At 62.1% G+C, this 114,054-nt stretch carries 104 protein-coding genes and 3 pseudogenes (2 of these 107 running past the window's edge); 48 read left to right on the top strand and 59 right to left on the bottom strand.

What is annotated here, in order from left to right; all coding sequences use genetic code 11:
* Positions 1-112: pseudogene (locus tag MOP87_RS11820) on the top strand (structural protein P5) (it extends 334 nt beyond the left edge of the window).
* A 117-nt stretch (positions 113-229) separates the two neighbouring features.
* Here the strand turns inward: MOP87_RS11820 and MOP87_RS11815 are convergent.
* Positions 230-793, bottom strand: a complete 564-nt coding sequence (locus tag MOP87_RS11815) for a TetR/AcrR family transcriptional regulator (RefSeq protein ID WP_110606664.1) — start codon at positions 791-793, stop codon at positions 230-232.
* 186 nt (positions 794-979) lie between these two features.
* On the opposite strand from MOP87_RS11815, the gene MOP87_RS11810 reads away from it, so the two are divergent.
* The gene (locus MOP87_RS11810) at positions 980-1,636 is read left to right on the top strand and encodes a glutathione S-transferase (protein ID WP_242809546.1); all 657 of its coding nucleotides are present in this window, start codon (positions 980-982) and stop codon (positions 1,634-1,636) included.
* A 657-nt stretch (positions 1,637-2,293) separates the two neighbouring features.
* Here MOP87_RS11810 and MOP87_RS11800 read toward each other — a convergent pair.
* Complete coding sequence (locus tag MOP87_RS11800; protein ID WP_242809545.1) at positions 2,294-3,670, bottom strand: MFS transporter; 1,377 nt, start codon at positions 3,668-3,670, stop codon at positions 2,294-2,296.
* 302 nt (positions 3,671-3,972) lie between these two features.
* Between MOP87_RS11800 and quiC the strand changes: the two genes are divergently transcribed.
* Both quiC and MOP87_RS11790 read left to right on the top strand, forming a co-directional pair.
* Positions 3,973-5,880: a 3-dehydroshikimate dehydratase QuiC gene (gene quiC / locus MOP87_RS11795; protein ID WP_198740651.1), complete on the top strand. Its 1,908-nt coding sequence runs from the start codon at positions 3,973-3,975 to the stop codon at positions 5,878-5,880.
* Between the two features lie 128 nt (positions 5,881-6,008).
* Positions 6,009-6,680, top strand: coding sequence for a TetR/AcrR family transcriptional regulator (locus MOP87_RS11790; protein WP_128610412.1), 672 nt, complete (start codon positions 6,009-6,011; stop codon positions 6,678-6,680).
* A gap of 216 nt (positions 6,681-6,896) precedes the next feature.
* On the opposite strand, the gene MOP87_RS11785 is transcribed toward MOP87_RS11790, so the two are convergent.
* The 4 genes from MOP87_RS11785 to MOP87_RS11770 form a co-directional block, all read right to left on the bottom strand.
* Positions 6,897-7,745 (bottom strand): shikimate dehydrogenase, encoded by an 849-nt coding sequence (locus MOP87_RS11785; RefSeq protein WP_242809543.1) that lies wholly within the window; start codon positions 7,743-7,745, stop codon positions 6,897-6,899.
* Positions 7,742-8,191, bottom strand: coding sequence for a type II 3-dehydroquinate dehydratase (gene aroQ / locus MOP87_RS11780; RefSeq protein WP_242809541.1), 450 nt, complete (start codon positions 8,189-8,191; stop codon positions 7,742-7,744). The genes MOP87_RS11785 and aroQ overlap by 4 nt, the downstream gene beginning before the upstream one ends.
* Positions 8,192-8,520: 329 nt before the next feature.
* Positions 8,521-9,801, bottom strand: coding sequence for a carbohydrate porin (locus tag MOP87_RS11775; RefSeq protein WP_242809539.1), 1,281 nt, complete (start codon positions 9,799-9,801; stop codon positions 8,521-8,523).
* 115 nt (positions 9,802-9,916) lie between these two features.
* A complete protein-coding gene (locus MOP87_RS11770) occupies positions 9,917-12,334 on the bottom strand; it encodes a glucose/quinate/shikimate family membrane-bound PQQ-dependent dehydrogenase (protein ID WP_242809537.1) in 2,418 nt (805 codons plus the stop codon).
* A gap of 682 nt (positions 12,335-13,016) precedes the next feature.
* Between MOP87_RS11770 and pcaQ the strand changes: the two genes are divergently transcribed.
* The 7 genes and pseudogenes from pcaQ (at position 13,017) to MOP87_RS11735 (ending at position 18,523) form a co-directional block, all read left to right on the top strand.
* Positions 13,017-13,946: a pca operon transcription factor PcaQ gene (gene pcaQ / locus MOP87_RS11765; protein ID WP_027916065.1), complete on the top strand. Its 930-nt coding sequence runs from the start codon at positions 13,017-13,019 to the stop codon at positions 13,944-13,946.
* A 145-nt stretch (positions 13,947-14,091) separates the two neighbouring features.
* Positions 14,092-14,721: pseudogene (gene pcaH, locus MOP87_RS11760) on the top strand (protocatechuate 3,4-dioxygenase subunit beta); the annotation flags it as partial.
* Positions 14,722-14,733: 12 nt separating this feature from the next.
* Positions 14,734-15,339 (top strand): protocatechuate 3,4-dioxygenase subunit alpha, encoded by a 606-nt coding sequence (pcaG, locus tag MOP87_RS11755; protein WP_027916063.1) that lies wholly within the window; start codon positions 14,734-14,736, stop codon positions 15,337-15,339.
* Between the two features lie 206 nt (positions 15,340-15,545).
* The gene (locus MOP87_RS11750) at positions 15,546-16,916 is read left to right on the top strand and encodes a 3-carboxy-cis,cis-muconate cycloisomerase (RefSeq protein ID WP_028686414.1); all 1,371 of its coding nucleotides are present in this window, start codon (positions 15,546-15,548) and stop codon (positions 16,914-16,916) included.
* A complete protein-coding gene (gene pcaD, locus MOP87_RS11745; protein WP_181074317.1) occupies positions 16,917-17,705 on the top strand; it encodes a 3-oxoadipate enol-lactonase in 789 nt (262 codons plus the stop codon).
* 18 nt (positions 17,706-17,723) lie between these two features.
* A complete protein-coding gene (gene pcaC / locus MOP87_RS11740; protein WP_027916060.1) occupies positions 17,724-18,125 on the top strand; it encodes a 4-carboxymuconolactone decarboxylase in 402 nt (133 codons plus the stop codon).
* Positions 18,126-18,352: 227 nt separating this feature from the next.
* Complete coding sequence (locus tag MOP87_RS11735; protein ID WP_166741483.1) at positions 18,353-18,523, top strand: hypothetical protein; 171 nt, start codon at positions 18,353-18,355, stop codon at positions 18,521-18,523.
* A 51-nt stretch (positions 18,524-18,574) separates the two neighbouring features.
* Here MOP87_RS11735 and MOP87_RS11730 read toward each other — a convergent pair whose 3' ends face one another.
* From MOP87_RS11730 to MOP87_RS11720, 3 genes are all read right to left on the bottom strand, one after another.
* Positions 18,575-21,190 (bottom strand): ATP-binding protein, encoded by a 2,616-nt coding sequence (locus MOP87_RS11730; protein WP_242809536.1) that lies wholly within the window; start codon positions 21,188-21,190, stop codon positions 18,575-18,577.
* A gap of 161 nt (positions 21,191-21,351) precedes the next feature.
* On the bottom strand, positions 21,352-21,762 hold the full coding sequence (locus MOP87_RS11725; protein ID WP_242809534.1) for a VOC family protein: 411 nt from the start codon (positions 21,760-21,762) through the stop codon (positions 21,352-21,354).
* 166 nt (positions 21,763-21,928) lie between these two features.
* Positions 21,929-22,798 (bottom strand): LysR family transcriptional regulator, encoded by an 870-nt coding sequence (locus MOP87_RS11720; RefSeq protein ID WP_027916058.1) that lies wholly within the window; start codon positions 22,796-22,798, stop codon positions 21,929-21,931.
* Between the two features lie 144 nt (positions 22,799-22,942).
* Here MOP87_RS11720 and MOP87_RS11715 point away from each other — a divergent pair, with 144 nt between their 5' ends.
* Positions 22,943-24,121 (top strand): multidrug effflux MFS transporter, encoded by a 1,179-nt coding sequence (locus tag MOP87_RS11715; RefSeq protein WP_181074320.1) that lies wholly within the window; start codon positions 22,943-22,945, stop codon positions 24,119-24,121.
* A gap of 23 nt (positions 24,122-24,144) precedes the next feature.
* Here MOP87_RS11715 and MOP87_RS11710 read toward each other — a convergent pair whose 3' ends face one another.
* Both MOP87_RS11710 and MOP87_RS11705 read right to left on the bottom strand, forming a co-directional pair.
* The gene (locus tag MOP87_RS11710) at positions 24,145-24,417 is read right to left on the bottom strand and encodes a DUF3077 domain-containing protein (protein WP_027916056.1); all 273 of its coding nucleotides are present in this window, start codon (positions 24,415-24,417) and stop codon (positions 24,145-24,147) included.
* A 115-nt stretch (positions 24,418-24,532) separates the two neighbouring features.
* Entirely contained in the window at positions 24,533-24,775 is a 243-nt protein-coding gene (locus tag MOP87_RS11705) for a hypothetical protein (protein ID WP_027916055.1), read from the bottom strand.
* Positions 24,776-25,246: 471 nt separating this feature from the next.
* On the opposite strand from MOP87_RS11705, the gene MOP87_RS11700 reads away from it, so the two are divergent.
* Entirely contained in the window at positions 25,247-25,960 is a 714-nt protein-coding gene (locus MOP87_RS11700; RefSeq protein WP_242809532.1) for a hypothetical protein, read from the top strand.
* A gap of 189 nt (positions 25,961-26,149) precedes the next feature.
* Here MOP87_RS11700 and MOP87_RS11695 read toward each other — a convergent pair whose 3' ends face one another.
* The 3 genes from MOP87_RS11695 to MOP87_RS11685 all read right to left on the bottom strand — a co-directional run bounded on the left by MOP87_RS11695 (position 26,150) and on the right by MOP87_RS11685 (position 32,198).
* The gene (locus MOP87_RS11695; protein WP_242810545.1) at positions 26,150-29,182 is read right to left on the bottom strand and encodes an autotransporter domain-containing protein; all 3,033 of its coding nucleotides are present in this window, start codon (positions 29,180-29,182) and stop codon (positions 26,150-26,152) included.
* Between the two features lie 325 nt (positions 29,183-29,507).
* Positions 29,508-30,230, bottom strand: a complete 723-nt coding sequence (locus MOP87_RS11690) for a FadR/GntR family transcriptional regulator (protein WP_027916052.1) — start codon at positions 30,228-30,230, stop codon at positions 29,508-29,510.
* A gap of 234 nt (positions 30,231-30,464) precedes the next feature.
* The gene (locus MOP87_RS11685; protein ID WP_028686407.1) at positions 30,465-32,198 is read right to left on the bottom strand and encodes an IlvD/Edd family dehydratase; all 1,734 of its coding nucleotides are present in this window, start codon (positions 32,196-32,198) and stop codon (positions 30,465-30,467) included.
* A gap of 184 nt (positions 32,199-32,382) precedes the next feature.
* On the opposite strand from MOP87_RS11685, the gene MOP87_RS11680 reads away from it, so the two are divergent.
* From MOP87_RS11680 to MOP87_RS11670, 3 genes are all read left to right on the top strand, one after another.
* A complete protein-coding gene (locus MOP87_RS11680; RefSeq protein ID WP_027916050.1) occupies positions 32,383-33,690 on the top strand; it encodes an MFS transporter in 1,308 nt (435 codons plus the stop codon).
* A 29-nt stretch (positions 33,691-33,719) separates the two neighbouring features.
* Positions 33,720-34,709 (top strand): AraD1 family protein, encoded by a 990-nt coding sequence (gene araD1 / locus MOP87_RS11675; protein WP_027916049.1) that lies wholly within the window; start codon positions 33,720-33,722, stop codon positions 34,707-34,709.
* An 88-nt stretch (positions 34,710-34,797) separates the two neighbouring features.
* Positions 34,798-36,372 carry an aldehyde dehydrogenase (NADP(+)) gene (locus tag MOP87_RS11670; protein ID WP_132578400.1) on the top strand — a complete coding sequence of 525 codons (1,575 nt, stop codon included), beginning with the start codon at positions 34,798-34,800 and terminating at the stop codon, positions 36,370-36,372.
* Positions 36,373-36,446: 74 nt separating this feature from the next.
* Here the strand turns inward: MOP87_RS11670 and MOP87_RS11665 are convergent, their stop codons facing one another.
* From MOP87_RS11665 to MOP87_RS11655, 3 genes are all read right to left on the bottom strand, one after another.
* Positions 36,447-37,610, bottom strand: coding sequence for an AAA family ATPase (locus MOP87_RS11665; RefSeq protein WP_027916047.1), 1,164 nt, complete (start codon positions 37,608-37,610; stop codon positions 36,447-36,449).
* A gap of 107 nt (positions 37,611-37,717) precedes the next feature.
* The gene (locus tag MOP87_RS11660; RefSeq protein ID WP_027916046.1) at positions 37,718-38,104 is read right to left on the bottom strand and encodes a cupin domain-containing protein; all 387 of its coding nucleotides are present in this window, start codon (positions 38,102-38,104) and stop codon (positions 37,718-37,720) included.
* Between the two features lie 29 nt (positions 38,105-38,133).
* On the bottom strand, positions 38,134-39,000 hold the full coding sequence (locus tag MOP87_RS11655) for an AraC family transcriptional regulator (RefSeq protein WP_242809531.1): 867 nt from the start codon (positions 38,998-39,000) through the stop codon (positions 38,134-38,136).
* A gap of 78 nt (positions 39,001-39,078) precedes the next feature.
* On the opposite strand from MOP87_RS11655, the gene MOP87_RS11650 reads away from it, so the two are divergent.
* A complete protein-coding gene (locus MOP87_RS11650) occupies positions 39,079-39,249 on the top strand; it encodes a DUF2986 domain-containing protein (RefSeq protein ID WP_080992843.1) in 171 nt (56 codons plus the stop codon).
* Positions 39,250-39,252: 3 nt separating this feature from the next.
* Here MOP87_RS11650 and MOP87_RS11645 read toward each other — a convergent pair whose 3' ends face one another.
* Positions 39,253-39,759 (bottom strand): GNAT family N-acetyltransferase, encoded by a 507-nt coding sequence (locus tag MOP87_RS11645; RefSeq protein WP_027916044.1) that lies wholly within the window; start codon positions 39,757-39,759, stop codon positions 39,253-39,255.
* 222 nt (positions 39,760-39,981) lie between these two features.
* Between MOP87_RS11645 and MOP87_RS11640 the strand changes: the two genes are divergently transcribed.
* Both MOP87_RS11640 and MOP87_RS11635 read left to right on the top strand, forming a co-directional pair.
* Positions 39,982-41,043, top strand: coding sequence for an aldo/keto reductase (locus MOP87_RS11640; RefSeq protein WP_242809529.1), 1,062 nt, complete (start codon positions 39,982-39,984; stop codon positions 41,041-41,043).
* A 119-nt stretch (positions 41,044-41,162) separates the two neighbouring features.
* Positions 41,163-41,387: a hypothetical protein gene (locus MOP87_RS11635; protein WP_027916042.1), complete on the top strand. Its 225-nt coding sequence runs from the start codon at positions 41,163-41,165 to the stop codon at positions 41,385-41,387.
* Between the two features lie 135 nt (positions 41,388-41,522).
* On the opposite strand, the gene MOP87_RS11630 is transcribed toward MOP87_RS11635, so the two are convergent.
* Positions 41,523-41,981, bottom strand: coding sequence for a GNAT family N-acetyltransferase (locus tag MOP87_RS11630; RefSeq protein WP_145279453.1), 459 nt, complete (start codon positions 41,979-41,981; stop codon positions 41,523-41,525).
* A 112-nt stretch (positions 41,982-42,093) separates the two neighbouring features.
* On the opposite strand from MOP87_RS11630, the gene MOP87_RS11625 reads away from it, so the two are divergent.
* The gene (locus MOP87_RS11625) at positions 42,094-42,282 is read left to right on the top strand and encodes a hypothetical protein (protein WP_145279451.1); all 189 of its coding nucleotides are present in this window, start codon (positions 42,094-42,096) and stop codon (positions 42,280-42,282) included.
* Between the two features lie 109 nt (positions 42,283-42,391).
* Positions 42,392-42,709, top strand: coding sequence for a hypothetical protein (locus MOP87_RS11620; RefSeq protein WP_027915713.1), 318 nt, complete (start codon positions 42,392-42,394; stop codon positions 42,707-42,709).
* A gap of 52 nt (positions 42,710-42,761) precedes the next feature.
* Here MOP87_RS11620 and MOP87_RS11615 read toward each other — a convergent pair whose 3' ends face one another.
* From MOP87_RS11615 to MOP87_RS11600, 4 genes are all read right to left on the bottom strand, one after another.
* Positions 42,762-43,526, bottom strand: coding sequence for a hypothetical protein (locus tag MOP87_RS11615; RefSeq protein WP_027915714.1), 765 nt, complete (start codon positions 43,524-43,526; stop codon positions 42,762-42,764).
* A gap of 72 nt (positions 43,527-43,598) precedes the next feature.
* Entirely contained in the window at positions 43,599-44,369 is a 771-nt protein-coding gene (locus MOP87_RS11610; protein WP_027915715.1) for an SDR family NAD(P)-dependent oxidoreductase, read from the bottom strand.
* A 44-nt stretch (positions 44,370-44,413) separates the two neighbouring features.
* Positions 44,414-45,382: a 5'-nucleotidase gene (locus MOP87_RS11605; protein ID WP_027915716.1), complete on the bottom strand. Its 969-nt coding sequence runs from the start codon at positions 45,380-45,382 to the stop codon at positions 44,414-44,416.
* 35 nt (positions 45,383-45,417) lie between these two features.
* Positions 45,418-45,909 carry a DUF1543 domain-containing protein gene (locus tag MOP87_RS11600; RefSeq protein WP_027915717.1) on the bottom strand — a complete coding sequence of 164 codons (492 nt, stop codon included), beginning with the start codon at positions 45,907-45,909 and terminating at the stop codon, positions 45,418-45,420.
* Between the two features lie 131 nt (positions 45,910-46,040).
* On the opposite strand from MOP87_RS11600, the gene MOP87_RS11595 reads away from it, so the two are divergent.
* Positions 46,041-46,502, top strand: coding sequence for a hypothetical protein (locus MOP87_RS11595; RefSeq protein WP_088523204.1), 462 nt, complete (start codon positions 46,041-46,043; stop codon positions 46,500-46,502).
* Between the two features lie 376 nt (positions 46,503-46,878).
* On the opposite strand, the gene MOP87_RS11590 is transcribed toward MOP87_RS11595, so the two are convergent.
* Positions 46,879-47,316, bottom strand: a complete 438-nt coding sequence (locus tag MOP87_RS11590) for a carboxymuconolactone decarboxylase family protein (RefSeq protein ID WP_132578392.1) — start codon at positions 47,314-47,316, stop codon at positions 46,879-46,881.
* A gap of 193 nt (positions 47,317-47,509) precedes the next feature.
* Between MOP87_RS11590 and MOP87_RS11585 the strand changes: the two genes are divergently transcribed.
* The gene (locus MOP87_RS11585) at positions 47,510-47,968 is read left to right on the top strand and encodes a nucleoside deaminase (protein WP_242809526.1); all 459 of its coding nucleotides are present in this window, start codon (positions 47,510-47,512) and stop codon (positions 47,966-47,968) included.
* A complete protein-coding gene (locus MOP87_RS11580; protein ID WP_145279449.1) occupies positions 47,965-49,161 on the top strand; it encodes a CynX/NimT family MFS transporter in 1,197 nt (398 codons plus the stop codon). The genes MOP87_RS11585 and MOP87_RS11580 overlap by 4 nt, the downstream gene beginning before the upstream one ends.
* Here the strand turns inward: MOP87_RS11580 and MOP87_RS11575 are convergent.
* From MOP87_RS11575 to MOP87_RS11550, 6 genes are all read right to left on the bottom strand, one after another.
* On the bottom strand, positions 49,154-50,587 hold the full coding sequence (locus MOP87_RS11575) for a PLP-dependent aminotransferase family protein (RefSeq protein WP_088523205.1): 1,434 nt from the start codon (positions 50,585-50,587) through the stop codon (positions 49,154-49,156). The genes MOP87_RS11580 and MOP87_RS11575 overlap by 8 nt on opposite strands.
* An 81-nt stretch (positions 50,588-50,668) precedes the next feature.
* Positions 50,669-51,007: a hypothetical protein gene (locus MOP87_RS11570; protein WP_033695131.1), complete on the bottom strand. Its 339-nt coding sequence runs from the start codon at positions 51,005-51,007 to the stop codon at positions 50,669-50,671.
* Between the two features lie 161 nt (positions 51,008-51,168).
* Positions 51,169-52,419: a glycolate oxidase subunit GlcF gene (gene glcF / locus MOP87_RS11565; protein WP_028686396.1), complete on the bottom strand. Its 1,251-nt coding sequence runs from the start codon at positions 52,417-52,419 to the stop codon at positions 51,169-51,171.
* Positions 52,420-52,428: 9 nt separating this feature from the next.
* The gene (gene glcE, locus MOP87_RS11560; RefSeq protein ID WP_145279445.1) at positions 52,429-53,484 is read right to left on the bottom strand and encodes a glycolate oxidase subunit GlcE; all 1,056 of its coding nucleotides are present in this window, start codon (positions 53,482-53,484) and stop codon (positions 52,429-52,431) included.
* Positions 53,484-54,983 carry a glycolate oxidase subunit GlcD gene (glcD, locus tag MOP87_RS11555; protein ID WP_242809524.1) on the bottom strand — a complete coding sequence of 500 codons (1,500 nt, stop codon included), beginning with the start codon at positions 54,981-54,983 and terminating at the stop codon, positions 53,484-53,486. Before glcD ends, glcE begins: the two co-directional genes overlap by 1 nt.
* A 119-nt stretch (positions 54,984-55,102) precedes the next feature.
* Positions 55,103-55,423 (bottom strand): DUF2388 domain-containing protein, encoded by a 321-nt coding sequence (locus tag MOP87_RS11550; protein WP_027915726.1) that lies wholly within the window; start codon positions 55,421-55,423, stop codon positions 55,103-55,105.
* Positions 55,424-55,650: 227 nt separating this feature from the next.
* Here MOP87_RS11550 and MOP87_RS11545 point away from each other — a divergent pair, with 227 nt between their 5' ends.
* Positions 55,651-56,277: a glutathione S-transferase gene (locus MOP87_RS11545; RefSeq protein ID WP_027915727.1), complete on the top strand. Its 627-nt coding sequence runs from the start codon at positions 55,651-55,653 to the stop codon at positions 56,275-56,277.
* 14 nt (positions 56,278-56,291) lie between these two features.
* Here MOP87_RS11545 and mrdA read toward each other — a convergent pair whose 3' ends face one another.
* The gene (mrdA, locus tag MOP87_RS11540; protein ID WP_242809523.1) at positions 56,292-58,187 is read right to left on the bottom strand and encodes a penicillin-binding protein 2; all 1,896 of its coding nucleotides are present in this window, start codon (positions 58,185-58,187) and stop codon (positions 56,292-56,294) included.
* A gap of 279 nt (positions 58,188-58,466) precedes the next feature.
* Between mrdA and MOP87_RS11535 the strand changes: the two genes are divergently transcribed.
* On the top strand, positions 58,467-58,958 hold the full coding sequence (locus tag MOP87_RS11535; protein WP_059183940.1) for a cysteine hydrolase family protein: 492 nt from the start codon (positions 58,467-58,469) through the stop codon (positions 58,956-58,958).
* Between the two features lie 28 nt (positions 58,959-58,986).
* On the opposite strand, the gene MOP87_RS11530 is transcribed toward MOP87_RS11535, so the two are convergent.
* The gene (locus MOP87_RS11530; protein WP_027915730.1) at positions 58,987-59,685 is read right to left on the bottom strand and encodes a pirin family protein; all 699 of its coding nucleotides are present in this window, start codon (positions 59,683-59,685) and stop codon (positions 58,987-58,989) included.
* 803 nt (positions 59,686-60,488) lie between these two features.
* Complete coding sequence (locus MOP87_RS11525) at positions 60,489-60,905, bottom strand: hypothetical protein (protein ID WP_242810564.1); 417 nt, start codon at positions 60,903-60,905, stop codon at positions 60,489-60,491.
* Positions 60,906-61,029: 124 nt separating this feature from the next.
* Here MOP87_RS11525 and MOP87_RS11520 point away from each other — a divergent pair, with 124 nt between their 5' ends.
* The 3 genes from MOP87_RS11520 to MOP87_RS11510 all read left to right on the top strand — a co-directional run bounded on the left by MOP87_RS11520 (position 61,030) and on the right by MOP87_RS11510 (position 65,584).
* Entirely contained in the window at positions 61,030-63,501 is a 2,472-nt protein-coding gene (locus MOP87_RS11520; RefSeq protein WP_242809521.1) for a UvrD-helicase domain-containing protein, read from the top strand.
* A gap of 176 nt (positions 63,502-63,677) precedes the next feature.
* A complete protein-coding gene (locus MOP87_RS11515) occupies positions 63,678-64,604 on the top strand; it encodes an alpha/beta fold hydrolase (RefSeq protein WP_027914793.1) in 927 nt (308 codons plus the stop codon).
* An 86-nt stretch (positions 64,605-64,690) separates the two neighbouring features.
* Positions 64,691-65,584: a sterol desaturase family protein gene (locus MOP87_RS11510; RefSeq protein ID WP_197873879.1), complete on the top strand. Its 894-nt coding sequence runs from the start codon at positions 64,691-64,693 to the stop codon at positions 65,582-65,584.
* Here MOP87_RS11510 and MOP87_RS11505 read toward each other — a convergent pair.
* The 4 genes from MOP87_RS11505 to MOP87_RS11490 all read right to left on the bottom strand — a co-directional run bounded on the left by MOP87_RS11505 (position 65,561) and on the right by MOP87_RS11490 (position 68,058).
* Positions 65,561-66,244, bottom strand: a complete 684-nt coding sequence (locus MOP87_RS11505) for an AraC family transcriptional regulator (RefSeq protein ID WP_145280071.1) — start codon at positions 66,242-66,244, stop codon at positions 65,561-65,563. The genes MOP87_RS11510 and MOP87_RS11505 overlap by 24 nt on opposite strands.
* 18 nt (positions 66,245-66,262) lie before the next feature.
* A complete protein-coding gene (locus tag MOP87_RS11500; protein ID WP_027914794.1) occupies positions 66,263-66,832 on the bottom strand; it encodes a hypothetical protein in 570 nt (189 codons plus the stop codon).
* Between the two features lie 70 nt (positions 66,833-66,902).
* On the bottom strand, positions 66,903-67,289 hold the full coding sequence (locus MOP87_RS11495) for a VOC family protein (RefSeq protein WP_027914795.1): 387 nt from the start codon (positions 67,287-67,289) through the stop codon (positions 66,903-66,905).
* A 148-nt stretch (positions 67,290-67,437) separates the two neighbouring features.
* Positions 67,438-68,058, bottom strand: coding sequence for a biliverdin-producing heme oxygenase (locus MOP87_RS11490; protein WP_242809520.1), 621 nt, complete (start codon positions 68,056-68,058; stop codon positions 67,438-67,440).
* Between the two features lie 119 nt (positions 68,059-68,177).
* Here MOP87_RS11490 and MOP87_RS11485 point away from each other — a divergent pair, with 119 nt between their 5' ends.
* Positions 68,178-68,669, top strand: coding sequence for a GNAT family N-acetyltransferase (locus MOP87_RS11485; protein WP_049695852.1), 492 nt, complete (start codon positions 68,178-68,180; stop codon positions 68,667-68,669).
* Between the two features lie 123 nt (positions 68,670-68,792).
* Here the strand turns inward: MOP87_RS11485 and MOP87_RS11480 are convergent, their stop codons facing one another.
* A complete protein-coding gene (locus MOP87_RS11480; RefSeq protein WP_242809519.1) occupies positions 68,793-70,163 on the bottom strand; it encodes an 8-oxoguanine deaminase in 1,371 nt (456 codons plus the stop codon).
* Between the two features lie 192 nt (positions 70,164-70,355).
* Here MOP87_RS11480 and MOP87_RS11475 point away from each other — a divergent pair, with 192 nt between their 5' ends.
* A complete protein-coding gene (locus MOP87_RS11475) occupies positions 70,356-71,567 on the top strand; it encodes an MFS transporter (RefSeq protein ID WP_242809517.1) in 1,212 nt (403 codons plus the stop codon).
* Here MOP87_RS11475 and MOP87_RS11470 read toward each other — a convergent pair.
* A complete protein-coding gene (locus MOP87_RS11470) occupies positions 71,537-72,472 on the bottom strand; it encodes a LysR family transcriptional regulator (protein WP_027914800.1) in 936 nt (311 codons plus the stop codon). The two genes, MOP87_RS11475 and MOP87_RS11470, sit on opposite strands and share 31 nt — an antisense overlap.
* A gap of 237 nt (positions 72,473-72,709) precedes the next feature.
* Between MOP87_RS11470 and MOP87_RS11465 the strand changes: the two genes are divergently transcribed.
* Positions 72,710-73,261: a sterol desaturase family protein gene (locus MOP87_RS11465; RefSeq protein WP_080992844.1), complete on the top strand. Its 552-nt coding sequence runs from the start codon at positions 72,710-72,712 to the stop codon at positions 73,259-73,261.
* Here MOP87_RS11465 and MOP87_RS11460 read toward each other — a convergent pair.
* The 5 genes and pseudogenes from MOP87_RS11460 to fni all read right to left on the bottom strand — a co-directional run.
* A pseudogene (locus tag MOP87_RS11460) lies at positions 73,185-74,117 on the bottom strand (phytoene/squalene synthase family protein); the annotation flags it as partial. The gene MOP87_RS11465 and the pseudogene MOP87_RS11460 sit on opposite strands and share 77 nt — an antisense overlap.
* On the bottom strand, positions 74,114-75,604 hold the full coding sequence (locus MOP87_RS11455) for a phytoene desaturase (RefSeq protein ID WP_242809515.1): 1,491 nt from the start codon (positions 75,602-75,604) through the stop codon (positions 74,114-74,116). The gene MOP87_RS11455 and the pseudogene MOP87_RS11460, both read right to left, overlap by 4 nt.
* Positions 75,601-76,767, bottom strand: coding sequence for a lycopene beta-cyclase CrtY (crtY, locus tag MOP87_RS11450; RefSeq protein WP_027914804.1), 1,167 nt, complete (start codon positions 76,765-76,767; stop codon positions 75,601-75,603). Before crtY ends, MOP87_RS11455 begins: the two co-directional genes overlap by 4 nt.
* A complete protein-coding gene (locus tag MOP87_RS11445; protein WP_197873873.1) occupies positions 76,752-78,029 on the bottom strand; it encodes a glycosyltransferase in 1,278 nt (425 codons plus the stop codon). The genes crtY and MOP87_RS11445 overlap by 16 nt, the downstream gene beginning before the upstream one ends.
* A complete protein-coding gene (gene fni / locus MOP87_RS11440; protein ID WP_197873872.1) occupies positions 78,026-79,072 on the bottom strand; it encodes a type 2 isopentenyl-diphosphate Delta-isomerase in 1,047 nt (348 codons plus the stop codon). Before fni ends, MOP87_RS11445 begins: the two co-directional genes overlap by 4 nt.
* Positions 79,073-79,258: 186 nt before the next feature.
* Here fni and MOP87_RS11435 point away from each other — a divergent pair, with 186 nt between their 5' ends.
* The gene (locus MOP87_RS11435; protein ID WP_145280067.1) at positions 79,259-80,236 is read left to right on the top strand and encodes a polyprenyl synthetase family protein; all 978 of its coding nucleotides are present in this window, start codon (positions 79,259-79,261) and stop codon (positions 80,234-80,236) included.
* 183 nt (positions 80,237-80,419) lie between these two features.
* Here the strand turns inward: MOP87_RS11435 and MOP87_RS11430 are convergent, their stop codons facing one another.
* The gene (locus MOP87_RS11430; protein ID WP_027914807.1) at positions 80,420-81,844 is read right to left on the bottom strand and encodes a PLP-dependent aminotransferase family protein; all 1,425 of its coding nucleotides are present in this window, start codon (positions 81,842-81,844) and stop codon (positions 80,420-80,422) included.
* A gap of 323 nt (positions 81,845-82,167) precedes the next feature.
* Between MOP87_RS11430 and MOP87_RS11425 the strand changes: the two genes are divergently transcribed.
* The 7 genes from MOP87_RS11425 (at position 82,168) to MOP87_RS11395 (ending at position 90,281) form a co-directional block, all read left to right on the top strand.
* Complete coding sequence (locus MOP87_RS11425; RefSeq protein ID WP_242809513.1) at positions 82,168-83,577, top strand: amino acid permease; 1,410 nt, start codon at positions 82,168-82,170, stop codon at positions 83,575-83,577.
* Between the two features lie 110 nt (positions 83,578-83,687).
* Positions 83,688-84,464, top strand: coding sequence for a trans-aconitate 2-methyltransferase (gene tam / locus MOP87_RS11420; RefSeq protein ID WP_027914809.1), 777 nt, complete (start codon positions 83,688-83,690; stop codon positions 84,462-84,464).
* A gap of 123 nt (positions 84,465-84,587) precedes the next feature.
* The gene (locus MOP87_RS11415) at positions 84,588-85,298 is read left to right on the top strand and encodes a YebC/PmpR family DNA-binding transcriptional regulator (RefSeq protein ID WP_023535102.1); all 711 of its coding nucleotides are present in this window, start codon (positions 84,588-84,590) and stop codon (positions 85,296-85,298) included.
* 99 nt (positions 85,299-85,397) lie between these two features.
* Complete coding sequence (locus MOP87_RS11410) at positions 85,398-86,342, top strand: LysR family transcriptional regulator (RefSeq protein ID WP_027914810.1); 945 nt, start codon at positions 85,398-85,400, stop codon at positions 86,340-86,342.
* 119 nt (positions 86,343-86,461) lie between these two features.
* Complete coding sequence (locus MOP87_RS11405) at positions 86,462-87,874, top strand: DOPA decarboxylase (RefSeq protein WP_125922282.1); 1,413 nt, start codon at positions 86,462-86,464, stop codon at positions 87,872-87,874.
* Between the two features lie 167 nt (positions 87,875-88,041).
* Positions 88,042-88,920, top strand: a complete 879-nt coding sequence (locus tag MOP87_RS11400; RefSeq protein WP_023535082.1) for a DMT family transporter — start codon at positions 88,042-88,044, stop codon at positions 88,918-88,920.
* Positions 88,921-89,069: 149 nt separating this feature from the next.
* Positions 89,070-90,281, top strand: coding sequence for a M24 family metallopeptidase (locus tag MOP87_RS11395; RefSeq protein ID WP_242809511.1), 1,212 nt, complete (start codon positions 89,070-89,072; stop codon positions 90,279-90,281).
* Positions 90,282-90,296: 15 nt separating this feature from the next.
* Here MOP87_RS11395 and MOP87_RS11390 read toward each other — a convergent pair whose 3' ends face one another.
* Positions 90,297-91,289, bottom strand: a complete 993-nt coding sequence (locus tag MOP87_RS11390) for a GlxA family transcriptional regulator (RefSeq protein ID WP_132578694.1) — start codon at positions 91,287-91,289, stop codon at positions 90,297-90,299.
* A 52-nt stretch (positions 91,290-91,341) separates the two neighbouring features.
* Here MOP87_RS11390 and pssA point away from each other — a divergent pair, with 52 nt between their 5' ends.
* From pssA to MOP87_RS11375, 3 genes are all read left to right on the top strand, one after another.
* Complete coding sequence (gene pssA / locus MOP87_RS11385) at positions 91,342-92,667, top strand: CDP-diacylglycerol--serine O-phosphatidyltransferase (RefSeq protein WP_230395971.1); 1,326 nt, start codon at positions 91,342-91,344, stop codon at positions 92,665-92,667.
* A 101-nt stretch (positions 92,668-92,768) separates the two neighbouring features.
* Complete coding sequence (locus MOP87_RS11380) at positions 92,769-95,315, top strand: EAL domain-containing protein (RefSeq protein WP_242809509.1); 2,547 nt, start codon at positions 92,769-92,771, stop codon at positions 95,313-95,315.
* 195 nt (positions 95,316-95,510) lie between these two features.
* A complete protein-coding gene (locus MOP87_RS11375) occupies positions 95,511-96,659 on the top strand; it encodes a GGDEF domain-containing protein (protein ID WP_242809507.1) in 1,149 nt (382 codons plus the stop codon).
* Positions 96,660-96,810: 151 nt separating this feature from the next.
* Here MOP87_RS11375 and ppnN read toward each other — a convergent pair whose 3' ends face one another.
* Positions 96,811-98,184: a nucleotide 5'-monophosphate nucleosidase PpnN gene (gene ppnN / locus MOP87_RS11370; protein WP_023535126.1), complete on the bottom strand. Its 1,374-nt coding sequence runs from the start codon at positions 98,182-98,184 to the stop codon at positions 96,811-96,813.
* A 132-nt stretch (positions 98,185-98,316) separates the two neighbouring features.
* On the bottom strand, positions 98,317-99,378 hold the full coding sequence (locus tag MOP87_RS11365) for a YeiH family protein (protein ID WP_242809505.1): 1,062 nt from the start codon (positions 99,376-99,378) through the stop codon (positions 98,317-98,319).
* A 109-nt stretch (positions 99,379-99,487) separates the two neighbouring features.
* Here MOP87_RS11365 and MOP87_RS11360 point away from each other — a divergent pair, with 109 nt between their 5' ends.
* From MOP87_RS11360 to MOP87_RS11350, 3 genes are all read left to right on the top strand, one after another.
* Positions 99,488-100,378: a LysR family transcriptional regulator gene (locus tag MOP87_RS11360; protein WP_197873866.1), complete on the top strand. Its 891-nt coding sequence runs from the start codon at positions 99,488-99,490 to the stop codon at positions 100,376-100,378.
* Positions 100,379-100,547: 169 nt separating this feature from the next.
* Complete coding sequence (locus MOP87_RS11355; protein WP_242809504.1) at positions 100,548-101,156, top strand: NAD(P)H-dependent oxidoreductase; 609 nt, start codon at positions 100,548-100,550, stop codon at positions 101,154-101,156.
* Positions 101,157-101,167: 11 nt separating this feature from the next.
* Positions 101,168-101,782 (top strand): TetR/AcrR family transcriptional regulator, encoded by a 615-nt coding sequence (locus MOP87_RS11350; RefSeq protein WP_197873864.1) that lies wholly within the window; start codon positions 101,168-101,170, stop codon positions 101,780-101,782.
* A 60-nt stretch (positions 101,783-101,842) separates the two neighbouring features.
* On the opposite strand, the gene trbK is transcribed toward MOP87_RS11350, so the two are convergent.
* The 3 genes from trbK to MOP87_RS11335 form a co-directional block, all read right to left on the bottom strand.
* Positions 101,843-102,088, bottom strand: coding sequence for an entry exclusion lipoprotein TrbK (gene trbK / locus MOP87_RS11345; RefSeq protein WP_023535077.1), 246 nt, complete (start codon positions 102,086-102,088; stop codon positions 101,843-101,845).
* A 96-nt stretch (positions 102,089-102,184) separates the two neighbouring features.
* Positions 102,185-103,387 (bottom strand): nicotinate phosphoribosyltransferase, encoded by a 1,203-nt coding sequence (pncB, locus tag MOP87_RS11340; protein WP_242809502.1) that lies wholly within the window; start codon positions 103,385-103,387, stop codon positions 102,185-102,187.
* Entirely contained in the window at positions 103,384-104,034 is a 651-nt protein-coding gene (locus tag MOP87_RS11335; RefSeq protein ID WP_027914820.1) for an isochorismatase family protein, read from the bottom strand. The genes pncB and MOP87_RS11335 overlap by 4 nt, the downstream gene beginning before the upstream one ends.
* Positions 104,035-104,172: 138 nt before the next feature.
* Between MOP87_RS11335 and MOP87_RS11330 the strand changes: the two genes are divergently transcribed.
* The gene (locus tag MOP87_RS11330; RefSeq protein WP_027914821.1) at positions 104,173-104,877 is read left to right on the top strand and encodes an NUDIX domain-containing protein; all 705 of its coding nucleotides are present in this window, start codon (positions 104,173-104,175) and stop codon (positions 104,875-104,877) included.
* Between the two features lie 136 nt (positions 104,878-105,013).
* Entirely contained in the window at positions 105,014-107,197 is a 2,184-nt protein-coding gene (locus tag MOP87_RS11325; RefSeq protein ID WP_145280061.1) for a response regulator, read from the top strand.
* Between the two features lie 10 nt (positions 107,198-107,207).
* On the opposite strand, the gene MOP87_RS11320 is transcribed toward MOP87_RS11325, so the two are convergent.
* The 8 genes from MOP87_RS11320 to MOP87_RS11285 form a co-directional block, all read right to left on the bottom strand.
* Positions 107,208-109,025, bottom strand: a complete 1,818-nt coding sequence (locus MOP87_RS11320) for an ATP-binding protein (RefSeq protein WP_347402990.1) — start codon at positions 109,023-109,025, stop codon at positions 107,208-107,210.
* Between the two features lie 83 nt (positions 109,026-109,108).
* Complete coding sequence (locus MOP87_RS11315) at positions 109,109-109,672, bottom strand: NUDIX hydrolase (RefSeq protein ID WP_028686373.1); 564 nt, start codon at positions 109,670-109,672, stop codon at positions 109,109-109,111.
* 2 nt (positions 109,673-109,674) lie between these two features.
* Entirely contained in the window at positions 109,675-110,427 is a 753-nt protein-coding gene (locus MOP87_RS11310) for a GntR family transcriptional regulator (protein WP_023535134.1), read from the bottom strand.
* A 91-nt stretch (positions 110,428-110,518) separates the two neighbouring features.
* On the bottom strand, positions 110,519-110,908 hold the full coding sequence (locus MOP87_RS11305; RefSeq protein WP_028686372.1) for a carboxymuconolactone decarboxylase family protein: 390 nt from the start codon (positions 110,906-110,908) through the stop codon (positions 110,519-110,521).
* 75 nt (positions 110,909-110,983) lie between these two features.
* The gene (locus tag MOP87_RS11300) at positions 110,984-111,469 is read right to left on the bottom strand and encodes a flavin reductase family protein (protein ID WP_027914825.1); all 486 of its coding nucleotides are present in this window, start codon (positions 111,467-111,469) and stop codon (positions 110,984-110,986) included.
* A gap of 12 nt (positions 111,470-111,481) precedes the next feature.
* On the bottom strand, positions 111,482-112,963 hold the full coding sequence (locus MOP87_RS11295; protein ID WP_181074735.1) for an aldehyde dehydrogenase: 1,482 nt from the start codon (positions 112,961-112,963) through the stop codon (positions 111,482-111,484).
* Entirely contained in the window at positions 112,960-113,793 is an 834-nt protein-coding gene (locus tag MOP87_RS11290) for an alpha/beta fold hydrolase (RefSeq protein WP_027914827.1), read from the bottom strand. The genes MOP87_RS11295 and MOP87_RS11290 overlap by 4 nt, the downstream gene beginning before the upstream one ends.
* Positions 113,794-113,860: 67 nt before the next feature.
* A protein-coding gene (locus MOP87_RS11285; protein WP_023535107.1) for an amino acid synthesis family protein crosses the window boundary here: on the bottom strand, positions 113,861-114,054 show its end. The gene runs 403 nt beyond the window's last position; 194 of the gene's 597 nt are visible here — the last part of the coding sequence; its start codon lies beyond the right edge, outside the window — the gene reads right to left on this strand; the stop codon is at positions 113,861-113,863.

The following is a 114,054-nucleotide window of genomic DNA, read 5'->3' as shown; positions in this document are numbered from 1 at the left end:
CAGGCCGCAGATCCTGCGCGAACGGGTGGTCGGCATCATCGTGCACGAAAACGGCATCAACCCGTATCCGTCCACGCTGATCGATGAGGGCATCAGGCGGATCCTGACGTGAACCCCTGGGTTGGCTTAGCGGCTGCCGTGGTATTGATCAACGATCCAGACGCACGCGCTGCCGCGCTTCGGGGGCTGGCCCACGGCCGCTACAGTAACAAACTGTGCTGTTGAGCAATCAGGTTGGGATGAGTCCTGCTTCTTGATAAGTTGACACCAGATCATCGAATAGATTGAGATCCTCGGAAGTCCGCGCAATCAGCTGCGCACCAGCGACGGCCGTGTAGATGGCGCGTGCACGACGCTCACAGGCTGCGCCAGCGCCCCAGCCAGCATCTGCCAATACGGCTGCAAGCCATCTCACGTTAACGTCCGCATACTTTTTGATCTCTTTGGATACTTGCTCGGGTAAATCTTCGTATTCTGCGGCCATGAAGCTGGATAGGCAGAGCCGATTATGGTCCTTCAAGGATTTACGAAAGATAGAGGGGTACAGCAGCAAACACTGAAGCGGATCAGTATTCGAAGCCCGTATTTCTGCAAGCATCGTTAGTGTGTCCTGCCAATAGCGTTCTGCGACGGCAGCGCCTAGATCAGCCTTGCTCGCGAAATGATAGTAGATACTTGCGTTCTTGATGCCCACCTCTTCAGCAATACTGCGAAAATTGATGCCGCTGTATCCATGCAGCTGCGCTGCGGATCTTGCCGCAGCCAAGATGGCTTCACGGGCGTTTTCATTCACGTTGGTGCCTTTCGGATCAGATTCTGTGTGCTGCACATCATACCCATCAAGAAGCTACCTGCCAATTGACAGGTAGGGGTTGACACGCCTATAAAGCTAGCTCAATCTTCACCTACCAACTGATAGGTAGTTAAGAAAGCCATGACCACTCCACAGCAGCACGTTGACACCCCGAGTACTCCTTCTATGAAAATCTATGACTGGTTCGATGGGCCGTACCCAGCCCGGATACGTATCGCCCTGGCTGAAAAAGGCCTCCTTCAGGATATCGAGTTCGTCTCGGTGAACCTGTGGACAGGCGAACACAAGCAACCTGATTTTCTTGCAATCAACTACTCTGGCACGCTCCCTGTGCTGGAGCTGCAAGACGGAACTCTGATTGCGGAATGCACCGCGATTACGCAATACCTGGATAGCTTGGACGGTAATCCGACGCTCACAGGCGAAACGCCTCTGGAGAAGGGGCTGATCCACATGATGACCAAGCGCGCTGAAATCGAATTTCTTGATGCCGTAAGCGTTTACTTTCACCACGCCACTCCTGGCTTGGGCCCGGAGGTTGAGCTGTATCAGAACGCTGAGTGGGGTGCCAAGATGGGCGAGAAAGCGATCAGAGGTATGCGTTATTTCAACGATCTGCTCGAAGGTCAGCCATTCGTTGCCGGCAACACGTTTTCAATGGCGGACATCGCCGTGCTGGGCGGTATGATCTTCGCATCGCTGGTGAAGCTGCAGGTACCCGAAGAATGCGTCGCGTTGCGAGCATGGCATGACGGTATGCAGAAACGCCCTAGCTATCAAGCCTGGCGTGCCCTGGTTGAGCAGGGTGCTCCAAAGCGTTAGTGATTGATCAAGCGCATCCTCTTTCCCCATCCCTGATAAATGCGGACTCGAGGGTCATGGAGGGCGATACGTTCGAGGTGTGAGGTGTGGTCCTGTTCAGCGTCCGGGATCACGACCGTGTAGCAGGGTTAGGGATTGGATTCGGCAGAGCGTCGGAGGAGGGTGGCCACGCTGTCTAATACTCCCTTGAAGCATTGCGCTTTCAATAGGCTAAACCCGCTGAAAATGGGGCAAGGGCATTAGACAGTCATGCCTTGGGAGCCGCAGATTTGTGCGGCTTTAGGAGCGCATATTCCGTTAATGCTGCAGTACAGTTAGGCTTCAGGGAGCGACACTGAGTTAGGAAATTCATACACGAACTTCACCAGCATCTCGGTGAATTTTACCAGCTCGTTAGCGTCTTGCTTGCTCACAAGTGCAATTTCGTGGGTGGCTTCGTTTCCCTTGTTCCGAATGTGATCAACCCAGATCTTGCCTGGTCACGCTGCCATTCTTGTGTCCAAACACGACTCGCGATCCTCCTTCGTTACCCCTGCAGCCTTAAGGCCCTGACCGAAAGTGTGCTTTAAGTTGTGAATCCTGATCGAGGTCTAGACCACAGCGCTGGACTCATCGGCAGCAGTCAGCGCTATGCACAAGATGCACCCCAAACCGTTTTCACTGAGTGGCAGCGGTGTTGAGCCTGTCTTGGCAGAGGGCGCCGTATGCATTTTCATCGATCGGCTTGGCGTCTGGGCTGCCGAGATCTTCCATCGCCAAGCGGTATGTCTCAGGCGCGACATAGGCGGCTAAGGCACAGATGCAGGTGATGAAAAACGCCGACCCCCCCACAATAAGCCAGATGTTGTCCGAGCCCGGTGGTGCAATGGCAGCAAAGATGGCTGGCAGCATGGCGGTGCACATGGTGCTGACGTTCTGTGCGATGGCCATGGCCGAGACGCGGTAGCGCGTGTTGAACAGCTCCGGGAAGAAGCTTGGGAAAACTGCATTGTAGCCTTGGTAGACCATACCCCACATGAGGATCGAAGCGGCAAAGGCCAGCGGCACGCTCTGGATACTGATCGCATACAGATAACCGAAAGCCAGCAGCCCCGAGCCCAGACAGCCAATGATCATGATCGGACGCCGGCCGATCTTGTCAGACAGGCTACCAACGAACGGGATCATGAGCACTGCGACGATGTTGCCCACTACTGGGATCCACAGGTAGACGCTTTGGTCAAAACCAATGCCGTAGGCCGGCTGAACTGCATAGGCTGCGCCGAACACCGTCGCAACCACCGGAATGACGTTCATCAGCGCCATGAACACGACCAGCACCATGTGCTTCCAGCTGTACTTGAAGGCTTCTTTGACGGGCGAGCGGGCGATCTTGTCTACCTGTTCGCCCTCGACGAAGGCCGGGGTCTCATGGACCTCCTTGCGGATGATGAAACCGGCTACCAGCACGAATGCGCTGAGCAGGAAAGGAATGCGCCAGCCCCAATCGCTGAACGCTTCGCTTGGCATGAAGTAGGCCAGTGGCAGGAACACCGCAGCAGCCATTATCTGACCGGCCTGAACCCCCTGCAAGGTGAAGCTGGCGTAGTAACCTCGCCGTCCGAAGGGCGCATGTTCCATGATCATGGCGCTAGCACCGGAGATTTCACCAGCGACTGCAAAGCCCTGAACCAGGCGCAGCAGCGCAAGAACAATTGGGGCAATGATGCCAATGTCGTGGTAAGTGGGCAGCAGGCCTACGGCCATGGTCGAAATACCCATCAGAAACATGCACAGCAGCAAAACGTTTTTGCGACCGCGGGTATCGCCCCAGTGACCGAGGACAACCGCACCCACGGGACGGGCCAGGTAACCGACGCCATAAGTTGCCAGCGACGCGATGATGGCCATCGTGGGGTCCATCGACGGGAAGAACAACTGCGGGAAGATCAAAGCTGCGGCTTGGGCGTAGATAAAAAAGTCATAGTACTCGAGGGCCGAGCCTATCCACCCACTGGCGGTCGCTTTCTTAGCTTGGGAGCTGGAGTGAGCCATTGTTGTCTCCGTTGTTCTTGTTATTGAACTTGTTAGGTCGTGACGTTGGGCTTGTAGGTCAGGATCTGCTGAGCGTTCGCAGGGCAGTGAAATGCTCGAATGATCTGTAACTGGATCCATGTTCAACCAGGCGTGAGCGGCGAATCAATTCGACAAACCCGCTTTCGTTCGGTAATCGAACGAAAACTAACCATTTCGTACAAAACCCATTGATGGCGTGACTTTACCCGCGAATAATCGAGTGCGCCAAGCGCCTGCAAGGGTTCGTTGGCTGATGCCTTTCAGATAAAGGGAACCCCAGCATGCAGCGTTCGATTGCCACCGTATCCTTGAGCGGCACTCTGCCGGAGAAACTCGAAGCCATCGCCGCAGCCGGCTTTGACGGCGTCGAGATTTTTGAAAATGACCTGCTCTACTACGCCGGTAGCCCGCGCGAGATCCGTCAGATGTGCGCCGATCTAGGCATCGCCATCACCCTGTTTCAGCCATTTCGCGATTTCGAAGGCTGTCGCCGCGAGCGTCTACAGAAAAACCTCGAGCGCGCCGAACGCAAATTCGACCTGATGCAGGAACTAGGCACTGATCTGATGCTGGTGTGCAGCAACAGTCAGGCGGACGCACTGGGCGATGGGCAGCTTCTGGTCGACGATCTGCGGTTGCTGGCCGAACGTGCCGGTGTCCGCGGCCTACGTATTGGCTATGAAGCGTTGGCCTGGGGCCGGCACGTCAATACCTACCAGCAGGGCTGGGACCTGGTCCGCCAGGCCGATCATCCGGGGCTGGGCGTGATCCTCGACAGCTTCCATACCTTGTCACTGCGGGGCGACCCGAGCGCTATCCGTCAGATTCCAGGCGACAAGATTTTCTTCGTGCAAATGGCGGATGCACCCATCCTGGCCATGGATGTACTGGAGTGGAGCCGTCATTTCCGCTGCTTCCCAGGGCAGGGCGAGATGGACCTGGCGGGCTTTCTCGCACCGATTCTGCAAACCGGCTACTGCGGGCCGTTGTCGCTGGAAATCTTCAACGATGGCTTTCGTGCCGCACCTACCCGGCAGATTGCCGCCGATGGGCTGCGTTCACTCCTGTATCTGGAAGAAAAGACGCGCCTGCAATTGCAGCACGAAGCCCAGCGGATCGAGCCTGGGGTACTGTTTGACCCAGCCCCGGCCAGTGCCTACGACGGTGTAGAATTCCTTGAGTTTGCCGTCGATGAGTCAGTCGGTGCACGTCTGGGTGGTTGGCTCGAGCGTCTGGGTTTTGTCGAAGCCGGCGCTCACCGCAGCAAGGGTGTTCGACTGCTGCGTCAAGGCGATATCAACATCGTGCTCAACGCTGAGCCCTATTCATTTGCACACAACTTCTTCGAAGCCCATGGTCCCTCGTTGTGCGCCATCGCACTACGGGTCAAGGACGCTCAGGCCGCATTGCAGCGCGCTACCGCCTACGGTGGTCAGCCGTTCCGTGGCCTGGTCGGGCCCAACGAACGCGAGATCCCGGCCGTGCGTTCGCCGGATGGCAGCCTGATCTACTTGGTCGAGCAGGCAGGTGCCGGGCATACCATCTACGACAGCGATTTCCGCCTGGATGCCGCCCCCGACGCTGGCGGCGGCCTGCAACGCATTGATCACATGGCCCTGGCCATTCCGGCCGAATCGCTGGACAGCTGGGTGCTGTTCTACAAGAGCCTGTTCGACTTCGAGGCCGACGACGAAGTGGTCTTGCCCGATCCCTATGGCCTGGTCAAGAGCCGTGCCTTGCGCAGCCAATGCTCCACACTGCGCCTGCCACTGAACATTTCCGAGAATCGCAACACCGCAATTGCTCACGCGCTGTCAAGCTACCGTGGTTCGGGAGTGCACCACATCGCCTTTGATTGTGCCGACATCTTTGGCGAGGTGGCGCGGGCGAAAAACGCTGGCGTGCCGCTGCTGGAGATCCCGTTGAATTATTACGATGACCTCGCGGCCAGGTTTGATTTCGACGACGAATTCCTTAGCGAACTGGCTTACTACAATGTGCTGTACGACCGTGATGCGCAGGGTGGCGAGCTGTTCCATGTGTATACCGAGCCCTTCGAGAAGCGTTTCTTCTTCGAAATCATTCAGCGCAAGGGTGGGTATGCCGGTTATGGCGCTGCCAATGTTGCGGTCCGCCTGGCGGCCATGGCCAAAGCCCGCAGCGGGGCCCCGCGCAAACCGGTGTTGTAAGGCAGATGCCGGCCCTGGGCCGGTGCCCCTGTGACAAAACCTGACCGGTGCCACCCTCCGCGCGCTTCCCTGCATCGCACCAGTGACGGATAATCCCACCCATTCCAATAATCAGGCTGTGAGTGGGTATGAATGATTCCGTAGTCAGCCTTGGCGAGCCTGCCTCCGACGGGGGCCGTAAATCGCGCAAGAACAACCCGGAGAAGACCCGCGAGGATATCCTTCAGGCCGCAATTGGCGAGTTCGTCCAGCAGGGCCTGGCCGGTGCCCGCGTCGACGCCATCGCCGAGCGTACCGCTGCTTCCAAGCGCATGATCTATTACTATTTTGGCAGCAAGGAGCAGCTCTACGTCGAGTGCCTGGTCAAGCTTTATGGCGACATTCGCAAGACCGAGCACAGCCTGGATCTGGAGTCATTGCCGCCGGAGCAGGCCATCCGCCGACTGGTGGAGTTCACCTTCGATCACCATGATCACAACGTCGACTTCGTGCGTATCGTCTCGACCGAAAATATCCACTATGGCGAATACGTCAAGCAATCACCGGTGATCCGCGAGATGAGCAGCGTGGTGTTGAAGACGCTCGGCCGCTCGCTGGAACGCGGCGTTGCCGAGGGCGTTTTTCGCACGGGTATCGAAGTCATCGACCTGCATATGCTGATGAGCTCGTTCTGCTTCTATCGGGTCTCCAACCGACACACCTTCGGTGAGATCTTCCAGATCGATATGACCGACGAGCAGATCAAGCAGCGCCACAAACAGATGATCGGCGACGTGGTGCTGCGCTATATCCAGGCATGAAAGAGACGGCACGTGCTGTACCTGCCCAATGACCGCAAAACGCCTGATCGTCATTGAGCAGCCAAAGCGTGATGCCCTTGCTGGGCTGATCCACGGCGAATGCATCGAAGCGGTCCGGCAAGGGCATCAGCACGGTGCGGCGCTCATGAACGACTGCCTGATCAGGCGCCCTGGGCCCGTCAGTGTCAGGTATCTACACCAACAGGCGAGCTCACTTCAGTCCATGCTGGCGAAATGCGCCTGCATCCTGCCAGCATCAGCAGCATTGCCGCTGATCAGCTCGAATGCCTTGACCGCCTGGAACACCGCCATCTTGCCACCGTCCAGGGTCCGGCAACCGAGTGCTCGAGCGTGGCGCAGGAGTGGCGTATCAAGCGGGAAGTAGATGATCTCGGCGACCCATAGCCGTGCATGCAGCAATCCGGCGGGCACGGGTGTGCCCGGCAGCTTGGCCATCCCCACCGGCGTTGTATTGACTAGGCCATCGGCGTCAGCCAGGGTGGCGGCCAGGTCAATGCCAAGGCTGGTTCGGCCTGCACCGAAGCGCTCGTTGAGGTTGTCGACCAGAGCTTGCCCGCGGGCGAAATCTATGTCGAACAGCGCCAACTGTTCGACACCTTCGGTCAGCAGCGCATGGGCGACGGCAGACCCGGCGCCACCGGCGCCCATCTGCACCACACGCCGTTTTTGGACGTCAGCCAGGCCGTGTCTGAACCCCTCGGCGAAGCCCAGGCAATCGGTGTTGTGGCCGATCCGCTTGCCGTCCTTGAAGACCACCGTGTTGACCGCGCCGATGCTACGCGCCTCATCGGACAGTTCATCGAGCAACGGCACGACCGCTTGCTTGAACGGGAAGGTGATGTTGAGTCCGGTAAAACCGGTGCGCTGAGCAGCATCGAGCAAATCGGGCAGGGCGCTGTCTTTGAGTCCTAACTCATCGGCATCGATCAGCCGGTACACGTAACGCAACGATTGCGCGTCGCCCTCACACTCATGTAGAGCAGGGGTGCGCGATGCCTGGATGCCGCGGCCAATCAGGCCAACCAGAATGCTTTGCTCGCTCATGCTGCTTGCTCGACAAACATGTGCCCAAGGTGTGCCAGCGCCATGCGATAACCTGCGCTGCCCAGACCGCATATCACCCCGACTGCAATCGATGAAACGAATGAGTTATGCCGGAACGGCTCGCGCTTGTGCACATTGGACAAGTGCACTTCGATCACCGGTAGCTCGCTGGCCACCAGTGCATCACGAATGGCCACCGACGTATGGGTCCACGCGCCTGGGTTGATCACAATACCGGCGCAACGGCTGCGGGCAGCGTGGATCCATTCGATCAATTCGCCTTCGTGGTTGGTCTGGCGGAATTCGATGTCCAGGCCCAGATCGCGAGCGCTGGCGCCGCAGCTGTCAGCGAGGTCGCTAAACGTTTCGCGACCGTACTGGTCCGGCTCGCGGGTGCCAAGCAGATTGAGATTGGGGCCGTTGAGCACGAGGATGCGGGGCGTCATTGGCAGATCACTGTGTTGTTATTGGGAGCTCCGATGTTTGTACTATCTGGTTAATTCGTCAATCGATGTACGTGATTGCGCGTTGAATATGTGCGATTACCGAACCACGAAGTTCGGCTGCCTGGCAGCGCGAAACTTGAATGCGCTGTGTTGGGGCCTGTCATACAGTTCCACGCGTAGCTTTGTTGCTACAGCCGTGTTCGCGCCCTCTAGCTATCGCCATGCCCGACCACGGGGCGTCTCGTTGCCCCGACCCCAGGGGCTGCAAGCATGACGAGAGGACACCCAGGAAGCGGAAAGGACTACCAAGCCGTGCCATCCAGAGCGCTTCAGAAACTGGCCTTGACCTGCAATCCGACTACCAGCGCATTATCAATATCAGCGCCGGTAAATGCCCCAGGCTCGATGATGTACTGCAGATCCGGTCGCAGATTGAGCCAGGGTGTGACCTGATATCCATAGCTCAGCTCGATCAACTGCTCGGCACTGTCGATGGTCGGGAACTCCTGATCATTGCGCGCAGCTGCATCCTCCAGCACAGCTCGACTACGGGGGTTCGGTACGGCGCGGCCGTAGCCCAGCGACAAGGTATCCCGCGGGCGCCCTGCAAACGGCTGATACAGCACAACACCCGTGCCATACCATTTTGTAAACGGCGATGCAGCCTTGCTCGATGCCGAGTACTGACCAAAGGCATGCAAACTGCGGCCTGCCACGCCCGGGTCATTCCATACCGCCTGATCGATCAGCAGGTAGTGCCCACCACGGCCGGCCACTTCGTCATTGCGGCCAGTGCGCTTGACGTTTGAGCTGTCGTAGTAATAACCCACTTTGTACTCACCCGGTAGCTCGCCCAGCAGCCTGTACACCAGCTCCACCGGCACCACCGTGCCTGTGGTGTGCTTGGGGCCAAACTTCCAGGCACGGCTGGAGTTGCCATTGCTCTCGGGGTCGACATTGAACGCCGCCACGCGCACTTGCCAGGCTGGCGACAGGTCGTATTTGACCCGTGCACCGAGCCGCGCGTTGGGGTAATTGGTCCAGCCACTGCCGCCGGACATGTTCAGCGGATGCCCGCAAAAGCCGGCATTCATGAAGTTGCACAGGATCCCGCTGTCGAGGCCGCCAAGGTCGTTGCCCATGGCCATGTAGCCGAGCTTGATATTCAGCGCCGGGGTAAAGTTGCGCTCATAGCTGAGCTCGGTGAGGCGGGTGTACAGGCCACCGAAGTTTTCCTGGATCGGCAGGCGGTTGCCTACCAGTTCTTCCGAAGCGCTGTGCCCGCGGCGGTCGTTGATGCTCAGTTGGACCTTGCCGGCGTTGTCCAGTCCGTACAAGCGGGACAAGTCGAACTGCACGCCAAGCTTGATGTTCTGCGAATAGCGCGCCGAGCGGTGCAGACCGCCATCGGCGTTGTAGGCGGTTTCGCCGCTGTAGTCAGCGCTGAACTTGACGCCGTTGTCTTCTAATTGATGGCGCAGGCCGCCCCAGTCGCCAGTGAAGGTGCTGCGGCGCAGCAGATCGGCTTCGGCCATGGCACCGTTGCTGGCCAGGACCAGAAGCAGGCCGGCGGTGATGGGAGCAGGGGACAAACGGAACACGAAGGACATTGCGCAGCTTTCCTGGAAATCGCAAGGTGATGATGAACGGCGCCGCTAAATGCATGAGGCCGCCACTGCAACGTGTGTGCAGAAGCGGCCTCGTGCTGTACGGGAGAGGCGCCAGTTATGGCAAGGCGTAGGCGATTACATAATCGCCACGGTCAGTCGACTGGCGGGCACCGCCTGCGGTGACGACCACGTACTGCTTGCCGGTCTTGGGCGACACGTAAGTCATCGGGCCACCCTGGCTGCCGACGGGCAAGCGAGCCTTCCAGACTTCTTCACCGTTGCCACTGTTGAAGGCGCGCAGGTAAAAGTCCTGGGTACCGGCAATGAACACCAAGCCGCCTTGGGTCGACAGGGTGCCGCCCAGCGTTGGCAGGCCGATCTTGATCGGCAGGTGCATGCGGATGCCAAGCGGACCCGTGTCTTCAACGGTGCCGACCGGCACTTGCCAGGCGACCTGGCGGGTCTTCATGTCAATTGCGGTCAGGGTGCCGAACGGTGGCGCCTGACACGGGATTCCGGCAATCGACAGGAAGCGGTTCTTGTTCACTGCGTACGGCGTACCTTTGAGCGGTACCGCCCCCATCCCGGTGTTCAGTGCTTCGCCACCACTGGCAGCTTCAGCCTGATTCTGCGACGGAATCATCTGACTCCACAGCCCCAGGCGCATGTCGTTGACGAAGATGAAACCATGCACCGGGTCAGTGGAGATGCTGCCCCAGTTCATGCCGCCCAGCGAGCCCGGGAAGCTCAGCGATACGTCGGTGCCAGGTGCGGTGTAAAGGCCGTCATAGCGCATCTTCTTGAAGTCGATGCGGCACAATAGTTGGTCGTATGGCGTAGCGCCCCACATGTCCGATTCGGTCAGGGTTTGAGCGCCGATCTGCGGCATACCGACCGACTTGGGCTGAGTGGGTGAGTACGGCTCGTTGGGGATGTTGCTTGGCTTGACCGGCACCTCGTCGACCTGGCTCAGCGGTTTGCCGGTAGCACGGTCGAGCACGTAGATCTGCCCGGCCTTGGTACCGATTACCACCGCAGGGACGGTCCGGCCGTCGTCCTTGGTGAAGTCGATCAGGCTCGGCTGCATCGGCAGGTCGAAGTCCCACAGGTCGTTGTGGACGGTCTGGTAAACCCACTTCTCGTCACCGGTAGTGGCGTCCAAGGCCAATACCGAGGCGCCGTAAGTGTGGTCGAGCTTGCTGCGTTCAACACCGTAGATGTCGGTGGACGATGAGCCCATCGGCAGAAACACGGTGTTCATCGCAGGGTCGTAGGACATCGGCGCCCAGCTGTTCGGCGTACTGCGCACGTAGGTGCTGCCGTCGGCGGGGGCATTGCGGTCCTCAGGGTTGCCTGGGTCGAAGGCCCAGCGCATTTGCCCAGTGATGACGTCAAAGCCACGGATCACGCCACCTGGCATGTCGGTCTGTACGTTGTCTGCAACACGGCCGCCAACAACCACGGTGGTGCCGGCCATCAGCGGTGCCGAGGACAGCTGGTAGAAGGAGTCCGGTACATCGCCCAGGCCAGCCTTCAGGTTGACCTGACCATTGGTGCCAAAGCCCTGGCAGAACTCGCCAGTGTCAGCGTCGACTGCAATCAGGCGACCGTCGATGGTATTGGTCAGCAGGCGGCGCTGGCAGTTGGCGCCAGGCGCTAGCGCAGCTGCAACGACGGGTGAGCTGTTCGGCTGGGTGGGCTGGGCCAGTGGCGCAGTGGCGTCGAAGTAGGCCAGGCCGCGGCAGCGCTGCCAGACTTTCGATTGGGCGTTGATGGTGTTTTTCCACAGCTCATTGCCGGTGTCGGCATCGAGTGCAATCAGATTGTTGTGCGGCGTGCAGATGAATACTTTGTTGCCGACCTGGAGCGGGGTCAGCTGGTCTTCGGCACCGTTGCCATCACTGATAGCGACATCGCCGGTGTGGTAGGTCCAGGCGACCTGCAGCTTGTCGACGTTACCGCGGTTGATCTGATCAAGGGCGGCAAAGCGGCTGCCCCCTTCGGTATTGCCGTAGTGAGCCCAGTCTTTTTGCGCATGCGCAGGTGCGACTGCGGTCAGCCCCGGGCCTATTCCGGTCGGGGCCACGCTTGGGTGGGCCACGAACATGTTGCCGGCCGCGACCACAACCGCTACCGCCATCACACCAGCGACAGCGTAGGCACCGCGTCCAGTACCGGTACCGTTGGCGCGCTTGAGCAGCGGGTACACCAGCGCGACGACGGTACCGATCACGGCAAACATGAACAGGCGCGAGAACAATGGCCAGAACACCAGTCCGGTATCAATCACGGCCCATAGTGCGGTGCCGAGCAGGAACGCGGCATATAGCCAGGCCCCAGCGACCTTGCTGCGGGCGATAAGGATGCCGGCGATCGCCATGGCCAAACCGCCGATCAGGAAGTACCAAGAGCCGCCCAGACTGGCCAGCTTGATGCCGCCAGCAGCCAGCAATAGGCCAAGCAGGGCGATGACCACGCCCAAGCCAACCAGAATGATTTTCGAGGCGCCAGATGCGCGCGGTGAGTCGTTCATGCCAAGGATCTCGCGATGGAATGCGCAAAGCATAAGCCCTTAGCAAGCTAATTAACAAGTTAGTACATTTATCTCCGAGATAGCGTATTGCAACGCCAAAATTGCCAAGATGCGACGAAATTATCGAAATGTGTAGGTAATTTTCTCTAACATGCCAAGTTTAATGACGTGAAAATTTCGTCAAAAACATCGATTTGTCACGGCTATGTGTAGGTTGAGCTTTCAGGCATCAGACCTGGAAGCCGCCCGGTCTCATCAATCTGACCTTTCGGACGGACATTGGCTGGCCACAGTGGACCCCAGTGATCGACGAAAATGGCCACCTGAGTTACCGGCGCATCAGCGATTTATGCTCACCGTCGATTTATGGCGCTGTTGTTTCTCTGCCAGTGCCACGTCTACCTTGGGCAGTAATAGGCCCTTGACGGGTAGCCAGCCCAACGTGAGCGTTTGATGTCGGCGTTTCGGCGTTTATAGTAATCGGCCGCCGTGAGGTCAATTACGAGCAAAATGCTGCATTTGATCACTCAGCGCCTGCTCCAGGAGGCCAAGCGCAATTTGGCTACACCGGTATGACGGTACAGGCGTTCTCCGACCCGATGAGCCTTTGCGTGCTGGTGTACGTTCACGGCGTGTTCTAACCCGGCACGGGGCAGTGGCCCAAGGCCTTCTGGAGTGACCGATGAGCATCGACAAACGCATCAAGTTTCGTCACCTGCAGTGCTTCTTGGAAGTGGCACGCCTAGGCAGCCTGGCGCGTGCAGCCGATCGGCTAGCGATCAGCCAGCCTGCCGTCTCCAAGACGCTCAAGGAGCTAGAGGATGCGCTGACCGCACAGTTGTTCGAGCGTGGTAAGGAAGGCGCCACGCTGACTGAGGCCGGGGTGGTCTTCCTGCGTTATGCCGGGCCCAGCGTGCAGACACTGCGCGAAGGGGTGGAGAGCCTACGCGGCGGAGACTTCCAACCCAGCAACGTGCGCCTTGGCGTGCTGTCCACGGTCGAGGGCGAGTTTCTGCCGGAGGTGGTGCGCCGTCTGCACAGGCGCCATTGCTCGCTGGTGATCAGCGTGGTTACCGGGCCCAGCGCGCCTCTTCTGTCGCAATTGCGCGTGGGCGAGCTGGACTTGGTTGTCGGGCGCATGACTGATAGTCCGCAGATCCAAGGACTGACCTTCGAGCATCTCTACAACGAGCCCCTGACCCTGGTGGTACGAGCCGGCCATCCACTGCTCGAGAGGGCTTTCGATACGGTCGCGCTGGAGGACTATCCAATGGTCCTTCCGACAGTTGGCACTACTATCCGCAAACGCATCGAAAGCCTGCTCGTCGAGCACGGTCTGCGTTTGCCAAATCGACGACTGGAAACCCTGTCATTAAGCCTGAGCCGGCGTTATGTCGATACCAGCGAAGCGGTTTGGGTGGCGCCGACCGATGCCGTGCGCAGCCCCCTGGCCAAAGGGGAGTTGGTGGAACTGGCGCCGCAGCTGCAAGAGGGGGGTGGCTCGGTGGGCATCTGCAGCAACGCCGCCTTACCACTGTCCCTCGGCGCACGCTGGTGCCAGGAAGTGTTGCGCGAGCTAGGCCAGGAGTATCGCGTGCACGCGTATCCATAACCCGTTGGTTATGGATACGCGGCGCCTTTTCAGTTTTCAGATCCGGCAGGCTCGCGGAAACTGCGGCGCACATGCCTGATAGTTTCCAGGCTCCTATAACGCCAACAACAGGAGACCGCCATGTCCGAACTGGACACCGGCCACCCGCTCGCCGCGACAGGCGTTGGTGAGCATTGCGCAGTCTATTTCGGAGACCACAGGGCCGGACTTTTCGCACCTGAAGATGGGCGATCATGACAACGACCTGCTGCTCAACTTCAACACCGGCAGCCTGCCGATCGGCGAGCGCATCATCGTCTCCGGCCGGGTCATGGACCAATACGGCAAGCCGATCCCGCATACCTTGGTGGAGATGTGGCAGGCCAATGCTGGTGGCCGCTATCGACACAAGAACGACCGCTACTTGGCACCGATGGACCCCAACTTTGGAGGTGTCGGCCGCACGCTGACAGATAGCGCAGGCAACTACATGTTCCGTACCGTCAAGCCCGGCCCGTACCCGTGGCGTAACGGACCCAATGACTGGCGCCCAGCGCACATCCACTTCTCCATCAGTGGCCCGTCGATCTCCGCTAAATTGATCACCCAGCTGTATTTCGAAGGCGACCCCTTGATTGCGATGTGCCCCATCGTCAAGTCGATCGCAAACCCGCTAGCGGTACAGAGCCTGATCGCCAAGCTCGACATGGGCATGGCCAACCCCATGGATTGCCTGGCCTACCGTTTCGACATCGTGTTGCGCGGCCAGCGCAAGACGCACTTCGAAGATCGCTAAGGACTCACGCACATGCCTATTGAACTGCTGCCCGAAACCCCTTCGCAGACCGCCGGACCTTACGTTCATATTGGACTGGCTCTGGAAGCCGCCGGTGTTGCCCCACGTCCGCAGGAAATCTGGAATCAACTGGCCAAGCCAGATGCCCCTGGCGAGCACATTCTGCTGTTCGGCCATGTCTATGATGGCAATGGCCATTTAGTGCGCGATTCCTTCCTTGAAATCTGGCAGGCCAACCATGAAGGGGTCTACGACACCCGCTTTGACTTGGAGAAGTCGTTCAACAGCTTCGGCCGTACCGCCACGACCTTCGATGCGGGCGAGTGGACGTTGCAGACGGTGAAGCCGGGTGTGGTGAAAAACGCCGCTGGAGTGCCGATGGCACCGCACATCAACGTGTTGCTTTTCGCCAGGGGTATCAATATCCACCTGCATACGCGTATCTACTTCGATGATGAAGTCCAGGCCAATCAGGACGATCCGGTACTCAACTTGATCGAGCAGCCACAGCGTCGCCAGACGTTGATCGCCAAACGCTGCGAGGTGAATGGCAATCTGGCCTACCGTTTCGATATGCGGATCCAAGGCGAGGGGGAAACCGTTTTTTTTGACTGCTGAGCGTACCCATTTGGCGCTGGCTCTGTTGCCGAGCCGTCGCCAGGAGCGTAGTCAGGGCTTGGCGCGCTGGCTGTCGAACGGGCCTGAGCTGCCCTTGCGGCCTCTCAGCTCGAAAGAAGGTCCGCGCAGCGGTCCTGATTTTGCCGGTGGGCCCCTGAGGCAGACGCTGTGCACCAGATAACTTTCCCGATTTTTGGAGTACCCGCTTGAGCAGCCCAAGCAATCTACTTTTCGACTTGTATTTCACCCGGCCGGCCATGCGTGCGATCTTCTGCGACAGTGGACGACTGCAGGGTATGCTGGATTTCGAGGCCGCGTTGGCACGTGCCGAGGCGAGCACCGGTTTGATTCCCGCTGAGGTGCTATCGCCGATCGTCGCCGCCTGCAACGCCGACCTCTACGATCCGGCGGAGCTGGCACATGCAATCGTCAGCGCTGGCAACTCGGCGATTCCACTGGTCAAGGCGCTGGGCAAGCGCGTCGCCGCCCTAAGCCCAGACGCAGAACGCTACGTACACTATGGCGCCACCAGCCAGGACGTCATGGACAGTGGCTTGGTGCTACAGCTGCGCGCCGCTGTCGAGGTGCTCGAAAGCGATCTCGCCGATCTGGCCAACGCCTTGGCAACGCAGGCCGAGCGTCATACCGATACCCCAATGATCGGGCGCACTTGGTTGCAGCAGGCCACGCCGGTAACCTTGGGCATGAAACTGGCAGGCATGCTCGGTGTAGTGACTCGCCACCGCCAGCGCCTTGAGCAGCTAAAGCCACGTCTACTGGTGCTCCAGTTCGGGGGTGCTTCCGGCACCCTGGCAGCATTGGGCGAGCAGGCTTGGCCAGTCAGCGAGGCCTTGGCCCGCGAGTTGGGGCTGAATTTGCCTGAACAACCTTGGCATACGCATCGCGATCGCCTGGTCGAGTTCGCGAGCCTGCTCGGCTTGATCGCCGGCAGCCTGGGCAAGCTGGGCCGGGACTTGAGTTTGATGATGCAGACCGAGGTCGGTGAAGTTTTCGAACCTTCCGCGCCGGGCAAGGGTGGCTCTTCGACCATGCCGCACAAACGCAACCCGGTCAGCGCCGCCGTGCTGATCGGCGTCGCCGTACGCGCGCCAGGGCTGGTCTCCACCATGCTCGCGGCCATGCCGCAGGAGCACGAACGCAGTCTGGGCTTATGGCATGCAGAATGGGAAACCCTTCCGGAGCTGTGTTGCATGATTTCCGGCGCACTGCAGCAGGCGTTGCTGGTGGTATCTGGGATGGAGGTGGATGCCGAGCGCATGCGCAGCAATATCGAACTGACACAAGGTCTGGTACTGGCCGAGGCGGTGAGCATTTCTCTGGCGCAGCGCATCGGACGGGATGCCGCCCACCACTTGATCGAACAGTGTTGCCGCGAGGCGGTGGAGGAGGGGACTCACCTTCGCGCAGTGCTGTCGGCCAACACCGAAGTCAGCGCACAGCTCTGTGCCACTGAGCTTGATCGCCTGCTCGACCCGGCCCAATACCTCGGTCAAGCGCGCCGATGGGTCCAATGTGCTGTCGCTGAACATTCGAACGTTTCGCGTGAGGAGCTTTAGATGCCTACCCTACAACTTGCCGATGGCGACCTCAACTATCAACTCGAAGGACCGCCTGGTGCGCCCGTATTGGTGCTGTCCAACTCGCTGGGCACCGACCTGCACATGTGGAATGCGCAAATGGTGGCTTTCACCGAGCACTTTCAAGTACTTCGTTACGATACCCGAGGCCATGGGCGGTCGCTGGTCAGCGAGGGCCCCTACAGCATCGAACAACTTGGGGGCGACGTGCTGACGTTGCTCGACGGACTTGATATTCAGCGGGCAAGCTTCTGCGGCCTGTCCATGGGTGGGCTGATTGGCCAGTGGCTGGCGATCCATGCCCCTGAGCGTATCGAGCGCCTGGTGCTTTGCAACACGGCTGCAAAAATCGGCAATGCGCAGGTGTGGAATTCGCGCATCGAAGTCGTGCTGGCCGGTGGCGTTCAGGCCATGCGCGATCTGCGCGATGCCTCGATCTCACGGTGGTTCACCGCCGACTTCGCCAAGGCCGAGCCCGCCAAGGTCGAGCCCATTGTCGACATGTTGGCACAGACTTCACCGCAAGGCTACGCCGCCAGTTGTGCTGCGGTGCGCGACGCCGACTATCGCGAGCAGCTCGGTGCTATCGGTGTGCCGACACTGATCATCTGCGCCAGCAGCGATCCGGTGACTAACATCGAGCACGGCCGCCTGATGCAGGCGCGCATTGTCGGTGCCGAGCTGGTCGAACTCCACGCCGCGCACCTTTCCAACGTGCAGGCCAGTGATGCCTTCAGCCAGCACGTGCTGGCCTTCCTGACCGCCTAAGCGCGCGAGGACCATCCGATGGACGAGAAACAACGGTACGAAGCTGGTATGCAGGTACGCCGCGCTGTGCTGGGTGAAGCCCATGTTGATCACAGTCTCAAGCACCTGACGCCGTTCAACCAGGAGTTTCAGGAAATGATTACCCGCCATGCCTGGGGCGATATCTGGACTCGCCCGGGCCTGTCGCGCCACACACGCAGCCTCATCACTATTGCGATGCTCATCGGCATGAACCGCGAAGGTGAACTGAAGCTGCATTTGCGCGCGGCCAGGAACAACGGCGTAACTCGAGAGGAAATCAAGGAGGTGCTGATGCAGAGCGCCATCTACTGCGGCATCCCGGCTGCCAACGCCACCTTCCACCTGGCCGAATCGGTGTGGGACGAGCTTGGCGTGGAATCCCTCGATTCTGCCAGATGAATGCCTCGAGTCGCCAGGGTTGAAAGACGCGCCATCAATCGCCGAGCGGGCAGTTACGGTTGCAACGCGGCGCAGCCCTACGTACTAACTTTTTCGAACGGTCGAAGCGGGCTGTAGTTATCGGCGTTCAAGTAGGGGGGGCTTGGTCAAGCATGGCTACCCTACCGAACACGCGTGCATGTAAGCTTGGATGCCCCGCACACATGAGTGCTAACAGGAGGTCCGATATGAGCAAGGTAGCTAAACCGTTTTACTTCGTCGCCATACCCCTGATTGCCGTGGGTACGGCATTTGCAGCCGTTGGCGCCTCAGGGCAGGCCGCTTTCGGGTATACCGCAGTCGGCTTGCTGACGCCTGGGCTGGCATTGCTCATAGCTGGGTATCGCAAGCGGGCCTGAGGCGCGTACTTGCCTAACTGATGGATGAGTGCAACTGCAAAATCTGACCCGTCAAACCACCTGAGGCAATAAAGGCGCGTCCCTCGATCCGCCGCGCAGCCCAGCTAACCTTGTGGCCAACTCATACTTTCGAAAGGGTTTGTTGAGCCGAGGCAGCGCCGGATCAATGCCTTCACGTTCTGCGTAGCCGGAGATGATCAGAATCGCAATGTCAGGTCTGCTAATGCGAACCGCTCTAGCCAGCTCGGTCCCACTGATGCCGGGCATGAGATGATCGGTGACAAGCAGGTCGAACGGCTGTTTAGTGTGCATCAATTCCAATGCCTGCTCACCGGACGCAGCCTCGACCACGCAGTATCCCAGCTCAGCGAGCATGTACGCCGTACTTGCCCGCACCAGTTCTTCGTCGTCCACCAGCAGCACGGTGCCGCGCACCAGCGGTGACTCCTGGAGTGGGTCGATGCGCAGTGCCTCATTGGGTTCGGTTGTGCTGCGAGGCAGCCAAAGCTCTACATTCGTACCTAGCCCTGGAGCGCTATGAAGGGTGAGCGCACCGTTGAGTTGCGAGGCCAGGCCATGCACCATGGATAAGCCCAGCCCGGTGCCTTTGCCGATACCTTTGGTTGAAAAGAATGGCTCCACCGCGTGGGCGAGGGTGGTCGCATCCATGCCAATCCCCGTATCTGCAACTGACAGGCACAGGTACTCGCCTGCCGGAAGTCTCGAGCGGTGGTCAATGTCGACCATTTCCGTGCTGGCGGAAATGCGCATCGTGCCGCCGTCAAGCATCGCGTCACGCGCATTCACCGAAAGATTGAGCATGGCCATCTCGAGTTGATTAAGATCCGCGATGGCCGCTGGCAGATTTGCCGGAACATCGACCACGACCTTGATTTGCGGCCCAATGGTGCTGGCCACAAGGTCGGCCATGCCGTTCAATAACTTTGCCACGTCCACCGAACTCGTCTGAAGGGGTTGTCGACGTGCGAAGGCAAGCAGCCGCTGGACAAGCGTCGTGGCACGTTCTGCCGACTGCATCGCACCAGCGATCAGCCGTTGCTCGCGTTCGCCGCCCACGCCCCTGCGCTGGAGCATGTCCAGGGTGCCGACGATAGGGGTGAGGAGGTTGTTGAAGTCGTGAGCGACGCCGCCGGTAAGTTGCCCCATCGCTTCCATCTTCTGGCTTTGACGCAATGCTTTTTGTACTTCTTCACGCTCTGCAATGGCTCTGGCGATCCGCTCTTCGAGGGAGGCGTTGAGCTCTTTGAGCGCGTTTTCGGCGACCTTGCGAGCAGTGATGTCTATCGCTGTCCCGGTCACGCGCAAGCACCGGCCGGCGTGGTCGAAGACGCCACGGCCTTTAGCCGCCACCCAGCGTACGATGCCGTCATCGCGGCCGACGGTTCGATAGTCCACGTCGTAGAGTGCACGGCGCAGCGGATCGATCGCTGCCGCGAATGCGTCGATCGTTGCCTCGTAGTCGTCAGGGTGTATGCCTGCATAGAAATCTTGGAGGGTGACCGGCGCGTCAGCTGACATCCCGAACATCGCCTTGGTCTGCGAAGGCCATACCAGCGTGTCATTGATAAAATCCACGTCCCAGAAGCCTACATCAGCATGGTCAACTGCCAGACGCAGCCTCTGCTCACTGGAACGAACCGCGCAGTCCGAACGGGAGCGGTGCACGACCAGCCCCACGGTCTGGGTCACGAAATCGATGATTTCCATATCGGCGGGCAGTGGTTCCCGGCGCTCAGCGTGGTACAGGACGAATAGGCCAAGCACTTCGCCCTGGGCTGAACGGATCGATGTCGACCAGCAGGGGTGCAGCCCATGTTCGAAGGTCAAATCGCCAAGGGTGGCCCACCGAGAGCGGGTGCTGATGTCCACTGCCGCCAGGGTGCTCGAGGCATCCAGCCCCAGGTCGATGGAGGCGCCCGCAAGGGCTTCACGGTAGACGCCAGGCAGGCTGGGGCTTGCACAGTGGTGCACATGGCTTACCCGCTCATCAAAGAGCAGAATGCTCCCAACGAAACCTGAAACCGATAGCCCCTCCACCTCGCGAACGATCGCCTCCAGCGTGGTGCTCAGAGGGGTCGATGTAACCGCCAGTGCCAGGATTCGGTTTTGCGCCGCTGCAAGTGCCGCCCCACGGTTACGCGCTTGGGTCAGACGCGCATTTTCGATGGCAATCGTTGCCAGCCGCGCCAGGTTCTCCAACCTGTTGATCGTATCGAGATCATGGTCTTTTGCCTCGGACCAATATGCGCCCAACGCAGCCACCGGCAAAGGCCGCCCGATGGGCACCATCACAAGGCTGCGGACGAAAGTCGAGGAGTACGCCTGGATGGGTATGCGTGAGTCGAGCCGAATGTCAGCGATGACAACCGTTTCTTGATGCTGCATGGCCCACCCTGAAACACAGGTGTCGGCTGGAAAATCCTGCCCTTGCCATAGGGCAGATGCCGAATCCTCGGCCACGTAGAGGCACTTGCCGTGATTTTCGAGGATGACTGTAATACCTTCAGCCCCTACCGCCGCGCGTGCATTGTCTCGCAACACGGCAACGACTTCTTCCACGGATTCGGCCCTGGCCAGGCGCTCGCTGGCATTGAGCACGTGGTTGAGGCGGTCATCGCTGGCCGGGTGCTTGGAATCATTGCGCAAACGAATCTCCCAACGGCCACAGCGTCTTGATCTGTAGTCTGGTCAGTGCGAAAAAGAAGGGGAGTGCGGTACCGGCGTTTACTGGCGGACGCGTAGAACCGGGAGTCTCTCAGAAAAACCCACCTCTAGCACTAACAAGGTGGGGAATTCGTCCTGTTTGATCATGTTGGCGACATCACGCCAGCTGCATGCACAAAGCAGAGTTTGTTCCCTTCAATATCCCGGCAATAAGCACCGTAGTAATCCGAGGCATACTGCGGCCTCAACCCAGGTGCGCCCTCATCTTGAGCACCCATCGCCAAGGCTGTACGCCATGCCGCCTGCACCTGATCCTGCGAAGCGGCGGCAAAACTTATTTGCACGCCGTTTCCCCATGTCACCGGCAGTCCGTTGAACGGCATTTGCACATAGAACTGAGGCCACTCCCTGTCCGGCCTTTGCCATCCAGCACCCTGCGGGCCGCCATCGTGGTTGTCGGGCATGCGGACAAGCCCCAGGGTGGCAAGTACGGCATCGTAGAACCTGATCATGGCCGGCAGGTCGCGAGCACCTAGCTGAATGTGGCTGAACATGTACGCTCCATAAGATCCGTTGATCGACAGCAGTAACACACAGCTCATCTGAGAAAGGCAATGCCATCGCTCACCCAGTCAGATGTCACGCCCAGGGTAGCTGGGTTCAGAAAGCTTAAGGCTCACTGGCGATGAGGGGTTAGGCCCAGCAGCGCCTAGATGACCCTCACTCGGCAAAAGCCGCAACAATCGCATCCACTACAACCCTCACCCGTGCCGTGTGTGCCAGGTCCCGATGCAACACGAGCCAGGCTTCATAGGGCGTGGCCCGCTGTCGATCAGGCCAGACGCGCACCAAACTGGCATCGCGCTGGGCCATGTATTCCGGCAGCTCACCCAGGGCCAGCCCGGCGCGCACGAAGGTCGCCAACATGAGGCTCGAGTCCAGCTCCGCGACTACCCGGCCGCCGGACCTGGGCTCTCCCGCCAGTGTATCGTCCTGCCGGGCGGTTACACCTTGTTGGTAAAAGGCGATGTCATGGCCTACCAAGGCGCTGCCAGGTTCTGGCTTTCCACGCAGGTCAAGGTACCGCTGTGCCGCATACAGCCCCACAGGCCAGTGAGCCAGCCGGCGCACGATCAGGTCAGGTTGCTCCGGCCGTACGGTGCGCACGGCCACGTCGGCCTCCCTGCGCCCCAAGTCCAGTAGACGAGTGGTGGTGGTCAGAATTACCCGCACCTGCGGATGAGTGACCCGCAGTTGCTCGATCGCAGGTATGACGAAATCCACGGCCAGCGCATCGGTGGTGGTGAGGCGCACCTCACCCGATGGATGAGGATCGTTTCCCTCACCCTGGCGCTCGAAGGAGACGGCCATCCGCTCCATCTCCTCAGCCTTCTGTACGAGCTGTTGCCCAGTGGTAGTCAACGCCAGGCCACCGGTGCTGCGAAGAAACAGTCGGCTGCCCAGCGTCTGCTCAAGCCCCGCCAGACGCCGACCGACTGTGGTTTGGTCGATGCCCAACGCCGTGGCTGCGGCCCGCAGGGTGCCGGCACGGTGTACCGCGAGGAAAATGCGTACGTCATCCCAATTCATCAATGCACGCTTCCTGAAGATGCAAATATGCAGCCCTGGGCTGCGATTACGTGCATTTTCGCATTGATGCACGCTGCATAACATAGCGGGCTTGAATCACCGTCCGAATCACGCAGCCGGCTTAAGCCGGGTATCAGGAGCACCATGCCTCGCTTATCTTTCATCCTGACAGTCGCCATGCTGAGCGCCTTCGGCCTCGTCGCCTCGGATATCTACCTACCCGCGATGCCGGGCATGGCCACTGAATTTGGCGTTGCCAGTTGGCAAATGCCGCAAACCGTCTCGTTCTATTTGCTGGCACTGGCTTTTGCGCAGTTGGTTTATGGCCCACTGTCTGACCGACGTGGACGCAAGCCCGTGCTGCTGGCCGGTGGCGTTCTCTATCTGCTGGGCTCCATGGGCTGCGCGCTGTCCAGCAGCTACATGGGCTTTATAGCGTGGCGTATGGTAGAAGCGCTGGGAGCAGCGGCGGGGCTGGTGATTGGTCGCGCGTTGATTGCCGATACCTGCGACAAGCGCACTTCGGCGAAAGTCTACGCCGTGGTTTACCCCCTTGTGTCACTGTCGCCGGCCTTGGCCCCCGCAATCGGCGGGCACTTGGCCGTGGCGTTCGGCTGGCGAGCCGACTTTCTGTTCGTTGCCGCATTCGGGGCGCTAGCACTGCTTCTGGCACTGTTTGTATTGCCTGAAACGCTACCGGTCGCGACGCGTACCAGGACGGGACCCTTCGCCGGCTTCGGCCGCGTACTGGGTGACCGCAACTTTTGCCGCTACACAGTAGTGGTGTGTTCAATCTACTGCGCCTGGTTCGTTTATTTGACGCAGTCGCCATTTCTTTTCGTACAAGCAGGCTTGAGCGAGGCGCAAAGCGGGTGGCTGTACGTGCCGCTTACTTTGGGCATCATCGGAGCTAACCGGTTGGCCCGGCGGTTGCTTGACCGCTTGCCTTACGACCGTATTGTCGCGATAGGCATTACCTGCTTCGTACTGGGCGCCATGGGTTTTCTTCTGGCTTATGCCATGGGGTGGCGCAGCGTGACGGCCGTGGTGCTGCCGATGTGCCTGGTCAGCCTGGCCAACGGCTCGTCGTTGTCGCTGGCGATTTCGGGGGCTATCGCCAGTGAACATGGGCATGCGGCCACTGCATCGGGGTTGGTGGGGTTTTGCCAGATTGGCAGCGCAGCCGTTGTGGCAATGGGTGTGAGTGCGGTATCAGGCACAGGGTTTGGTGTACTCGCCGGGGCGGTGGCGGTGTTGAGCTTTGTGGCATTGTCTGCGTGCAACCCTTTGGCCTATCGCAAGCAACCGGCGCAGCGAGGGTAGCGCGCTCGGGTTGGCCTGCACGCTTAATGCTGGCTCAGCGCTTCGCCCAGTTGCGCGTCGTCAAGCAAGGCCTTGGCCATCGCGCAGAGGTAGTGGGAAGCCCAGATCAAGTGCTGCTTGTTTTCCATCAAGCCGTCAAGGGTCATGTCCCGAGCGTAACCCATCAGCTCCGAGGCCTGCTCGCGGGCCATCTCACAGGGTATACCGGGCTCGATACGGAAGAGAGGGCTTGTTTGGTCGGTGCCCTGATAGAAGGTGGTTTGGCCAACGGTAAACGTGGTTTCTTCTCCGGACATCGTCGTTCTCCTCAAAAGGGTGCAGTGCTTGCACGAGCCACATCGCTGGCGAACCAACACCCAGCGGGGTGAACGGACGGTTCGCCATGCGAGCGCACTTTTCAACAGTTACGGGTCAATGGCAGATTGGATGCTTCGGTCGCATCTGGACATGCGTTACCGCTGACTCGAGCAGAGCCTTCAGCGTCTCGAGTTCATGCAGAGAGGTCAGCATCAGCACCGAAGCGGGCGACCTGAAACCCAGTGACATGGCCTGTTGCACCACGGCGGCCGCGCACGTGGCGTATTCGGTGGCCTGGACCAAAATGTCTTCAAGGGAGCCACTGTGAAGAGGGGGATCGGGGACGATCTTGAGCATGGTTCAACTCCAACGTGGAAGGAGGAACTACCACATTCAGGCCGTCAAGCAATGAGGGTGGTAGCTGTACGCGGGTTGACGGACCGAGACGTTGGCACTCGGCGCACCACAGGGTGCCCGCACGTACAGCCACCATAAAGTGTGCACATGAGGCAGCGTTCTCGGTCCGTCAAAACCGGTCGCTGAATTGGCAGCGACCCGGCGAGACTAGAATCCACACCGTTCATGTGCAACAACAAATGGGCGCAGGGAGTATCTTTGGGAAATGGCCTACAGGGAAGGGCTTAAATCTGATTTTTTCGCAATGCGATTGCTGCACTGTCACCCCTTGGCGTCTTCGATGATTGAACACACGGACCTAGCTCATCCACCTTTGTCCAATACCTTGGTACGTTCGCCTATGGGCAACATGGATATCGAACCCACGCGTCAGTACCTGAAATCACTCATCACGCCAGACCAGGGCCGGTCATGACTTATCGCACGCGCACGCTTTCACTCCTTATCTTTTTTTGTGCAGCCTCGCTTACTGCCTGCGTGCCGTGGAAACGGGAGCGCGCAGCGTACGCGGATGTTTGCGAAACGAAGCACGAATTTCAGGTTGCAGGCCTGCCAGACGGCGGAGCCATCCACCTCGAAACCTACCTCTATGATTACTCCGCGCGCTGGCGCGACGAACCATTCGAGCAGGTGCTGCATGTACAGTACCCAGGGGGAAAATACCCGCGACCGGAATTCTATGTACAACTGATCGCTTACAACGAGGGGCGTCAGCGGCCTGCGTCCGGTTCCGCACGCGGGGCCGCGCCGATACCCATCCTCTATGACAGCCGGCAGGCGTTCATCACCCTCAATGACGGTTCGCGATTGAATGCCAGACCCGAGCTTTATCTGGGTGGCCCGGTATATGACTATCCGACATTCGCGCCGCAGCAGGCGCGACCTTCGCCGTATGACATCAACGCAGACGAAGTGCACAGCAAAATTCCGAAGATCACCAACAACAAGCGTTACGGGTCCGTTTATGTGATTTTCCCGACGGACACGTTTGACGCCGAGTCCAAGTGGACCATTCACCTGGGCAATCTGCAGGTGCAGGGTCAGGACGTCGCCATCCCACCGTTGCAACTGTGCTATCAACCGGTCAAGACGTGGATCGGGATCGAGCCGCTGATGCGCCCCTGAGTGAGCGCGGGCCGGAGGTAATGTGATCTCTCTGTTTGAGGCAGCGTTGTGCCGCTATGGGCTGGCGCCCCTGCACAACCGCAGGGGATTGATCTTGTGCGAGCGCGTGCGCAGCCCATCCAAGGCTGCCTGGCAGCCCCGGATGTAGCAGTCACTATGGCGGGCAGGGGGCTCTACCCCCGCCGCTCCTCAGAAGCGAACCGTGATCCCGGCATTGACCGAATGGAACCGGGAATCAGAGCCAAACTGCCCTTGATACGACAGCCCTACATCGGTCTGACGGTTCAGCTGCACCTTCGCCCCCACTTCAGTGAGTGCCACGTTTCGCGTCTGGGCAATCCCTTGCACCTCGAAGTTCGGTCCGCCTGCAAACGCCTGCTCATTGCGTGGGTCCAGGTCGCCGTAGGCTCGGCGCCAGCCCAGGGAGCCGAACAGTTGGGTATCGTGATTGGCCACGCGTGTGTGGGTCGAGGCCCGCATGCCGACCGTGGAGAACCAGGTGTCCTGTTTCTCGCTCGACACGTTCAGGGCCGCTGCGCCGCCCTTTTCGCGGAAACGGTCGGCGTCGTAGTTCACGTAGGACACCCCTACGAACGGCTCCAACGCCACCGCGCCCAGGCCGATGCGGTAGGCCGCTTCGCCACTGGCTTGCAGCGTGTTGGCGTCGCGCTTGCCCTTGAGATGGTCGCTGTAACCGGCAAACGCAACGTTGCGGCTGCTGTCGAGCTTGTGCCAGGTGTAGCCCACATCTGCACTCAGGCGCAGCGCGTCGATCTGGGCGCCGGTGTACAGGCCCAGGTGATAGTTGTCGCTGTGACCCTTGGCATCGCGGTCATCGGCATCGAACTTGGAGCGGCTATAACCGCCGTACACGCCGGCACGCCAATCCTGGGTGATGCTGCCGTCTGCGCCGATCAGCACACCGCCGGTGCGTTGGTGCAAGCCGCTGGCGCCGTTGTTGCCATCGAGCTTCGACCAGTTGCCGAACACTTGTGCCCATGCGCCGCCTTGCGCCTCTGGGGTGGCCGGCATCAGGTTCGATGCCCCTGTCGGCATGCGCACGGTGTTGTTGTCCAACAGACCGCGAACGCGGGTGCCGAGCACCCCAGACACGACCTGACTGTTGGCAATCAGCGCGGTGCCCGTGCTGCTGTGGTAATCACCGGACAGCTGATCGATGGCATTGCGGGCACTGGCTGCATCCAGTACCAGCAAGTTGTTGTAAAGCCGCAGGGGGTCGCCGCTCTGTTGCAATCCACTCAGGGCACCCGCCGTATTCCACTGGTTCTGTGTGAGCGCCACGGTCTGGAAGATGCCCGGGGTGCCTGTCGTTGGCGGTTGAACAGGTGGCTCGACCGGCGGCTGTACCGGGGGTTCCACGGGTGGCTCGACCGGGGGCTGCACCGGGGGCTCGACGGGCGGTTCTACAGGCGGCTGCACCGGGGGTTGGACAGGTGGCTCGACCGGCGGCTGCACGGGCGGCTGCACGGGCGGCTCGACCGGGGGCTCTACAGGTGGCTGTACCGGCGGTTCCACGGGAGGCTCCACAGGCGGCTCCACAGGTGGTTCGACAGGCGGTGTAGTGCCTTTCTGCGCAATGGTCAGGTTCAGTTCATTGGCGGTGCGCTGCAGGCTGACATTGAGAAATGCCGAGTTGGTGAACGCCTGCGCATACGCGGTACCTGCTGCTGCGCCCTCCACCACGCCGCCCTGGGCGGCCAGCAGGGTGTAGGTCTGGCCGGTCTGATAGCTTTGCGCATCGTTGAGGGTGGTCACGTCTACACGCGTACCGCGCAGGGTTGCGCTGCCGCTGACGTTAACCCGGTCGGCGCCGCCATTGCCTGCAATGTCGGCGGCGTACCTGGAGCCTTCGGCCATGTCCAGGTCGCCCTTGATGTTCAAGGTGCCGAGTGCCGCTTCACCTGGCGACAGCGTACCGCCCGAGGCTACCTGCGTGCTCCCGACCTGTCCGTTACCGGCCAGCACGCCACCTGCCAGTACTTGGGCACGGTTGCTGTAGTTGCCAGAAGCGTCGGTATGCCCGACGGTACCGTTGACCACCAAGGTGCCGTTGCCCACACTCAGCAATGACGTGCCTCGTGGGTTGGTCTGGTCTACATCGCCGTCGAGTACCAGCCGCCCGCCACGCACTACCGTGCTGCCGGAAAGGCCCGTCAGGTCGCCGCCCAAGGTGGTGTCGCCACTGAACGCGTACACACGGCCCGCGCCACTGATGCGGTTGTTCACTTGCAGGTTGCTGTCGGTATGGTTGAACGCCAGCGCACCGCTGCCGGCGCCGAAGCGAATGGCGGTTTGCGGATCGAGACGGCCCGCCGCCTGGGCAGAACCGGCGCTGATGGCATCTATGTCGGTACGCGCATCGTCCCGCACGACGGCACCACCGATGCTTAGCGTGCCACGGGCGGCGGAGTTGATGCTGGTCAGCTCGCTGATGTCGATGCCGTCGGCGCTGCTCAGCTCGGCGCCGTTGGACAGGGTCAGGATGGTGCTGGATGTCGTGGTGCCCAGCGTCATGGCGCGCGTGGCCAGACGGGTGCCTTCACCGGAGACATTGACCTGGGTGTTACGGCTGACGTTGGCCGAGCCCAGCGCCATGGAGTCGCTGGTCAATACGGCGCCGTCGCTCAGGCTCAGGTCGTTGCGGTTTCTGAAGGTGCCGGTGTTGTCCCAGCGGGTGCCAGCGCCCGACAGTTCGCTGATCGAGTTGATGGCCACGCGCTCACTGACCAGTTGCCCACCATCCTTGAGGTTGATGCGCGAGTCGTACAGGAACACGCCACCGGACGTGACGTTGACGGTGTCTACTTTCGAGCCCTGGCCGCTGACCAGCAGGTTGGCCCGCGACAGGGCGTTGCCGGCATTGCCATTGTCACTCAATTGCAGGTCCCGCACCGACACCTGCCCACCGCCAAGCACGTTGAGAGTACCTTGCCCGGCGCCACCAATCACGATGGTGTTACCCAGCACCGCGCCGGTGCGTGGCACGTTCCAGCGCGTACCAGGGCCCTGCACGATGACCGTGGCCATCGCCGTGCTGGCCGCGTCGTTGGTGGACGACCCACCGATTCGGCCGCCGAAGCTGGTGACCTGGGCGCCATTGTTGAGCGTAAGCGTGGACGGCGTGCCGTTGCTGGGGCGCAGCACCACAGCGCCGTCAATGCCTCGGTCGCTGCTGAAGGTGTCCTGACCGCTGTCGAGCACATAGTCGACCGCGTACGCGCCGGGTGCCATGGCGAGCGTTATCGCGAAGGTGAGGGGGGATAACTTGAACAAAGGGTTCATAACGACTCCGGAGACTCCATGAGATGCCACCTGCGTGGCCACCGAGCCCGAAGGGCTTGGTGTTCCTGTATACGGCGGTTAACAGGGGGAGTATCGGGAGCGACCCAAGACGGTGAAATAGTACGAGTGTGCTAGTGGGGCGCCCACTGTGACGCACTGCACACTTCTCAGCCACAGGTGGCCGATCCGCCGCGTTCAAAGGCTGTTACGCCAGTAATGGCCTTTTGGTTATGGCCCTAGGCCCTCAGCTCGCCGGGTCCTGCCCCAGCACCTTGCTCAGCGCCACACGGGCATCTTCGAGCTGCACCAGGGAGGCGTGCCGGGCGCCAAGCGCATCGCCGTTCTGGATAGCTGTCAAAATGGCTTTGTGTCGGGGGAGGGCGAGCTCATCAAAATTGGGGCGCTGGTTGGAAAAGCGCACTGATTCGCGCAACGCCATCGACAGCATGTTGCACAGGTAGGCGAGCAGGTCATTGTGGGTGGCGTCGGCAATACGGGCATGAAAGTCCAGGTCTGGCTGCAGCCGCTCATCCGGGGTACGCGCTGCCTCCATTCTTTGATAAGCCTCGCCAATCGACGCTACGTCCTCTGTCGTGGCATTGGTGGCGGCCAAGGCGGCGGCAGCGGGCTCAATGACCCAGCGCACGCTGGACAGGGTATTGAAGAACTCCTGTTGCGGCGTTGCCTGCATCAGCCAGTGCAGCACATCGGGGTCGAGCATGTGCCAGTCATGGCGCGGCCTGACCAGGGTGCCGACGCGGGGGCGCGCTTCTACCAGGCCCTTGGCCGTGAGGGCGCGCATGGCCTCGCGAAACACCGGCCGACTGATCGCGTAGGTTTCGCACAGGCTTGCCTCGGACGGCAGCTTCTGCCCTGGGGCGAGTTGGCCGGACACGATCTGCAGGCCCAGGTCCTGGACCAAGGTAGCGTGCATGCTCTTGCGCGTTGAGGGCTGGCGGTAGTTCATGGGGGTTGTGCGAGGTCCTTCTGGCGGGGCTCGCATCATAGCACTGATAAATGCAGGGCTGTTTTGCAGCGCCTTGAGGGCGGACAGAGGTGGTCCCTGCGGGCCTCGGCGCTCTAGCGGGCGCGGGAGCTGTCGGTGCATGGACGGCTCCACGGCGTTCAAGCGGCAAGCGGCACTGTGCGCCCCCGGTTGTATCGAGCCAGTCACGGCCCCGCTTGGGGTAATTTCCCTGGACTAGTGAGAGTGCTTGGGCACCGCCGCCCCGCGGCAGCCGACGAGAAAGTCGAAGTCGCAGCCCTCATCGGCCTGCATCACATGGTCCAGATAGAGCTTGGCATACCCCCCGGTAATCAGCTGTGGCGGTGGCTGCAGATCCGCCAGGCGGCCGGCCAGCTCCTGCTCGTCGATGTCCAGGTGCAAGCGGCCTTGCTGGCAGTCCAGCTCGATCCAGTCGCCTTCGCGTACCACGGCCAGGGGCCCACCTGCGGCAGCCTCTGGCGCAACGTGCAGCACTACGGTGCCGTAGGCCGTGCCACTCATGCGCGCGTCTGAGATGCGCACCATGTCGGTTACGCCTTGGGCAAGCAGCTTGGCCGGCAGCCCCATGTTGCCCACCTCGGCCATGCCGGGATAACCCTTGGGCCCGCAATATTTCATCACCAGGATCGAGTTGGCGTCCACATCCAGGTCTGGGTCGTTGATGCGAGCCTTGTAGTCCTCGAAGTGCTCGAAGACCACGGCGCGCCCCCGATGCTGCATCAGCGCAGGCGTGGCCGCCGAAGGCTTGAGCACTGCGCCCTTGGGCGCTAGGTTGCCCCGCAGGATGCAGATACCGCCGTCGGCCACCAGGGGTTTGTCCAGCGGGCGGATGACGTGCTCATCATAAAGTGGCGCGGTGTGGCAGTTGTCCCACAGGCTTTTACCGTTTGCGGTCAGCGCAGTCGGGTTGGGCAGCAGCCCATGCTCCCCCAGGCGACGGATCACGGCCGGCAGACCGCCGGCGTAATAGAACTCCTCCATCAGGAAACGCCCCGAAGGTTGCAGGTCGACCAGCGTCGGCGTACCCCGTCCCACCCGCGTCCAGTCCTCCAACTGCAGGTCTACGCCAATGCGCCCGGCGATGGCCTTGAGGTGAATGACGGCGTTGGTCGAGCCACCAATGGCGGCGTTCACTCGGATGGCATTTTCGAAGGCTTCGCGGGTGAGGATTTTCGACAGCCGCAAGTCTTCGCGCACCATGTCCACGATGCGCATGCCCGACAAGTGCGCCAACACGTAACGGCGCGCGTCCACGGCAGGGATGGCGGCGTTGTGCGGCAGCGAAGTGCCCAGCGCCTCAGCCATGCAGGCCATGGTCGAAGCCGTACCCATGGTGTTGCAGGTGCCGGCTGAGCGCGACATGCCTGCCTCGGCAGAGAGAAATTCGTTCAGGTCGATGTGGCCGGCCTTATAGGCCTCGTGCATCTGCCACACGATAGTGCCGGCGCCAATATCCTTGCCTTTGTGCTTGCCGTTGAGCATCGGCCCGCCGGTCACCACGATGGCCGGAACATCACAGCTGGCCGCGCCCATCAGCAACGCAGGCGTGGTCTTGTCGCAACCGGTCAGCAGCACCACGGCATCGACCGGGTTGCCACGAATGGCTTCTTCCACATCCATGCTCGCCAGGTTGCGCGTGAGCATGGCCGTGGGGCGCAGGTTGGATTCACCGCTGGAGAACACTGGGAACTCGACCGGGAAGCCGCCTGCTTCCAACACGCCTTTCTTGACGTGCTCGGCGATCTTGCGGAAATGCGCGTTGCACGGGGTCAGCTCCGACCAGGTGTTGCAGATGCCGATGATCGGTTTGCCCTGGAACTCGTGGTCCGGAATGCCCTGGTTCTTCATCCAGCTGCGGTACATGAACCCGTTCTTGTCGGCGCTACCGAACCATTGGGCGGAGCGCAGTGAGGGCTTGCTATCGGACATGATGGACACCTTATTAGTATTACTATTTATCTTTATACCACCAAATGTATCGCCAAAAAACGCACATGTGAAGGCTTGTCGTTTTAAATAGTAATACTATAAGATCAATTTCCTAGGTCAGCGGTCTGCCAAAAAACCTCGGCCTGGTGTTGTACCCATTACAAGAACAATTGGAGACATCGCCATGATTCAGGAGCAGCGGCTCGTCCGCCTGATCACACTCAAGCTCATCCCTTTTCTGGTCCTGTTGTACCTGGTGGCCTATGTCGATCGCTCGGCGGTCGGCTTTGCCAAGCTGCACATGGGCGCCGACATTGGCCTGGGCGATGCTGCCTACGGCCTGGGCGCCGGGTTGTTCTTCATCGGCTATTTTCTGTTCGAAGTGCCCAGCAACCTGCTGCTGGACCGCTTTGGCGCACGCCGCTGGTTTGCGCGCATCTTGCTTACGTGGGGCGCCATCACCATTGGCATGGCATTCGTGACCGGGCCGAACGGCTTCTATGTGATGCGCTTTCTGCTAGGGGCAGCCGAGGCGGGGTTCTTTCCGGGGGTGCTGTACTACATCACTCAGTGGTACCCCGTGCGTCATCGCGGCAAAATTCTGGGTTTGTTCATCCTTTCCCAGCCGTTGGCGATGCTGGTCACAGGGCCGCTTTCCGGCGCATTGCTGGGTCTGGACGGCACCTATGGCCTGCACGGCTGGCAATGGCTGTTCATCTGCATCGGGACCCCTGCGGTGCTGTTGGCCTGGCCCACCCTGCGCCTGCTGCCCGATGGCCCGGCCAAGGTACGCTGGCTCAGCGACGCGCAACGCACCTGGTTGCAGGAACAGCTGGCCGATGACCTGCGTGAATACGGCCAGACCCGCCACGGCAACCCGCTGCATGCACTCAAGGACAGCCGCGTGCTGCTGTTGGCGCTGTTCTACCTGCCCATGACCCTGAGCATCTACGGGCTCGGGTTGTGGCTGCCCACCTTGATCCACCAGTTCGGCGGCAGTGACTTGGTCACCGGTTTCGTGTCGGCGGTGCCCTACCTGTTCGGCATCATTGGTTTGCTGGTCGTGCCGCGCAGCTCGGACCGCCTCAACGACCGTTACGGTCATCTTGGCCTGCTGTATGCCCTGGCCGCAGCGGGGCTGTTCCTCAGCGCTTGGTTGAGCGTGCCGGCGTTGCAACTGGCGGCACTGTGCCTGGTGGCGTTCGCCTTGTTTTCGTGCACGGCGATCTTCTGGACCCTGCCTGGGCGATTCTTCTCCGGGGCCAGCGCTGCGGCCGGCATTGCCTTGATCAACTCGATCGGCAACCTGGGCGGCTACCTGGGCCCATTTGGCATCGGCGCCTTGAAAGAACACACAGGTCACCTGTCGTCCGGGCTGTATTTCCTGGCCCTGGTCACCCTGTTTGGGGTGCTGCTTACCGGGGTTGTCTACACCCGGCTGGAGCGCCGACAGCGTGATGCGGCCGCTCAAGTGGCCGGGGCCTCCCGATAATTTTTCGCAACCGACAAGCGAGTACGACCATGCGATTGATCCAATTTGAAACCGCCACCGGCCAGCGCCATGTCGGCGTGGTGGAAGGTGAGTACGTGTTGCGCGTATGTGGCACCGACACCACCCGCGAGCTGGCCCAGCAGGCCATTGCCGCTGGCCGGACCCTGGCCGACCACGTGCAGGTATTGAGCCTGGGTGAGCGTCACGATTACCGGGCGCTGTTGGCCGAGGGCCGGGTGCTGCCGCCGCTGGATCACCCCGATCCTGCCCATTGCCTGGTGACCGGCACTGGCCTGACCCACTTGGGTAGCGCCGCCACGCGCGACAAGATGCATCAGCAGCAGGCCCAGGACGCCGTGACCGACAGCATGCGCATGTTCCAATGGGGCATGGAAGGCGGCCGGCCACCTGCAGGGCAGGTGGGCGCACAGCCGGAATGGTTCTACAAGGGCGACGGTGCCATCGTCGTGCGCCCGGGGGCAGACCTGCCGCTGCCGGCGTTCGCCGAGGATGCCGGAGAGGAGCCTGAGTTGGTCGGCCTGTACCTGATCGGCCCTGATGGCACGCCCTATCGCCTAGGCTACGCGCTGGGCAACGAGTTCTCCGACCATGTGATGGAGCGGCGTAACTACCTTTATCTGGCCCACTCGAAGCTGCGCGCCTGCAGTTTCGGACCGGAGCTACGGCTGGGTGCGCTGCCGGCGGACCTCGAAGGGACCAGCCGCATCCTGCGTGATGGCCAACCGGTATGGAGCAAGCCCTTTCTGTCGGGTGAGCAGAACATGTGCCACAGCTTCGAGAACCTGGAGTTCCATCACTTCAAATACGACCAGTTCCTGCGACCTGGCGATATTCATGTGCACTACTTCGGCACTGCGACGCTGTCGTTCGCCGACGGCATCCAGGCTCAGCCCGGCGATACCTTCGAAATCAGCCTGCCGGCCTTCGGCGAGCCGCTGCGCAACGGCATTGCGCCAGCAGCCAAGCAGGTGCGGCCAGGGACGGTGAAAAGCCTGTAAGCCTACCTCTGTCATTCAGGGTACGTGCCCCGTGGCCCAGGGAAGCGGTCACGTGCGGCCACTTCAATCTCGTAACTCAGGAGTCATCATGACTGGAAGCAATTTCATTGGCGGCCAACGCAGCGCCGCGGGCAGCGTGCGCCTGCACAGCCTCGACGCCTGCACCGGGGAGGCCCTGCCGGTTACCTTCAGCCAGGCTACCCCCGAAGAAGTGGACGCAGCAGCCCAGGCCGCCGAAGCCGCTTTCCCCGCATACAGTGCCCTGGCGCCCGAGCGCCGCGCGCAGTTTCTCGACGCTATTGCCGATCAGCTCGATGCATTGGACGACACCTTCGTCGCCACCGTATGCCGAGAAACCGCCTTGCCAGCAGGGCGTATCCAAGGCGAGCGTGCCCGCACCAGCAACCAGATGCGCCAATTCGCCAAGGTGCTGCGGCGCGGCGACTTTCTTGGCGCCCGCATCGATCGCGCACAACCTCAACGCCAGCCGCTGCCACGGCCTGACCTGCGTCAGTACCGCACCGGCCTGGGTCCGGTGGCGGTATTCGGCGCCAGCAATTTTCCCTTGGCCTTTTCCACGGCCGGTGGCGACACCGCCGCTGCGCTGGCGGCAGGGTGCCCGGTGGTGGTCAAGGCGCACAGCGGGCACATGGCCACGGCCGAGTGGGTCGGCGAAGCCATCGAGCGGGCCGCTGTGGCGACCGGTATGCCCGCTGGCGTGTTCAACATGATCTACGGTGGGGGGGTAGGTGAGGCCTTGGTGCGCCATCCGATGATTCAAGCCGTAGGCTTTACTGGCTCGCTCAAAGGTGGGCGTGCCCTGTGCGACATGGCGGCTGCTCGTGCGCAGCCGATACCGGTGTTTGCCGAAATGAGCAGCATCAACCCGGTGCTGGTGCTGCCAGGTGCGCTGCAAGCGCGTGGCCCACAGATCGCCCGGGAGCTGGCCAACTCGGTGGTGATGGGGTGTGGGCAGTTTTGCACCAACCCGGGGCTGGTCATCGGTATCGCTGGCCAAGCCTTCAGCGACTTCCTGGCGCAATTAGGCGCGCACCTGGGTGACGAGCCTAGCCAGACCATGCTCAATGCCGGAACCCTGCGCAGCTATTGCGCCGGCGTCCAGCGCCTGCACCAGCACCCAGGGATACGCCACCTGGCCGGGTCCGCACAGGAAGGCAACCAAGCCCAGCCCCAGTTGTTCATGGCGCAGGCGAGCCTTTTGTTGCAGGGCGATGAAGTGCTTCAGGAAGAAGTGTTCGGACCTACCACGGTCGCCATCGAAGTGGCTGACGAAGCCGAACTGCGCCGGGCCCTCGAAGCGCTGCAGGGGCAACTGACGGCCACGTTGGTCGCTGAGGCTGAAGATATCCAGCGCTTCGCCGCGCTGGTACCGGTGTTGCAGCGCAAGGCCGGGCGCCTGCTGGTCAATGGCTACCCGACTGGCGTCGAAGTGTGCGAGGCGATGGTGCACGGCGGGCCTTACCCCGCTACATCCGATGCGCGCGGTACTTCCGTAGGCACCCTGGCTATCGACCGCTTCCTGCGGCCCGTCTGCTTTCAAGACTATCCGGACGCGCTGCTGCCCGACGCCCTCAAGGACGCCAACCCGCTGGGCCTGCTGCGCCTGATCGACGGGCAGCATAGCCGCGAGGCGCTTGCATGAAGGCTTGACGGTACTGGTACCTGAGTGTGTGCCGTCTGGTGAGGGTCAGGCGGCGCTTGCTTGATGAACCCCATTCAGTCAGTCCACCGCCACAGCGGCTCGTCCAGCAGGCCCACGTCTTTGAGTTGCGTCTTGCCTTGCACCTTGTCCAGGGCTAGCAGGTTGCAATCCTCACATTGGCTGAGGGCTTCGATCAATGGCGCGCTGTGCGACACGACCCACACCTGGCTGTGCTCGGACGCGCGAATGATCAGCCGGGCCAAGGCCGGCAGCAAGGCTACATGCAGACTGGTCTCCGGCTCATTGAGCACCATCAGGGCCGGTGGCCTGGGCGTCAGCAGGGCGGTCATCAGCAGAAGATAGCGTAAGGTCCCATCCGAAAGTTCTGCGCAGGTCAATGGCCTGAGCAATCCATGCTGGAGCAGCCGTACGCAGAATAGCCCGCCAGGGGGAGCATCGATGTCCAGGCGGCTGCCGGGGAACGCGTCCTCCAGCGCGGCATTGAGGCCTTCCACGTCACCGATTTCAATGATGGTCTGCAAGGCGGGGGCAAGGTTACGCCCGTCATGATGCAGCACTGGCGAGCGGGTGCCCAATTGGGGCTGGCGGCAGGGTGCATCCCGATCGATCCGAAAGTGATCGTAAAAACGCCAACTGTTGATGAAGGCGCGCAACTGCCCGATTTCCGGTGCCTGCCGTGGGCGGCCCACCACACTGAAGAAGCTTTCGCTACTGTCGGCATGCTGATCAAGTATTGTCCAGGCGTTACCTTCACGAGCCTTCACCAACGCATTCTTGCGCTCGACCAGCGCCGAGGCAGGTCGGTAAGCCCCACCTGCCCAGATGGTCTCACTTTTGATTTCCGGATCGAGGATGAAGGCTGAGGGGTAAGCCAGGGGGATGGGCAACCCCAAGGAGATGGCGAATCCGTAATCCTCGGTGGCAAAGCCCAGCCGCAGGCGACGGGCATCGCGCGGGTGCTGCCCCTGGATCGGCACTTCACCGCGCATCATGCGTGCACTCGGTTCCGGGCCCGCCCACCAGGTCGAGTCCAGCCCACCTTCGCGGGCGAGTGCCTGGATGACCCCGCCCTGTGCCGTTTCGGCCAGCAGGCGCAGCGCTTTGTACAGATTCGACTTGCCGCTGCCGTTGGCTCCGGTTACCACGTTGAGCTGGCCCAGTGGCAGGACAAGGTGATTGATGGAGCGATAATTGCTGATGGCCAGGGTAGTGAGCATGGCGTTCTTCCCATCGACGATGGTGCAAGTTTGGCCTCAATCAAGCACCGAGGCCAACCCTTGCCCATGTCGACCAGCCGACGCGGGCCAATCGCTGACGGCGATGGCTAGATCCACAGATCATTAGGCGCCGTGCGCTCACCGCCCTCATGGCCAGTGTTGAGGACGCCACATGGCTCGATCATCAGCAGCTTGGCCTCGCCCTCGGCCGCTGTTCGATGCTGTACACCCCGCGGCACCACGAACAACTCGCCGGGCGCTACATGGACGCTGCGTTGCGGCAGATCGATGCGCAGCGTCCCTTCGAGTACCAGAAAGGCTTCATCGGTTTCCGGGTGCGCATGCCAGATGAATTCCCCTTCGATGCGTACAACCTTGAACTGGTAGTCGTTCATCTGTGCAACAACCCTGGGGCTCCATTGGCTGTCGATCATCGACGCTTTCTGGTTCAGGTTTATCGGATGGGGCTGAGTGTGTTGACTGGATTCGTACATGGTGGTTACTCCTGGTTGGAGCACGCAGCCTATTGCAGCTCAGTGTCTGCATGCTTGTACGATCCTGCACGTTGCTGCCCTGGCCGCAGGCGTTCGAGCCAGCGTAGCGGCGACACCCCATAACTGCGGGTGAAGTGTCGGGTCATGTGGCTCTGATCGTGAAAGCCTGCCGCCAAGGCAGCGTCGACCAGGGTGAAGCCATCGAGCAACAACCGACGCACATTGTCCAGTCGCCTCAGGGTGACGAAGCGATAAGGGCTGGTGCCGTACAGGGCCCGAAAGTCCCGAGACAGGCTCCATTGCTCACGGCCGCTGGCGTGCTCGAGCATCTCCAGGGTGATGCCCAGGTGCAGGTGCTCCAGAATGAACGCCTTGGCGCGTTCGGCGGACCGGTAATCCAGGCGCTTGCGCCCGCGTGGCTTGCCCGCGACAGCGCGCAGCGCCATGGCCAGGTCATAGATGGCGTCTTGCTCTTCCAGCTGCTCGAGGGGATGGTCCACAGCCTGCACAAACGGTTCGCTAGCATGGAACAGGCGCGGGTCACTGGAAAGCCCGCCAGGCACGAACGGTAGCGGCTGCCCGCCCAGTGCGGCCTGAATCAGCGCAGGGTCGATGTAGGCCATGCGGTAGCGAAAACCTGCCTCGGTGCCGGCCATGCCGTCGTGCAATTCATCGGGGTGCAACACCAGCGTGTTGCCCGCAATGCCGTGGCACAACGAGCCTTTGTAATGAAAGCTCTGTACCCCGGCCAAGGTACGGCCGACGGAGTAGGTGTCATGCCGATGAGGATCATAGCCATGACTACCGAACCACGCTTCGATCCGCTCGACAGCCCCATGTTGCTGGCTGCGGATGACCCAGTCCGAAACCGGGGGCATGTTGGACGAACGTTTCATGGCACAGGTCCCGGCGGTTCACGGAAAGGAAAGACAACGCGCTATCATAAGCCCCAATCCACCTCACCAGAACCCACCATGAACCGTCAGAAGAAAATCAAGCAACTGCTCAAGGCACACGCCAAGAAGGCCAGCGCCAAGCTGGCACCGCGCAGTACCAAGCCCAAGTACATCAGCAAGGCCGATCGCGAGAAGCTGGCGCTGCAAGCGGCCGCGGATGCCGCAGCGCAGCGCGATTCGCAGGCCTGAACCTCAGGCGTCTGACAGGGTTTCTTCCTGCTTGTAGATCCTGAAGCCGCGCGCCTGGTAATTGCCCAGCGCGGCAGGGTGATCCAGGGTGCAGGTATGCACCCATACACGCTGCGTGCCGGGCCAAGCCCAGGCGCTACGCACCGCCTGGCTCAACAGCGGACCGCCAAAGCCTGCGCCCAGAAATTGCGGGGCCAAGCCGAAGTAGCGGATCTCGGCGTTGCTCCCATCAGGGCGATACAGTTCGTAATAACCGGCAATGGCGCCCCGGTGATAAGCCACCCAGGTGCGGTGAGCTTCCTGCTCGACCTGCGCCTGCCACTGCGCCTCGCTCCAGGCGTCCAGGTCGCCCCACGACCAGGGCGTGCCGACCAACGTGTACAGAAAGCGGTTGAAGGCTGGTTGTGGCACCTCGCATTCGACGATATGCAAATCCGGGCGCTGGGGCTTTTCCACCAGTTCGTCTGGCGAGGTCATTTCAAGGTAGTACGTGGTGCAGGGTGTTTGCATCGTTCATCTCGCGTCGTCCACTGAACAGCTTGCCAGCATGCCTGTGGCTTAGCGCCTTTGCCACCTGCGGATGGGATCACGACAGGCGTGCTGGGTTGGCAAGCGGTCGACTGTCGTTGTTGCAAACGCTGGTTTGGCGCAGAACGCCGTCAAAAGCTTCCGATTGAACGTTTCAGCGCGCAGGTACGTCGGTATTTCTAGTCTTTTGCTTTGGAGGTTTCCATGAAATATCGCGCACTCGGCAACACCGGTCTGTTGGTTTCGGAGCTGGTCATTGGCACGGTGCCTTTCGGCGGACGAGGCTCGTTCGAGAAAACCGGCAGCGTCGATGTGGACCTGGCCAAGCGCATGTTCGCGGCCGCGTTCGACGCCGGGGTCAACCTGGTGGACACCGCCGACCTGTATTCACATGGGCTGGCCGAGGAAATCGTCGGCAAGGCCTTGGGCGAGCGTCGCCAGTCGATCATCCTGGCCAGCAAGGCGCGCAGCCCGATGAGCGACAACCCCAACGACAGCGGCGCTTCGCGCTACCACCTGATTCGCGCATGCGAGGCCAGCTTGAAGCGCCTGGGGACCGACCATATCGACTTGTATCAGATCCACAATTGGGACGGCGTGACGCCAGTGGAGGAGACCCTGGCAGCACTGGATCATCTGGTGCAAAGCGGCAAGATCCGTTACTTCGGTACGTCCAACTACACTGCCTGGCAAATGATGAAAACCCTGGGCAGCGCGCAATTGAACGGCTGGCAACAGCCTGTTTCACAGCAGATCTACTACACGCCCGAATCGCGTGAGGCCGAGTACGAGTTGCTGCCGATGGCGATTGACCAAGGCTTTGCCACACTGGTCTGGGGCCCGCTGGGTGAAGGCCTGTTGACCGGCAAGGTCCGTCGTGGCCAGCAGACGCCCAAGGGCACACGTCAGGGCAATGACTGGCCGGAACCCTACGTGCACGATCGTGAGCGCGCCTACGACATCATCGAGACCTTGATCGCGGTCGGCGAACGCCACGGTTGCTCGCCGTCACGCGTCTGCCTGGCCTGGCTGAAGGATCGCCCGGGTATTACCAGCGTGATTACCGCTGGCCGCACCCTTGATCAACTGCAAGACAATCTGCAGGCGGCAGACCTTGTATTGACGCAACAGGACCTGAAGCAGATCGAACAGGCCACACGCATCGCGCCGCAGTACCCCTACTGGCACCGCATTGCCGCTCGCATGGACCGCATCGATCCTGCTGAAGCGCCGTTCATCGAGCTGTACCGAGAGACCATGAAGTAGTCTGCGCCGCCGGATACCGGGTCGTCTTGCCTGCTTGGCGAGGCGATCTCGGTAGTTGTGTGAATTATTTCCTGTCTCACCGGTCAAGTAATGAGTCCCCAACCTAGACCGAGGTGCTCATGCACGCCTTCACTGTTCGCTACTCGCTCAATGGCAATTCGACCGACCATACTTTTGAGTTGGACCAGCCTGAGCTGGCCCTGCACGAGGCCGCCTGGCACCTGATCGTGCTGCACTTTGGCGACGGCGAGAACAGCCTGGTGATGCCTTCGGCCGACGCCACGCCCAATGAGATCCTGGCGCAGGCCGAGGTATTGGGGTTGACGGACATCGTGGTGGCCTAAGTAGCTGGCTAGTGGGCTCAAGGCGGTACTGGCTTGATCCCACGTGGGAGCGGCCGGTCCGGCGCCCCGGCAAGACGGCTCCTACACGAGATGTGCAGGGCTTGAAAGAGCGCGCAAGGTACTCAGCACCCTAAGTCAGCTCGCAGTCATCACCTTCGCCATGACCACCGTTCGCTCGTCTCCATAGCGCACTTCACGAACGGCCGTATAACCTAGCCTGGCATAGAAACCTTGAGCAGTGAGTGAAGAAGGCACCTGCAACTGCCGGACCCCAGTGTCCCGCGCTTCTTGCTCGATGTAGCCCATCAGTTGTTCGCCAAGACCCTGGCGCTGGTAGCTCGGGTCAACGAATACACTTCTCACTACGCTCTTCTCAAGACTTGCCGTTGCGACGACGACGTCGCTCTCCAAGGCCACCCATACAACCCGCCTGTCCAGGAATTGGACCACGGCTTGGGGCGTGAAAGCGCGCGCCACGCGCGCCAATGTGGCGGCGTCATAGTCTGCTGCGTTGCTGTGGCGCAGTGCAGCCAGGATAACCCGGCTGATGCTTTCAGCGTCCAGGACGCTCGCCGCTCTGATCACCCTTGCCATCAACCTCGTCCCCCTCGATTGCGACGGACGGGCTTCAACCCAATCGAACGCCTGCGCCCGCGCTGTTCTCGAATAACTGTAGGCCTCATCCATTCTTTCGAGGTACGCGGCAATGAACAGAGATCCCATGGCACAGGACGACGCTGACGATGACATGCCCGTTTCACCGGACCCGTCGGTGAACCCTGACAACCCGACCATACCTGATCCGGACGATGATCCGCTCATGAACGAAGAGGAGGGTGGAGACATGGAGGATTCCGAGCAGCCGCCCATGGATGTGAATACGCCCAGAGAATAACGGGCGTCGTTCAGTCTCCAGCCACGCCTCGCCGATTTGCCACGGATGCCAGCGGCAACCGCTTTGACCAGACTCACGCTATTTCAGCGCCTCAATCAGGAGAATGCATATGCCGATCGACAATAATGGTCCTGCAGCACCCTACCCAGGCCCGGCGCAGAACAGCCCGGACACAGGCGAGGGGCACGGTTCAGGCCTTGAGCAGACCCCTTCGGAACCCAAGCAAGGTGCCGGCCACGCTGGCGGCGAGCGCCCCGAGGACTGGAATCCACCCCCAGGTAATCCAGGCTCTGACCAGGACAGCCAGGTGCCACGTGACAATGGTACCGCACGCACCCATGAAGACCCTGGCGCAGGGGATGCAGCGCTCGAGGAAGACATGAAGGACGTGGAAGCGAACAACTCCGTTTCGCAAGAACACCCGTGATACAGGGTTAAATCCGAGGCGCTGGGGCTGACCACAGCGCCTTTGGACAGCGCTAGCGGCGGCGCAGCAGGCCTGCCAGCGCTACCGTCAACGCAACCGCCGTGGCCATTGCCAGCACAATGGTCGGCATGACCCCCAAAGCCCTCATCAGACCCGACAACATCAGGTAGAACGCCAGCACACCCACTGCGCCTATGGCGTTGCCGCGCACCATGGCCGCCATCCCCGCGCGCCCGTTCTGCACGTGAGCAAATACCATCAATGGCCAAGCGATGACCGGGATTGGCGCGAGCATGCCGCTGGTCTGGGGTCCAAGCCAGGCTGCCAGGTGCGTGGTGATCATCAGCAACGCCGTTGCCGAGACCATGCGCAAGGGGATTTCCCAGTAACGATGCCGTACACGTGCCAGCGTCTCAGGCTTGGGTTCATGCCCGCTGGCGACGATCAGAAGTACGATCAGCGCCAGCGCTACGCCTATCGACACATACAAATGGCCCCAGTGCGTAAGCACATAGGCGACCAAGCCGTAGAAGACGATCGCCAAGCCCGCAGCAGCCCCGATGGCAAGCCTGCGTGTTGCATACAGGTAGAAGGCGTAGGTAGCGAGCACGGCTGCCAAGCCGCCCAGTGCTCCGGGCACGGCGTTCAGGGCAAAGTCTGTCCCTTGCTCCAGGCTCAGGAAGGTCATCACCAGCCCCGACGTGATGGGCATGCCCGCCAGTAATCCCCCTAGCAGCCCACCCCAGCGCCTGGAAGCGAGAGAGATGGCCCACATCAGCAAAGGGGTAATGGCAAGTTTCAGGTAGAACAAGGTCATCGCGGCGCGTTCCGGCTCTCAAGACAGTGCCGACTTTACCCTGTTGAATGCCCGGATGCCCGCCACTGATGCCTACCAGGGGATGTTGCGACCGTCCCAGCCCCAGAAGCTGCCCGTCACGTTCGGTCCGAGACGCCCGATCAGCTCCACGATGCACTGCGCGGCAAACGTCGTCTCGAACAGTTTGCCCTCAGGCACGTTGCCTTGGAACGGCCTTGACAGTTCCGTGTCCGTTGTACCCGGGTGCAAGGCCAGAACGGTCGCGTTAGGGTTCAGGCGCTTGAGTTCGATACTGGCTGTGTGTAGCAACTGATTCAGCGCCGCCTTGCTGGCCCGGTAGCTGTACCAACCCCCCAGACGGTTATCGCTGATCGAGCCCACGCGGGCGGACAGTGCAGCGAAGGTTGCAGGTTGCTTGCGCAGCAAAGGCAGCAGGTGTTTCAGCAACAAAACCGGGGCGAAGGCATTGGTGGTGAAGCTTGCGTGCAGGCTGGCAAGGTCCAATTGCGCCAGTGACTTTTCGGCCTTGGCGTTTTCCTGATGCAGGATCCCCAAGGTACTGATGACAAGGTGCAAGTGCACACATCGCTCGCCTGCTTGCGCGGCCATGGCGCCCAGGCTGGCCTCCTCGCGCGCGTCGCAGTCCACCAGTAGTACACGATTGGGGTGAGCGTCGGCCAGCGCCCTCAATGCCTGGTTCTGCGTGGCGCGGCGCGACACCGCTATCAGCTGATCGACGTCTTCGCGGGTCGCCAGCGCGTTGCACAGCGCGAGCCCGATTCCACGACTGGCCCCGCAGACCAGCACGCAGGCGTTCTCGTCCAACCCTGGTATGAGACTCATGACAGGCACTCTCTGGCCATCGTTTCGGTCAAGGGTAGACCGCCTCAGTCATCCGGATTTCCATCGACATGAGGTTCAGTCGTCGGTATCCGGTTCGCCACCCCAAAGGGCACGTGCACCATCGGCAAATCGCCCGCAGGCGAGTGCAGGTGGCTGCGCTGGTCATCGAAGAAGACATGGGGCTTGAGAATCGACAAGACGCGGGGTTTCTCCATGCCGCCCAGGAAGAAACACTCGTCGGGCGATACGCCCCAATCTTTGAGGGTCGTCACCACCCGCTCATGGGAAGGTGCATTGCGTGCCGTGACAATGGCGATGCGCAGGATGCGCTTGTAGTGCGGGTCATCTTCGAGCTTGCGGTCTTCGAGCGTGCGAATCAGCGACAGTTTGCGATACAGGTCGGCCAAGGGCCCAGGCGTATGGGGCACGCGCTGATGGGCCTGCTCGTGGGCCTGGAATTCATCCAGGCTGTTGCCACGCTTGTAGACGCTTTCGGCTTCGTCGTCGGCGATCACGCCATCGAAGTCGAACGCTACGCGCAGCTCGGTATCGATTTCGTCATCGTAGATACGGGTCGGCAGAACACGGCCTGCGGGGTAATTGGCGTCGATGGCTTTCTGTACGTCCTCTTCGTTGGCGCTCAGAAACAGCGATGCGTTGAACGCTGGTATGTACTCATACGGTGAACGGCCCGACATGAACGCGGCGCGGGTGATGTCCAGGCCGTAGTGGTTGATCGAGCGAAATACCCGCAGGCCCGTTTCCGGCGAATTGCGCGATAGCAACACCACCTCGACGGGCAACTGCTCGGGGAACGCCTGGTTGATACGCAGAAAACGACGGATAAACGGAAACGCCACGCCTTTGGGGAAGGGCTCATCCAGGTTCTGTTCCTGATGCCATCGGTACGCCTCGACACCCTCCTGGGTGTAGATGTCGTCCGAAACGGTAAGGTCGAACAGCGCACTGGAGGCAACGCCAATCACCAGTTTCTGTTCGATGGGGTAAGGCATGGGAAACTCCCTACGGCCCCGGCAGAGGCGCAAAGTCAGAGGGGGATGTAGTCGTTACGCGAAACGACCGGTTTGTGCGGCCCTTCGACCAGGTGCACGTACAGCCCGTCCACGCAGTCGATGGCCAGACAGTCGTCCACGCTCAGCACCGCATCGGTGTGCGGCTTGAGCCAGCCGGCCTGCATGTGTTGCTTGCCCAATGCCTTGGCATCGGCCTTGTTGCGGGCGCTGACCAGCACATAGCGGTGCGCTTCGCCGAACACACCGCGTTCGTAGCCGCCCAGGTTGATGAAGTACAGGCGCAGCGCACCGCGTTTTGCAGGGTAGGGGTGCAACTCCACTCGCATGCCATCCACGCCGTCCACTTCCAGCCAGGCATCGATGTGCAGCCCCTGCTGGCTGCCGAACCATGCGTCGCGCAGTTGCGCATAGGCCTGTTGCAGGCTGGGTGCCTGGGCGAACACCATGTCGTGGACCTCGATCTTGGCCCCTGCATGGCGTCCCCCCAGCATGACGATATAAAGCATGAGGTTTCCTTGTTGAATCGATCATCGCATGGCGTCATTTTGCAGCATCCGCACGCCGCTTCAAGCGCAGTGCTTGGCGCCTGGGCACAAGAAGGCTAGTGTGGTCGAACCTTTGACTGCGAGATAGCAAGATGCGCACTCCTTTTCTGTTCCTGGCGATGCTCTGTGCACCCCTGGTGCAAGCCGCCGAGCACTGGACGTTGAATGACCAGTTCGACCAGGCGTTCACGTTGGACGACAAGACCCGCGTGGTCATGGTTGCGCGCAGCATGGCCACTGCACGGTTGGTCAACAATGCGGTCGAGCATACGCCAGAGGGCTATCTTGAAGCGCGGGGCGTGGTGTTCGTCGCGGACATCGAGAAGATGCCCAGCATGGTGGCAGCGGTGATGGTGCCTGCCATGCGGTCGGCCAACTACCGGATTTTGCTGGATCGGGACGGCGAGGTGGCCAAGAGCTATGGCGGGGACCGCGAATCGGTGCAATGGCTGGAGGTTCAGGACGGCAAAGTGGTGACAGAGCAGCGGTACAGTGATTTACCCAGTTTGAGGCAGGCACTGGTGAAGATGGCTGGGCGGGTTGCAGGGGGGTGATGCAGTGGCGTGACCGTTGAAGCGCAACGCGCAAGCGCCTGGGTTTGGTGCAAGGACACGCTTCTTGCCGCACCAGGACACTACCGCATCACGCTCAGCCATCAGCGGTGGATGCGACGGGCCGAGCAACCCAGGAGCCAGGCTTCGCAACTTGAAGGTGTGTGGCCGCTTTGCGGCTTTGGCGATGTGAGCTGCGAAACTGAAATCCTGGGGCCGCCATGCGGCCCATCGCGGCCGGCCCGGCGCCCCGGCAAGGCCGCTTCCACACTGGAACTGAGTGGCCTTCGAGGGATGTGCAACGATTCAACATGCGGCATAGCTGGATGTTGCTACTGCTGCTTCCATCAGAGAAGACTGAAGCAAACACCAGACGTCCTCAACCCGCCACCATGGCAAACCCCACGCCGAACCGGTTCCACGCATTGATCGTCGCGATAGCCAGCGTCAGATTCACCACCTCCGCTGGCTCGAAGTGTTCCAGCAGCGCCTCATATTCCCCCTGTGGGGCACCACAATCGGCCAGCCGTGTCAGGCTTTCGACCCAGGCCAACGCCGCTCGCTCACGCTCCGTGAAGTAAGTCGTCTCGCGCCACACACACAACGTCTGCAGGCGGGCCTCGCGCTCCCCTGCTTTGCGCGCGTCGTTGGCGTGCAGGTTGACGCAGTACGCGCAGCCATTGATCTGCGATGCGCGCAAGCGCACCAGTTCAAGCAGATCATGCTCAAGGCCTGTGCGGGTCAACGCCTGCTCCAGGGCTGCCATGGCCTTGTAGGCTTCAGGGGCTTGTTTCGACCAGTCGATGCGGTGTTGCATGGCGCTCTCCAGAAACGCATTAGGGTGGCGCCACAATACCCTCGGCCGCCGATACGTCCGATAGCCAATCCGCTGATCTTCGGGGAGGCCAATCCCGCCATTCGCATCCCCACTGACAGGCATCCAATCTCTTCATTTCTGTCACTGCCGCCGACTCAGGATAATGACCCGTCCCATCCAAGGAGATTGAGCCATGCCCGACGTCCGTTTCATGCGCGAAGCCCTCGAACTGGCACGCGCCAACATCGCAGCCGGAGGACGGCCGTTCGGTGCCGTGCTGGTGTATGAGGGCCAAGTCGTTGCGCGCGGTGTCAATGAAATCCACCGCTCACAAGACCCGACTACCCATGCCGAGATGCAAGTCATCCGCCAGGCCAGCCAGGCGCTGGGGCGCGCTCGCCTGGATGGCGCAGAGGTGTATGCCAGCGGCCACCCATGCCCCATGTGCCTGGCGGCCATGCACCTGTGCGGTATCAGCCAGGCCTGGTTCGCGTATGACAGCGAGGAAGGCCAGCCTTACGGGCTGTCCACCGCTGACGTGTACGCGCAGATGACCCGTGCGCCTCAGCAGCAGTCATTGCCGCTACGCGCCCTCAAGCCCGACGGCGAAAATGGGCTGTACGCTCAGTGGCAACAGGCCAATGCCCAATGACAGCAGTCTGGAGAGCGATGCTGGTCGTGCTGCTGGCGTTGAATCTGCGACCGATTCTGACCAGCATCGGCCCCTTGCTCGATCCAATGCGCATCAGTACCGGCCTGGGTTATCAGCAAGCGGCATTGCTGACGGCGCTGCCGGTGTTGTGCATGGGAGCGGTGCCATTATTGCACCCTTGGTCACGCCGATGGTTGAGCGAACAGGCCGGCATGCTCGGTGGTCTGGCGGCCATCGCGCTGGCGTGTCTCTGGCGGTTGCAACTCGAAAGTGCCTGGGCACTACTTGCCAGCGCAGTGCTCGCCGGCCTGGGCGTGGCGGTGGTGCAGGGCATGATGCCGGGCCTGGTCAATCGCTGGTTTCCAGGGCGGCTTGCTGGCGCAATGGGCCTGTACTCGGCTGCTTTGATGAGCGGCGGCGGGCTGGCTGCTGTGCTGGGCCCGCACCTGGCCGAGTATGCCGGGCAATGGCAGGTGGGACTGGGGGTCTGGGCCGCGCCGGCGCTGGTTGCCATGCTGGCATGGCTCATCTTGCGGCCACGCAACGCACAAGCCCCTGTCTTCAAAACAGTCAGCGGACACTGGTTTGGCCACCGACGGGCCTGGTTACTGGCGGTGTATTTCGGCCTCATCAACGGAGGCTACACCAGCATGGTCGCTTGGTTTCCAGCGTTTTACCTGGAGCAGGGTGGCAGCGCACAGGGCGGCGCCGACCTGGTGGGGCTGATGACCCTGTTCCAAGTACTGGGCGCATTGGGCCTGCCGCTGCTACTCAGGCGCTGGGTAGATCGGCGTCCAGGCCTTGCGCTGGCGCTGTCGATCCAACTGGTGGGGTTCATGGGGTTGCTGATGGCGCCCACCGCAGCACCCGGGCTTTGGGTAGCGTTGATCGGGTTCGGGCTGGGCGCCTGTTTCAGCCAAAGCCTGACCCTGACCCTCGAACATCTTCCTACGCCAGCCGAAGCCGGCGGCCTGGCGGGTTTCGTCCAGGGTATCGGCTTCATCATCACCGGCTGTGTGCCATACATTGTCGGGTGGCTGCGTGCGCTCGACGGTGATTTTCAAAGCGCTTGGATTGTGCTCATCGCCAGCGTGGTGACGATGCTGCTGGTGACGTTGGCCTTCAGCCCGCAAAGCTACGCGAAGGCCTTGGCTCGACCCGCCGCGGTCGATAGGGTCGCTGCCCTCAGCTGATTCGCCGCAGGGTATCGCGCAGCCGGTCGAGTGCCGGGTCGATGTCGAGCATTTCAATGGCACCAAAGCCCATCAACAGCCCTGGGCGCACTGGCGTTTCATTGAAAAACGGGGCAAGTGAGTAAATGCCCAGGTCGACCTTGCGGGCTTGTTCTACCAGGTCCTCCACATCGACCCCTGGTTGCGCCAAGGCGCTTAGATGAAAACCGGCCTCGGCGGGAATGACCCTGAGCCAAGGGGAAAGGTCGTCGTCCAGCCGCTGCAACAAGCGATCGCGGCGTGCGCTGTACACTTCATGGCAACGGCGGATGTGCCGGTTCAGATGCCCCTGTTCCACGAAACGGGCCAGGGCCCACTGCAGCAGGGTCGGGCTGTGCCAGTCGCTCAGTTGCTTGGCCACGCAACTGGCCTTGAGCACGGCCTCTGGCAAAACGGCATAACCCAGGCGCAGCTCCGCAAGCAAGGTCTTGGAAAACGTGCCGACGTAAGCGACAAGGCCATGGGAGTCAAGACGCTGCAGCGCGTCGGCCTTGGGCCCTTGATAGCGGAATTCACAGTCGTAGTCGTCCTCGATGATCAGTGCGCCCAATGCGGCTGCCCGGGCCAGAAGCGCTCGCCGGCGTTTTTCGCCCATCGGCATACCCAGTGGGAACTGGTGCGAAGGGGTGACATAGATCAGCTGCGTGCCCTCGGCTATCTGGTCAACGCACAACCCTTCGTCATCCACCGGCACCCCCTGCACCTGGGCGCCCAAGGCCAGGAACAACTGCCGTGCGGGCGGGTACCCCGGGTCTTCCATCGCGACCTTGCAGCCAGGCTCCACCAGCACCCTGGCGATCAAGTCCAGGGCCTGCTGTGCGCCGTTGCAGACGAGGATATCGTCAGCCGTGCAGTGCACGCCCCGGGCGTAGGCGATGTGGTGGGCGATGACCTCGCGCAGCTCCGCAAGGCCCTGGGCTGGGAAGTGCCGCTGGGGGTGATGCTGGCTCCGCCGCACGGCGTAGTTCAGGCAACTGCGCCATAGGTCGAACGGGAATAGTGCCTTGCTCGCCACGCCGCCGATGAAGTCATAACGCACCGTCGATAGCGCTTGGCGTTGGCCTAGCACGGTGGCGCGGGATTGCCAGCGCCTGAGCGACGCATCGCCGGCAAGGGTCAAGGCACGTGGCCGCGCGCTGCGCTTGGGTTCAAGCGTATTGATGAACGTCCCCCGGCCGACCACCGCGCTCAGCAGGTTGTCCTGGGTCAGGCGTGCATAGGCGTCCGCGACGGTCTTGCGCGACACGCCCAGTTGCTCGGCCAACAGGCGGCTGGGCGGCAACTGGCTGCCAGCGGCCAGGTGACCGCGCTCGATCCCCGCGCGCAATTGCGCGTAGAGCTGGGCAGCCAAACCTTTGCGGCCCTCCAGGCGAATATGCAGTTCCATGGGGCATTCCAGAGCAAGAGAGCGCTCAGGATAGCGGATTGCGTACGGCAAAGGCGCTTGCTCCTGCAGTAGCAAGATCGCTTACGACCTGGCCATGCTCACCGTGATATAGCCTTTGCCCGATAGGATGATGCGGATGCGTGTTTCGTCCGCAGGGGCGCTGCGGCAGCGCTTGATGAGCACGCCTTCCTGTGCGACGGCCTTCATGTGATGGGTGATGGCTCGGCCCCGGACGTCGAAGAACGCTTCACTGGCGAGCAGTTCGATTCGCTCGATCAGTTGTCTGGATTGCTCATCGGTGACACAGAAGAACATGACACCAGAAAGATGAGGGTCCTGGTCCGGGTTGGTCAGATCATGGGTAAGCAGTTCGCGCAGGTTGCTGCGCAGTTCGGCAAGAAGGTGCGGAGTGTCGAGCATGCGCAGCGTCCTATGTGAGGGGCGACTGCGCCGATCATGTTTTCTGCCATGCCAAGCGACAAGTAAGACGGTTCCTAAGGTGGCCGGTGAAAAATCCCAATCACATGAATGGGCAACGCTCAAACGTGCGGTGATCGAGATGCTCACGGCAGCAGGGCCGCCTACTCCTTGTGCGTCCCGGCGTGGTCTTCTGCGTGCCTGACTGCCTCTTCGACGATCTCTACCCAGTGCCGAACCGCAGTGCGCCCTGCGCCATTCAAATGCACCTGACAGCCAATGTTGGCGGTGGCTATCTCGTCCGGTTGCCCGCGTTCCAGGGCCTCCAGCCGGTTATCGCGCAGCTGCCTGGACATCCCTGGCTGGGTCAGCGAGTAGGTGCCTGCCGAGCCACAACACAGGTGAGCATCGGTAACCGGCGTCAAGGTAAACCCTATCCGGATCAGTAGCGCTTCGACAGCCCCACCCAGTTTCAGGGCATGTTGCAGCGTGCATGGGCAATGAAACGCCAGGCGCCGCCCGGCGGGTACCGCCAACTGCTCGATAGGCGCATCACCCAGGACTTCCACCAGGTCACGGCACAGGCTGCTGACCCGTGCCGCCTTGGCTGCGTAGGCCGGGTCAGCGGCCAATAGGTGAGCATACTCGCGCACGAACGCGGCGCAGCCGCTCGCTGGAATCACGATCGCCTCGACGCCGGCCTCGACGGCCGGCCACCAGGCATCGATGCGCCGTCGTGCGCGCTGCAAGCCTTGCTCCTGGGCATTGAGGTGGAAATCGATGGCTCCACAGCACTCCCCGGCCGGTGCAGGGGTCACGCTGATGCCGACGCGGTCGAGCAGGCGCGCCGCCGCGGCGTTGGTCGCCGGTGACAATGCCGGTTGCACGCACCCCTCGAGCATCAGGACGCGTCGCCGGTGGCGTACGGCAGGGCGCGTCAGGTCAGCTGCCTTGCGCAGCGGAACCTTTTCCCGGGCCTGCGCCGGTAGCCACGGGCGCAGGGCTTGGCCAGCTCGGAGCAGGGCTCTGAAAACAGCGGGGCGCACCATCGTAAAGCGCAGGCCGTGACGCAACAGGCGCTGGCCCATTGGCCGTGGCACCTGCTGCTCCACGACGGCCCGGCCGATGTCCAGCAGGTCGTGATAACGCACACCCGACGGGCAAGTGCTTTCGCAGCTGCGGCACGACAGGCATCGGTCCAGGTGAGCCTGAGTGCTGGTAGTGGCGGGCTGGCCTTCGAGCACCTGCTTGATCAGGTAGATACGTCCACGCGGGCCATCGAGCTCATCGCCAAGCAGTTGGTAGGTGGGGCAGGTCGCTGTGCAGAAGCCGCAGTGTACGCACGCGCGCAAGATACGTTCTGCCTCGTCGGCGCGCTCGAGCGTGCGTGCGCTGTCACTCAAGTTGGTCTGCATAGGCTGCCCTCAAAGGTCCGGGTACAGACGGCCAGGGTTGAAAATGCGCTTGGGGTCCAGCTGGGCCTTGAGGCTACGGTGGTAGCGCATCAGCGGCTCCGACAACGGCGGATAGTGGGCCTGGCCTGGGGTAAGGCACAGCGCATTGCCGCGAGCCTGCTCGGCAATGCGGTGAATGACGTGGGCTGGGGCATCCGTGCGCAGCCAACGCTGGGCGCCTGCCCAGTCCAGCCATTGGCGCCCTGGCAGGTCCAGTTCTCCTGTCGCGAGAGGTACCGACACACGCCACAAGGGTTCGCTGCCCTGGGTGAAGAATGCCAGGCGCTGCTCACGCAGTTGCGTCCAGAACTCGCCGTCCACGCACTCGCCGCCAAGGCGCTGGCGGGCCGACGCTACCGAACCCTCGCCACCTTCCAGGCGCACGAACAGCGCTTGGCCATCGTGGCAGGCGCCGCTCAGCGGCAGCGGTTGCGCGCCCCAGCGCGTGAGCTCGGCCAAGGCCTGGCTGCGGTCCATTCCAAGGCGCAGGCTTACGCAGTGCCGCGGCACGGGCAGGACCTTGAGCGATACCTCGGTCAACACGCCCAGACAGCCGAAACTGCCTGCCAGCAACCGTGAAAGGTCATACCCGGCTACGTTTTTCATTACCTGGCCGCCAAAGCGCAGCAAGCTGCCCTGGCCCGTGATTACCTGTGTGCCCAGCACGAAGTCGCGCACTGATCCTGCCCAGGGCCGCCGGGGCCCGGACAAGCCAGCCGCCACCATGCCGCCCAAGGTGGCACCCGGGCCCAGGTGCGGTGGCTCGCACGGTAGCATTTGTCCGTTATCCTGCAGCGCGGCCTCTATGTCGCGCAAAGGCGTACCGGCGCGAGCCGTCAGCACCAGCTCCGTGGGGTCATAACTGACGATGCCGCGATGACCGCGTGTATCAAGCACTTGCCCGTGGACGGCATGGCCGATCACCGCCTTGCTGCCGCTGCCCTGTATGCACAAGGGCGTACCTGCATCCAGCGCTTGGCGTACCTGGTCGAGCAGCGCCTGGCTTGCATCCTGGTCCGCGTCCATCAAAACCGCTCCAGGGCAGGGAAGGGCAACTGCCCATGGTGCACGTGCAACGCACCGAATTCGGCGCAGCGGTGCAGCGTGGGAATGTTCTTGCCAGGGTTGAGCAAGCCCTGCGGGTCGAATGCAGCCTTGACCGCGTGAAACACGCGCAGCTCGTCATGAGTGAACTGGGCGCACATCTGGTTGATCTTCTCCCGGCCAACCCCATGCTCACCGGTGATGCTTCCCCCCACGGCCACGCACAGTTCAAGGATTTTTCCACCCAGGGACTCGGCCCGCTCCAGTTCGCCAGGCCGGTTGGCGTCGAACAGGATCAGCGGGTGCATATTACCGTCACCCGCATGGAACACGTTGGCCACCCGCAGCCCATGTTCGCGCGCCATTTCACTGATCCGCACCAGCACGTAAGGCAATTCACGCCGCGGAATCGTACCGTCCATACAGTAATAGTCCGGGGACAGGCGGCCTACGGCAGGGAAGGCATTCTTGCGTCCCGCCCAGAACCGTGCACGCTGTGCCTCGTTACACGCCAGCCGCACCTCGCAGGCGCCGGCCTGGGTGAACAGCGCGGCAACCCGTTCGCAGTCTTCCTGCACATCGGCCTCGACGCCGTCGAGTTCACACAAGAGGATGGCGGCTGCCTCCACTGGATACCCGGCATGGATGAAGTCCTCGGCAGCGCGAATCGCCAGGTTATCCATCATTTCCAGGCCCCCGGGGATGATGCCGGCGGCAATGATGTGGGCGACGGACCGTGCGGCGTCCTCGACCCGGTCAAAGCTGGCCAGCAGGACCCGTGCCACGGGTGGCTTGGGCAGCAGCCGTACGGTCACCTCGGTGACGATCCCCAGCATGCCTTCGGAGCCTGTGAACAATGCCAGCAGGTCGAACCCAGGGCTGTCGAGCGCATCGCTACCCAGGGTCAACCGTTCACCTGCCACGGTAAGCACTTCCAGTTTCAGGATGTTGTGAACGGTCAGACCATACTTCAGGCAATGCACGCCGCCTGCGTTTTCAGCCACATTGCCGCCGATGGTGCAGGCAATTTGCGATGAGGGATCGGGGGCGTAGTACAGACCGTAAGGGGCGGCGGCCTGGGAAATGGCCAGGTTGCGAACGCCCGGCTGGACGCGGGCGAAGCGGCCCTGGGGGCTGACTTCAAGAATACGATTGAGCCGCGCCATGACCAGCAACACGCCTTTGGCCAAGGGCATGGCACCGCCAGACAGCCCGGTTCCGGCGCCGCGAGCCACGACAGGTACGGTGAGCCGGTGGCAGATCTGCAGCACAACCTGTACCTGGTCCACGCGCTCGGGTAACACCACCAGCAACGGGACCGTGCGGTACGCCGCCAGACCGTCGCACTCATACGGCTTGAGGTCCTCATCGCGGCATAGCAATTGAAGATCGGGCAGTGCATCGCGCAGGGACTGGATCAAAAGCGCGCGGTCAACCGTTGGCAGCGCTCCGTCGACGCGTTCGTCATACAACATCGCCATCTCACTTGGATGCTTTGTTTTTATGGGGTCATGACGAGTGTAGCCCCAGTTCGGGCCCAGGGCTTGCAGGGAGGGCTACGACCGGCGTTGGCCACTACGAAGGCCAACGCCGGCGGCAGTCATTGTTGGGCGACCAGAGGGTCGTCCTGGGAGAGAATGGCGCGAGCCAGTTCTTCATCGTTGACTTGCAGGCCGGGGTGGTCCTTGCGTGCTTGCTGCAAGGCAGCTTCCACGTAGGCACCACGAATGGCACCACCGCTGGCGACGAATGCAGACAGCTCGTCACGGGCAGGAATGATGCGCTTGTCATCCTTGAACGTTGAGTACAGCGAAGCCGAGACACCGGCCGAGGTGGCAATGTCGCGGCCGTCGACGCGGGCCATGGCAGCGCCGGCAGGCAATAGAAGCAGCAGTGCGGGTACGAGGGCAAGTTGGCGCATGTCGTGTTCTCCAATAGGTGAAGCCCAGGGGATTACCACTATTGGTGAGAGGCTACGCAGGTGGGTGGAGTTCCATCACCGAAGCGTTAGCCGATGGTCTGCTCATACGGGACAGGATGGGGCTGGTCAACCGGCCTGGCAACCATCGACGCCAGGCCCGGTTGACCGTACCGCCACCCGCGTGCTCTGCTCAGGGGCCCACCCTGACAGCCATCGAGGGCTGCACCATGTCTGAATACACGTTGCATTGCTTCGCCGAATCCGGGAATGCGTACAAGGCTGCGCTAATGCTCGAGCTGACCGGCCAGGACTGGCAGCCAGTGTTCGTAGATTTCTTCAACGGCCAGACCCGCGACCCGGTGTGGCGTGATGAGGTGAACGAGCAGGGTGAGGTGCCGGTGCTGATGCATGCGGGCACCTGCTTGACCCAGTCGGCGTTGATCCTCGAGTACTTGAGCGCACAGACAGGCCAGTTCGGCCCGGAGCATGAAGAAGATCGGCGTGAGATCTGGCGCTGGATGCTGTTCGACAACCACAAGTTCACCAGCTATTACGCGGCGCTGCGCTTTCTGTTGTGCCTGAAGAAGACGGGCGAAACCGAGGTGACGACGTTTCTGCGCGAGCGCGCCGCCGCAGCCTACCGCATCGTCGATGGGCACCTGGCCGGCACGCCATTCATGGTCGGCGCGCGGGCGACCATCGCCGACTTGTCGCTGGCCGGTTATGTGTTCATGCCCGAGGACACCGGTATGGACGTGCAGCAGTACACGCACATCGAAGCCTGGAAAGCCCGCCTGCAGGCGTTGCCAGGCTGGCAGCACCCCTACGATCTGATGCCCCGCGTCGCGCCCTGAACGGATAGCCGATTTCAGCCGTGGGCAGGTGGCTTGACCGCCGAGCTGCCGGCGTACTCGGGCTTGAGATGACCTTGATCGTCCAGCAGGTAAGCGTCCATGACCTCGCGGACTACCGGACCTGCGACCCGCCCACCGGCTTCGCCGTTTTCGATCATCACCGCCACGACCACGCTAGGGTGCTCGGCCGGAGCGAAACCGACGAACAAGGCGTTGTCACGGTGCCGTTCCAGGGTCTTGTTGCGGTTGTAGCGTTCCCCTTGCTTGATGGCCACGACCTGGGCCGTGCCGCTCTTGCCGGCAATGCGGTATTGCGCGCCGGCAGCGGCAGCACGCGCGATGCCGCGCGGGTCGTGCATGACCATTTGCATACCTTGGCTGACCTGGTCCCAGGCGCGTTTGTCGTGCAGGACGATATCGGGCATGGGGTTGGGGTCGACCGGCGCATCGCCACCGACGGTCATCGCCAGGTGCGGGCGGTGCCATACGCCCTTGCTGGCCAGCAGACTGGTGGCTTGGGCCAACTGCAACGGCGTGACCTGCATGTAGCCCTGGCCAATGCCCAGGATCAACGTTTCACCCGGGAACCAAGGCTGTCGGCGGGTCGCGCGCTTCCATTGGGCCGAAGGCATCAGCCCGGCTGCTTCTTCGAACATGTCCAGCGACACCTTCTGGCCGAGGCCGAACTCAGCCATGTAGTCGTGCAAGCGCTCGATACCCAGTTTGTGCGCCAGGTCGTAGAAGTAGGTGTCGTTGGAGCGCATGATCGCCGTGTACATGTCCACCCAGCCATCACCGCTACGGTTCCAGTTACGGTACTTGTGGTCGTAGTTGGGCAGCTCGTAGTAACCCGGGTCGAACACCCGGTTGCCCGGCGTGATCACGCCGCTGTCCAGCCCGGCAATGGCCACCTCGGGCTTGACCGTCGAACCTGGGGCATACAGCCCGCGCAGCACGCGGTTGAACAGGGGGCGGTCGATGGAGTCGCGCAGTTGGGCGTACTGCTTGAAACTGATGCCCTTGACGAACAGGTTGGGGTCAAAGCCCGGGTTACTGACCATCGCCAGCACATCGCCGTTGGCCGGGTCCAGCACCACCACCGAGCCACGGCGCTCGCCCAGGGCCTTTTCCGCCGCCAATTGCAGGTGGGCATCGAGGGTCAGCACGATATCCTGGCCTGGGGTAGGGGCCTTGTGATTGAGCACGCGCATCACCCGGCCCTGGGCATTGGTCTCGACTTCCTCATAGCCTACGTGGCCGTGCAACTGACTTTCATAGAAGCGTTCGATGCCCGTCTTGCCGATCGACTGAGTACCCCGGTACTCGGTGCTGTCCAGGGTCTTGGCTTCTTTTTCGTTGATGCGCCCTACGTATCCGACCGAATGGGCGAAGTGCTCGCCCAGCGGGTATTCGCGGATGAATTGCGGCTCGACTTCAAGGCCCGGCAACCGGAACTGGTTGACGGCAATCAAGGCAATCTGCTCTTCGTTCAAGCCCACCATCAAGGTGACCGGTTCGAAGGGTTTGCGCCCGCGTCGCAGATCCTTGTCGAACTGCTTGCGGTCCTCCTCATCCAGTCCCAGGACCTGGGTCAGGGTGTCGAGCACCTTGGCGCTGTCTCCGCCGGTCCGTTCACGGGTCATGCTCAGGTCGAAGCTGGGCTTGTTGTCGGCCAGCACGGTGCCATTGCGGTCGTAGATCAAGCCTCGCTCGGGTGCGATCGGCAGTACATGGACGCGATTGTTCTCCGAGACGGCGCTTTGCTGGTCATGCTGGATGACTTGCAGCACATATAACCGACCAATCAGGATGGCGACCAGGCTGAAGACCAGCGCAGCGCAGGCCAGTAGCCGGCGGTTGACCAGGTGCTTTTCCTTTTCATGGTCCTTGAGGGGGATCGGTTGGGGCATGGGCTCTGTCTGTAGAAGGCTGGGCGCGCAGGCGTGGGTCCTGCCTGGTGCCGGATGGGGCAGTGATGCTACGCAAGCTGCATGCCTGCCTCAAGGCGCGTAGCCGCATGGTGAGCAGACCCAGGCCCAGGCCGCCCGAGCCTGTGGGGCTCAGGCCTGCATGAAGATTTGTTCATCAGCCTTGCCGAGTACTGTCCCGCACCAGCAGGTTTGGCTTCAACGCGCTCTTTAGGCCCAGGCGGGTATACTCCGTGGCTTTTTTCATGACAGAAGGTGCTCATGCGTCAGGTCCTGCTCATCGTGGACGTCCAGTCCACATTCAGCCCGCCGGAATGGTTGATCGACGGGCTGCGACTGCTGTCGGCCAATATACCTACCATCGCCTCGGTCGAGTTGCACGATGAGCGGGTGACACCGTTCGAGCGGCAATTGGGCTGGCATCCGGCTGCCCAGGATGAAAGCCTGATCGAAGCCGATCAGGTGTTCATCAAGCATGGTTACGGGCCGGGTACCGAAATGATCGAGTACCTGCACGGTCTGGGGGTGCAGCGTGTGCTGGTGAGCGGTTTGCAGACCGACACCTGTGTGCTGGCAGCCGGTTTCGCGCTGTTCGACGCCGGGTTGATGCCGACGCTGGTGACTGACATGACGGTCGGCTCCTCGCTGGATCGCTCGGCGAAGATGGGCATCGCCTTGTGGGCGCATCATTTCCGCCAGGTCACCACGTCCGCCGAGGTGTTGGCTGAGTTGGCCCAGCCGGGCAATCCTTGAGGGACTGGCCCGGCTGGGTGCTACTGTCTCAGGCAACGTCAACCAGCACGATTTCGCTGTCTTCCAGGGCTGTGACCTGCAGCAGCGTTTCTTCGGCGATGGCCACGCCGTCTCGGGCATTGGCTTTCAGCCCATTGACCTCGATGCGGCCCTTGGCCGGGACCAGGTAGCCGCGACGCTTGGGGTCGAACCGGTATTCGGCGGTTTCTCCGGCGCGCAGCGTTGCGGCGACCAGGCGGGCATCGGTACGAATCGGCAGGCTGCCTTCATCGCCATCCCTACCACTGGCCAGGGTCACGAAGCCTTCGCCGCGTTCACCCTTGGGGAACGGGCGTGTACCCCAGGACGGTGCTTCACCACTGCGCTCGGGCACGATCCAGATCTGGAAAATGCGCGCGTCGCTGTCCTCTTGGTTGTACTCGCTGTGCGCGATGCCCGTGCCGGCGCTCATCACCTGCACGTCGCCGGCCTCGGTTCGGCCCTTGTTTCCCAGGTTGTCTTCATGGGTGATGGCTCCTTCGCGGACGTAGGTGATGATTTCCATATCCCGGTGAGGGTGGGGCGGGAAGCCGCTGCCAGCGGCGATGATGTCGTCGTTCCAGACGCGCAGGTTGCCCCAATGCATGCGTGCTGGGTCGTAGTACTCGGCGAATGAGAAGTGGTGGTGCGCATCGAGCCAGCCGTGGTTGGCGGCGCCGAGGGTGTTGAATGGTCGTAGTTGAAGCATGATCGGACTCCTTCAAGGGGTGGAATGGGTCCATCATGCGCTAATGAAACATCTAAAATAAGCGTAAATATCGGCTTTTTTTAATCGAATAAATAGATATCTTTTTTGAGGTAACCCTCTATATTGCCGTTGCCGTTGCCGTTGCCGTTGCCGTTGCCGTTGCCGTTGCCGTTGCCGTTGCCGTTGCCGTTGCCGTTGCCGTTGCCGTTGCCGTTGCCGTTGCCGTTGCCGTTGCCGTTGCTTTGCTTTTGCTTCTAAGCGCGCGGTAGCCCAGGCAACACAGATCGCGACTTCAGGAGGCCGAGCGCAGGGCTTGCGGAGGGAGGTGACGGGCATGGATGCCCGTCAAGCGCTGGGCCCCAGGATGGGGCCTGCAGCGCGGTCCTCCCGGGAGCAAGCCCGGAGCGAGGGAACCCCGGAGCGTAGCGTAGGGGCCGGATGATAGGAGCAGGCGGTTTTTGCTTACTTTTTGACAAGACAAAAAGTGAGCCGCCGTAAGGGCGGAAAGGTGACTGTGCGCCACCCGCGCCAATGAATACCAACTTGCTGTATGCGCCCACGCTTTGAAGTTTGAAGTTTGAAGTTTGAAGTTTGAAGTTTGAAGTTTGAAGTTTGAAGTTTGAAGTTTGAAGTTTGATTGGATTGGTGTGGGTATTGATAGAGAGCATAGTCCGTTTGCGATGGCGACGCTTAATCACCTTTTCGCCCTTACGGCGAGTTACTTTTTGTCAAACGCCACAAAAAGTAACCAAAAAAGGCTGCGCTCCGTTCATACGGCCCCTACGCTGCGCTTCGGGGTTCCCTCACTCCGGTCTTGCTCCCGGGAGGACCGCGCTGTAGGCCCCATCCTGGGGCCCAGCGCTTGACAGGCATCTATGCCTGTCACCTCCCTCCGCAAGACCTGCGTTCGGCCTTCTGAAGTCGCGAAGATCAAAAGCAAGATCAAGATCAAGATCAAGATCAAGATCAACTGCAACTGCAACTGCAACTGCAACTGCAACTGCAACTGCAACTGCAACAGCAGTAACAGCAGTAACAGCAGTAACAGCAATAGTCTTAACTACGATATTGGAATTAAAAGTTTCAAACTTGACTTGATTAAATGGCTTGAGCCTCGCATATGGCTCAACGATACACTCTTTCCCCTGCGGAAGCGGCCTTGCCGGGCGCCGAACCGAGCGCGATGGGCCGCTAACCCAGCGTACGTCACCCTCGGTCAAGACCGCGCAAGCCTACTCCCCCTTGCCCCAGCCGTGACCCCCGATGTTTTCCCACGCATTCGCTGGCGCTTTTGCGCCATTGCGGCGAACATTGCCGGCTGATTTTGCTGCCAACGGAGTGACTGTGGCCAACGAGCAACCCAAGGCCCTCGCCGAACTGATCCCACCCACACGGCTACCCTGGCTTAAACGGCTCATCGCCCAGTGCCTTGGGCGTGGCCTGACCCGCATTCAGGCGCAACACCCTCATTCCTGGTGGCTGGGCCATGCCGATGGCCAGCACCAGGGCCGTGACGAAGGCCAGCGCGCAGGGTACGAACGTGGCCATGCGCAAGGGTACGAGGCAGGCCAGCAAGTGCTGGTCATCCGTGACCATCGCCCCGACACCCCGGCCGTGCCCGGCCAGGACGATCACCTGTTCGAGGATTGGCGACTGGCCTTGACCGCCGACCTGAAGAAACGCTTCAAGGCCGACGTCGCCCAGCGCCTGCCCAGCCACGCGCAACCCAGCGCCGCGCAATGGAAACTGATCTTCAGCGACACACCCTCCACCTGCGTGGTGGCCGGGGCAGGGGCGGGCAAATCCACCTCCCTGGTGCTGCGAATCTTGCTGCTGCGTCACTACCTGGGCTACGAACTCGACGCGATGACGGTCGTCACCTTCACCCGCGAGTCGCGCAAGGACTTCATCAAGCGCTTGGTGCAGGTGTTCGCGCTGTGGGATGTTCACCTGCAACCGGCACAGGCGCGCGAACTGGTCCGCACCTTCCACTCCCGCATCCTGCCCCTAGTGCGCAGCCTGCCTGGGTTCGAGCACGTGCGCGCGTTCGAGACCCTGGGAAACGAGATGCCCGCCGGGCGCGAGGCCGAGGCCGACAGCAACCCGTTCGACCTGCGCCTGAACGATGCCCAGCGCCAACAGCTCAATCATTGCTACAGCACCCTGCTGGCGGACAGCCCGCGCTTTGCCGAGCTGATCGGCCACTTGCGCAACGAAGCCTTGCAACTCAAGCCGGTGGATCCGGATAACCCCGAGGTGCAGAAACGCGCCCAGGTGACGCAGCTGGCTGCGCAACGCGACGAAGAGCTGTGCGATGTGATCGAGGACCTGTGGTTCGCAGCAGGCGCTTGGCCGATCCAGGGCATTGAGCCGACGCGCGACACCGTGGAGATCCGTGGATGCCGTTTTCATGTACACGGCCGGTTGGGTGCCACAGGGCCCTTGGTGGTATTGGGCTTCGACCCCTCCGAGAGTGCTCAGTACCAACGACCCGGCGCCAAGCTGGCCGTACGCGGGGAGTGGGCAGTCAAACGAACCCTGTTGCAGGCATTCTGCGACCAGCCGTTGATCTGGCTGGACAACTACGCCATGGCCCGGCGCCTGGCCGCTTCGCTGGCGGGCGACGCCGTGACGGGGCCGGGGTTTGAATACAAGGTCAAGGGCGAGCTGTCCGCCGCGCCGCTGCTCGACGCATTCGTCAGTGCCGCGGGCTTTATCGAAAACCTCGGGCTCGAAGTGAACACGGCGATTGCCGACATGCGCTTCGTGCCAGGCGACAGCGACGCGCTGTTCTTCGAAGCGTTAGCCCTTTACTGGAAGGCGTTCGAAGCGCATCTGCTTGATCAGGTCCCTCCGGTCATGAGCTACAACCGCATGTTCGCGCTGTTCGGGGAAAACAACCCGGAAAACCTGCAGCTGTTGCCCGACCCGCTGCTACGGCCGCTGGCGCATCTGATGATCGATGAATTCCAGGACGTCTCGCCGCAAATCGTCAGCTGGCTGCGGGCTTCCCTGCGCGAAATCCGCAGGCGCGGGCCCGGGATGAATGTCGGCCGCCATGCTCAGCACTCGTCGCTGTTGTGCGTGGGCGATGACTGGCAGTCGATCTATGGCTGGCGAGGCAGCTCGCCCAAGTACTTCACCGAATTCACCAAGGCGTTTCCAACGCCCGCCAGCACTCGAGTGATGATGGTGGAAAACTATCGCTGCCAGCAGCAGGTCATCGATGCCGCTGAGCACCTGGTCAAGGGCACACCCACCATCGCCGGCAAGAAGGCCCGAGCCGCTGGCCCTGCCGCTGAACTTGCCGGGTCACCGGTCAAGGTCTTCGAGCGTGACGAGGCCGCCCTGGGCCAGACCCTCATCGAGCATTACCAGCGCGGCGAGTCGGTGCTGATGCTCTACCGCAAGGGCAATGACCGGGCAGCGATGAGCGAACACCTGGAACCTGTGCTTCAGGCCGAGGCAGCAGTGCCCGCCGAGCAGCGGCGTCTTCGCCAACTCACCTACCACAGCGCCAAGGGCTTGCAGGCCGATGCGGTGTTCATGCTGGGCGACTGCCAGTACCTGACCAGCTCGCCCTACAAGAACCAGGTGTACCGCCAGGCGGGCCTGGGCAAGGCGGGCGACCCGCAGCCGTTCGACACCGCCCAGAAAGAGGAGGTGCAGCGCTTGGCCTATGTGGCCGTGACCCGAGCAGTTCAGCATTGCTACTGGCACGTGGAACCGGCCAATGGCGACGCCGCCGTGGCCGCTCGCGCTTCCAGCCGCGTCGATGGCCGCCAGGACTGTTTCGAAGACTGCCGGGGTCGGTGACGGTTAAGTCACCGTCGGTAAGGGGCCAGTGGTGGCCACTGGCTTGCGCCAAGGTGACCTGTCGGCGCCCTGCGTGCTCCGGCGCAAGGGTTGCCGCAGACGACAGGCGTCGTGGAATGCGGCGGCGTGTTCGGTCTGGTGTACGTGCATCAGGCTGCCGATCAGGAAGCATACCCATGCGATCAACCACCACACCCAAGGATCACCCGCTGGACATCAATGGCATCGAAGTGGCGGTGCGCTGCTGGGGCCCGGAGGATGGCATTCCCGTACTGGCCTTGCATGGCTGGTTGGACAACGCCGCCTCGTTCGAGCGCCTGGCACCCCTGCTCGATGGCTGTTTCGTGGTAGCCCCCGACTTGGTCGGCCACGGACGTTCCGACCATCGTCGTCATGACAGCGGCTACTACTTGTGGGAGCACGCCGAGGACATGCTGTCGGTCACCGAAAGCCTTGGCATGCGGCAATTCCATGTGCTGGCGCACGGCATGGGCACCGGCGTGGCTTCGCTGCTGGCGGCCATGACCAGCGGGATCGCGAGCATGACCTTCCTCGACGGGATGGGAGCACCGTTCACCGTGGCCGAGCATGACCGCGTGCAGCACCTGGCACGGGCTTATCGCCTTAAGCGCATGGTCCAGCGTACGCAGATGCAGGGCTTCAACGAACGGGACGTGCAACGCTTCGACGATCTGGACAGCGCGCTGGCGCAGCGCCGCGAGCGGCTCGACACCGACCTGTCTCAAGAAGCGGCGAGGTTACTGGCGCTGCGCGACCTGCTCCAGCTCAACGACGGTTATTGCTGGCGACACGACCCGCGGTTGGTGCTCCCAGAGCCCATGCCGCTCACCGAGCCTGAAGCTTGCGCGCTGCTCAGCCAGATTCGCTGCCCGCTGTACCTGATGTTCGGCCGGCAGGGCGCTTTCACTGGCGAGGCTTTCGACCGCCGTGAAGCGGCATTGCCGCCCCAGGCGAAAGTGTCCTGGCACCCAGGCGGCCACCATTTCCACCTCGATGCGCCGGACCGTGCCTTGGTTGATCAACTGCTGCGTATCCTCGCGCGCCATGAAGGCGCCGTGTTGCAGCGGCTGGTCAACGAGTAGCGCCCACACACGGTTGCGCCGTTCGTTCAAGCGCGGGATCGGCCGGGACGGGGACACTAGGGGCTCCTGTCTTTCTGGAGTTACCCATGCGCTACCTCTACGCCCCTGTGTTTTTCTTTGGGTTCATAGGCGCTGCCCTGGCAGTGGCGATGAACACCCATCTGTGCTGGTTGCTGCCCTTGCTGATGGGCGCCGTGGCGGTGTCGCGGCTGTGCGAGCGTGTCATGCCGTTCAAGTCACGGTGGAATCACTCGCAGGGCGATAGCCAGCGAGACGCCTGTCACGCGTTGATAAACGAAGCGCTGACATGGTTCAGCGTTTTCATGGTCGTACCGCTGACGGCGTTGCTGCCGGACACCGGGCTCTGGCCCGTGCATTGGCCTTTGGTCTTGCAGTTGCTGATGGCGATCATCCTGGCCGACCTGGGCATTACCCTGGTGCACTACGCCAGTCACCGCAGCGCGTGGCTATGGCGTCTGCACGCCGTGCACCACAGTGTGACTCGGCTTTATGGGTTCAATGGCTTGATGAAGCACCCCGTGCATCAGATGCTCGAAACCCTGGGCGGCACCTTGCCATTGCTGATGTTGGGCCTGCCAGTACCAGTCGCTGCACTCCTGGCATTTTCCGTGTCCGTGCAGCTGCTGTTGCAACATAGCAATGTGGACATGCGCATCGGCGCCTTGCGCCATGTGTTCGCGTGGGCACCGGTACACCGTCTGCATCACCTGAAGTACGGCACCCACGGCGACGTCAATTTCGCTCTATTCCTGCCGCTGTGGGATCGCCTGCTGGGCACCGCGCTGCACCTGCCCGACTACGCGCTGCGCGATGAGGACGTAGGCATTGGCGATCGCCCTGATTATCCCCGGACCTATCTGGCACAGCTGCGCGAGCCTTGGATGAGAAGTGAGGTGCACCCACCGGCAGTGCTGCCTGCTGCACTGCGTCAGGCACTAGCCAGGCGCGCCCAGTCGTAGGTCGCGCACGATTTCGCTGGGGGTGAGCCCGAAATGGCGGCGCATGCTGCGGGATAAGTGCGCGGAGTCGGCGAAACCGGCTGCGAGCGCCGCTTGGGTCAGGTTGGCACCGGCCAGTGCCTGCTGCACGGCCATCCGCAGGCGCTGCCACAGCACCAGGCGTCGTACCGAAACCCTTAGTTGGCTAGTGCACAGGCGCTCCAGTTGACTGATTGAAAGCGATGCAACGCTGGCCAGTTCATGAGCAGGCAGCGATTTCTCACCGATTGCGCGCACGCGACCAAGCGCTTTTGCCAGGCGTGGGTCCAACGCCGATCGTGGCCATGTCCGCATACGCATGGCAAGTTGCTCTACCGCGTTGGCTGATTCACCCAGGCATTGCAGGTCAGCCACACAGAACGCCAACGGCTCTGCAAACAGGGTGATGCACTGCACGCTCTCGCTCAGGATGGCATGAGCCTGTTGCGAAGGGATCAGTATTCGCGGGCCGCTGTAGGTACGCCCGTCCAGGCAGACCTCGACGTCGGCATCAAGCCCAATCAGCAGTTGATGGGCGTAGTGCTGGTGGCTGTCGGTGCGCCCCAGTCGTCCTGTCACCAGGCAATGGTCCTCGGCCAGCCAGATCTCGCCCTGCCAACCTGGCTGCGCTGCGCGGTTCATGGCCACAGTGAAGAGGTTTCAGTCAAAGTAGCCTCGCAGGCTGAAGCTGTACCCCGTGTCCGCGGTGGTGTTCGCCACACGCCCGCTACGCTTGCTCAGGACGAACTCGAAGGTGGGCTCGTACAGCCCATCGCGCACGCACGCACCGGCCAGGACTTCGACCTCATACCAACCGTTGTCCAGTTCGATCACCGGGCGGCCGGGCTCACGGTAGCGCGCCATCAAGTCGCCCAGTGTCTTGGGGGTGAAGTACTGGAGGATGCGCCAGGTGTACAGCATCACAGCGCCATGCTCGACGTTCAGCGAATAACCACCGCGCTGGTGCTTGAGCCGGCTGCCCGGCTCGCGCAATTTGGGCATTTGCCCATCGAGCGTGAACACCACGTGATAGGGGAGGTTGTCGACGCCGGCCACAGGCAGCACCACGCCGTCGCGCACGGCCATGTCGCCGCTGTCATGATGGGTGAATTCGTGGGCCAGGTCGTCAGGCAGGCCATGCTCCTGCTTGAAGCGCTCAAGCAGTTGAATGTCACCTAGCAGAAAGTAGTCGACCAGGTCGTTGAGCACTTCGTCGAACTCATGACGCATCGCATGTCCTTGGGCAACGATCGGTAGGGCCGCGCCAGTTGAACTGGCGCAGGCGGTTTGCAAGGGGCGGTCAGTGTAACTGGGTAATCTGGATGAGGTTGCCGCAGGTGTCGTCGAAGATTGCAGTCAGGACGTTATCGACCTCGGCGGGAGCCTGGTGGAACTTGACACCGGCAGCGGATAGCCGGGCATATTCGCCTTGAATGTCACGCACCGCGAAGATCGCGGTGGGGGTACCGTCTTCCTTGAGCGCAGCCTTGTACGCTTTCGCCGCGGGATGCACCTCTGGCTCCAGTTGCAATTGCACGCCGTTGGGGTCGTTGGGCGAGGTCAGGGTCAGCCAGCGGTGCTGGCCCATGGCGAGGTCTTGTTTGGGTTCGAAGCCCAATACGTAATGATAGAAGGCAAGCGCTTTGGCCTGGTCGTCGACAAGAATACGGGTGAGCATGATCTTCATGGGCGCACACCTATGCCGGGGTCGTTAAGTACCAGTAAAGACGGCCCATGGCGTTTGGCAATCCAGCTCAGCATCAAATCGCTATTTTGTTCATGCCATCGGCGTATCCGGGCCGCAAGCTGGCGCCTGGCCAATGCAGCACAAGCGTTCAGCCTTCGCAGGTGTGCGCAGCGGCTTGCAGGTCAGCGGCGAATACCTCGGTGACCTTCGTCCGATAGGCTTCAAAGGCTGCGATGGCGCCGGCGATCACGCCAGCTTCCTGTTGTTTATCGAGTTCAAGGCCGTCGATTGCGCTCACGAACGCCTTCCAATGCAGCGCCCGTCCTTGCGGGTGCGCTGCCAGGTGCCGCGCACCCAGGCCTTCGTCCAGGCCAAGGCGCTGGGTGTGCTTGAACAAGAAAGCGGCGCCCAGGTTCGATCCTTCGCTGCAATACAGCCAGCCCAGTGCATGGGCCGGGTCTACCTTCACGCTCGTCGGCAAGGCAGGTGGCAGTTGTCCCAAGTCGCGAATGTCCTGCTCGACCGCTGCAAACCGCGACAGCGACGAGAGGCCCGGCAGCCACGTATTGAGGTGGGGGTCTTTGTAAAGTCCCAAGAGGCTGCCGTGAAAATGATGCTGTACCAGCAGGAAGCGCGCATAGCGCGCCCTGTCCTGAAAAGGGTGGGCGGCCATGACCAACTGATCGACACCGTCATGTTCGCGGTGGGTGGCCGCTTTGAGGCGTTTGCAACGGCTCGTCTCCAGGGGTGGCACGGGTACTGCGATCATTCGGTAAGTCCGTCGCGGGCAGAAAGGCCTCCATGATGCGTGGCGGTGAGCATCGCAGCAAGCGTCAGGCACGGTTATCATGGTCGCCGTATCGTTCAGACCCAAAGGAAAAGCCGGTCATGCCTTCGCTTCAGTTCCGTACGCCGTCCCTGGAGGACGCCAGCCGCTGCCACGCCATCGAGATCGGTGCTTACGAGGGAGACGAAGCGGCCACGCTGGAAAAGATCCAGACGCGCATCAGTCAGTATCCACAAGGTTTTCTAGTGCTTGAAAGCGACGGGGCCATCGTGGGCTTCATCAACAGTGGTTGCGCCCATCAGGTCGTGATGTCGGACGAAGCGTTCAAGGAGCTGGTCGGGCATGACCCCGATGCCCCCAACGTGGTGATCATGTCGGTGGTGGTCGACCCGGCTTACCAGGGCCAAGGTCATGCAAAGCGGTTGATGGAAGCGTTCATTCTGCGGATGAAAGCCTGCGCTAAGCAGACCATCCACTTGATGTGCAAGGAACAGCACGTGCCACTGTACCGCAAGCTGGGCTACAAGTACGTCCAGCCGTCACCTTCCGACCACGGCGGCATGGCGTGGCACGAGATGGTGATGGTGCTGTAAGCCTGTTGCCGTGCGGTGCCTACAGGGTGAGCTTGCCGTCAGACGGGGGCTGGCTTGCCGGCAATGGGCTGCGATGCAGCCCCGCAGGCACTTGGCAGCCAGCACCTTAAGGCACCGCCTCTATCAGCCCGCGACCAACTGATAGGCCAGGCGGTTGTGGCGCTCGAGTACCCGTGGCAGGTCGACAGTCACCAACTGACCTTCCCTCACCACCACCTTGCCGTTGATGACGCTGGTATGCACCTGGGTCGGGGTGCAGAACACCAGCGCTGCAAGCGGGTCATGATGGCCGCCGGCGTAGGCTACATGGCCCAGGTCGAAGGCGACGAAATCGGCGACCATGCCCGGTGCCAATGCGCCGATGTCATCGCGGTTGAGCACCTTGGCACCGCCCAAGGTAGCGATTTCCAGTGCTTCACGGGCCGTCATCGCGTCCGGGCCAAACCCTACGCGTTGCAGCAGCAGGGCCTGGCGAACCTCGCCGATCATGCTGGCACCGTCGTTGGACGCCGAACCGTCCACCCCGAGCCCGACCGGAACGCCATGATCGCGCATGGCGCGTACCGGAGCGATACCGGAAGCCAGACGCATGTTCGAGCATGGGCAATGGGCGACCCCGGTACCGGTGCGGGCGAACAGTTCGATGCCATGCTGGTCCAGTTGCACGCAGTGAGCGTGCCACACGTCGGGCCCGACCCACCCCAGGTCCTCGGCGTACTCGGCAGGGGTCATGCCGAATTTTTCCCGGCTGTAGGCAATGTCATTGACGTTTTCGGCCAGGTGCGTGTGCAGCGATACACCATGTTGGCGAGCCAGAACAGCCGCTTCGCGCATCAGGTCGCGGCTGACCGAGAAGGGCGAGCAGGGCGCGACCACGATCCGGCGCATCGAGCCATGGCTGGCATCGTGGTAGTCCTCGATCAGGCGCTGGGACTCCTTGAGGATATCCGCTTCCTTTTCCACCACCGAGTCCGGCGGCAGCCCGCCCTGGCTCTGACCCACGCTCATGCTGCCGCGAGCAGCATGAAAACGCATGCCAATTTCGGCAGCCGCATGGATGCTGTCGTCGAGCTTGCATCCGTTGGGGTAGATGTACAGGTGATCGCTCGAGGTGGTGCAACCGGAAAGGATCAGCTCAGCCATGGCCGTCTGGGTCGAAACTGAAATCATCTCGGGCGTGAGCCGTGCCCAGATCGGGTACAGCTGGGTGAGCCAGTTGAACAGTTCGCCGTCCTGGGCGGCTGGCACTACCCGGGTCAGGCTCTGGTACATGTGGTGGTGCGTGTTGACCAGCCCAGGGATGACGACCTTGCCGGACATGTCCAGCACCTCGTCCGCCTGCTGGGGAAGGGTTTCGCTGGGGCCAACCTGCTTGATCAGGTTGTCTTCGATGTACAGCCCACCGCCGCGGATTTCGCGACGCTCGCCATCCATGGTGACGAGCAGTTGGGCATTTTTGATCAGTAGCGTTCTTGAAGTGTGTGCAGATGACATGGTTGATGCCTGTTGCAATACGCGCCGGCGATGGCCAGCGTCGTAGGCGACGCGGCTATGTAATCAGGAAACGGGGAAGTTGTATACATTGAGCTGATTGGTGAATTTGCGTCATCCCATATGTGAAAATCGGCCAAAAATAAGACCTGCGCGATCGAATAGACTGGCGGCCAACGTCTTGAGAGTTTTTCCATGCCTGCCGCATCTTCCACCGCTTCACCCGTCGACGAAGCTCCACGGGCAGCCATCAGTATTGCCATCCTTGCGTTTTCAGCTTTCCTGATCGTCACCACCGAGTTTCTCATTGTGGGCCTGTTGCCTGCCCTGAGTCGCGACCTGGGGGTGTCCATCTCCATGGCGGGACAACTGGTAACGCTGTTCGCCTTCACGGTCATGTTGGCAGGGCCGTTTCTCACGGCCATGCTGGCGCACCTGGACCGTAAACGGCTGTTCATCACCATCCTGCTGGTCTTTGCCGCGGCCAATGCCCTGGCGGCCGTGGCCGACAATTTCTGGGTACTGGCCGTTGCACGTGTCATACCGGCATTGGCATTACCGGTGTTCTGGGGGACCGCCAGCGAGACAGCAGGGCACCTCGCGGGGCCCGAGCATGCAGGGCGCGCGGTGTCGAAGGTTTACCTCGGCATCTCTGCCGCCATGCTGTTGGGCATCCCGCTGGGCACGTTGGCCGCTGACGCGTTGGGCTGGCGTGGCGCGTTCTGGGCGCTGGCGGGGCTTTCGCTGGTGATGGCCGTGGCGATGAGCGTCTGGATGCCCCACGTGGCCCGGACCGCCAAGGTGGATTTTGCCCGCCAGGCGCGGATCTTCACCGAACGCTTCTTCGTGGCGAACGTGCTGCTGTCGATTCTGGTGTTCACCGCGATGTTCACCGGCTACACCTACTTGGCCGACCTGCTCGAGCGTGTGGCGGGTGTGGCCCCGGCTCACACCGGTTGGTGGCTGATGGGCTTCGGTGCCGTTGGCCTGCTGGGTAACTGGATCGGGGGGCGTGCCGTCGACCACTCCGTTCTCAAGGCTACCGCGGGCTTTCTGGTGCTGCTGGCGATCGGCATGGCCGCGCTGGTGCCCTTGGCCCATGCAGGCCTGGTTTTCTGCCTGGCGCTGGCCTTGTGGGGTATCGCCAACACGGCGCTCTACCCGGTTTGCCAGGTGCGCGTCATGGCGTCGGTGAGCCACGCCAAGGCACTGGCTGGTACTGCCAACGTGTCGGCTGCCAACGCAGGCATCGGCCTGGGTGCGGTGCTCGGTGGCATGACCATCGACGGTCTGGGGATTGCCTACCTCGGTTATGTGGCCGCCGCAGTCGCGGTGCTGGCGCTGCTGGCAGTGCCCGTGGTAGCCAGGCTGGCACCTCAGACGGGTTCGGCGGCACGCGTGCCGTGAGGCGCGAGCCTGGGCAACAGGTAATCGAGCAAGGCACGCACCTTGGGTAGGTGCTCGCGACGCTTGAGCCAGACCAGGTTCATCGGCAGGCCATCGGTCGCCAGCTCCGGCAGCACCTCGATCATCCGTCCTTGATCGAGGTGCTGCTGGGTCAACCAGGTGGGTAGCTGCCCTATACCGTGGCCGGCCAGCACCGCCGCGACCTCGCCTTCGCCATCACCTACGGCGATGCGCGGCTGTACCGTGCGACGCTCCATCTCGCCAGGCTGGCGCCCTTTGAAGAACCACGGGCTGACCAAACCGTCGGTGTGCCCATAGCCCACGCAGTGGTGGTGCTCCAGGTCCTCCTCGCTTTGCGGCGTACCATAGGTGTCGAGGTAGTCGGGGGCTGCACAGAACATCAGGCGCTGGGCGCCAAAGTACTGATGGCCCAGGGCGGCGGGCCATGTATCGGGGCCGCCGATGCGTACCACGATGTCGATGCCTTCCTGCACCGGATCGACGAAACGGTCGGAAAACGATACGTGCGGCTGTAACAGCGGATGCTGCCGGGTGAACGCCAGGATCAGCGGCAGCACATGCAGGCGACCGTAGGAGGCGGGCAGGTCAATGCGTACCCGTCCGTGAGGTTCATTACCCGTCGTGGCGAGGGTGTGTTCGACTTCTTCCAGATCGGCCAGCACCGACGTGCAGGTGCGGTAGAAAACCACGCCGGCCTCGCTCAGCGACAACCGGCGTGTGGTGCGCTCGAACAGGCGAACGCCCATGCGCGCCTCAAGGCGCGCAATACTTTTGCTGACCGCCGAGCTGGTAAGGCTCAGTCGCCCGGCCGCTGCCGTGAAGCTGCCAAGGTCGGCGACCGCGACGAAGACGTCGATCCCTTTGAGTCGTTCTGAGGAGTGCATGGCCGGCCTTTACATGGGTTCGTGGTGCAGACCCCGGCAGCATAAGGGATCCTGAGATGGCGTTTCAGGGTTAAAGCATCGGGCAGGGCTGGATAGCGCGTTGCCAACGGAACACCAGCCCATCTTGCACACTCATAGGCTTTGCGCCAGCGCCTTGGGTAGATCATGCTGTACCCACCGGGCCCCGACGCACCAAAGGACTGCCCCCATGTTCCCTCTTGCCTGGATAGCCTGCGCATGACCCTGACGTTACTCACCTTTTTCGGCACCCTGGCCGCCATGGAAGGCGTGGCCTGGTTTGCTCACAAGTACATCATGCACGGCTTCGGCTGGGGCTGGCACCGCTCGCACCATGAGCCACGCACGGGGATCTTCGAGAAGAACGATCTCTACGCCGCGGTGTTCGCCGTGCTGGCGATCATTCTCATCGCCCTGGGCAATGCCGGCTGGTACCCGTTGCAATGGGTAGGCGCAGGCATGACGGCCTACGGTGTCCTGTATTTCGTTGCCCACGACGGCCTGGTCCACCGGCGCTGGCCTTTCAAAGTGGTCCCGCGCAAAGGTTACTTCAAGCGCCTGTACCAGGCACATCGGCTTCATCATGCCGTGCAGGGGCGCGAAGGCTGTGTGTCGTTCGGTTTTCTGTACGTACCCACTATCGAACGGCTGCGTCGGCAACTTCGGGCGCTGCATGGGGGGCCGCTGCGGGCGAAGGGCGCTGCCACAGGCGAGCTGGGCGCTGAGGGTGGCGATGCAGCCGACAGCTCAGCGCCTGCCAAAACCCCGTGACCAAGGCACCGACCTTTTCGAGTTTTGACGTAGACAGCCGGCCGTCCCAGGCGTCGACCCCGGCGCTGTCGACCTTCAGGCCGATGCGCCGGTAAACCTGGCCTGCCGTGGCCACTGCCCACGCCGAGCGAAGCGGCAAGGCCTGCAGCCCGGCCTGGGCGCTGGCGTAGTAGGGTTCGGCGTGGGCGACCAGGCGCCTGGCCAAGGTAGCGACGGCTGCGCGATGACGCACATCGGCCAGGTCGTCTGCACTGAGGTCGAATTCCGACAGCCAAGCCTGAGGCAAGTAGCAGCGCCCGACCTTGGCATCATCGACGATGTCCCGGGCGATGTTAGTCAGCTGCATGGCCAGGCCCAGGTCGCAGGCCCGGTCCAGCACGCGGGCATCTTGAACACCCATGACCCTGGCCATCATCAGGCCCACCACACCTGCTACGTGATAGCAGTAGACCATGACCTCATCCAGGGTCTGGTAGCGGCAGGCGGACACGTCCTGGGCGAAGCCTTCGAGCAAGTCGAAGGCTTCGGCGCGGGGAATGCCGTGGCGCCTGGCCACTTCGCGCAGTGCGGCGAAGGCCGGCTGGTTCACGGGCAAGTCCGCGCAGGCGGCCTCCGTCTGACGCTGCAGATCCAACAGGCGCACCTGCGCTTCTTCCTGGCTGATGACCACCGCCTCATGCCCGGCTTGCTGACCATCGATCACGTCATCGCAATGGCGGCACCAGGCATACAACAGCACAGCGCTGCGCCGGGTATGGGCATCGAACAGCCGGGCTGCTGCGGCAAAGCTTTTCGAACCCACGGCAATGCTGTGTTCGGCATGGGCAAGCAACTGGTCGTGGTTCGGTGCGGTCATGCGCCCAGGTCCTCGAGCATTAGGCCTGCGGTGGCCTTGGCCGAGGCGATCACGCCTGGCACACCGGCCCCTGGGTGCGTGCCTGCCCCCACCAGGTACAGATTGCTCACTTCGCTGTCACGGTTGTGCGGGCGGAACCAGGCGCTCTGGGTCAGGATGGGTTCCAGAGAGAACGCCGACCCCAGGTGGGCATTAAGTTCTTCGCGGAAGTCCAGCGGCGTGAAGGTGCGGCAGGTGACCAAGTCCTCGCGCAGGCCTGGAATGTAGTGACGTTCCAGGTAGTCGAGAATCTTGTCCCGGAACCGTGGCCCTTCCACCTCCCAGTCGATGGCCGCGTTGCCCATGTGCGGTACGGGCGCCAATACGTAGTGGCTCGAGCATCCTTCCGGGGCCAGGCTAGGGTCGGTGGCGCAGGGGGTATGCAGGTAGAGTGAAAAGTCTTCGGCAAGCTCGTGACCGTTGAAGATTTCGTCAATCAGCTCCCGGTAGCGCGGGCCAAAGCACACCGTGTGATGACGCAGTTGCGGCTGCGTGCGCTTGAGCCCGAAGTGCACCACGAACAGCGAGTTGCTAAAGCGCTTGCCCTTGAGCCGCTTGCCTTCCTGTTCACCGCGAGGGTGTTCGGCCAGCAGGTCGGAGTAGGTGTGCACCACATCGGCATTCGAGGCGACTGCGTCTGCCCGCCAGCGCCGCCCGTCCTGGGTGCGCACGCCGGTCACGCGGCTGCCTTGGGTTTCGAACGCGGCCACCTCGGCATTGAGCTCCAGGGTGCCGCCCAGGTCGGTGAACACCTTGGCCATGCCCTGCACCAGCGCGCCCGTGCCGCCTTTGGGGAACCAGACACCCCAGGTGCGCTCCAGCGCATGGATCAGCGTGTAGATCGAGGACGTGGCGAAGGGATTACCCCCGACCAGCAAGGCGTGGAACGAGAACGCCTGGCGCAGTTGGTCATCTTTGATGAACCGCGCCACCATGCTGTAGACGCTGCGCCAGGCTTGCAGGCGAGCCAACTGCGGGCCGGCATGCAGCATGTCGCGAAAAGACAGGAAGGGCACTGCGCCAAGCTTGATATAGCCTTCCTGCAACACGGCCTTGGAATAGGCCAGGAACTGTCGATAGCCTTCCACGTCCTTGGGCTCGAAGGCCTCGATCTGGCGCTCCAGGTCGGCTTGGTCATTGCCATAGTCGAATGCCCGGCCATCCTCCCAGCACAGGCGGTAGAAAGGCGTTACCGGCAGCAATTCCACGTACTCATGCATGGGCCGGCCGGCGAGGGTGAACAGGGCTTCGATGGCGCTCGGGTCGGTGATCACCGTGGGGCCTGCGTCGAAGGTAAAGCCTTGGTCGTGATAGACGTAAGCGCGGCCACCTGGTTTGTCGCGCGCCTCGAGCAAGGTCGTGGGGATACCCGCGGCCTGCAGGCGGATGGCTAGGGCCAGGCCGCCAAGGCCTGCGCCGATGACCAGGGCGGATCGTTCGTTGCTCATGGATAATCCTTGAAATGGGCAGGGGAGTGTCGCAAGGCAGCCTTCATGGCCTCGCCGACGGGCACAGGCGGTTTGCCGCACAGGATCCGCAGGCGATCACGCAGCGTACTCTGGCCTGCGTAGAAACGGGCGATCAGCCCCTCAGGCAATCGATAAAAGCGCTGCATCACCTGCCAGCGACGGTTCGGCCGGCCGGCCAGAAACAGCATTCGGTTGAGCAGGCGATAGAACCCTTGCTCACGCCAGCGTCGATGCAGGTAGGCGCCCAACGCGGGCTTGAGCGACGCCGTGTCCTCCAGCGCTTGCGTTGACAACCAGTCGGCCAGGCGCACGGCATCGGGCAGGGAATAACCCGTGGTGCAGTGAAACAATCCGGCCCGCAGGCCAACGGCGAGCGGCCCGTGCTGTTCGTTCCACCAGGCAGGAAAGTCGTCGACCAGGGTAATCGGCAATACGCCCTGTTCTTCACGCAGGCACTCGGCGACGTGCCAGCCGCGCTGCTGCAGGTAGCACTCGATGTGCTGGCGCAGCTGCTGCGCGGCGGGCGCCTGGCTGTCGACGTAATGGGTGTCCTCCACCAGCAAGGTGTCAGCCGTGAACGGCAGGACATAGACGAAGCGATAGCCCTCGCCTTGAGGTACGCGTGCGTCCATCAGAATCGGTGCGACCAAGCCATGGGGGGCCGTCAGACGTACGACCTGCCCGAGGAACGCCTGCTGGCCGAGGACCCGGTGAGGGCTGTGCTGCATGCCCCGGCCATCGATCACCACCGCGGCGTGCAAGGTTTCGCCACTGGCGAGCGTGACATGGCTGGCACCCACTTCGGCGACCGCGCAGTCGGTGCGCAAGCTCGGGCCGAGGGCTGGGGTGATCACCTGCGCGAAACGCTCGCTGGTAATGCTCGCATAGCCGCCTTCCATGCGCCTGGAAAAAGCCGGGAAGTGCACGTGGTACGCAGGCCAGCGCTGCTCCACCAGCGGGGCGAGCCAGCGCAGTTGCTCGGCAGTAAGGTCGGCGTCGTGGAAGGACCACGTATGGTTGCCGCCCAGGACCGGCCCTTGCTCCAGGCACAACACGCGCCATTGCGGGCGCAGCTGCTGCAGTCGCCAGGCGATCAGGCCGTTGGCCAACCCCCCACCTACCAGGATCAGGTCATAGGGCACGGTACATTCTCCGAAATGCTGGGCTGGCCACTGCGCAGAGCGGCTTCGATGAGGCTGGCAGCGCGCTGTACGCCACCGCAGGTGGCAAGCTCGGCTTCAAGCGCCGCATCACGTGGTGCAGCCTCATCAAGCAGCTGACGCAACGCTTGGCCAATGGCCGATGCGCTGGCACGTTTGGAGAGCACCCGGCCCAAGCGGTGATGGCGCACCCGTGCGGCCACGCCGGGCTGATCGAATGCAATGGGCATGACCAGCAGCGCTGTGCCGGCGCACACGGTATCGAGCACCGTGTTCAAGCCGCCATGGCTGATCACCACATTGGCTCGTCGCACAGCCCAGTGCTGGGGGGCGAAGTCGGTCACGACGGTGGCACCGATCTGGCGTAGCCGTGCCTGCTGATGCGCGTCCAACCCACCGCAGTGAGCTACCAGCAACTGGGCATCCAGGCCCCGGCAAGCCCTGGCAATCCGTGCAAACAGATCGAACCGGTGGCCCTGCAGCGTTCCCAGGCTTGCGAATACCAAAGGCTTGCCGGATTCGAAAGACCAGTTGGGGCTCGCCTGGGAGGGCGTGCTGCGTAAAGGGCCGACGGCGTGAAAGTGCTTGGGTAGATCCGCTCTTGGGAAATCCAGATGCAGAGGTGTCTGGCTCAACTGGGCCAGCGGCGAGAGAAACTCATGGGCACCGCTGCGCGGTGGCAGCCCGTGGCGATGACACGCCTGCACTAAGGTGTCGTGCAGCGGGCGCATGAGCCAGTCATGGACTTGAGCACTGCCTTCGTAGAGGCGCGCATCCAAGCCGAGCCCGAAGGGCATCACGGGCAATGGCAAGCCCGGTTCGCGATTGATCGGCAACGCGCAGGCCACCGAAAAGAACGGCAGGTTGCAAGCCTCGGCCACCAAGCCGCCTGCGGGTTCCATCTGGTCGCAGATCATCGCGTCGACCCGATGGTCCCTAAGGGCCTGCGGCAGGTTGCTGATCAGCATGCCGGTGGTGTGCGCCAACTGCTTGATCAAGCGACGCAGACGCAGCGGCCCGGCGGGGTCGGCCACGCGACGCATGGCGAGGTCAAGGCTGCCCGGCGGGCACTCGGCATGGCCAATGGCGACGAAGCCCAGCCGCGAGTCACTCAGCCAGCGTTCGGCTTCGGGCTGGTGAAAGAAACTGACCTGATGGCCGCGTTCGACCAACTCGCCGCCCAGCGCCTGCATGGCTGCAAAATGGCTGGGGTAGGGTGGGGCGACCAGGGCGAAGTGGCTCATTTGGGGTCGAGCTGGGCATTGACCAGTCGGGCCCGGCGCAAGTGCGCCAGCGTGGCGGAGCCGGTGCAGAAGCAGGCGATACGCAGTTGCCGGATGATCACGTCGAAATGTGAGACCACCGCTTCGGTAGACGTCATCGCAGAGGTCAGCACGCCGGCAGCCTGGCCCACCAAGTCTGCCCCCAGGCGGATGGCCTTGGCCGCGTCCACCCCATCGCGCACCCCACCCGAGGCGATCAGGCCAACCGTGGGCACGGCTCGGCGCACGGCAAGCAGGCTCTGGGCGGTCGGAATGCCCCAGCCGCTGAAGGCCATTGCCACCGCACGCTCAGCAGGGTCATTGGCGCGCTCCGCCTCGACAGCGGCCCAGCTCGTGCCGCCGGCGCCGGCCACATCGATCATGGACACGCCAGCGTCGTACAATTGCCGGGCCACGCCTGGGGAGATACCGGCGCCTACTTCCTTGACGATGATGGGCGCGTGAAGCTGCCCGGCGACGTGCTCGATGCAGGCGAGCACCCCGTTCCAGTTGCGGTCCCCCTCGGGCTGAACGGCTTCCTGCAAGGGGTTGAGATGAATGATCAGGGCGCTGGCATCGAGTGTATCGACCGCACGGCGGGCAAGGTCTACACCATCAGCCTCGCGTAACTGGGCGGCGCCCAGGTTTGCCAGGAGCGGGACGTCGGGTGCGAGCCTTCTCAGCTCCGTGGTCAGCCCCTGGTCCTGGCCGCTGCGCAAGCTAACTCGCTGCGAACCCACGCCCATGGCCAGGCCCAAAGCCTGCGCAGCTTCGGCCAGGTGCTGGTTGATGAACCGTGCGCGCTCAGCACCGCCGGTCATCGAACTGATCAGCAGTGGTGCGCGCAGTGCCATGCCGAACAGCTCGGTACCCAGGTTGACGTCTTCCAGGGCCATCTCAGGCAGTGCACAATGTTCGAAACGCAGCGCCGACCAGCCAGCATCGACCCCATGCGAGATGGTGCCGGCGGCCAGAACGATATCGAGGTGATCATCCTTGCGTTGACTCAACGGGCTTTTGTTCATGCCGGCTCCACTGCCAGGGAATCATCCTGAGGTACGTGCGGTCTGTGTGCTTAGGACAGACAAGTTGTACAACACTACCCGTTTTGTATAGCTAAGCTCATAAAAAGCAAAGCATCAGGCAACGGCGCCTATCAGTCGTTCCTTTTTCATCTACGGTCAATGGGCCGCCCACATCGAGAGGCAAGGATGACGACCATCGCCCCCCCGCACAGCGCTGGCGCTGATCACGATCAGCCACTGGCCGTCGCACATGCGGCCGTAGAAGCCCGGCTGGCGGCATTGCTGCCATCGGCAGGTCACGAGCGTGACCTAGTGGTTGCGGCCATGCGCGACTGCACCCTGGCGCCAGGCAAGCGCTTGCGGCCCTTGCTGTTACTCTTCACGGCACAAGGCCTGGGCGCGTGCCCACACGCCGCGCTCGACCTTGGCTGCGCCGTGGAGATGGTTCATGCAGCCTCCCTTGTACTGGACGACCTCCCCTGTATGGACAACGCCGCCTTGCGCCGCGGTCGCCCTACCTTGCACCTGGCGTTTGGGGAAGATGTGGCAGTGTTGACGGCCATTGCCTTGCTCTCCCGTGCATTCGGGGTTGTGGCGGGGTTGCAGACGGTCGGGCCGGATGTGCGCAGCGACCTGGTCGTGACCCTCACCTCGGCAATCGGTGCCGATGGGCTGGTCAAGGGGCAGTTGCAGGATCTGCGCGACGGTGCACGGCCGCGCACGGCGGCTGAAATTGCCGAGACCAATCAACTCAAGACCGGGGCCTTGTTCTCGGCCTTGCTGGGTATGGCCGGCCGGTTGGCGGGGGCTGGCGAAACCCAGCAGGGCACCTTGCAGCAGTTGGCGGGGGAATTGGGGCAAGCGTTTCAATTGCACGATGATTTGCATGACCGTGACCCTGAGAGCGGCAAGAGCATGGGGTTGGACCAAGGCAAGTCGACCCTGCTGGCCATGTGTGGCGAGATGCAGGTGCGCCAGCGGTTGGAAGCCCATTTGCAGAGCGTCGAACAGTGCCTGACCAGCCTGGGCCTTCAGGCCTCACCGATTGGCGGGGTCTTGCGAAAGGTGTTCGCTGCGAAGGGTGTGCCGGCTGGCGGCAGCACCGTATGGCGTCAAGGCCTGAGCGGGCTTGCGGTGGGTGGGGCAGTCGTGCATCACGTGTAAGACGCAGGACGACGTGCCACAGCGCGAATCCGAGGGTCTACGCGGTCTCGTGTAGGACCGGCCTAGCCGGGGCGCCGGACCGGCCCCAAGTTTTTCAGCTCGCCGGGGGCCCGGCGCGGTCGCTCCTCCACGGGGCCGCGGATCCTTCAGAGGCGAACCTAGGGCGCCCCAGCAATTCCAAACTCACTGATCCAATCGCCTGGCATGCCTGGCAAATACCTTTTCCAGCAGTTCCCACATGACCGGGTCAAGGCTGAACGCCACGTTGAAACGCATCCAGCCCGTTGCCCTGGCGTCCACCATGAACAGCTGACCAGGGCCGAGCATGATGCCTTTTTCGAGCGCGTCATCGAGCAACAGCGCGCTGTCGGGGATCGAGGGATGGCGGGTCCAGATGTACATCCCCTCGTCCGATTCCGTGAACAGCTCGAAGCCTAGTCGGTGCAGATGCGCACCCACCCGTTGATGCGCCTCGGCCAGGCGTTGACGCAGGCGCTTGAGGTGCTTGCGCCAGCGACCGTCGATGATGGCGGCGTAGACGACCCGCTCCATGACCTGCGAGGTGGTCAGGCCCGAGCGCATTTTCAGGTGTACCAGTTGTTGCGCCAGTTCCGGATTGGCCAGCAGGTAGCCCACCCGCACATTGGGTGAGATGCTTTTCGAGTAACTGCCCACGTAGACCACCTGCTGCAAGTGGTCAAGGCTGGCGAGGCAGGGTTGCGGTTCGGCGATCATGTCGGCGTACAGGTTGTTTTCGACCAGCCGCAAGCCATGCTGGCTGGCCAGTTGCAGCAGGCGGTGCAACTGCGGCAGCGGTGTGCGCGAGCACGTTGGGCTGTGCAGGTGAGGCTGGGTGAAGAAGGCCGTGGGCCGGTGTTGCGCCAGCAACTGCTCCAGCTGATTGAGGTCGTAGCCATTGGGCGTGCGCGCCACCCCCAGCAGCGTTGCGCCTTGGGTACGCAGGATGCTCATCAGGTTGGGGTAGCCAGGGTCGTCCACCAGCACCACGTCACCGGGGCGGACCAGCGTACGCACGGCCAGGTCCAGGGCCTGGCTGGCGCCGTGGGTCAACATCAGCTGAGCGGGATTGGCGACGATCGACAGATCCTGCTGCAGGTTCTGCGCCGTCAACGCGCGCAGCTCTGGCAACCCCATGGGATCGCCGTAACCGGACAGTTCCAGCGGGCTGCCAGCCACCTGCCGCAGCCCTCGGCGCAAGCCGTCTTCGTACATCCAGTCGTTGGGCAGCCAACCGCAGCCTGGCTTGAACGGCAACTGCCGGGTTTCGAAGATCTGCTGCAGGTACCACTCGGTGTTGAACGTTGGTCGGCTTGCGTCAGGGTCTGCCGTGTGCGTGTCCAACAGCTCAGCGGCAGCCCGATTGACGAAAAAGCCAGCGTTGCCGCGGCTCACCAGCAGCCCTTGGGCGACCAGGCGATCGTAGGCTTCCACCACGGTGAACGTGCTGACCGAGTAGGTGGCGGCGAAGGCGCGGATCGACGGCACCTTGGCGCCAGGCTTGAGCGTCTGGGTGTCGATCAGGGTGCGCAGGCCGTCGATGATCTGGTTGACCAACGGTGTGGAAGCGTCTGGATTCAATTGCAGCATGGGGGACCTTCAGGTGTGTAACGCCAGGTGCTGGCCCGGTGTATAGGGTTGGCGACCTGTACAGTGCAGTGCGAGTTTCATGCCACTGTGCATGGCTCTCTGCGATGGACATTTTTACATTAGGTGTCGGATATCGCCACACAAAGCATGTTCAGTTCGCTCCAGGCCTCAGCCCTGGGGCGCGTCAGCAGGCCGCCATGGATGGCCTGCGTGTGTTCGTTCACACCTCCTGCGCGCATTAGCACTGATGTACAGGTGAAACCGCCAGCCATCGGGGTTTCACGGTTTTCCTTGGATAAAAAGAAGCACGGGGTACACAACTGATGGACGCAACATCCACAACCACCACCGCGAACGGCGGGCACGAGAGCAAGCTCAGTGCCTCGCTGAAGTCGCGCCACCTGACGATGATGTCCATCGCCGGGGTCATCGGCGGCGCCTTGTTCGTAGGATCCGGCAGCGTGATCCACAGCGCCGGGCCGGCCGCGGTGCTGGCCTACCTGGCAGGCGGCATCCTCGTGGTGCTGATCATGCGCATGCTTGGCGAAATGGCAACGTCTTCACCCGACACGGGCTCGTTTTCCACCTATGCCGACCGCGCCATTGGGCGCTGGGCTGGCTTCACCATCGGCTGGCTGTACTGGTGGTACTGGGTCATTCTCATGGCCTGGGAAGCCTACGTAGCCGGCAAGATCCTGCACGGGTTCTTCCCGGACGTCAGTGTCAACGTGTTCGTGCTGGCCACGACGTTGCTGCTGATCACGGTCAACTTCTTCAACGTCAAGCATTACGGGGAGTTCGAGTTCTGGTTCGCGCTGATCAAGGTCATCGCGATCGTCTGCTTCCTGATCGTCTGTACCGCAGCGGTGCTCAACATCTGGCAATTCGGCGAGGTGCGGGGCATTACCCACCTCACCGTCGAAGGGTTCATGCCCAATGGCATCACCACGGTCATCGGAGCCTTGCTGGGGGTGATGTTCGCATTCCTTGGCGCCGAGATCGTGACCATTGCGGCCTCCGAGGCCAAGGACCCGGCTGCGCAGATCGTCAAGGCCACCAACTCGGTGGTATGGCGCGTGTGCCTGTTCTACGTAGGCTCGATCTTCCTGATCGTTTGCCTGGTGCCGTGGAATGACCCGCACCTGGGCGTCTCCGGCTACGGCGCCTATCGTCGTACCCTTGAGCTGCTGGGCGTGCCTTACGCCGAGTTGCTGATGAACTTCGTGGTGCTGACCTCGGTGAGCAGTTGCCTGATCTCCGGCCACTACACCGCCTCGCGCATGCTGTTCTCCCTGGCTCAGCGTGGCGACGCGCCGTCGTTCTTCAAGATCACCCGTGCCGGCACTGGCGTGCCGGTGTACGCGATAATGGGCTCGTGCGCGGTGGCGGTGGTGTGTGCGCTGATCAACTTCAGCGAGACCCTGCGCCCCAAGGACGTACTCGACACGCTGATGAACACCACGGGCATGATTGCCCTGCTGGTGTACCTGGTGATCGCGTTCTCCCAGCTGCGCATGCGCCGCAAGCTGATTGCCGAAGGCAAGGAAGTGCGCCTGAAGATGTGGCTGTTCCCGTGGCTGACCTACCTGGTGATCGCCTTCATCGTGGCAGCCCTGGTGACCATGGCGTTCATGCCTGACTACCAGATCCTGGTGATCTCCACCGGCATCGCGGCGGCGCTGGTGGTGGCGATGGGGGTTGTGCACCAGATGCGCAGCGCGCCTCGACACTAAAGCTCATTGGTTTTGCGAAGCGGCCGGCTCCCTCAAAGGGGCCGGCCGCTTCGCGTTTTGGGCGACAGATGGCATATGCTTCAGAGCATCGCTCATCGGAGAACGTCGCCATGTCCTGGTCTGCAACCCAGTATTCCTTGTTCGAAGACGAACGCACCCGGGCGGTGCGCGATCTGCTGGGGGCCGTGCCGCCGCGCCCGGTGCGACACGCGACCGACCTGGGCTGCGGGCCGGGCAATTCCACCGAGGTCCTGCTGCAACGTTGTCCCGACGCGCAGGTGACCGCGCTGGACAGCGACCCAGACATGATCGAGAAGGCCCGAGCGCGCAAGCGGCTGTGCATCCCGCGCGTGCACATGGTCACGGCGGACATCGCAGGCTGGTCCGCCCCTGAGCCCCAGGACCTGATCCTGGCCAACGCCTCGTTGCAGTGGGTGCCCGACCACGGGCAGCTCTACCCGCACCTGGTGCGTCAGCTCAGCGAAGGGGCGAGCCTTGCGGTGCAGACGCCCGATAACCTGGAGGAGCCCGCGCACACCGCGTTGCGCGAGATCGCCCGCCGGGGCCCGTGGGCGGCCAAGTTCGACGACTTCACGTTGCCGCCGCGCCATGGCGCGGCGTTCTACTACGACCTGTTGAGCCCGCTGTGCGCCCGCGTCGAGGTGTGGCGCACCACCTACCACCACCCGTTGGTCGACGGCGCTGAGGGCGTGGTGCAGTGGTTCAAGGGTTCGGCCTTGCGGCCTTACCTGGCGCGGCTGCAGCCGCAGGAGCAGGAAGACTTCCTGCAGATGTACCTGCAGGCCATGCAAAGCGCCTACCCGCCAGCGTCCGACGGCAAGGTGCTGCTGGCGTTTCCGCGCTTATTCGTGGTTGCCACCCGTTAAGTCGTCGGGTGAGGTGTCGGTGCAGCGCAGACGGTTGTCGATCCTTCCCCATAGGCGTATAAACTGCTCCCACTTTTTGTGCCGGTCGCTTCCTGAACCGGCCGTTGAAACAAGAGAGTCGACATGGGCGCACAGTGGAAAGCCAAACATAAAGAAGCCGCGGCCAATGCCAAGGGCAAGGTCATGGGCAAGCTGTCCAAGGAAATCCAGATTGCCGCCAAATCCGGCGCCGACCCGGACATGAACCCGCGCTTGCGCCTGGCCATCGAACAGGCCAAGAAGGCCTCGATGACTCGCGAAACCCTGGAGCGAGCCATTCGCAAGGGTGCCGGCCTGGATGGCGATGCCGTGCAGTATGCGGCTGTCAGCTACGAAGGCTTTGCCCCGCATCAGGTTCCGCTGATCGTTGAATGCCTGACTGACAACGTCAACCGCACAGTGGCGCAAATTCGCGTGTTGTTCCGCAAGGGTCAGCTAGGGGCCAGCGGCTCGGTCTCCTGGGACTTCAATCATGTCGGCCTGATCGAAGCCACCCCCAACGGTGACGCTGATCCTGAGATGGCTGCAATCGAAGCCGGGGCTCAGGACTTCGAAGAAGGAGAAGAGGAGGGGTCTACCCTGTTCATCACTGATACCACCGACCTGGACGCTGTGCAGAAGGCCCTGCCGGTGCACGGTTTCACCGTCACGTCGGCCAAGATCGGCTACACCCCGAAAAACCCGGTGAGCGCTTCGAGCCTGAGCGCCGAAGCCCTGGCCGAAGTCGAGGCGTTTCTTGAAGCCATCGACGAAAACGATGACGTCCAGAACGTCTACGTTGGCTTGACGCAGTAAGCTCGAGCCCCCTTTGCCGATGCTGCCCATTGCCAGGCGTGTTGTACAGGTGATGGCGGGGCAGCGCTGCACCGGGGCGTGCCCCGAGCTGGAGCTGCCGTGAATCCTGCCTTTGCCACGCTCAGCCTTGCGCACCTGCGTGCGCTCGACCACCTGCTGCAGGTGAAGAACCTCAGTCGGGCGGCTGAGCGCCTGGGCATGAGCCAGTCGGCCTTGAGCCGTCAACTGGCTCAACTTCGCGAGGCCTTCGACGATCCGCTGCTGGTCCGCCAAGGCCGGGGCTACGTACTGAGCGAGCATGCCCAGACGCTACGCGAGCCCTTGCGCCAGGTGTTGGACGAGGTGCAGGCACTTCGTCAGCCTGCCGTATTCGAGCCTGCCCGCTGCCAACGCCGCTTTTGCCTGGCTGCTTCCGATTATGTCGCCGAGCATATGCTGCCTTTGCTGGTGACGACGCTGGAGCAGGAAGCGCCAGGCATCAGCCTGGAGTACCGCACCTGGCAAGCCGGGCAGTATGACTTGCTCGCCAGTGGCGAGATCGACCTTGCCACCACCCTGTTCGACGAATCGCCGCCCAATGTGCACGGGCGTCTGCTCGGCGAGGATCGGGCGGTGTGCCTGATGGCGCAGGACCACCCCTTGACTGTCCATGGGTGGGTTTCGCAAAGCGATTACCTGGCGTGCAGGCATGTACGGATCTCCGGGGGCGGGGACAAGGACAGCTTCATTGACCAGCACCTGCGTGCACAGGGCCTGCAACGGCGCATCAGCCTGCAAGTGCCGTTTTTTTGCGCCACGGTAAAGGTGGTCGCCACCAGCCAGGCAGTGGCTACCGTACCCGAACACATCGCCCGCCAATTGTGCCGCCTGCATCCGCTGGCCTGGCGACCATTGGGGTTCGTCGAGCACAGTCAGCGTTATTGGGTGGTGTGGCACCAACGCCTGCAGGCATCGGCCGAGCATCGCTGGTTTCGAAACCGGGTGTTCGAGCTGTGGCGCCAATCGCAATTCGGTGTACAGGGCGGCCTTGCGCATTTGCCATAGCAGCTATGCGCAAGGCGCGGTTCTTCGCGCAGGCGACGCGCTCTACACTGCTCTCTGCCAGCCGCCGGCGCGCATTGACCGCCATCAGGCGGTGAGGCGCCCACCACAGGAGCACGTGCATGACCCCCGAAGAGTTTCGCCAGTATGGCCATCAACTGATCGACCTGATCGCCGATTACCGCCAGACCGTGCATCAGCGTCCGGTCATGGCCCAGGTCGAGCCCGGTTACCTGAAGGCGGCCCTGCCGCCGGCCGCGCCGCAACAGGGCGAGCCCTTCGACGCGATTATCAAGGACGTGGATGAGTTGATCATGCCGGGCCTGTCCCATTGGCAGCACCCGGATTTCTACGGTTATTTTCCCTCGAACGGGACGTTGTCCTCCGTGCTGGGGGACTTCCTGAGTACCGGGCTTGGCGTACTGGGGTTGTCGTGGCAATCGAGCCCAGCATTGAGCGAACTGGAAGAAACGACCCTGGACTGGCTGCGCCAGATGCTCGGCCTGTCGCCGCAGTGGAGCGGGGTGATTCAGGACACCGCCTCGACCAGCACCCTGGTCGCGCTCATCTGTGCCCGTGAGCGCTCGAGTGATTACGCTTTGGTCCGTCACGGGCTTCAGGGCCAGGACAAGCCCCTGATCGTGTACGTCAGCGCCCATGCCCACAGTTCGGTGGACAAGGCGGCGTTGCTGGCAGGCTTCGGTCGCGACAATATCCGCCTGATCGCGACCGATGAAGCCTATGCGCTGTGTCCGACTGCGCTGGAGCAGGCCATCGAACAGGACCTGGCGGCTGGCAATCGGCCGTGTGCGGTCGTCGCCACCTGTGGCACCACCGCCACGACGGCCCTCGATCCGCTGCGCGCCATCGGCGCCCTGGCCCAGCAACATGGCCTGTGGCTGCATGTGGACTCGGCCATGGCCGGCTCGGCGATGATAGTGCCCGAGTGCCGCTGGATGTGGGATGGGATAGAGCTCGCCGATTCGGTCGTCGTCAATGCGCACAAATGGCTAGGGGTCGCGTTCGACTGCTCGGTCTATTATGTGCGCGATCCCCAGCACCTTGTGCGCGTGATGAGCACCAACCCCAGTTACTTGCAGTCTTCGGTCGATGGGCAGGTCAAGAACCTGCGCGACTGGGGCATACCCTTGGGGCGCAGGTTCCGCGCGTTGAAACTATGGTTCATGTTGCGCGCAGAAGGTGTCGAGGCCTTGCAAGCCCGGCTGCGCAGGGACATGGACAATGCCAGGTGGCTGGCCGAGCAGGTGCGCGCGGCCAGCGACTGGCAGTTGCTCGCACCAGTGCCGTTGCAGACGCTGTGCCTTCGGCATTGCCCTGAAGGGATGGCCGGCCAGGCGCTGGACGCTCACACCCGAGCCTGGGCCGAGCGTCTGAATGCATCAGGTGACGCCTATGTAACCCCCGCCGTACTAGACGGGCGCTGGATGGTACGTGTGTCGATCGGCGCCCTGGACACTGAGAGGGAGGACGTGCAACGCCTCTGGGCCAGGCTGCAGCACGTGGTGCAGGGCTGACAACGATGGCGCAGGTAACCGTTGCCACGAGAAAAAAGAGACTGCGGTGATGATTGAACTTCCGCGCTCCCGGTATCTCTTCTAGAATCCTGCTGCCACGCCCAATCGGGGCGTGCGCGCGGCTTCATAATGGCGCAGCGCGGTTTTGCGTCCACTTCGAGAGAGCCATGAGTTCCAGTACCCCGCTGTCCGGCGTCAACCAACCGCTTCGTGGCATCGTGTTGGTGGTGTGCGCCACGTTCATGTTCGCCAGCCACGACGCTTTGTCCAAGTTCCTGGGGGGGCTGTACCCCATCGTGATGGTGGTGTGGGCGCGGTACGTGGTGCACACGCTGTTGATGGCTGGCATTTTCCTGCCTCGCTCTGGCCTCAACGTGTTGCGCACCCGGCGCCCGCTGCTGCAAACCTTGCGCGCTTTGAGCCTGCTCAGCACCAGCCTGCTGTTCACGTCTGGGTTGCAGTACCTGCCGCTGGCCGAAGCAACTGCGGTCAACTTCCTTGCACCTGTACTGGTCACTGCCTTGTCCGTGCCACTGCTCAAGGAACGGGTCACGGTAGCGCAGTGGGTGGCAGTGGTATTGGGCTTTCTCGGGGTGCTGATCGTCGTGCACCCAGGCGGGGCCCTGTTCACGCCCGCCATCCTGTACCCGTTCGGCTCGGCGCTGGGCTTTTCCTTCTACCAACTGCTGACCCGCATTCTGGCGGCGCACGACAGCCCGACCACCAGCAACTTCTATGCAGGGCTGTGCAACACCCTGGCCATGAGTGCGCTGGTGCCGTTTTTCTGGGAAACGCCGCGCTGGGACCATGCCTTGCTGATGCTGGCGCTGGGTGGTTTCGGCATGACCGCTCATTTGCTGCTGACCCAGGCCTTCCGTTTGGCAGCGCCTGCGCTGTTGGCGCCCTTCAGCTACTGCCAGATCATCTTTGCGGGCCTGCTGGGCCTGGTGTTCTATGGTCAGACCCCCGATACGCTCAGCCTGATCGGGATTTGCGTGATCTGCCTTAGCGGGCTGGGGGCAGCCTGGATGCAACGGCGGCGTTAGCCACTGGCCAGTGACACTGCAGATGTGAAAGGCAGTGCTGCTGCCAATTCGAAGTCGCTTGGGTACAAACGTGCTTGCCGGTTGCGTGCTGCAATGATTTCAGGCGGCCGGCCTGATTTGCGTGCTCACAACCCCAAGGAATCACGCTCATGCACATGCCCGATACCCTCAGAATTCGCAATGGCCAGAAGGCCGTGGCGACGTTCTCGGCTCAAGAATATGCCCGCCGGCATGCCGAGGTGCGCGCCCTGATGAGCGCTCAGCAGCTCGAAGCACTCGTCTTGACCTCCTATCACAACGTCAACTACTACAGTGACTACCTCTATTGCGCGTTCGGACGCGCCTATGCCGTGGTGATCACCCCTGATCAGGTCGTCTTGATCAGCGCCAACATCGACGGCGGTCAGCCGTGGCGCCGGTCGGTCGGCACCGACAACATCGTCTACACCGACTGGCGGCAGGGCAGTTTTTTCACCGCCCTGCGCCAGGCGCTACCGCGGGCAGGACGCATCGGCGTGGAGGGCGACCACCTGACGCTACACACCCATGCCGCGCTCGCGGGGTGCTACCCGCTTGCCGAGCTGGTCGATATCAGCACCGCCTGCATGCGCTTGCGCCTGATCAAGTCGGCTGAAGAGCAGGCCCTGATCCGCCAGGGGGCACAGGTCGCCAATGTTGGCGGCGCGGCGGTGATCGAGGCGCTGGCTGACCAGGCGCCGGAGTTCGAGGTAGCCATGCATGCCACCCAGGCCATGGTCCGGGACATTGCCAGGCGCTTTCCCGACAGCCAGTTGATGGACACCTGGACGCTGTTCCAATCCGGGCCCAACACCGATGGCGCCCACAACCCAGTGACCAGCCGTCGTGTGAGCAAGGGTGAAATCCTCAGCCTCAACTGCTTCCCCATGATCAGCGGCTACTACACCGCATTGGAACGCACACTTTTCCTCGATCATTGCTCGGACGAGTACCTGCGCCTGTGGCAGGTGAACGTCCAGGTGCACGAGGCAGGCCAAAGCCTCGTCCGTCCAGGCGTACGTTGTTGCGACATTGCCGCTGAGCTCAATGAAATCTACCGCCAGCACGACCTGCTTCAATACCGCACCTTCGGCTACGGCCATTCCTTCGGCGTGCTTTGCCACTACTACGGGCGTGAGGCCGGCTTGGAGTTGCGCGAGGACATCGACACCGTACTGGAGCCGGGCATGGTGGTGTCGATCGAGCCCATGATCATGCTGCCCCAGGGCCTGCCAGGGGCAGGCGGCTATCGCGAGCATGACATCCTGGTGGTGACCGAGCAGGGGGCAGACAACATTACCCAGTTCCCCTGTGGGCCGCAGCACAACGTCATCTGCCAATAAGCGACAAGCGCGCTGTCATCGCAAAGCTGCCAGGCGGCGCTGCGCAGAAGGCGAAACACCGAACAGTCGGCTGTACGCCTTGGAAAAGTGCGCCGCCGAGCCGAAGCCGCAGGCCAGCGCGACGTCGCCAACTGGCGCGTCGCCTTGCAGCAGCAACTGCCTGGCGTGGGACAACCGCAGTTCCTGGTAATAGCGTGTGGGCGTGCGTTGCAGCTGGTGCTTGAACAGGCGCTCGAGCTGGCGCACGGTGATGCCGTTCAGGTTGGCCAGCTCGCTGGGCGCCAAAGGCTCCTCAAGGTTGGCTTCCATGATTGCAACGACTTGGCTTAGCCGCGGTTGCGCAGTGCCCAGCAAGGTCCTTAGCGAAACGCGCTGACGTTCGCGCTCGCTACGCACACGGTCGCACAGCAACAGTTCGGCGGCCTTGGCGGCAATGCCCTGGCCGCTCGGCTCGCGAGCCACCAGTTGCAGCATCATGTCGATGGCGGCGACACCGCCTGAGCAGGTGTAACGGTCGCGGTCCAGTTCGAACAGCTGCTGCGAGCATATGATGTTCGGGAAGCGTGCTCGCAGCGTTGGCAGGTCCTCCCAATGAATGGTACAGCGGTAGCCGTCGAGCAACCCCGCCTTGGCGAGCAGGTAACTGCCGGTGCAGATGCCCCCAATCGGCAGGCGTTGGTTGGCCCGTTCGCGCAGCCAGCGCAGGTAAGCCCCGGTGGCAGGGCCGCGCTCGATGGGATTAGGGCCCACTACCAACAGTACGTCCAGCGCTGGCGCGTCATCGAGCGTGCAATCGGGCAGCACGCGCATGCCGTTGCTGGCGGTGACCGGCGCCCCTTGTGCCGCGATCAGTACGCTGCGAAAAACAGGCCGGCATGCCGCCAGGTTGGCCATGCGCAGGGTTTCGACCGCCGACGCCAGGCCGATGGTGGTGAAGTTGGGCATGATCAGAAAACCGAATGTCTTGACCGTGCCGGACTGCGGATTTACCGAAGCGGGGTGGACCATTGGGCGATTCCTGTGCAAGCTGGGGCATAGTTTGCCCAGAAGGTGGCTGCAAGTGAACCCAGAAAACCTGTTGGCCCAGTTGCCCGGCTACCCGTTGGCTGCCGATGCGATCGAAGTGCTTCCGGATGCCCAGGCCTACCGGGCCTGCTTGCTCGAGCGTATCGGCGCAGCCACCCGGCGTATCGTCATCGTGGCGCTTTACCTGCAACATGACGAGGCCGGCCAGGAGGTGCTGGACGCACTCTATCAGGCCAAGGCGGCGCGTCCAGCGCTTGAAATAACTGTCGTGGTGGACTGGTTCCGGGCCCGGCGTGGCCTGCTGGGGGCGGGCAGGCAGCCTGGCAATGCAGCCTGGTACCAGGCCGAACGCCAGAGCCGCCAATTGGACATTGCGATCCATGGCGTGCCTGTGCAGACCCGCGAGCTCTTCGGAGTGCTGCACCTCAAGGGCAGCATCATCGATGACTGCGTCATCTACACCGGCGCCAGCCTTAACAACGTCTACCTTCATCGGTTCGACCGTTACCGGCTTGATCGCTACCACCTGTTCCACAGCAAGGCCCTGGCCGACTGCATGGTCGACCTGGTGCAGCGGCTGCTCCACCCGCAGGCCACGCCGCGCCTGGACCTTCCAGCGCCTTCCACCGCCGATCTTCGCAGTGACATCCGCCGCCTGCGGGCACGGATGCGCCGGCTTACGTACGCACCGGGCCCTGCAACCGAGCCGGGGCACCTGCGGGTCATTCCGCTGATCGGCGTTGGCAGGCGCAATGCCTTGAACAAGACCGTGTGCGCGCTACTGGCCGTGGCCCGGGAACGTATCGTCATCAGCACACCGTATTTCAATCCGCCTCGCGTCGTGATGCGCGAGATTGACGATGCGTTGGCACGAGGCGTGGGGATAGAGTTCATCGTCGGCCATCGTACCGCCAATGACTTCTACGTCCCTCCGGGAGAGCCATTCCATGCCAGCGGGGCATTGCCTTATCTGTACGAGGACAACCTGCGGGCCTTTGCGCGGCGTCGCGAGCCTTTGCTGGCCAGCGGTCAGCTGAAGATCAGGCTGTGGAACGACCCAGGACACACCTTTCACGCCAAAGGCGTGTGGGTCGATGAGCGTTATTGCCTGCTGACCGGCAACAACCTGAACCCACGCGGCTTCAACCTGGACCTGGAAAACGGCCTGCTTATCGATGACCCCCTTGGGCAATGGCGGGGGCCGTGCGAGAAGGAACTCAGCGCATTGCGTGAGCACGCCCCGGCTATCGATTCTGCCCGCGCATTGGGCGTCAAGGCCGAACACCCCAAGCCCGTGCGCAAGCTGCTGCGCAGGCTACGCTATAGTCGGTTGGAGCCGTTGATCAAGCGGGTGTTGTAGGGCAGGGACGGGTAGTTGGCCTGCTCGATGGTCGATTGCGTTGATCGGCCAGGCACGCTGTTGGTCCACCCAGTGCATCCCAGACAATAGGCGCTCAAGGAATGGAAGCAGCTTTTGGCACTGATTCGCCGCGCAGCCGTGTGATGCGCCATCTTGTATTTGCCTTTTCGAGCCTGCTTTTGTTGGCGATGACGCTGGGGCTGGTGTCGCTGTACCGCATCGCCGTTTCGCTCGATGAGCGGGAGCTGGAACAAAGCCGATTTCATGCGGGCGCGGCCCTGGCACAGTTGCACAAGACCGAGCGCAGCTACCTGTGGACCCATGCTTCCTGGCAGGCTGCCTACGATCATCTGGCGCGTCCAGCAGACCGGCAATGGGCGTTCGATGAAGGTAACGTGGGTGCCACGCTCTACAGCGATGATGGCTATGCAGGCGTGTTCGTCCTTGACGATCAGGGTACGCTCTATGCGGTCGTGCAAGGGCGTTTGACCGACCTGGGTTTCGATCACTTCAGCCCCGAAGGCCATCGCGTCCTGCAACAGGCCCGCCAGGCCATGGCGCAACAACAACCGGCATCGGGCTACATCATGTTTGCTGGCCAGCCTGCGGTCTTCACCTCTGCCGTGATACGTCCTCCTGCGCTCGCCGACAGCCTGGCGGAGCATAACTCGGTGATGGTCTTCATTCGGATGATCGAAGCCGACTTGCTGAGTCAGATGGGTAAGACGGCCGGCCTCACGGACCTGGCTATCACCGCGAGCGACTATGCTGCGCAAGACATGGGGCATTTGCCACTTCAGGAGGTTCCCTATCGTTTGACCTGGCGCATGGACCAGCCCGGTAGCGATTTGCTGCAAGCGGTGTTCGCACCGCTGGCTGTGGCGCTGCTCATCATCCTGGCGCTGATGGTACTGCTCGCACGCTATGCCATGCGCACCAGCGCCGACATTGACCGCGGCTACCATCAGCTGGCTATTTCCAAGCGGGCACTGGAGGCCAGCGAAACGCGCTTCAAAGCCGTGGCCGAGGCGGCCTCCGACTGGATCTGGGAGACCGATGCGCAGCAGCAGCTGATCTATCTTTCACCACGCTTTGCCGAATTGACCGGGCACGACGCCCAGAACTGGCTGAATCAGCCGGTCTGCACCTTGTTCGATTGTGAAACCGGTCATGTCGAAACCTGGCTGCACGGCCTGGGCGCCAGCGAGTCTACCGGCACGCTGCGCTGCCAGTACCTGGACAAGGCCGGGCAGCGACGCGAATGCCGAATTGCGGCCAGAGCCATCATCGAGCACAACATCTGCAAGGGATTCCGCGGAACCTGTACCGACATCACCGATGAGGTGGCAGCCCATGCCCGAATTCAGCACTTGTCCCAACATGATGCCCTGACCGGGCTGCCCAACCGCAACAAGCTGTTCCGCTTCCTCGAGGACAGCGCCAAGGTGTCGCGGGCCGTGCTGATGCTCGACCTGGACAACTTCAAGCCGATCAATGACAGCCTCGGCCACCCGGCCGGTGATGCGGTGTTGATGGAGGTGGCGATGCGGCTCGGTCAAATGACCCGTTCCAGCGATCTGGTCGCGCGCCTGGGTGGCGATGAGTTCGTGATTGTCCTGATCGCACCGGGCGCGCGTGATGAACTCGACCGGTTCTGCGCCCGGCTCATCGACACCCTCAAGCAGCCAATGGCGGTGGAGCACCATAAGGTCCAGGTAGGCGCCAGCCTGGGTGTGGTCATGTCCGACGATTACCCGGGTGGCCCCAGCGACCTGATCCGTTATGCCGACGTGGCGCTGTACGGGGCCAAGCAATCGGGCAAGAACACATGGCGGTATTTCTCCACGCAGATGAGCGCTGCGCTGCTTGAGAAGCGTGTACTCGAACAGGAGCTGCGCGAGGGCATCCCCCGTGGGGAATTACGTTTGCATTTCCAACCGCGGTTCAAGGTGGATGGCGTAACGATCGCCTCCGCCGAAGCGCTGGTGCGCTGGGAGCACCCCCGCCTTGGGTTGTTGATGCCGGATGATTTTGTCGGCTTGGCCGAACAAAGCGATGTGATCGTGTTGCTGGGCAATTGGGTGCTGCAGCAAGCGTGCTGTGAGGCGGGCGCTTGGCCGCTCGAAGTGATCGTGTCCGTGAACATGTCGCCTGCCCAGTTCAGCCGTAGCGACGTGGTGCGCGATGTGGCCGAGGCTCTGCGCACCACCGGGCTACCTGCACACCGGCTGGAGTTGGAGATCACCGAGAACGTGATGCTCAACGATGTCGAAGGCGCGCTGCAGACGATGAACGCGTTGAAGGAACTTGGCGTGCGCTTGAACATGGACGACTTCGGGACAGGCTATTCATCACTGGGCTACCTGCGTACCTACCCGTTCGACAGCATCAAGATCGATCGTCGGTTCGTTCAGTCGCTGGGCAAGAGCAGCAGTGACCGCAGCGTGGTGCAGGCGATCATCAGCCTGGGGAACGCAATGGGCATGACGGTCACGGCCGAGGGGGTGGAAACAGCAGAGCAGCTCGCCTTGCTCAGTGATGACCAGTGCCATGAGGTCCAGGGATACTTTTTGAGCCGGCCGGTGAACAATCAGGCGCTGATCAAGTTGATGACCTCGGCGGCCACCCCGTCATATACCTCGGATTGAACAGGTCTGGAGGGGCCTTGCCGGGGCGCCGGACCGGCAAGATTCCGGTTTCATGCACACCCGGTCACAGCAGCAGGAAAGTCTGGCGCACGCGGTCGTCAACTGCTCTGAAAATCCTGCGCGAGCGCATACAATCGCCGCCTTTACGAACCCCTTCGATAGGCTACACCCGCCATGGCGCTAGACCCACCTACCATGCTCACCATTTCCATAGCCCTGGCGGCAGCGGCTGCCCTTTACCTGGCGATAGAGTGGCGCAGTGTCCGCGAGTCGTCGCTGCTTTACTGGAGCGCCGGTTTTGCGACCATCACCGTCGGTTGCACGCTGGCGCTGCTGCGAGGCGTTGGCCTCTTGTTCATCGGCATCTGGTTTGCGAATGGCCTGCTGGTCGTGGCCCATGGGCTTTTCCTGCTAGGCGTGTTGCGCTTCACCCAAGACCGAATTTCGCGCGCCTGGCTGGTGATCGTGCTGATCTGGTTTGCTCTGTTGTTGCTGCCTGCAGGCCCGGAGTGGTCGAAAGTCATGCTGATGGCCAACTCGCTGCTGGTTGCCGCCCTGACCCTCAAGGCCAGTAGCCTGCTCCAGCCCCATGGGCAATCGCTGAGCGTAGGTGCAGTCCAGTTGCGGTATGTGCTTCTGGTGCATGGGTTGTTCTACGTGATCAAGGCGATCATTGCGATTGCGCCGGGCACGTTGATTGACCTGGCCAGTTTCGGAGGGTTGATCATCCAGGTCTCCCTGGTGGAAGGCGCCATGGCGATCATGATGATCGCCTTGTCGATGACAGGCACGGTTCGTTACCGTCGCGAAGAACGTATCGCTCGGCTGGCAGCACGGGATCCGCTGACTGCGCTGTACAACCGGCGTGCCCTGGAAGTGCGTGCGGGGCCTTTCTTCAAGGAGGTCAGTAATGTACGGCCTGCGGCGTTGTTGATGATCGATATCGACAACTTCAAGCTGGTCAATGACCTGCATGGGCATGCGGCAGGAGACAGGTTGCTGGTGGCGTTGAGTGAAATGATTCGTACGGTGTTACCAGAGCGCTCTTTGGCCGCGCGGTTAGGCGGGGATGAGTTCGTGATTTTGCTCAGTGGGGCGAGCCGTGAAGGCGTCCTGGGGTTGGCCAAGGGTTTGCGGGAGCAGTTTCAGGCCTACGCCGGCGGGGCGGTACCGACACCTGCAGCGGTGACGTTGAGCATTGGGGTGAATGTGTTTGACCAGGCGCCAGCGAGTCTGGCGGCGTTGATCGAGCAAGGGGATGCGGCGCTGTACGCGTCCAAGCGCGCAGGGCGGAATAGCATTCGATTCGTAGAACGGCAGGTCGCCAGTGGTGGGTTTTCTTGAGTGACGTATTAGCGTTGCCGGCCTGAACTTATTGCGCCGTGGGCGTACCGGTACAGCCCTGTAGGTCTCGCTGCCCGCGTGATGGGCCGCAGAGCGGCCCCGGCAAGGCCGCTCAACGGAGGTCGCTAGGTGCCTCGCTGCGAACCGTGGGTCACGTCACCACCTGATAGCAAGGCACATAAGCCGCCCCGCCCGGCAACTTCATCCGATGCTGGTCAACGAAGGCTTGCAACAAACGCCCCAGCGGATCCAACACAGCACTGTCACCGCGAATCTGATAGGGCCCATGCTCTTCGATCAGGCGGATGCCCTTGTCCTTCACGTTACCCGCCACGATGCCGGAAAACGCCCTGCGCAAATTGGCTGCCAGCTCATGGGGTGGCAACTCGCGACGCAAATCCAGGTCAGCCATGGCCTGGTGGGTGGGGTCGAAGGGGCGCTGGAAGCTCTCTTCGATCCGCAGCAACCAGTTGAAATGAAACGCATCGTTGCGCTCGCGACGGAACTGCTTGACCTGTTTGAGCCCCTCGACCATGTGGCGCGCCACTTCAGCCGGGTCGTCAATGATGATCTCGTACAACCGATGCGCTGCCTCGCCGAGCGTCGCGCCGACGAATGCATGCAACTGCTGCAAGTAGGGCTCTGCACTGCGCGGGCCCGTCAGCACGACCGGGAAGGGCACATCCTGGTTATCCGGATGCATCAGGATCCCCAGCAGGTACAGAAACTCTTCTGCCGTGCCTGCACCACCCGGGAAGATGATGATGCCGTGGCCGACCCGCACGAACGCCTCCAGGCGCTTCTCGATGTCTGGGAGGATCACCAGTTCGTTGACGATCGGGTTGGGCGCCTCGGCAGCGATGATGCCTGGCTCCGTCAGGCCCAGGTAGCGGCTGCCTTGCATGCGCTGTTTGGCATGGGCAATGGTGGCACCTTTCATCGGGCCTTTCATGACGCCCGGGCCGCAACCGGTGCACACGTCCAGTTTACGCAGGCCCAGTTCATGGCCCACCTTCTTGGTGTACTGGTATTCCTCGGTGCTGATCGAGTGACCGCCCCAGCACACCACCATCTTCGGCTCGACGCCAGGGCGCAAGGTGCGGGCGTTGCGCAGCAAGTGGAACACGTAGTCGGTGATGCCTTGAGAGCTTTCCAGGTCGATGCGCTGGCTGGCCAGCTCGCTTTCGGTATACACGATATCGCGCAAGGCGCTGAACAGCATCTCCCGGGTGCTGGCGATCATTTCGCCATCGACGAAGGCGTCCGCTGGGGCATTGAGCAGTTCAAGGCGAACGCCTCGGTCCTGCTGATGGATGCGTACTTCGAAATCCTGATAGGCCTCGAGGATGGTCTTGGCATTGTCGACATGGGCGCCGGTGTTGAGGATAGCCAGGGCGCACTGGCGGAATAGGGTGTAGAGACTGCCGGAGCCGGCTTCGCTCAGTTGCTGTACTTCACGTTGGGACAGCGTTTCTAGGCTGCCCTTGGGGCTGACGGATGCATTGATGACATGGCGTTGGGGCATCTAAGTCTTTCCTGTGCGGGTAAAACATCCTTCTTTCACCACACCATACCGAGAAATGGAAGCGGCAACGAGAGGCCTGCAAAAAAAGCCCGGTACTTCACGGCCGCTCCAGTAGCGCGCATTGCCAAACAATCACCCCATCAGCCGTTGCACGGCGAGGGTAATGGCCAGGCCACCCCCAAATAACCACATGTTCAGAATCGCTCCAGTCGCCAGCACGCGAGGCCCGGCATGGCGTATCTGTTCGAACCGAGTTTCCATGCCCAGCGCTGTCATGGCCATGGTCAACGCGAAGGTGTCCAGGCCGTTGACGGCCTCGCGCAGGTTGGAAGGTAGAACCTGAAGCGAATTGATCGCCACCAGTGCCAGAAACCCAAATGCAAACCAAGGCACCGAGAGCCGACCTTTGCCGGGTACCACGCCAGCCCGTGGGGTACGGCTGATCCACCAGCCAACCAGCAACAGGACGGGCACCAGTAGCATCACCCGCGTCATTTTCACGATGGTTGCTACATGGCTGGCGTCAGGGCCAAGGGTACTGGCAGCGCCGACAACTTGAGCCACTTCATGAAGGGTGCCACCCAGCCAAAGCCCAGCGGTCTGGGTATCCAGATGCAGCCAGCCGGCCTGAATCAAAAAAGGATAGAAAAACATCGACGCCGTGCCGAACAGCACCACGCTGCCCACGGCCACCGCACTTTTATGCGGCGCGCTGCGCAGCGTCGATTCAAAAGCCAAAACGGCCGCAGCCCCGCAGATGGCGCTGCCCGCAGCCGTAAGCAGGGCCGTCTCCCGGTCAAGCCCGAGCAGTTTCATGCCGCACCACACGCCTATCGCCAATGTGCTGCTGATCACCAGCAGCGAGATCACCAGCCCAGGCCAGCCAACCTGTACGATTTCCTGCAGGCTGATCCGCAGGCCGAACAAGGCCACGGCCACACGCAGCAGGGCACGGGCGCAGAAGTGTATGCCCGGGCCATAACAGGCCGGCAGGCGATCTTTCAGCACATTGCCGCAGATCGCCCCGGCAATAATGCCAAGGATCAACGGGCTGAGGCCAAGTTGGACAAAAAGGAGCAGGGCAGCCACCTGGCTGACGCCAAGGGCGAGAACCGTAACGAAAATCACGCCCTTGAGCACTGCGCAGCGGTGCGCGACAGGTGCGTCAGGGGGCGTACTAGGGGCGGGTGTCATGAGATTCTCCAGCGAGCGGAATCAATGAGCACCACAATAATTTGGTTATAAGCTTATGAAAATCGTAATCTGGAATGCAGAGTATCCATTTAGCTGATAGTTTTGCGGAATGACCCCTGAACAGCTTATAACTTTCGCTGTCGTTGCCGAGCACGGCAACATCAGCCATGCCGCAGTGGCCTTGCATCTGTCGCAGCCGGCGGTGTCTGGTCAACTCAAGCTACTGCAGGAAGCGTTCGGTGAGCCTCTTTATCATCGGGCCGGGCGCGGGGTGCGCCTCACGGCAGCAGGCGAACAGCTCCTGGCGCATGCGACTCGGCTGCGCGATACATTCGATCAGGCCCGGTCACTTCGCGAAGCGATGCGCGGCCTTCAGCTTGGCACATTGCGGATCGGTGCCAGCACTACGCCTGCAAGCTACCTGCTCCCCCACCTGATCGCCCAATTCAAGACACTCTACCCGCAGGTAGCGATTACCACCGTACAGGGCAACACCGCCGAAATCGTCGGTGCTCTGGGTAGCGTGGATTTGGCGCTGATCGAAGGGCCACCGGGGCGAGACCTGCCCGTGGGCACTGGCGTGACCGAGTGGCTTGAGGACGAAATCGTCGCCATCGTTCCGGCTGCACACCCCTTGGCTGGCGCCGAACCTCGCTTCTTGAAGGACGTGGCTGGCTTTCCATTAGTGCTGCGTGAGCAGGGTTCGGGCGTGCGTCAAGTCGTCGAGCAAGCATTTGCCATCAATCAACTGCCGATGAAGATCGGCCTGGAGATTGCCGGCGTAGAAGGGGTGAAGGAAGCAGTGCGTGCGGGTATGGGCGTAGGTTTCGTGTCCGCCCTGTCGATCCGTCATGAAAATACGGTTTTGCGCAAGGTCCAGGTGGGGGCGTGTTCACTGGTTCGCCGATTCTCGATAGTGCTGCCCCACGCAGGCTCACCCTCTCGAGCGGCTGCCCGCTTTCATGATCTTTGTGTGGCTTTCCCTGGTGCTTCGGCCTAGCGACGCGGCGAGTTGCACGTGCAGTGGAGTGGCATTGCCGCCCACCGGAGCATGAATCGCGCAGAAGCAGACTGACTGGCAGCTCGACAAGTTACCAGTGGTAAGTTACCTTTCGTAAATTAGCGGGCGCTCTTGATCCGCCCTCACAATTGCACGCGAGGTTAAATTCATGCACGGCCTTATCGTGGTATCCCATCCCGACGCTCGGTCCCTGACTCACGCTGTGGCCAAGGCCATAGGCCAGGGCATCACCGATACCCATGCCCATCACAGTGTCGAGTTCGCAGACTTGGACGCCGAAGGCTTCGACCCGCGTTTCACGCTCGCTGACCAGCGGCATTTTCTCAAGCAAGCACCTGTCCCAGTAGACATCGCCGCTGAGCAGGCCCGTCTGGACCGCGCCCAGGCGCTGGTTCTGGTCTACCCGGTCTATTGGTGGTCATTCCCAGCCTTGCTCAAAGGCTGGATTGACCGCGTATTCGCCCAGGGCTGGGCTTACACGGACACGCCTGAGGGCAAGGTCGTCAAGCGACTGCAACACCTGCCCGTGCATCTGGTGGGGGTGGGTGGCGCAGATATCGGCACGTATGCTCGCCATGGCTATGCCTCGGCCATGAATACCCAGATCGACCATGGCATCTTCGACTACTGCGGCGCACCGGTAGGCAGTTCAACCTTGCTGCTGCCTTCGGACGGCGGCAACGGACACACGCACTTGCGCACCGCACACGAAATCGGCATGCGCATTTTCGCTTCCCACGCGGCAAAGGCGATGTGACAATCTGGCCCATGACCTCCAGTGACCAAACTTCAACGCGCCGCCGCCTGACCCGCGAAGCACGCGCACGCCAGTTGCTCGAAGCCGCAAGGTCGCTGATCGCCGAAGAGGGCACCGACGCGCTGACGCTAGGCCGTCTGGCCGAGGAGGCGGGTGTTACCAAGCCTGTGGTTTACGATCACTTCGGCAGCAGAAACGGTCTGCTTGCGGCGCTGTATCAAGATTACGATGTACGACAGACCGAGTTGTTCGACCTTGCCATTTCGCACGCTGCGCCGAATGCGCAGGCCAAGGCCCAGGCGTTTGCAGAGGCTTACGTGCGCTGCGTCATGAGCCAGGGACGCGAGATTCAAGGCGTGCTGGCTGCGCTGAGCGGGTCCCCTGAGCTCGCCGCTGTCAAGCGTGCGTACCAGAAAGTACTGATCGGCAAATGCGTAGACATTTTCTCGCCCTTTGCTGGGTCTGGCGTTGTGTCGAACGCTACGCTGTGGGCGATCCTTGGTGCGGCCGATGCCTTGGCCGAGGCGGCACTCGCCGGCGAGATCACGCAGGCACTGGCGGTTGAAGAACTGAGGCTGACCGTGCTCGCTGGGGTAGAGCGAAGCCAGGCAATACCTCGCCGGTGATCAGGGCCAGCGGCCCGGCGGCTACGTCGCACGTGTGCTGCCAGGGCCGCCAGTACTTCATCAGAAATCGTCTTTCGGGCTCTTCTTGAAGGTCCAGTCGGTGTGCTTGCGCGCTTGGAGGAAGCTGTTGCAGTTGGCGGTAAAGGTATTGCGATTGGCCTCTTTGGACAAATCCGCCAGAATTTTCTCCTGCATCTGCGGGGTACAGTTGTCAGCGGTAGGCTCGGGCACCGTTTCCTCGCTGCAGCCTGCGAGCAAGGCTGCCAAGCCCATTGCCGTGACCAGCTTTGCCAATTTGATGTCCATATCGCGATCGTTCTCCTGGTGCGCTGAAAGTGGAGTTGAGTGTTGAACCGGAAGGCATGATACGGACCCAGGCCTTGCATTGCCACCTGCAGAAAGTCACCCGCCTACGTTGAACACATGCTTCAAATAGGCCACGAAATTTTCATCCCGGCACTGTGTTTTCCCAGGGCTGTCCGAAATCTTGGCTACCGGCGCACCGTTGCAGGCTGTCATCTTGATCACCATGTTCATCGGCTCGACTCCTGGGATGTCGCAGGTCAGGCGCGTCCCGATGCCAAAGCTCACGTTGATGCGCTCATGCAATGCGCGGTAAAGCTCAAGCGCTTTCGGCATGTCCAGGCCGTCGGAGAAGATCAGGGTCTTGGTCTTCGGGTCGATGCCCAGCCGGTGGTAGTGCGCGATGGCTTTCTCCGCCCAGGCAAGCGGGTCGCCCGAGTCATGGCGCAGGCCATCGAAGAGCTTGGCGAAATAGAGGTCGAAGTCGCCAAGGAAGGCATCCATGGTGATGCAGTCGGTAAGGGCGATACCCAGCAGGCCGCGGTACTCGCGCACCCAGCACTCCAGGGCTGCCGCCTGACTGTCCACGAGGCGAGGGCCCAGCTGCTGGTGGGCCATGAACCACTCGTGCGCCATGGTACCAATCGGCCGCAGCTCGTACTCCCGCGCCAGGTGCACGTTGCTGGTGCCGACGAAGCGGCCTGGGAAGTCGCGCTTGAGGATGTGCACCACCTCTTCCTGCACCCGGTAGGAGAAGCGTCGGCGAGTGCCGAAATCCGCTAGCTGAAAGCCTGCCAATTCGTCACTGCTGGCCTCGGCCCTGAGCCAGTCGAGGTTGCGGTACAACTGTTCGCGTACCTGTTCGATCACCACTTCACGGTAGCGGTAGCGGTTGCGAACCTCGCTGATGATCGCCAGCAACGGGATTTCGTACAGAATGACGTGCAGCCAGGGGCCGCGCACGCGTATCGCCAACTGGCCGGCGTCGTCGAGGCCAACATGCACGTAGCGCAGGTTGAAGCGGAACAGGCTCAGGAAGCGGATGAAGTCAGGCTTGATGAAGGCGATCTTCTCAAGGTAAGCAAGCTGGTCCTGGGTGACCGTGACTTCGGCGAGTTGCTCGACCTGGTAGCGGATTTCTGCAAGATACGGGGCCAGGTTCTCACCGTTGCGGCAGCGAAACTCCCACTCCACCTCCGCATTGGGGTAGTTGTGCAGCACCGCCTGCATCATGGTGATCTTGTAGAAGTCGGTGTCCAGCAGGTTCTGAACGATCCGTGGGCCAAATACGCTGTCACTCATGCTGCTTGCTCCTTGATCAGGGCCAGTTGATGGTCGAGGGCCGACTCGTCGCCGCACAGCTTCACACCTTCGCCAGCCAGGGCGCCGCAGGCCTCTATCGCGCCGGCCTGGGTCAGGGCACGGCAAGCCGGTAGGTACAGCAGCACCTCGAACCCGGCCTGACGCAGTTGCCGGGCAGTGGTGCGCACGCAGTAGTCGAGCGCCAGGCCGCCTACGATCACGGCACCCACCTGATGCACCTTGAGGTATTCGATAACACCCGTGGAGCGGCGTTCGGCCAGGTCGTGATAGCAGGCGCCATAGGGATGCAGGTCGGGCTCCACGCCTTTCCACACGAAGTAGTCGTACTCGATGGGGGCAGGGAGGCCCGGCAGCAGCTCGAAACCGGGGGTACCAGGGATGCAGTGGCTGACCCAGGTGAGGTCCGCATTGGCAAGGGTCAGCGGCTGCAGCATCTGCGTGGCGTCGGCCACCACCCACGCGGCATTGGCGGGATGCGCGTCCTTGCTGCCCAGCCGCAGGTCGGCCCGCTGTGCCATGGCGTTGAGGTCTGGTGCGATTTCGTGACCGTCGGGGACTGGGAGTTCCTGAGGCGCATGGCACGTGAAGCCTAGTTGTGCGTCGACATCGAAGCTGGCGATTTTCATGTTGGCTCTCCTCGCTGGAATGGCTACATAATCCACCTGGTGAACTATATATGTCAAGTGTCCGTAAATAGGCTGCATGATGCAGATTTACTTATTCGCTCTAGTGAACTATAAAAGGCTTCAGTCAAGGAGTTACGAGTGAGTACAGCTGAAGTCCTGGCAAGCGTCGACATCGTCGCGCTGCGCCTGCCGCCTGGCAGTGAGCACCTGCAGGTGCTTCTGCATCGCCGTGAGCGAGAACCGCACCATGGTCAATGGGCACTGCCCGGTGTGATCATCAATGGGCGCACCCCTGATACCAGCCTTGAGAGCGCTGCCCACCGCGCCTTGAGCGAGAAAGCGCGCGTCCAGCCGCACTATCTGGAGCAAGTGGTTACCGAAGGCAATGCCTTTCGCGATCCACGGGGCTGGTCGTTGAGCACCTGTTACCTGGCGCTGTTGCCCGCCTGCCAGGAAGTCGAGAATGAGCAGCTGGCCTTTTTCGACCTCGCCGACGTGGTGGAACGCAGGGTGCTGCTGCCATTCGATCACAACCTGCTGGCGCGCCGAGCCCATGAGCGGCTCGCGGCCAAGTCCGTCTACAGCAGTTTGCCGTTGTACCTGCTCGACACCCGGTTCACCGTCCTCGATGCGCTGGGGGCCATGCAAGCCTGCCTGGGCCAGCCTGTGAACGCGACATCGCTGCGCAAGCGCCTGGAGCGCTTGCGCGTGCTGGGCTGGGTCAAGGACACAGGCGAAAAGAATCAACCACCCATGGGGCGCCCGCAGCAACTGTACCAGTACACCGCGCAAGGGCAGGGGCCGTTCATGTTCGACCGTAGCTTGCTGCCGGAGGGCAGTTGAGCATCGACCCGGCAGACTGGCCGCGCGAGGTAGGGCCAGTGCCGACATTGAACGACTGATCAATCTCAGTGGAACGAACCGCGAGTCAATGCCTCTTATCCAGAGATGGATGGCCTGTGCCGCGGATTCCCCTGACATGAGATCGCTCCAAACCTCTCTGATCGATGACACCTCCACACCGCTGAGCTTCCTGCTCAATGGCGGTGAGATCGGCCGTCTGCTTCAAACGATGAACTGGCAGGATTCTCCACTTGGGACGCCACATGGCTGGTCCCCGCACCTTCAGGCCGCGATGGCCACGCTCCTGCCAGCGCAGACCCAGGTCGTGCTGTTCTGGGGCCCGGACTATGTCGCGCTGTACAACGATGCCTATGCGCCCACCATCGGCAACAAGCACCCGCAAGCCCTCGGGCGCCCGGCGCGTGAGAATTGGGCCGAGCTGTGGGATGACCTCGAACCGTTGCTGCGCGGTGTGCGTGACACCGGGCAGACGTTTTCGGCCAAGGACCGCGCTTTTTACATCGAGCGCCGTGGGCACGGTGAGACGGTGTATTTCGATGTGTCGTATTCTGCCGTGCGCGAGGCTGATGCAAGCGTTGGCGGTGTCTTGTGCCTGGTCACAGAGACCACTGACCGCGTGCGCTTCCACCAGCGCCAGGCGTTTCTTCTGGAATTGAGCCGCACATTGCCTGGGCTGGGTGATGCTGCGCGCATCGAGTCCTATGCGGTTCAACGCCTAGCGCAGGAGTTGGGGGCGGCCAGGGTCTGCTTCGGTGAAGACAAAGGCGACGGTGTCGGCTTCAAGGTCAGTCACGATTGGACCGAGGGCGTGACGTCGTTGGTGGGCACGCATTCGTACCTGACGTTCGGTACCGACTTGTATGAGCAATTGAGCGACGGCAGAACCGTTCAACATAGCTACGAACAGCCCGGGCCTTGTCAGGCGGGCATAAGCACCACCTTGCATGCCCCTGTGCTGCGCGGGGGGCGACTCGAGGCCGTGTTGGCCGTTCATTTCAGTGATGCGCGAGGGTGCTTCGAGGAGGACTGCCAGCTTGTGGAAGAGACCGCCAAGCAAGTGTGGGCTGCAATCCTGCACGCCCGCGCCGAACAGGCGTTGCATCTGCTCAACCAGAGCCTTGAGGAGCGAGTTGCCACGGCGCTGGCCCAGCGCGAGTCGGTGATGATGCAACTGCACGAAGCCCACAAGATGGAAATGATCGGGCAATTGACCGGTGGTATTGCCCACGACCTCAACAACATGCTCACGCCGATCATTGGGTCGTTCGAGCTGTTGCGCCGCCATCCGCAGGCCGATCGCGCGCCCCGGCTGATCGACGGTGGCCTGCAGGCAGCTGAACGTGCGCGCAACCTGGTCGCTCGCCTGCTCAGCTTCGCACGCCGCCAGACACTCAAACCGCAACCTGTGTCCTTGGCAGCCCTGGTCGAGGACATGCACGAGTTGATGGCGCGCTCGCTCGGGCCCACCATTGCCGTGCACGTGAATATCGATCCGTCATTACCCTGCGTCGTGGTCGACCCGCACCAACTGGAGTTGGCCCTGTTGAATCTGGCGGTCAATGCCCGCGACGCCATCGGCGGCGCCGGCCAGCTGCAAATCATCGCCGGTGATGACACCCACTGCCTGGCGCCGCCCGAGGGCCTTGCGGGCAAACGTTTGGTATGGATTCAGGTCAGGGACAACGGCTGCGGCATGGACGATGAACAACTCAGGCGGTGCATCGAACCTTTCTTTTCTACCAAGGAGGTGGGCAAGGGGACTGGCTTGGGCTTACCAATGGTCCAAGGATTGGCGGTTCAATCCGGCGGTGGGTTCGAGATTCATTCCATACCAGGCCAAGGGACTCAGGCGACGCTGTGGTTGCCGGCCAGCGACGCATTGCCCACCCACCGTGACATCGAGCCCTGCGACGGGCCTGTGGCCGAGCGTCCGAGCCGGATACTGCTGGTGGACGACGAAGAAATCGTGCGTCACGCAACGGCCTTGCAATTGCGCGACCTGGGCTACGAGGTGACCGAGGCGCCAAGTGCAGTGGCCGCCCTGCGCCTGGTGGAAAAGGGGTGGCTGCCTGATGTATTGGTGACCGACCATGTCATGCCCGAGATGACTGGCGTACGCTTTGCCCAGCAAATGCGCCAGCATCACAGCGAGCTGCCGGTGCTGATCATTACGGGCTATGCGAACCTGACGCCGCGCCAGCTAAGCGGTTTCGAAGTACTGCGCAAGCCTTATCGACGCGCCGAACTCGCTCAGAGTGTGGCGCGCCTGCTGGCGGGGGCTTCCCTCAGTCGACGCTGACACGCCAGCATCAGCCTTTTTGCAGGCTGCACATCTGCTCTTGCTCCAGCAAGGCGGCGGGCGACTGTTGCGGCAGGTAGAGGGTGAAGGTAGTCCCCTGGCCCTGAACACTGCTGACCTTGATATCCCCGCCGGACTGTTTAGCGAAACCGAATACCTGGGACAAGCCCAGACCAGTGCCTTGCCCGGCAGGCTTGGTGGTGAAAAAGGGGTCGAATATACGCTCGAAGAGCTCCGTACTGATGCCAACGCCCGTGTCGGTTACAGAAATGGCAGCATACGCGCACGGATCGGGGACCTCATCGCGGCATACCGGTAAGTGCTGGTGGGCTTCGAGACGTATGCGCACGACGCCCACCGCAGCCATGGCATCGCGGGCGTTGAGCATCAGGTTGATGACCGCCGTTTCCAATTGGCTAACGTCGGCGCGCACATGGCACGGCGAAGCGGGCAAGTCCAGCTCGACGTCAATGCTGGCGCCTGCTGCGGTGTCGAACAGGTCGGCCATGGCTGCCAGCCGCGCCGCTGCGTCGAACACCTGCGGGTTCAAGGCCTGGCGCCGTGCAAATGCCAGCAGCTGGCCGGTCAGTTTGGAGCCGCGCTCGACCGTCTCGACCATGGTGCGTAGATAGCGCATGCGTCGGTCGTCGTCCAAGCCTGGACGCTGCAAGAAGTGCAGCGAGGCATGAATGATGGTCAATATGTTGTTGAAATCGTGCGCCACACCACCTGTAAGCTGGCCGATGGCCTCAAGCTTCTGGGCCTGGCGCAGCTCCGCTTCGGTGTGCAGCAGTTGCGTAGTGCGGGTCCGTACGTGTTGCTCCAGGCTCGTATTGAGCGCCTCGAGCGCCAGCAGGGCGGCCTGCGTTTCGCCCGTGGATTGGGCATGCTGGATATGTGCCCAACTGCGTTCGGTCACATCACCGAGCAACGCCCGCTCATATTCGGTCCACGCGTGCGCCGACGTGCTGTTGAGCGCCATCAAGGCGGTAAGCCGCCCGCCTTTTATCAGCGGCACACAGCACGTGGCGGCGATCCCGAGGGCTGCAAACACAGCCGCCTCAGAATCGGGAAGTTCCTGCCTGCAATCATCGAGCGTCAATGCCAGACCGCTGCGCAGTCGTTCATTCGCCTGCTTGCCGAAATCTCGCAGGCGATGCTCTCCGATCAATGAGGGGCTTGCGTCGGTCAGCGCTTCGCCACAGACCGTAAAGGTATCATCGTCGGATTGCATGACCGCGTAAGTACAACCTGATAGCCCCAGGTGATTGGCGAGCAGGCGTGTGGTCGTCGCCATGATCTCCTGAGGATCAACCGCTTGGGCCACTGCCCGACCGAGCTCGTCCAGAAACGCCAACCGTTGGTTGGCGAGCACGGTCGCCGTGGTTTCGGTAACGGTATCGAGCATTCCAAGCACATTGCCCTGCAAGTCACGGATAGGGCTGTAGCAGAACGTGAAGTAGGCACGCTCCGGTCCGCTATTACGGTCGATGACCAGGGGGAAGTCTTGGATGTAGACCGCTTCGCCCTTGAAGGCCCTGTCGGCCATGCAGCGAATATCGTCCCATGCCTCCTGCCAGACCTCTGCAAACGGCACTCCCAGCGCCACCGGCTTGCGCCCTAGAATCGGAAGAAAGGCATCGTTGTGAAAGGTCAGCAGATCGGGCCCCCACAGCACAGCCTGTGGAAAGTGCGAGCCCAGGCACAGCGCCAAGGTGGTCTTGAGGGTATCGGGCCAGTTTTCCAGCGGACCTAACGAGGTGCACGCCCAGTCATGCCCAAGAATACGGTCGGCCATCGCGCCGCCGCCTGCTAGCCACTTCGCCATCTGCTCTGCCGATCATTGAAACAGGGGGCTCTAGGGTGCACCCTTGAGGCAAGATTGGCGAGCGTTTTATGGCGCTTGGCCAGTCAGCGAATGAAATGCACCTTGCCGACGTCATCGTTGCCCGTGTAGATCCCGTAGACACCGGCTTGACGCTCGAGAATGTATCGCTCGAGAATCTGCCGGATAGCGGGGTAGTAGATGTCATCCCACGGGATCTGCTCTGGCTCGAAAAACCGATAGGCCAGGGTTTCCGGGCCAAACTGGCCCGTTTCCTCGGTGACGAAGGCGCGGAAGATGATGTAGACCTCGCTGATCTTCGGCACGCTGAAAATGGAGTAGGGGCAGACGATTTCTGCCCGTACGCCGCTTTCTTCCCACACCTCGCGCAGCGCCGCCTGCTCGGTGGTTTCGCCCGCTTCCATGAAGCCTGCCGGCAGCGTCCAGGTGCCGGGGCGAGGGGGGATGGCGCGCTGGCACAGCAGGTATTTACCGTCGCGCTCGATGATACAACCGGCAATGATCTTGGGGTTGATGTAATGGATGTAGCCGCAGCTGGCGCAGTGCAGCCGCTCATGGGTGTCTCCCGCAGGCGTGCCCTGGGCCAGCGTCGTGGTGCAATGAGGGCAGTAGCGGGGAGCACTGGGCATGATCAGCGGCCTATGCGAGGTTCCTTGAGGGCCAGGGGGGCGACGATATCGCGAACCTTGGCATTGTCGTCTTGTTTCTGGCGCAGGTAATCCAGGGCAACCTTGGCCGCGGCACGCACGTGATCCACCGAGGCCTGGTGGGCTACCAGCGGGTCGCCGCTCTTGATGGCCTCGACCATCTTTTCCATTTCCAGGTTGCTGGCTCCGCGGCGGTTGGCCTGGGATACCGATGTGGCACGCAGGTAGCTGATGCGCGCCTGCAACTGACGAAGCTGCTGCGCCGCAACCTGGTTGCCTGAACCTTCCAGCAGCACGTCATAGAATCCTTGCACCGACTCGAGCACCTGCTGCAGCTCACCTTCCTCCAACGCCTCACGGTTGACGGCCAGGGCTCGTTCCAGCGCGCGGATGTCCTTGGCCTTGGCATTGAGCGTGAACAGCTGCACGATCAGGCCCTCGAGTACGCACCGCAACTCATAGATGTCGCGCGCATCTTCAAGGGTGATGATCGCAACACGCGGGCCCTTGGCATCGGCGAACTCCACCAGGCCCTCGGATTCCAGGTGGCGCAGGGCTTCACGCACGGACGTGCGGCTGACGCCGAGGCGGTCGCACAGGTCGCGCTCGACCAGGCGATCGCCTGGGAGCAGGTGGAAGTTCATGATCGCGCCGCGCAGTTTGTCGAGCACGATTTCGCGCAGGGTAACGGGGTTGCGATTGACCTTGAAGCTGTCGTCCAGTGGCTGGCGTTTCATCGAGTGCGCTCTGAATAAGGCTGCCCGGCCACGACCGAAACGGGGCACCACGGCCCTGGGTGCTCCTTGCGTGGGTACGAACAGCCCGGTGTTAACGGGTGGACTCCGCGTCGGCCTCGGCGAACGCTTCCCGGGCCAGGCGGAAACTGTCCACCGCCGCCGGGACGCCGCAATAAATGCCGACCTGGAGCAGAATCTCGCGTATTTGCTCGCGGCTCAGGCCGTTGCGCAAGGCGCCGCGGATGTGCAGCTTGAGCTCGTGTGGCCGGTTGAGTGCCGAAATCATGGCCAAGTTTATCATGCTGCGCTCCTTGAGCGACAAGCCTTCGCGGCCCCAGACATGGCCCCAGCAGTACTCGGTCACCAGTTCCTGCAACGGCTGGGTGAATGCGTCGGCATTCTGGATTGACCGGTTCACATAGTCTTCGCCTAGGACCTGGGTGCGTATCTGCAGGCCTTTTTCGTACTTTTCATTGTTCATGCACGCTACTCCGAAATAGAACAGGGGGCGCAAACGAGGGTGAGACGCCAGCGCGGCCCCTGGAAGAGGCGGGCCTTAGCCCAATGGGGGCAGGGCGCCCAGCTTGCCTTTGTGGTACACCATGGGCGTCATCGGCTCGGCGGGCAGTACCAGGTTTTTCACGGCACCGACAATGATGGCATGGTCGCCGCCGTCGTACTCTCGCCACAGCTCGCACTCAATGATCGCCGTGGCATTGTCCAGCAGCGGGTTGCCCAAGGCGCTCAGGTGCCACTGTACGCCCTTGGCCTTGTCCTTGCCTTTACCGGCGAAGGCATAAGCTTCAGCCGTCTGGCCTGCCGACAGCAGGTGAATGGCGAACTGCTTGCTGTCGCGCAGGATCGGGTAGGTGTCGGAGGCGTAGTTAGGGCAGAACAGCACCAGCGCCGGGTCGATCGACAGTGCGCTGAAGGCACTGGCGGTGATGCCGACAATGCCACCCTCGGCGTCCAGGGTGGTGACGACCGTCACTCCGGAGGGGAAGGAGCCCATCACGTCTTTGTAGATGCCGGGTTCGATCATCGGTATTACCTCCTAGCGCATCACGAAGGGGTCGGGCATGGGGGCGGTGGACAGGTTGATCCACACGGTTTTCAGCTCGGTGTAGGCCAGCACGGAGTCGATGCCACTTTCGCGTCCGTAGCCGCTGTTCTTGAACCCACCGATGGGCGCCATGGCAGACACGGCGCGGTAGGTATTGACCCAGATGATCCCCGAGCGCACGTCGCGCGCCAGGCGGTGGGCACGTCCCAGGTCGCGGGTCCAGATACCAGCGGCCAGGCCGAACTGTGAATCGTTGGCAATCGCCAGCGCCTCTTGCTCGGTCTTGAAACGGATGACAGCCGCCACCGGGCCAAACACCTCTTCCTGCATGATGCTCATCGAATTGCTGTCGCATTCGAACAGCGTCGGCTCGTAGAACCAGCCATCGCCATCGACCTCGGCCCGTTTACCGCCCAGGTGCAGCTTGGCGCCTTCGGCCTTGGCCGCGGCGACCAGCTGCTCGACCACGGCCAATTGCTGAGCGGTGGCCATAGGGCCCATCTCGCTGGCATCGTCCTGGGGGTTGCCAATGCGAATGCGCTGGGCACGCTCGATCAGACGCTTGACGAATTCATCGAAGATTTCGTCCTGCACCAGCAGGCGCGAGCCGGCCACGCAGCTCTGTCCAGACGCGGCATAGATCCCCGCCACGGCACCATTGATGGCGCTGTCCAAGTCGGCGTCTGCAAAAATGATGTTCGGCGACTTGCCGCCCAGCTCCAGCGACAGCTTGGCGAAGTTCTCGGCGCTGCTGCGCACCACGTGGCGAGCGGTTGCCGCACCGCCTGTGAAGGCGATCTTGCGCACCAGCGGGTGACGGGTAAGCGCCGCGCCGGTGCTCGGGCCGTAGCCGGTGACCACGTTGACAACGCCAGCCGGAAACCCGGCTTCCAACGCCAGGCGCGCCAGCTCCAGAATCGTCGCCGAGGCATGCTCGGAGGGCTTGAGTACGATGGTATTGCCCGCGGCCAGTGCTGGCGCCAGTTTGATCGCCGTCAGGTACAGCGGGCTGTTCCACGGGATGATCCCGGCAACCACACCGATAGGCTCGTGCACGGTGTAGGCGAACAGGTCCGGCTTGTCCAACGGCAGCGTGCCGCCTTCGAGCTTGTCGGCCAGGCCTGCGGTGTAATGGAAGAACTCTGGCAAGTAACCTACCTGCCCACGGGTCTCGCGGATCAGCTTACCGTTGTCACGGCTTTCCAGCTGGGCCAGGTGTTCCTTGTTCTCGGCGATCAGGTCACCGAGACGGCGCAGTAGCTTGCCACGGGCCGTGGCAGTGATGGCCCGCCAGGCCTGGCTTTCAAATGCCCGCTGGGCGGCTTGTACCGCCAGCTCCACATCGGCTTCGCCTGCGTCCGGCAGCTGTGCCCAGGGCTGTGCGGTGGCCGGGTTCAGGCTGTCGAAAGTCTTGGCGCTTTGTGCATCGCACCACTGGCCGTCGATGCACATCTGAAAACGAACGAGGGTCATGCCACAATCCCCTTGGCTGATTCGGTCAGGCTGCGGGCTTTGGCGAGAAAGTCCAGCAGCATCTTGTTCACTTCGCGCGGCGCCTCCACCGGCATCATATGCCGCTGCTCGGTCAGCACCACACTGTGCGCACCCGGGATACGGGCGGCAAGCTGGCGGGCCATGGCCGGCGTAGAGCCGGTATCGAGCTCACCTGTGGCGATCAGCGTCGGCACCTGAATGCTGCCCAGATCACCTGCGCGGTACATGTCCTGGGTGGCAAACAGCGAATAGGTGGTGTGATAACCCTGTGGGTCGTTGCTGGCCAGCACCTGACGGATGGCAGCGACCTGGGCCGGGTTGGCCGCCTTGTACTCGCGGCTGAACCAGCGGTCCAGTGCCGCCTCGACATTGGCGTCCGGGCCCAGCTCTGCTGCCTGAGCGGCACGGGCGATGACCCCGGCGCTCTGTTCGGGGCTGCGGTTGAAGACGCTGTTGAGCACCACCAGGGCAGCGATGCGCTGGGGGTAGTGCAGGGCGAAGGCACGTGCGACCAGGCCGCCCATGGAGAAACCGATGACGATGGCTTGGCTCAGTTGCAGGTGATCGAGCACTTCGGCCAACTGGGCGGCATAACCTTCGAGGCCGACGTCGGCCGGGGGCAAGGCGCTCTGGCCGTGGCCGAGCATGTCATAGGCGATGACGCGGTAGTCGTTGGCCAGGCCAACGATCTGACCGCCCCACATTTCCTTGTTCAGGCCCACGCCGTGAATGAGTACCACGGGTTGACCCTGACCGACGGACAGGTAACTGGTGCCGGCGGGGGTATGTTCAGCGACGGGCTGAATCATGGAGGGCGCTCCTTTGAGGTCGGGCGTGGTGGAAGAATCGCCACGCCCAGGCCCGGCTTGATTGTTGTTATTGAGCGTTGGCCTTTTCGGCCGCCAGTTCTTCCAGGTCGATGTAGCGGTTGCCAATGCGCGGGTGCAGGCGGCCGCCATCGGCAGCGCCAAGAACTACCACGATTTCATCGGCGCGAGGTGCGTCCTCGATCTGCATTTCCAGGGTGATGTAGTGCGAGCGCAGGCCTTCGTCGTCTTTTTGCATCATCG

It is taken from the genome of Pseudomonas sp. I3-I5, from assembly GCF_022699445.1.
GTDB classification, from domain to species: Bacteria; Pseudomonadota; Gammaproteobacteria; order Pseudomonadales; family Pseudomonadaceae; genus Aquipseudomonas; species Aquipseudomonas fulva.
Note: the sequence above shows the minus strand (reverse complement) of the source record. Positions and strands in the feature narration are given on the sequence as shown.

Coding starts and splice junctions, on each gene's coding strand:
- MOP87_RS11350 (WP_197873864.1), top strand. CDS start 101,168: ATGACCTCCAGTGACCAAACTTCAACGCGCCGCCGCCTGACCCGCGAA.
- MOP87_RS11475 (WP_242809517.1), top strand. CDS start 70,356: ATGCCTGCCGCATCTTCCACCGCTTCACCCGTCGACGAAGCTCCACGG.
- MOP87_RS11405 (WP_125922282.1), top strand. CDS start 86,462: ATGACCCCCGAAGAGTTTCGCCAGTATGGCCATCAACTGATCGACCTG.
- MOP87_RS11645 (WP_027916044.1), bottom strand. CDS start 39,759: ATGCAAACACCCTGCACCACGTACTACCTTGAAATGACCTCGCCAGAC.
- MOP87_RS11570 (WP_033695131.1), bottom strand. CDS start 51,007: ATGCTCGACACTCCGCACCTTCTTGCCGAACTGCGCAGCAACCTGCGC.
- MOP87_RS11625 (WP_145279451.1), top strand. CDS start 42,094: ATGAACAGAGATCCCATGGCACAGGACGACGCTGACGATGACATGCCC.
- MOP87_RS11735 (WP_166741483.1), top strand. CDS start 18,353: ATGAGCAAGGTAGCTAAACCGTTTTACTTCGTCGCCATACCCCTGATT.
- MOP87_RS11665 (WP_027916047.1), bottom strand. CDS start 37,610: ATGCTCACTACCCTGGCCATCAGCAATTATCGCTCCATCAATCACCTT.
- MOP87_RS11655 (WP_242809531.1), bottom strand. CDS start 39,000: ATGAAACGTTCGTCCAACATGCCCCCGGTTTCGGACTGGGTCATCCGC.
- MOP87_RS11495 (WP_027914795.1), bottom strand. CDS start 67,289: ATGAAGATCATGCTCACCCGTATTCTTGTCGACGACCAGGCCAAAGCG.
- MOP87_RS11690 (WP_027916052.1), bottom strand. CDS start 30,230: ATGAACTACCGCCAGCCCTCAACGCGCAAGAGCATGCACGCTACCTTG.
- MOP87_RS11415 (WP_023535102.1), top strand. CDS start 84,588: ATGGGCGCACAGTGGAAAGCCAAACATAAAGAAGCCGCGGCCAATGCC.
- MOP87_RS11355 (WP_242809504.1), top strand. CDS start 100,548: ATGCACGGCCTTATCGTGGTATCCCATCCCGACGCTCGGTCCCTGACT.
- tam (WP_027914809.1), top strand. CDS start 83,688: ATGTCCTGGTCTGCAACCCAGTATTCCTTGTTCGAAGACGAACGCACC.
- MOP87_RS11365 (WP_242809505.1), bottom strand. CDS start 99,378: ATGACACCCGCCCCTAGTACGCCCCCTGACGCACCTGTCGCGCACCGC.
- pcaD (WP_181074317.1), top strand. CDS start 16,917: ATGCCTACCCTACAACTTGCCGATGGCGACCTCAACTATCAACTCGAA.
- MOP87_RS11630 (WP_145279453.1), bottom strand. CDS start 41,981: ATGGCAAGGGTGATCAGAGCGGCGAGCGTCCTGGACGCTGAAAGCATC.
- glcE (WP_145279445.1), bottom strand. CDS start 53,484: ATGGACGCGGACCAGGATGCAAGCCAGGCGCTGCTCGACCAGGTACGC.
- MOP87_RS11480 (WP_242809519.1), bottom strand. CDS start 70,163: ATGTCATCTGCACACACTTCAAGAACGCTACTGATCAAAAATGCCCAA.
- MOP87_RS11800 (WP_242809545.1), bottom strand. CDS start 3,670: ATGGCTCACTCCAGCTCCCAAGCTAAGAAAGCGACCGCCAGTGGGTGG.
- pcaG (WP_027916063.1), top strand. CDS start 14,734: ATGCCTATTGAACTGCTGCCCGAAACCCCTTCGCAGACCGCCGGACCT.
- MOP87_RS11660 (WP_027916046.1), bottom strand. CDS start 38,104: ATGTACGAATCCAGTCAACACACTCAGCCCCATCCGATAAACCTGAAC.
- pncB (WP_242809502.1), bottom strand. CDS start 103,387: ATGAGTGACAGCGTATTTGGCCCACGGATCGTTCAGAACCTGCTGGAC.
- MOP87_RS11500 (WP_027914794.1), bottom strand. CDS start 66,832: ATGCGTCATGAGTTCGACGAAGTGCTCAACGACCTGGTCGACTACTTT.
- MOP87_RS11715 (WP_181074320.1), top strand. CDS start 22,943: ATGCCTCGCTTATCTTTCATCCTGACAGTCGCCATGCTGAGCGCCTTC.
- MOP87_RS11575 (WP_088523205.1), bottom strand. CDS start 50,587: ATGGAACTGCATATTCGCCTGGAGGGCCGCAAAGGTTTGGCTGCCCAG.
- MOP87_RS11685 (WP_028686407.1), bottom strand. CDS start 32,198: ATGTCCGATAGCAAGCCCTCACTGCGCTCCGCCCAATGGTTCGGTAGC.
- MOP87_RS11465 (WP_080992844.1), top strand. CDS start 72,710: ATGACCCTGACGTTACTCACCTTTTTCGGCACCCTGGCCGCCATGGAA.
- pcaC (WP_027916060.1), top strand. CDS start 17,724: ATGGACGAGAAACAACGGTACGAAGCTGGTATGCAGGTACGCCGCGCT.
- glcF (WP_028686396.1), bottom strand. CDS start 52,419: ATGCAGACCAACTTGAGTGACAGCGCACGCACGCTCGAGCGCGCCGAC.
- MOP87_RS11700 (WP_242809532.1), top strand. CDS start 25,247: ATGACTTATCGCACGCGCACGCTTTCACTCCTTATCTTTTTTTGTGCA.
- MOP87_RS11360 (WP_197873866.1), top strand. CDS start 99,488: ATGACCCCTGAACAGCTTATAACTTTCGCTGTCGTTGCCGAGCACGGC.
- MOP87_RS11785 (WP_242809543.1), bottom strand. CDS start 7,745: ATGAGCGAGCAAAGCATTCTGGTTGGCCTGATTGGCCGCGGCATCCAG.
- MOP87_RS11435 (WP_145280067.1), top strand. CDS start 79,259: ATGACGACCATCGCCCCCCCGCACAGCGCTGGCGCTGATCACGATCAG.
- MOP87_RS11430 (WP_027914807.1), bottom strand. CDS start 81,844: ATGCTGCAATTGAATCCAGACGCTTCCACACCGTTGGTCAACCAGATC.
- MOP87_RS11810 (WP_242809546.1), top strand. CDS start 980: ATGAAAATCTATGACTGGTTCGATGGGCCGTACCCAGCCCGGATACGT.
- MOP87_RS11290 (WP_027914827.1), bottom strand. CDS start 113,793: ATGATTCAGCCCGTCGCTGAACATACCCCCGCCGGCACCAGTTACCTG.
- MOP87_RS11595 (WP_088523204.1), top strand. CDS start 46,041: ATGCGCACTCCTTTTCTGTTCCTGGCGATGCTCTGTGCACCCCTGGTG.
- MOP87_RS11775 (WP_242809539.1), bottom strand. CDS start 9,801: ATGTCCTTCGTGTTCCGTTTGTCCCCTGCTCCCATCACCGCCGGCCTG.
- MOP87_RS11470 (WP_027914800.1), bottom strand. CDS start 72,472: ATGCACTCCTCAGAACGACTCAAAGGGATCGACGTCTTCGTCGCGGTC.
- araD1 (WP_027916049.1), top strand. CDS start 33,720: ATGCGATTGATCCAATTTGAAACCGCCACCGGCCAGCGCCATGTCGGC.
- MOP87_RS11305 (WP_028686372.1), bottom strand. CDS start 110,908: ATGAACAATGAAAAGTACGAAAAAGGCCTGCAGATACGCACCCAGGTC.
- MOP87_RS11670 (WP_132578400.1), top strand. CDS start 34,798: ATGACTGGAAGCAATTTCATTGGCGGCCAACGCAGCGCCGCGGGCAGC.
- MOP87_RS11600 (WP_027915717.1), bottom strand. CDS start 45,909: ATGCTTTATATCGTCATGCTGGGGGGACGCCATGCAGGGGCCAAGATC.
- ppnN (WP_023535126.1), bottom strand. CDS start 98,184: ATGCCCCAACGCCATGTCATCAATGCATCCGTCAGCCCCAAGGGCAGC.
- MOP87_RS11620 (WP_027915713.1), top strand. CDS start 42,392: ATGCCGATCGACAATAATGGTCCTGCAGCACCCTACCCAGGCCCGGCG.
- MOP87_RS11335 (WP_027914820.1), bottom strand. CDS start 104,034: ATGAAAATCGCCAGCTTCGATGTCGACGCACAACTAGGCTTCACGTGC.
- MOP87_RS11425 (WP_242809513.1), top strand. CDS start 82,168: ATGGACGCAACATCCACAACCACCACCGCGAACGGCGGGCACGAGAGC.
- MOP87_RS11295 (WP_181074735.1), bottom strand. CDS start 112,963: ATGACCCTCGTTCGTTTTCAGATGTGCATCGACGGCCAGTGGTGCGAT.
- fni (WP_197873872.1), bottom strand. CDS start 79,072: ATGAACAAAAGCCCGTTGAGTCAACGCAAGGATGATCACCTCGATATC.
- MOP87_RS11725 (WP_242809534.1), bottom strand. CDS start 21,762: ATGTTCAGCCACATTCAGCTAGGTGCTCGCGACCTGCCGGCCATGATC.
- MOP87_RS11680 (WP_027916050.1), top strand. CDS start 32,383: ATGATTCAGGAGCAGCGGCTCGTCCGCCTGATCACACTCAAGCTCATC.
- MOP87_RS11505 (WP_145280071.1), bottom strand. CDS start 66,244: ATGAACCGCGCAGCGCAGCCAGGTTGGCAGGGCGAGATCTGGCTGGCC.
- MOP87_RS11705 (WP_027916055.1), bottom strand. CDS start 24,775: ATGCTCAAGATCGTCCCCGATCCCCCTCTTCACAGTGGCTCCCTTGAA.
- MOP87_RS11545 (WP_027915727.1), top strand. CDS start 55,651: ATGTCTGAATACACGTTGCATTGCTTCGCCGAATCCGGGAATGCGTAC.
- MOP87_RS11610 (WP_027915715.1), bottom strand. CDS start 44,369: ATGAGTCTCATACCAGGGTTGGACGAGAACGCCTGCGTGCTGGTCTGC.
- MOP87_RS11515 (WP_027914793.1), top strand. CDS start 63,678: ATGCGATCAACCACCACACCCAAGGATCACCCGCTGGACATCAATGGC.
- MOP87_RS11390 (WP_132578694.1), bottom strand. CDS start 91,289: ATGGTCCACCCCGCTTCGGTAAATCCGCAGTCCGGCACGGTCAAGACA.
- MOP87_RS11310 (WP_023535134.1), bottom strand. CDS start 110,427: ATGAAACGCCAGCCACTGGACGACAGCTTCAAGGTCAATCGCAACCCC.
- MOP87_RS11535 (WP_059183940.1), top strand. CDS start 58,467: ATGCGTCAGGTCCTGCTCATCGTGGACGTCCAGTCCACATTCAGCCCG.
- MOP87_RS11395 (WP_242809511.1), top strand. CDS start 89,070: ATGCACATGCCCGATACCCTCAGAATTCGCAATGGCCAGAAGGCCGTG.
- MOP87_RS11605 (WP_027915716.1), bottom strand. CDS start 45,382: ATGCCTTACCCCATCGAACAGAAACTGGTGATTGGCGTTGCCTCCAGT.
- MOP87_RS11400 (WP_023535082.1), top strand. CDS start 88,042: ATGAGTTCCAGTACCCCGCTGTCCGGCGTCAACCAACCGCTTCGTGGC.
- MOP87_RS11320 (WP_347402990.1), bottom strand. CDS start 109,025: ATGGCGAAGTGGCTAGCAGGCGGCGGCGCGATGGCCGACCGTATTCTT.
- aroQ (WP_242809541.1), bottom strand. CDS start 8,191: ATGACGCCCCGCATCCTCGTGCTCAACGGCCCCAATCTCAATCTGCTT.
- MOP87_RS11550 (WP_027915726.1), bottom strand. CDS start 55,423: ATGCGCCAACTTGCCCTCGTACCCGCACTGCTGCTTCTATTGCCTGCC.
- MOP87_RS11510 (WP_197873879.1), top strand. CDS start 64,691: ATGCGCTACCTCTACGCCCCTGTGTTTTTCTTTGGGTTCATAGGCGCT.
- MOP87_RS11585 (WP_242809526.1), top strand. CDS start 47,510: ATGCCCGACGTCCGTTTCATGCGCGAAGCCCTCGAACTGGCACGCGCC.
- MOP87_RS11710 (WP_027916056.1), bottom strand. CDS start 24,417: ATGTCCGGAGAAGAAACCACGTTTACCGTTGGCCAAACCACCTTCTAT.
- MOP87_RS11300 (WP_027914825.1), bottom strand. CDS start 111,469: ATGATCGAACCCGGCATCTACAAAGACGTGATGGGCTCCTTCCCCTCC.
- MOP87_RS11615 (WP_027915714.1), bottom strand. CDS start 43,526: ATGACCTTGTTCTACCTGAAACTTGCCATTACCCCTTTGCTGATGTGG.
- MOP87_RS11375 (WP_242809507.1), top strand. CDS start 95,511: ATGCTCACCATTTCCATAGCCCTGGCGGCAGCGGCTGCCCTTTACCTG.
- MOP87_RS11445 (WP_197873873.1), bottom strand. CDS start 78,029: ATGAGCCACTTCGCCCTGGTCGCCCCACCCTACCCCAGCCATTTTGCA.
- MOP87_RS11490 (WP_242809520.1), bottom strand. CDS start 68,058: ATGATCGCAGTACCCGTGCCACCCCTGGAGACGAGCCGTTGCAAACGC.
- MOP87_RS11720 (WP_027916058.1), bottom strand. CDS start 22,798: ATGAATTGGGATGACGTACGCATTTTCCTCGCGGTACACCGTGCCGGC.
- MOP87_RS11530 (WP_027915730.1), bottom strand. CDS start 59,685: ATGCTTCAACTACGACCATTCAACACCCTCGGCGCCGCCAACCACGGC.
- quiC (WP_198740651.1), top strand. CDS start 3,973: ATGCAGCGTTCGATTGCCACCGTATCCTTGAGCGGCACTCTGCCGGAG.
- MOP87_RS11455 (WP_242809515.1), bottom strand. CDS start 75,604: ATGAGCAACGAACGATCCGCCCTGGTCATCGGCGCAGGCCTTGGCGGC.
- trbK (WP_023535077.1), bottom strand. CDS start 102,088: ATGGACATCAAATTGGCAAAGCTGGTCACGGCAATGGGCTTGGCAGCC.
- MOP87_RS11650 (WP_080992843.1), top strand. CDS start 39,079: ATGAACCGTCAGAAGAAAATCAAGCAACTGCTCAAGGCACACGCCAAG.
- MOP87_RS11790 (WP_128610412.1), top strand. CDS start 6,009: ATGAATGATTCCGTAGTCAGCCTTGGCGAGCCTGCCTCCGACGGGGGC.
- MOP87_RS11325 (WP_145280061.1), top strand. CDS start 105,014: ATGAGATCGCTCCAAACCTCTCTGATCGATGACACCTCCACACCGCTG.
- MOP87_RS11635 (WP_027916042.1), top strand. CDS start 41,163: ATGCACGCCTTCACTGTTCGCTACTCGCTCAATGGCAATTCGACCGAC.
- pcaQ (WP_027916065.1), top strand. CDS start 13,017: ATGAGCATCGACAAACGCATCAAGTTTCGTCACCTGCAGTGCTTCTTG.
- mrdA (WP_242809523.1), bottom strand. CDS start 58,187: ATGCCCCAACCGATCCCCCTCAAGGACCATGAAAAGGAAAAGCACCTG.
- MOP87_RS11485 (WP_049695852.1), top strand. CDS start 68,178: ATGCCTTCGCTTCAGTTCCGTACGCCGTCCCTGGAGGACGCCAGCCGC.
- MOP87_RS11770 (WP_242809537.1), bottom strand. CDS start 12,334: ATGAACGACTCACCGCGCGCATCTGGCGCCTCGAAAATCATTCTGGTT.
- MOP87_RS11590 (WP_132578392.1), bottom strand. CDS start 47,316: ATGCAACACCGCATCGACTGGTCGAAACAAGCCCCTGAAGCCTACAAG.
- MOP87_RS11640 (WP_242809529.1), top strand. CDS start 39,982: ATGAAATATCGCGCACTCGGCAACACCGGTCTGTTGGTTTCGGAGCTG.
- MOP87_RS11380 (WP_242809509.1), top strand. CDS start 92,769: ATGGAAGCAGCTTTTGGCACTGATTCGCCGCGCAGCCGTGTGATGCGC.
- MOP87_RS11580 (WP_145279449.1), top strand. CDS start 47,965: ATGACAGCAGTCTGGAGAGCGATGCTGGTCGTGCTGCTGGCGTTGAAT.
- glcD (WP_242809524.1), bottom strand. CDS start 54,983: ATGGCGATGTTGTATGACGAACGCGTCGACGGAGCGCTGCCAACGGTT.
- MOP87_RS11315 (WP_028686373.1), bottom strand. CDS start 109,672: ATGCCCAGTGCTCCCCGCTACTGCCCTCATTGCACCACGACGCTGGCC.